The sequence below is a fragment of the Bradyrhizobium sp. ma5 genome, assembly GCF_042258955.1.
GTDB lineage: Bacteria > Pseudomonadota > Alphaproteobacteria > Rhizobiales > Xanthobacteraceae > Bradyrhizobium.
In genome coordinates this window covers 5,775,030-5,884,572 of sequence record NZ_CP170156.1, presented here as the reverse complement: position 1 = coordinate 5,884,572, position 109,543 = coordinate 5,775,030, and the positions used below count along the sequence as shown (strand labels likewise).

Annotated in this window: 117 protein-coding genes and 1 pseudogene (1 of these 118 running past the window's edge); 63 read left to right on the top strand and 55 right to left on the bottom strand. The window is 63.9% G+C overall.

Annotated elements, in window-relative coordinates; translation table 11 throughout:
- Positions 1-23: 23 nt before the first annotated feature.
- From ACE103_RS27640 to ACE103_RS27625, 4 genes are all read right to left on the bottom strand, one after another.
- Positions 24-440, bottom strand: a complete 417-nt coding sequence (locus ACE103_RS27640; protein ID WP_375775628.1) for a hypothetical protein — start codon at positions 438-440, stop codon at positions 24-26.
- A 128-nt stretch (positions 441-568) separates the two neighbouring features.
- Positions 569-1,501, bottom strand: coding sequence for an AraC family transcriptional regulator (locus tag ACE103_RS27635; protein WP_375775627.1), 933 nt, complete (start codon positions 1,499-1,501; stop codon positions 569-571).
- A 443-nt stretch (positions 1,502-1,944) separates the two neighbouring features.
- Complete coding sequence (locus ACE103_RS27630; RefSeq protein WP_163159795.1) at positions 1,945-2,370, bottom strand: universal stress protein; 426 nt, start codon at positions 2,368-2,370, stop codon at positions 1,945-1,947.
- Between the two features lie 155 nt (positions 2,371-2,525).
- Positions 2,526-3,068, bottom strand: coding sequence for a histidine phosphatase family protein (locus ACE103_RS27625; RefSeq protein ID WP_223970187.1), 543 nt, complete (start codon positions 3,066-3,068; stop codon positions 2,526-2,528).
- 94 nt (positions 3,069-3,162) lie between these two features.
- On the opposite strand from ACE103_RS27625, the gene ACE103_RS27620 reads away from it, so the two are divergent.
- From ACE103_RS27620 to ACE103_RS27600, 5 genes are all read left to right on the top strand, one after another.
- Positions 3,163-4,659 carry an NAD(P)/FAD-dependent oxidoreductase gene (locus ACE103_RS27620; protein WP_375775626.1) on the top strand — a complete coding sequence of 499 codons (1,497 nt, stop codon included), beginning with the start codon at positions 3,163-3,165 and terminating at the stop codon, positions 4,657-4,659.
- A 78-nt stretch (positions 4,660-4,737) separates the two neighbouring features.
- Positions 4,738-5,238, top strand: coding sequence for a peptide-methionine (R)-S-oxide reductase MsrB (gene msrB, locus ACE103_RS27615; RefSeq protein WP_375775625.1), 501 nt, complete (start codon positions 4,738-4,740; stop codon positions 5,236-5,238).
- Positions 5,239-5,561: 323 nt separating this feature from the next.
- Positions 5,562-7,397, top strand: a complete 1,836-nt coding sequence (locus ACE103_RS27610; protein WP_375775624.1) for a flagellar hook-basal body complex protein — start codon at positions 5,562-5,564, stop codon at positions 7,395-7,397.
- Between the two features lie 46 nt (positions 7,398-7,443).
- Positions 7,444-9,321 carry a flagellar hook-associated protein FlgK gene (flgK, locus tag ACE103_RS27605; protein WP_223970193.1) on the top strand — a complete coding sequence of 626 codons (1,878 nt, stop codon included), beginning with the start codon at positions 7,444-7,446 and terminating at the stop codon, positions 9,319-9,321.
- Positions 9,322-9,328: 7 nt separating this feature from the next.
- Positions 9,329-11,209 carry a flagellar protein gene (locus ACE103_RS27600; RefSeq protein WP_375775623.1) on the top strand — a complete coding sequence of 627 codons (1,881 nt, stop codon included), beginning with the start codon at positions 9,329-9,331 and terminating at the stop codon, positions 11,207-11,209.
- Between the two features lie 132 nt (positions 11,210-11,341).
- Here ACE103_RS27600 and flbT read toward each other — a convergent pair whose 3' ends face one another.
- Entirely contained in the window at positions 11,342-11,773 is a 432-nt protein-coding gene (flbT, locus tag ACE103_RS27595; RefSeq protein WP_375775622.1) for a flagellar biosynthesis repressor FlbT, read from the bottom strand.
- Positions 11,774-12,136: 363 nt separating this feature from the next.
- On the opposite strand from flbT, the gene ACE103_RS27590 reads away from it, so the two are divergent.
- The 3 genes from ACE103_RS27590 to ACE103_RS27580 all read left to right on the top strand — a co-directional run bounded on the left by ACE103_RS27590 (position 12,137) and on the right by ACE103_RS27580 (position 14,269).
- Entirely contained in the window at positions 12,137-13,306 is a 1,170-nt protein-coding gene (locus ACE103_RS27590) for a flagellin (RefSeq protein ID WP_212310071.1), read from the top strand.
- A 206-nt stretch (positions 13,307-13,512) separates the two neighbouring features.
- Positions 13,513-13,878 carry a flagellar biosynthesis regulator FlaF gene (gene flaF / locus ACE103_RS27585; protein ID WP_212310070.1) on the top strand — a complete coding sequence of 122 codons (366 nt, stop codon included), beginning with the start codon at positions 13,513-13,515 and terminating at the stop codon, positions 13,876-13,878.
- Between the two features lie 28 nt (positions 13,879-13,906).
- Complete coding sequence (locus ACE103_RS27580; protein ID WP_050403499.1) at positions 13,907-14,269, top strand: hypothetical protein; 363 nt, start codon at positions 13,907-13,909, stop codon at positions 14,267-14,269.
- An 18-nt stretch (positions 14,270-14,287) separates the two neighbouring features.
- On the opposite strand, the gene ACE103_RS27575 is transcribed toward ACE103_RS27580, so the two are convergent.
- From ACE103_RS27575 to ACE103_RS27560, 4 genes are all read right to left on the bottom strand, one after another.
- The gene (locus ACE103_RS27575; protein WP_375775621.1) at positions 14,288-14,674 is read right to left on the bottom strand and encodes a hypothetical protein; all 387 of its coding nucleotides are present in this window, start codon (positions 14,672-14,674) and stop codon (positions 14,288-14,290) included.
- Positions 14,675-14,834: 160 nt separating this feature from the next.
- Positions 14,835-15,323 carry a hypothetical protein gene (locus ACE103_RS27570; protein WP_375775620.1) on the bottom strand — a complete coding sequence of 163 codons (489 nt, stop codon included), beginning with the start codon at positions 15,321-15,323 and terminating at the stop codon, positions 14,835-14,837.
- Between the two features lie 23 nt (positions 15,324-15,346).
- The gene (gene flgJ, locus ACE103_RS27565) at positions 15,347-15,703 is read right to left on the bottom strand and encodes a flagellar assembly peptidoglycan hydrolase FlgJ (RefSeq protein WP_373851884.1); all 357 of its coding nucleotides are present in this window, start codon (positions 15,701-15,703) and stop codon (positions 15,347-15,349) included.
- Positions 15,703-16,827: a flagellar basal body P-ring protein FlgI gene (locus ACE103_RS27560; protein ID WP_223970201.1), complete on the bottom strand. Its 1,125-nt coding sequence runs from the start codon at positions 16,825-16,827 to the stop codon at positions 15,703-15,705. The genes flgJ and ACE103_RS27560 overlap by 1 nt, the downstream gene beginning before the upstream one ends.
- A 265-nt stretch (positions 16,828-17,092) precedes the next feature.
- Between ACE103_RS27560 and ACE103_RS27555 the strand changes: the two genes are divergently transcribed.
- A complete protein-coding gene (locus tag ACE103_RS27555; RefSeq protein WP_375775619.1) occupies positions 17,093-17,506 on the top strand; it encodes a flagellar assembly protein FliX in 414 nt (137 codons plus the stop codon).
- Between the two features lie 45 nt (positions 17,507-17,551).
- Here ACE103_RS27555 and ACE103_RS27550 read toward each other — a convergent pair whose 3' ends face one another.
- Positions 17,552-17,938, bottom strand: coding sequence for a winged helix-turn-helix transcriptional regulator (locus ACE103_RS27550; protein ID WP_375775618.1), 387 nt, complete (start codon positions 17,936-17,938; stop codon positions 17,552-17,554).
- A 102-nt stretch (positions 17,939-18,040) separates the two neighbouring features.
- Between ACE103_RS27550 and ACE103_RS27545 the strand changes: the two genes are divergently transcribed.
- The 3 genes from ACE103_RS27545 to ACE103_RS27535 all read left to right on the top strand — a co-directional run bounded on the left by ACE103_RS27545 (position 18,041) and on the right by ACE103_RS27535 (position 20,304).
- Positions 18,041-18,652: an NAD(P)-dependent oxidoreductase gene (locus tag ACE103_RS27545; RefSeq protein ID WP_375775617.1), complete on the top strand. Its 612-nt coding sequence runs from the start codon at positions 18,041-18,043 to the stop codon at positions 18,650-18,652.
- Positions 18,653-18,874: 222 nt separating this feature from the next.
- Positions 18,875-19,240, top strand: coding sequence for an RNA polymerase-binding protein DksA (gene dksA / locus ACE103_RS27540; protein WP_021077973.1), 366 nt, complete (start codon positions 18,875-18,877; stop codon positions 19,238-19,240).
- Positions 19,241-19,497: 257 nt separating this feature from the next.
- A complete protein-coding gene (locus ACE103_RS27535) occupies positions 19,498-20,304 on the top strand; it encodes a phytanoyl-CoA dioxygenase (protein WP_375775616.1) in 807 nt (268 codons plus the stop codon).
- A 30-nt stretch (positions 20,305-20,334) separates the two neighbouring features.
- On the opposite strand, the gene ACE103_RS27530 is transcribed toward ACE103_RS27535, so the two are convergent.
- Positions 20,335-20,763 carry a winged helix-turn-helix transcriptional regulator gene (locus ACE103_RS27530; RefSeq protein ID WP_375775615.1) on the bottom strand — a complete coding sequence of 143 codons (429 nt, stop codon included), beginning with the start codon at positions 20,761-20,763 and terminating at the stop codon, positions 20,335-20,337.
- Positions 20,764-20,861: 98 nt separating this feature from the next.
- Between ACE103_RS27530 and ACE103_RS27525 the strand changes: the two are divergent.
- Together ACE103_RS27525 and ACE103_RS27520 are read left to right on the top strand one after the other, a co-directional pair.
- Positions 20,862-21,883 (top strand): annotated as a pseudogene (locus tag ACE103_RS27525) (SDR family oxidoreductase).
- 109 nt (positions 21,884-21,992) lie between these two features.
- The gene (locus ACE103_RS27520) at positions 21,993-22,778 is read left to right on the top strand and encodes a 2-keto-4-pentenoate hydratase (RefSeq protein ID WP_375775614.1); all 786 of its coding nucleotides are present in this window, start codon (positions 21,993-21,995) and stop codon (positions 22,776-22,778) included.
- A gap of 36 nt (positions 22,779-22,814) precedes the next feature.
- On the opposite strand, the gene ACE103_RS27515 is transcribed toward ACE103_RS27520, so the two are convergent.
- Together ACE103_RS27515 and ACE103_RS27510 are read right to left on the bottom strand one after the other, a co-directional pair.
- Positions 22,815-23,174: a ClpXP protease specificity-enhancing factor SspB gene (locus ACE103_RS27515; RefSeq protein ID WP_375775613.1), complete on the bottom strand. Its 360-nt coding sequence runs from the start codon at positions 23,172-23,174 to the stop codon at positions 22,815-22,817.
- A gap of 96 nt (positions 23,175-23,270) precedes the next feature.
- Positions 23,271-24,023, bottom strand: a complete 753-nt coding sequence (locus tag ACE103_RS27510; protein WP_375775612.1) for a carbonic anhydrase — start codon at positions 24,021-24,023, stop codon at positions 23,271-23,273.
- Between the two features lie 494 nt (positions 24,024-24,517).
- Here ACE103_RS27510 and ACE103_RS27505 point away from each other — a divergent pair, with 494 nt between their 5' ends.
- From ACE103_RS27505 to ACE103_RS27480, 6 genes are all read left to right on the top strand, one after another.
- Entirely contained in the window at positions 24,518-24,841 is a 324-nt protein-coding gene (locus tag ACE103_RS27505) for an ArsR/SmtB family transcription factor (RefSeq protein WP_375775611.1), read from the top strand.
- Positions 24,838-25,269 carry an SRPBCC domain-containing protein gene (locus ACE103_RS27500; RefSeq protein WP_375775610.1) on the top strand — a complete coding sequence of 144 codons (432 nt, stop codon included), beginning with the start codon at positions 24,838-24,840 and terminating at the stop codon, positions 25,267-25,269. Before ACE103_RS27505 ends, ACE103_RS27500 begins: the two co-directional genes overlap by 4 nt.
- Before the next feature lie 162 nt (positions 25,270-25,431).
- Complete coding sequence (locus ACE103_RS27495) at positions 25,432-25,665, top strand: hypothetical protein (RefSeq protein ID WP_375775609.1); 234 nt, start codon at positions 25,432-25,434, stop codon at positions 25,663-25,665.
- A gap of 33 nt (positions 25,666-25,698) precedes the next feature.
- The gene (locus tag ACE103_RS27490) at positions 25,699-26,133 is read left to right on the top strand and encodes a DUF1801 domain-containing protein (RefSeq protein ID WP_375775608.1); all 435 of its coding nucleotides are present in this window, start codon (positions 25,699-25,701) and stop codon (positions 26,131-26,133) included.
- 40 nt (positions 26,134-26,173) lie between these two features.
- Positions 26,174-26,695 carry a GNAT family N-acetyltransferase gene (locus tag ACE103_RS27485; protein ID WP_223970225.1) on the top strand — a complete coding sequence of 174 codons (522 nt, stop codon included), beginning with the start codon at positions 26,174-26,176 and terminating at the stop codon, positions 26,693-26,695.
- Between the two features lie 194 nt (positions 26,696-26,889).
- On the top strand, positions 26,890-27,933 hold the full coding sequence (locus ACE103_RS27480; protein WP_375775607.1) for a phosphatase PAP2 family protein: 1,044 nt from the start codon (positions 26,890-26,892) through the stop codon (positions 27,931-27,933).
- Positions 27,934-27,959: 26 nt separating this feature from the next.
- Here the strand turns inward: ACE103_RS27480 and ACE103_RS27475 are convergent, their stop codons facing one another.
- From ACE103_RS27475 to flgF, 8 genes are all read right to left on the bottom strand, one after another.
- Positions 27,960-28,367, bottom strand: coding sequence for a hypothetical protein (locus tag ACE103_RS27475; RefSeq protein WP_223970230.1), 408 nt, complete (start codon positions 28,365-28,367; stop codon positions 27,960-27,962).
- Positions 28,368-28,514: 147 nt separating this feature from the next.
- Positions 28,515-28,814: a hypothetical protein gene (locus ACE103_RS27470; RefSeq protein ID WP_375775606.1), complete on the bottom strand. Its 300-nt coding sequence runs from the start codon at positions 28,812-28,814 to the stop codon at positions 28,515-28,517.
- A 243-nt stretch (positions 28,815-29,057) separates the two neighbouring features.
- Entirely contained in the window at positions 29,058-29,351 is a 294-nt protein-coding gene (locus ACE103_RS27465; protein WP_176530232.1) for an antibiotic biosynthesis monooxygenase, read from the bottom strand.
- A 96-nt stretch (positions 29,352-29,447) separates the two neighbouring features.
- Positions 29,448-29,882: a hypothetical protein gene (locus ACE103_RS27460; RefSeq protein WP_223970233.1), complete on the bottom strand. Its 435-nt coding sequence runs from the start codon at positions 29,880-29,882 to the stop codon at positions 29,448-29,450.
- 267 nt (positions 29,883-30,149) lie between these two features.
- Positions 30,150-30,902: a flagellar basal body L-ring protein FlgH gene (flgH, locus tag ACE103_RS27455; protein WP_223970235.1), complete on the bottom strand. Its 753-nt coding sequence runs from the start codon at positions 30,900-30,902 to the stop codon at positions 30,150-30,152.
- Between the two features lie 5 nt (positions 30,903-30,907).
- On the bottom strand, positions 30,908-31,963 hold the full coding sequence (gene flgA, locus ACE103_RS27450) for a flagellar basal body P-ring formation chaperone FlgA (protein WP_375775605.1): 1,056 nt from the start codon (positions 31,961-31,963) through the stop codon (positions 30,908-30,910).
- 2 nt (positions 31,964-31,965) lie between these two features.
- Positions 31,966-32,754, bottom strand: a complete 789-nt coding sequence (flgG, locus tag ACE103_RS27445) for a flagellar basal-body rod protein FlgG (protein WP_173637555.1) — start codon at positions 32,752-32,754, stop codon at positions 31,966-31,968.
- A gap of 16 nt (positions 32,755-32,770) precedes the next feature.
- Positions 32,771-33,535: a flagellar basal-body rod protein FlgF gene (flgF, locus tag ACE103_RS27440; protein WP_223970239.1), complete on the bottom strand. Its 765-nt coding sequence runs from the start codon at positions 33,533-33,535 to the stop codon at positions 32,771-32,773.
- A gap of 383 nt (positions 33,536-33,918) precedes the next feature.
- Between flgF and fliL the strand changes: the two genes are divergently transcribed.
- The 5 genes from fliL to ACE103_RS27415 all read left to right on the top strand — a co-directional run bounded on the left by fliL (position 33,919) and on the right by ACE103_RS27415 (position 41,149).
- Positions 33,919-34,407, top strand: coding sequence for a flagellar basal body-associated protein FliL (fliL, locus tag ACE103_RS27435; RefSeq protein WP_223970240.1), 489 nt, complete (start codon positions 33,919-33,921; stop codon positions 34,405-34,407).
- An 18-nt stretch (positions 34,408-34,425) separates the two neighbouring features.
- Positions 34,426-35,625 (top strand): flagellar motor switch protein FliM, encoded by a 1,200-nt coding sequence (gene fliM, locus ACE103_RS27430; protein ID WP_223970241.1) that lies wholly within the window; start codon positions 34,426-34,428, stop codon positions 35,623-35,625.
- The gene (locus tag ACE103_RS27425; RefSeq protein ID WP_223970242.1) at positions 35,622-36,095 is read left to right on the top strand and encodes a DUF6468 domain-containing protein; all 474 of its coding nucleotides are present in this window, start codon (positions 35,622-35,624) and stop codon (positions 36,093-36,095) included. The genes fliM and ACE103_RS27425 overlap by 4 nt, the downstream gene beginning before the upstream one ends.
- Positions 36,092-36,895 (top strand): MotE family protein, encoded by an 804-nt coding sequence (locus tag ACE103_RS27420; RefSeq protein ID WP_375775604.1) that lies wholly within the window; start codon positions 36,092-36,094, stop codon positions 36,893-36,895. The genes ACE103_RS27425 and ACE103_RS27420 overlap by 4 nt, the downstream gene beginning before the upstream one ends.
- Before the next feature lie 444 nt (positions 36,896-37,339).
- Positions 37,340-41,149, top strand: coding sequence for a tetratricopeptide repeat protein (locus ACE103_RS27415; RefSeq protein WP_375775603.1), 3,810 nt, complete (start codon positions 37,340-37,342; stop codon positions 41,147-41,149).
- A 112-nt stretch (positions 41,150-41,261) separates the two neighbouring features.
- Here ACE103_RS27415 and ACE103_RS27410 read toward each other — a convergent pair whose 3' ends face one another.
- Entirely contained in the window at positions 41,262-42,107 is an 846-nt protein-coding gene (locus ACE103_RS27410) for a glyoxalase superfamily protein (protein WP_375775602.1), read from the bottom strand.
- A gap of 270 nt (positions 42,108-42,377) precedes the next feature.
- Here ACE103_RS27410 and ACE103_RS27405 point away from each other — a divergent pair, with 270 nt between their 5' ends.
- The 5 genes from ACE103_RS27405 to ACE103_RS27385 all read left to right on the top strand — a co-directional run bounded on the left by ACE103_RS27405 (position 42,378) and on the right by ACE103_RS27385 (position 46,025).
- Positions 42,378-42,614, top strand: coding sequence for a hypothetical protein (locus ACE103_RS27405; protein WP_092115402.1), 237 nt, complete (start codon positions 42,378-42,380; stop codon positions 42,612-42,614).
- A gap of 25 nt (positions 42,615-42,639) precedes the next feature.
- The gene (locus ACE103_RS27400; RefSeq protein ID WP_375775601.1) at positions 42,640-43,599 is read left to right on the top strand and encodes a LysR family transcriptional regulator; all 960 of its coding nucleotides are present in this window, start codon (positions 42,640-42,642) and stop codon (positions 43,597-43,599) included.
- An 88-nt stretch (positions 43,600-43,687) separates the two neighbouring features.
- Complete coding sequence (locus ACE103_RS27395; protein WP_375775600.1) at positions 43,688-44,398, top strand: SDR family NAD(P)-dependent oxidoreductase; 711 nt, start codon at positions 43,688-43,690, stop codon at positions 44,396-44,398.
- Between the two features lie 19 nt (positions 44,399-44,417).
- Positions 44,418-44,663, top strand: coding sequence for a 4-oxalocrotonate tautomerase family protein (locus ACE103_RS27390; protein WP_375775599.1), 246 nt, complete (start codon positions 44,418-44,420; stop codon positions 44,661-44,663).
- 120 nt (positions 44,664-44,783) lie between these two features.
- Entirely contained in the window at positions 44,784-46,025 is a 1,242-nt protein-coding gene (locus tag ACE103_RS27385) for a YbfB/YjiJ family MFS transporter (protein WP_375775598.1), read from the top strand.
- Here ACE103_RS27385 and ACE103_RS27380 read toward each other — a convergent pair.
- From ACE103_RS27380 to ACE103_RS27365, 4 genes are all read right to left on the bottom strand, one after another.
- A complete protein-coding gene (locus tag ACE103_RS27380; RefSeq protein WP_375775597.1) occupies positions 46,022-47,173 on the bottom strand; it encodes an aminotransferase class V-fold PLP-dependent enzyme in 1,152 nt (383 codons plus the stop codon). The two genes, ACE103_RS27385 and ACE103_RS27380, sit on opposite strands and share 4 nt — an antisense overlap.
- Positions 47,174-47,226: 53 nt before the next feature.
- A complete protein-coding gene (locus ACE103_RS27375) occupies positions 47,227-48,114 on the bottom strand; it encodes a hypothetical protein (RefSeq protein WP_375775596.1) in 888 nt (295 codons plus the stop codon).
- Between the two features lie 85 nt (positions 48,115-48,199).
- On the bottom strand, positions 48,200-48,952 hold the full coding sequence (gene fliP, locus ACE103_RS27370; RefSeq protein WP_223970253.1) for a flagellar type III secretion system pore protein FliP: 753 nt from the start codon (positions 48,950-48,952) through the stop codon (positions 48,200-48,202).
- Positions 48,949-49,872, bottom strand: coding sequence for a flagellar biosynthetic protein FliO (locus ACE103_RS27365; RefSeq protein WP_375775595.1), 924 nt, complete (start codon positions 49,870-49,872; stop codon positions 48,949-48,951). The genes fliP and ACE103_RS27365 overlap by 4 nt, the downstream gene beginning before the upstream one ends.
- Positions 49,873-50,242: 370 nt before the next feature.
- Here ACE103_RS27365 and flgB point away from each other — a divergent pair, with 370 nt between their 5' ends.
- The 9 genes from flgB to ACE103_RS27320 all read left to right on the top strand — a co-directional run bounded on the left by flgB (position 50,243) and on the right by ACE103_RS27320 (position 58,469).
- Entirely contained in the window at positions 50,243-50,653 is a 411-nt protein-coding gene (gene flgB / locus ACE103_RS27360) for a flagellar basal body rod protein FlgB (protein WP_375775594.1), read from the top strand.
- Between the two features lie 27 nt (positions 50,654-50,680).
- Entirely contained in the window at positions 50,681-51,106 is a 426-nt protein-coding gene (gene flgC, locus ACE103_RS27355) for a flagellar basal body rod protein FlgC (protein WP_223970258.1), read from the top strand.
- Between the two features lie 26 nt (positions 51,107-51,132).
- Positions 51,133-51,444 (top strand): flagellar hook-basal body complex protein FliE, encoded by a 312-nt coding sequence (gene fliE, locus ACE103_RS27350; RefSeq protein ID WP_244067853.1) that lies wholly within the window; start codon positions 51,133-51,135, stop codon positions 51,442-51,444.
- 130 nt (positions 51,445-51,574) lie between these two features.
- Positions 51,575-51,838 (top strand): flagellar biosynthesis protein FliQ, encoded by a 264-nt coding sequence (fliQ, locus tag ACE103_RS27345; RefSeq protein ID WP_050401183.1) that lies wholly within the window; start codon positions 51,575-51,577, stop codon positions 51,836-51,838.
- An 18-nt stretch (positions 51,839-51,856) separates the two neighbouring features.
- Positions 51,857-52,627 (top strand): flagellar biosynthetic protein FliR, encoded by a 771-nt coding sequence (fliR, locus tag ACE103_RS27340; protein ID WP_375775593.1) that lies wholly within the window; start codon positions 51,857-51,859, stop codon positions 52,625-52,627.
- Between the two features lie 12 nt (positions 52,628-52,639).
- Complete coding sequence (flhB, locus tag ACE103_RS27335) at positions 52,640-53,713, top strand: flagellar biosynthesis protein FlhB (RefSeq protein ID WP_223970264.1); 1,074 nt, start codon at positions 52,640-52,642, stop codon at positions 53,711-53,713.
- Positions 53,714-53,854: 141 nt separating this feature from the next.
- The gene (gene cckA, locus ACE103_RS27330) at positions 53,855-56,434 is read left to right on the top strand and encodes a cell cycle histidine kinase CckA (protein WP_375781193.1); all 2,580 of its coding nucleotides are present in this window, start codon (positions 53,855-53,857) and stop codon (positions 56,432-56,434) included.
- 248 nt (positions 56,435-56,682) lie between these two features.
- Entirely contained in the window at positions 56,683-57,642 is a 960-nt protein-coding gene (locus tag ACE103_RS27325) for a Tim44-like domain-containing protein (protein WP_375775592.1), read from the top strand.
- A gap of 200 nt (positions 57,643-57,842) precedes the next feature.
- A complete protein-coding gene (locus ACE103_RS27320; protein WP_375781192.1) occupies positions 57,843-58,469 on the top strand; it encodes a lectin in 627 nt (208 codons plus the stop codon).
- A gap of 181 nt (positions 58,470-58,650) precedes the next feature.
- Here the strand turns inward: ACE103_RS27320 and ACE103_RS27315 are convergent, their stop codons facing one another.
- Positions 58,651-59,058: a DUF3606 domain-containing protein gene (locus ACE103_RS27315; RefSeq protein WP_375781191.1), complete on the bottom strand. Its 408-nt coding sequence runs from the start codon at positions 59,056-59,058 to the stop codon at positions 58,651-58,653.
- A 153-nt stretch (positions 59,059-59,211) separates the two neighbouring features.
- On the opposite strand from ACE103_RS27315, the gene ACE103_RS27310 reads away from it, so the two are divergent.
- Positions 59,212-59,919, top strand: a complete 708-nt coding sequence (locus ACE103_RS27310; RefSeq protein WP_375775591.1) for a glutathione S-transferase — start codon at positions 59,212-59,214, stop codon at positions 59,917-59,919.
- 118 nt (positions 59,920-60,037) lie between these two features.
- Here the strand turns inward: ACE103_RS27310 and ACE103_RS27305 are convergent, their stop codons facing one another.
- From ACE103_RS27305 to ACE103_RS27290, 4 genes are all read right to left on the bottom strand, one after another.
- Positions 60,038-60,397, bottom strand: coding sequence for a GFA family protein (locus ACE103_RS27305; protein WP_375775590.1), 360 nt, complete (start codon positions 60,395-60,397; stop codon positions 60,038-60,040).
- Positions 60,398-60,406: 9 nt separating this feature from the next.
- Positions 60,407-61,081, bottom strand: coding sequence for a methyltransferase family protein (locus tag ACE103_RS27300; RefSeq protein ID WP_375775589.1), 675 nt, complete (start codon positions 61,079-61,081; stop codon positions 60,407-60,409).
- A gap of 153 nt (positions 61,082-61,234) precedes the next feature.
- The gene (locus tag ACE103_RS27295; RefSeq protein WP_375781190.1) at positions 61,235-61,678 is read right to left on the bottom strand and encodes a hypothetical protein; all 444 of its coding nucleotides are present in this window, start codon (positions 61,676-61,678) and stop codon (positions 61,235-61,237) included.
- A gap of 123 nt (positions 61,679-61,801) precedes the next feature.
- Complete coding sequence (locus ACE103_RS27290) at positions 61,802-62,119, bottom strand: Kazal-type serine protease inhibitor family protein (RefSeq protein WP_223970273.1); 318 nt, start codon at positions 62,117-62,119, stop codon at positions 61,802-61,804.
- A gap of 233 nt (positions 62,120-62,352) precedes the next feature.
- Here ACE103_RS27290 and ACE103_RS27285 point away from each other — a divergent pair, with 233 nt between their 5' ends.
- Together ACE103_RS27285 and ACE103_RS27280 are read left to right on the top strand one after the other, a co-directional pair.
- Positions 62,353-64,005, top strand: a complete 1,653-nt coding sequence (locus ACE103_RS27285; protein WP_375775588.1) for a fumarate hydratase — start codon at positions 62,353-62,355, stop codon at positions 64,003-64,005.
- Positions 64,002-64,676: a DUF429 domain-containing protein gene (locus tag ACE103_RS27280; RefSeq protein WP_375775587.1), complete on the top strand. Its 675-nt coding sequence runs from the start codon at positions 64,002-64,004 to the stop codon at positions 64,674-64,676. The genes ACE103_RS27285 and ACE103_RS27280 overlap by 4 nt, the downstream gene beginning before the upstream one ends.
- A 9-nt stretch (positions 64,677-64,685) precedes the next feature.
- Here ACE103_RS27280 and ACE103_RS27275 read toward each other — a convergent pair whose 3' ends face one another.
- The 5 genes from ACE103_RS27275 to ACE103_RS27255 all read right to left on the bottom strand — a co-directional run bounded on the left by ACE103_RS27275 (position 64,686) and on the right by ACE103_RS27255 (position 68,411).
- A complete protein-coding gene (locus ACE103_RS27275; protein WP_097676020.1) occupies positions 64,686-64,982 on the bottom strand; it encodes a hypothetical protein in 297 nt (98 codons plus the stop codon).
- 133 nt (positions 64,983-65,115) lie between these two features.
- Positions 65,116-65,670 carry an inner membrane-spanning protein YciB gene (locus ACE103_RS27270; RefSeq protein ID WP_223970279.1) on the bottom strand — a complete coding sequence of 185 codons (555 nt, stop codon included), beginning with the start codon at positions 65,668-65,670 and terminating at the stop codon, positions 65,116-65,118.
- 58 nt (positions 65,671-65,728) lie between these two features.
- The gene (locus ACE103_RS27265; RefSeq protein ID WP_375775586.1) at positions 65,729-66,304 is read right to left on the bottom strand and encodes a hypothetical protein; all 576 of its coding nucleotides are present in this window, start codon (positions 66,302-66,304) and stop codon (positions 65,729-65,731) included.
- A 142-nt stretch (positions 66,305-66,446) separates the two neighbouring features.
- Positions 66,447-66,860 carry an MAPEG family protein gene (locus ACE103_RS27260; protein WP_375775585.1) on the bottom strand — a complete coding sequence of 138 codons (414 nt, stop codon included), beginning with the start codon at positions 66,858-66,860 and terminating at the stop codon, positions 66,447-66,449.
- Positions 66,861-67,007: 147 nt separating this feature from the next.
- Positions 67,008-68,411: a carotenoid oxygenase family protein gene (locus ACE103_RS27255; RefSeq protein WP_375775584.1), complete on the bottom strand. Its 1,404-nt coding sequence runs from the start codon at positions 68,409-68,411 to the stop codon at positions 67,008-67,010.
- A 113-nt stretch (positions 68,412-68,524) separates the two neighbouring features.
- On the opposite strand from ACE103_RS27255, the gene ACE103_RS27250 reads away from it, so the two are divergent.
- Entirely contained in the window at positions 68,525-69,247 is a 723-nt protein-coding gene (locus ACE103_RS27250) for a TetR/AcrR family transcriptional regulator (protein ID WP_375775583.1), read from the top strand.
- Positions 69,248-69,272: 25 nt separating this feature from the next.
- Here the strand turns inward: ACE103_RS27250 and ACE103_RS27245 are convergent, their stop codons facing one another.
- Positions 69,273-69,875, bottom strand: coding sequence for a hypothetical protein (locus tag ACE103_RS27245; protein WP_375775582.1), 603 nt, complete (start codon positions 69,873-69,875; stop codon positions 69,273-69,275).
- Between the two features lie 165 nt (positions 69,876-70,040).
- Here ACE103_RS27245 and ACE103_RS27240 point away from each other — a divergent pair, with 165 nt between their 5' ends.
- Complete coding sequence (locus tag ACE103_RS27240) at positions 70,041-70,778, top strand: SET domain-containing protein (protein ID WP_375775581.1); 738 nt, start codon at positions 70,041-70,043, stop codon at positions 70,776-70,778.
- A 29-nt stretch (positions 70,779-70,807) separates the two neighbouring features.
- On the opposite strand, the gene ACE103_RS27235 is transcribed toward ACE103_RS27240, so the two are convergent.
- The gene (locus ACE103_RS27235; RefSeq protein ID WP_223970290.1) at positions 70,808-71,242 is read right to left on the bottom strand and encodes an Rrf2 family transcriptional regulator; all 435 of its coding nucleotides are present in this window, start codon (positions 71,240-71,242) and stop codon (positions 70,808-70,810) included.
- Between the two features lie 83 nt (positions 71,243-71,325).
- On the opposite strand from ACE103_RS27235, the gene ACE103_RS27230 reads away from it, so the two are divergent.
- Together ACE103_RS27230 and ACE103_RS27225 are read left to right on the top strand one after the other, a co-directional pair.
- A complete protein-coding gene (locus tag ACE103_RS27230; RefSeq protein ID WP_375775580.1) occupies positions 71,326-71,787 on the top strand; it encodes a group III truncated hemoglobin in 462 nt (153 codons plus the stop codon).
- Complete coding sequence (locus ACE103_RS27225) at positions 71,784-71,942, top strand: hypothetical protein (protein ID WP_223970292.1); 159 nt, start codon at positions 71,784-71,786, stop codon at positions 71,940-71,942. The genes ACE103_RS27230 and ACE103_RS27225 overlap by 4 nt, the downstream gene beginning before the upstream one ends.
- A gap of 59 nt (positions 71,943-72,001) precedes the next feature.
- On the opposite strand, the gene ACE103_RS27220 is transcribed toward ACE103_RS27225, so the two are convergent.
- Positions 72,002-72,400 (bottom strand): hypothetical protein, encoded by a 399-nt coding sequence (locus ACE103_RS27220; protein WP_375775579.1) that lies wholly within the window; start codon positions 72,398-72,400, stop codon positions 72,002-72,004.
- 26 nt (positions 72,401-72,426) lie between these two features.
- Positions 72,427-72,651 carry a hypothetical protein gene (locus tag ACE103_RS27215; RefSeq protein ID WP_375775578.1) on the bottom strand — a complete coding sequence of 75 codons (225 nt, stop codon included), beginning with the start codon at positions 72,649-72,651 and terminating at the stop codon, positions 72,427-72,429.
- 94 nt (positions 72,652-72,745) lie between these two features.
- On the opposite strand from ACE103_RS27215, the gene ACE103_RS27210 reads away from it, so the two are divergent.
- The 3 genes from ACE103_RS27210 to ACE103_RS27200 all read left to right on the top strand — a co-directional run bounded on the left by ACE103_RS27210 (position 72,746) and on the right by ACE103_RS27200 (position 75,022).
- Positions 72,746-73,570, top strand: a complete 825-nt coding sequence (locus ACE103_RS27210; protein ID WP_375775577.1) for a helix-turn-helix domain-containing protein — start codon at positions 72,746-72,748, stop codon at positions 73,568-73,570.
- 62 nt (positions 73,571-73,632) lie between these two features.
- A complete protein-coding gene (locus ACE103_RS27205) occupies positions 73,633-74,298 on the top strand; it encodes a DsbA family oxidoreductase (RefSeq protein WP_223970295.1) in 666 nt (221 codons plus the stop codon).
- Between the two features lie 85 nt (positions 74,299-74,383).
- Positions 74,384-75,022 carry an NIPSNAP family protein gene (locus ACE103_RS27200; RefSeq protein ID WP_375775576.1) on the top strand — a complete coding sequence of 213 codons (639 nt, stop codon included), beginning with the start codon at positions 74,384-74,386 and terminating at the stop codon, positions 75,020-75,022.
- A 252-nt stretch (positions 75,023-75,274) separates the two neighbouring features.
- Here the strand turns inward: ACE103_RS27200 and ACE103_RS27195 are convergent, their stop codons facing one another.
- From ACE103_RS27195 to ACE103_RS27180, 4 genes are all read right to left on the bottom strand, one after another.
- Positions 75,275-76,108, bottom strand: a complete 834-nt coding sequence (locus ACE103_RS27195) for a transglutaminase domain-containing protein (RefSeq protein WP_375775575.1) — start codon at positions 76,106-76,108, stop codon at positions 75,275-75,277.
- Positions 76,109-76,193: 85 nt separating this feature from the next.
- Positions 76,194-77,378 carry a GNAT family N-acetyltransferase gene (locus ACE103_RS27190; protein WP_375775574.1) on the bottom strand — a complete coding sequence of 395 codons (1,185 nt, stop codon included), beginning with the start codon at positions 77,376-77,378 and terminating at the stop codon, positions 76,194-76,196.
- A 193-nt stretch (positions 77,379-77,571) separates the two neighbouring features.
- Positions 77,572-79,143: an alpha-L-arabinofuranosidase B gene (locus tag ACE103_RS27185; protein WP_375775573.1), complete on the bottom strand. Its 1,572-nt coding sequence runs from the start codon at positions 79,141-79,143 to the stop codon at positions 77,572-77,574.
- Positions 79,144-79,230: 87 nt separating this feature from the next.
- Positions 79,231-79,662: a hypothetical protein gene (locus ACE103_RS27180; RefSeq protein ID WP_375775572.1), complete on the bottom strand. Its 432-nt coding sequence runs from the start codon at positions 79,660-79,662 to the stop codon at positions 79,231-79,233.
- A 181-nt stretch (positions 79,663-79,843) separates the two neighbouring features.
- On the opposite strand from ACE103_RS27180, the gene ACE103_RS27175 reads away from it, so the two are divergent.
- The 3 genes from ACE103_RS27175 (at position 79,844) to ACE103_RS27165 (ending at position 83,728) form a co-directional block, all read left to right on the top strand.
- A complete protein-coding gene (locus tag ACE103_RS27175; protein ID WP_375775571.1) occupies positions 79,844-80,071 on the top strand; it encodes a hypothetical protein in 228 nt (75 codons plus the stop codon).
- A 129-nt stretch (positions 80,072-80,200) separates the two neighbouring features.
- The gene (locus ACE103_RS27170) at positions 80,201-81,631 is read left to right on the top strand and encodes a caspase domain-containing protein (RefSeq protein ID WP_375775570.1); all 1,431 of its coding nucleotides are present in this window, start codon (positions 80,201-80,203) and stop codon (positions 81,629-81,631) included.
- A gap of 72 nt (positions 81,632-81,703) precedes the next feature.
- Positions 81,704-83,728, top strand: coding sequence for a pyrroloquinoline quinone-dependent dehydrogenase (locus tag ACE103_RS27165; protein WP_375775569.1), 2,025 nt, complete (start codon positions 81,704-81,706; stop codon positions 83,726-83,728).
- A 268-nt stretch (positions 83,729-83,996) separates the two neighbouring features.
- On the opposite strand, the gene ACE103_RS27160 is transcribed toward ACE103_RS27165, so the two are convergent.
- Both ACE103_RS27160 and ACE103_RS27155 read right to left on the bottom strand, forming a co-directional pair.
- On the bottom strand, positions 83,997-85,736 hold the full coding sequence (locus tag ACE103_RS27160) for an adenylate/guanylate cyclase domain-containing protein (protein ID WP_375775568.1): 1,740 nt from the start codon (positions 85,734-85,736) through the stop codon (positions 83,997-83,999).
- 349 nt (positions 85,737-86,085) lie between these two features.
- Positions 86,086-87,264, bottom strand: coding sequence for a transporter (locus ACE103_RS27155; protein WP_375775567.1), 1,179 nt, complete (start codon positions 87,262-87,264; stop codon positions 86,086-86,088).
- Positions 87,265-87,666: 402 nt separating this feature from the next.
- On the opposite strand from ACE103_RS27155, the gene ACE103_RS27150 reads away from it, so the two are divergent.
- Positions 87,667-88,590, top strand: coding sequence for a formylglycine-generating enzyme family protein (locus ACE103_RS27150; protein WP_375775566.1), 924 nt, complete (start codon positions 87,667-87,669; stop codon positions 88,588-88,590).
- Complete coding sequence (locus tag ACE103_RS27145; protein ID WP_375775565.1) at positions 88,587-90,302, top strand: arylsulfatase; 1,716 nt, start codon at positions 88,587-88,589, stop codon at positions 90,300-90,302. Before ACE103_RS27150 ends, ACE103_RS27145 begins: the two co-directional genes overlap by 4 nt.
- A gap of 250 nt (positions 90,303-90,552) precedes the next feature.
- Here the strand turns inward: ACE103_RS27145 and ACE103_RS27140 are convergent, their stop codons facing one another.
- Positions 90,553-90,969 carry a hypothetical protein gene (locus ACE103_RS27140; RefSeq protein WP_375775564.1) on the bottom strand — a complete coding sequence of 139 codons (417 nt, stop codon included), beginning with the start codon at positions 90,967-90,969 and terminating at the stop codon, positions 90,553-90,555.
- A 442-nt stretch (positions 90,970-91,411) separates the two neighbouring features.
- On the opposite strand from ACE103_RS27140, the gene ACE103_RS27135 reads away from it, so the two are divergent.
- Positions 91,412-93,907 (top strand): arylsulfatase, encoded by a 2,496-nt coding sequence (locus ACE103_RS27135; RefSeq protein WP_375781189.1) that lies wholly within the window; start codon positions 91,412-91,414, stop codon positions 93,905-93,907.
- Positions 93,908-94,164: 257 nt separating this feature from the next.
- Positions 94,165-95,463, top strand: coding sequence for a TAXI family TRAP transporter solute-binding subunit (locus ACE103_RS27130; protein ID WP_375775563.1), 1,299 nt, complete (start codon positions 94,165-94,167; stop codon positions 95,461-95,463).
- 202 nt (positions 95,464-95,665) lie between these two features.
- On the opposite strand, the gene ACE103_RS27125 is transcribed toward ACE103_RS27130, so the two are convergent.
- From ACE103_RS27125 to ACE103_RS27115, 3 genes are all read right to left on the bottom strand, one after another.
- Positions 95,666-96,850, bottom strand: a complete 1,185-nt coding sequence (locus ACE103_RS27125) for an acyltransferase (RefSeq protein ID WP_375775562.1) — start codon at positions 96,848-96,850, stop codon at positions 95,666-95,668.
- A 425-nt stretch (positions 96,851-97,275) separates the two neighbouring features.
- Positions 97,276-98,253, bottom strand: a complete 978-nt coding sequence (locus ACE103_RS27120; protein ID WP_375775561.1) for a Bug family tripartite tricarboxylate transporter substrate binding protein — start codon at positions 98,251-98,253, stop codon at positions 97,276-97,278.
- A gap of 205 nt (positions 98,254-98,458) precedes the next feature.
- Positions 98,459-98,938 (bottom strand): hypothetical protein, encoded by a 480-nt coding sequence (locus ACE103_RS27115; protein ID WP_223970316.1) that lies wholly within the window; start codon positions 98,936-98,938, stop codon positions 98,459-98,461.
- A gap of 286 nt (positions 98,939-99,224) precedes the next feature.
- On the opposite strand from ACE103_RS27115, the gene ACE103_RS27110 reads away from it, so the two are divergent.
- Complete coding sequence (locus tag ACE103_RS27110) at positions 99,225-99,518, top strand: HdeA/HdeB family chaperone (RefSeq protein WP_223970317.1); 294 nt, start codon at positions 99,225-99,227, stop codon at positions 99,516-99,518.
- A 375-nt stretch (positions 99,519-99,893) separates the two neighbouring features.
- Here ACE103_RS27110 and ACE103_RS27105 read toward each other — a convergent pair whose 3' ends face one another.
- Entirely contained in the window at positions 99,894-100,355 is a 462-nt protein-coding gene (locus tag ACE103_RS27105; protein WP_375775560.1) for a PaaI family thioesterase, read from the bottom strand.
- A 45-nt stretch (positions 100,356-100,400) separates the two neighbouring features.
- Positions 100,401-101,876 (bottom strand): amidase, encoded by a 1,476-nt coding sequence (locus ACE103_RS27100; RefSeq protein ID WP_375775559.1) that lies wholly within the window; start codon positions 101,874-101,876, stop codon positions 100,401-100,403.
- A gap of 195 nt (positions 101,877-102,071) precedes the next feature.
- On the opposite strand from ACE103_RS27100, the gene ACE103_RS27095 reads away from it, so the two are divergent.
- The 3 genes from ACE103_RS27095 (at position 102,072) to ACE103_RS27085 (ending at position 102,930) form a co-directional block, all read left to right on the top strand.
- Positions 102,072-102,203 carry a peptidylprolyl isomerase gene (locus ACE103_RS27095; RefSeq protein WP_298377343.1) on the top strand — a complete coding sequence of 44 codons (132 nt, stop codon included), beginning with the start codon at positions 102,072-102,074 and terminating at the stop codon, positions 102,201-102,203.
- Between the two features lie 88 nt (positions 102,204-102,291).
- Positions 102,292-102,600, top strand: a complete 309-nt coding sequence (locus ACE103_RS27090) for a hypothetical protein (RefSeq protein ID WP_375775558.1) — start codon at positions 102,292-102,294, stop codon at positions 102,598-102,600.
- A 99-nt stretch (positions 102,601-102,699) separates the two neighbouring features.
- Positions 102,700-102,930, top strand: coding sequence for a hypothetical protein (locus tag ACE103_RS27085; protein WP_223970324.1), 231 nt, complete (start codon positions 102,700-102,702; stop codon positions 102,928-102,930).
- A 22-nt stretch (positions 102,931-102,952) separates the two neighbouring features.
- Here the strand turns inward: ACE103_RS27085 and ACE103_RS27080 are convergent, their stop codons facing one another.
- The gene (locus ACE103_RS27080; RefSeq protein WP_375775557.1) at positions 102,953-103,159 is read right to left on the bottom strand and encodes a hypothetical protein; all 207 of its coding nucleotides are present in this window, start codon (positions 103,157-103,159) and stop codon (positions 102,953-102,955) included.
- A gap of 1,610 nt (positions 103,160-104,769) precedes the next feature.
- Here ACE103_RS27080 and recA point away from each other — a divergent pair.
- From recA to ACE103_RS27065, 3 genes are all read left to right on the top strand, one after another.
- On the top strand, positions 104,770-105,858 hold the full coding sequence (gene recA, locus ACE103_RS27075; RefSeq protein WP_223970326.1) for a recombinase RecA: 1,089 nt from the start codon (positions 104,770-104,772) through the stop codon (positions 105,856-105,858).
- Between the two features lie 157 nt (positions 105,859-106,015).
- Positions 106,016-106,996: a hypothetical protein gene (locus ACE103_RS27070; RefSeq protein WP_375775556.1), complete on the top strand. Its 981-nt coding sequence runs from the start codon at positions 106,016-106,018 to the stop codon at positions 106,994-106,996.
- Between the two features lie 17 nt (positions 106,997-107,013).
- Positions 107,014-108,000, top strand: coding sequence for a hypothetical protein (locus tag ACE103_RS27065; protein ID WP_375775555.1), 987 nt, complete (start codon positions 107,014-107,016; stop codon positions 107,998-108,000).
- A 28-nt stretch (positions 108,001-108,028) separates the two neighbouring features.
- Here the strand turns inward: ACE103_RS27065 and ACE103_RS27060 are convergent, their stop codons facing one another.
- Complete coding sequence (locus ACE103_RS27060) at positions 108,029-108,460, bottom strand: acyl-CoA thioesterase (RefSeq protein WP_375775554.1); 432 nt, start codon at positions 108,458-108,460, stop codon at positions 108,029-108,031.
- 181 nt (positions 108,461-108,641) lie between these two features.
- Positions 108,642-109,543 carry the end of an aminomethyl-transferring glycine dehydrogenase gene (gene gcvP, locus ACE103_RS27055; protein ID WP_375775553.1) on the bottom strand. It continues 1,972 nt past the right edge of the window, so only the last 902 of its 2,874 coding nucleotides appear in the window; its start codon lies off the right edge, out of view; its stop codon occupies positions 108,642-108,644.

Sequence of the window (109,543 nt, the reverse complement as noted above, 5' to 3'; positions counted from 1 at the left end):
TGCAGCGTTGGAGCAAGTGGACTTCAAGCGCTTGCGGTCCGCATCGGCATCGCGTCGGACTTCTGCAAGCAGAGCACCACCAACAGCGCTCCGCCGTTCGCCCAGTAGTACCAGGCATCGAGACCGGTAAAGCCGAGTACAAACGGCACCGTCACGAAGATGATGCAGACGAGAGCATCAACCGCGACATGGAATGAGAACGGGATAATCCGGATGACGCCCGTCCTGTGATCCGTGAAGAACGTCAGAACGATCGCCGCCACGCCAGTGACGACAGCGATCCATTTTGCCGAAGCATTTGAACCGCCGAGTCCGAGTACGAAGGGCAATGCGATCAAGCTCGCAGCAACAGGATAGTCCAGGTAAGCGTGCAGCGTCTTGGTGACGAACCTGGGATCGAAGTGAGTAGAGGGCTGGTTGGCTTGTTGAGTGATTTGCACGATCGACTCCTTTGGTTTGAGTGGCGACTGTTCGCAACACCACTCACCTAGGATCGCGCAGGAGGCAGGAGCAAGACACGCGAACAAAGTACGGACTGTCTGCAAGACAGTTGGGACGATATGCAAACCTATGACGATTCAAGATCACGAGTATCGGTCGGAGGAACTCCAAAGCGTTGGGAAAATGCCCGCGCAAAAGCGGCCGCCGATTGGTATCCGGCCTGAGCTGCAACTTCTTTCACGCTTGCTTTGGAACTGCTGAGCCTGGCCAAAGCCTTTTGCAATCTCCATTCCGTGACATAGGCCATAGGCGCAACACCGACGAGTTCCGTAAACCGCTCCGCGAAGCGACTCCTCGACATGCCGCTTGCTTTGGCGAGAGTTTCGACCGTCCATGGATCGCCGGGCGCTTTGTGCACCAGTTCAAGAGAGCGGCCGATATGAAGATCCGTCATCGCGGTCATGACGTTGGCCAGTGGCGGATGACGTTCGACGCTTGCCCGCACAGCCTCGATAAAAAAGATTTCCGACAGACGCGCGATCGAAGCGGCGGCACCGACCTCGTCACTCAGTGCTCGCCGCGCAACCAGGCCCAGTGTCTCGTCAAGCAGCGGATAACGACCGCGGTCGGGCTGGGTTATCAGGATTGCTTCGGGCAATGCGCCAAGCAGCGGATGATCGGCGCCCTGCGAAAAGCCGAGGTGACCACAAACCATTTGCGTTGTGGCCTGAGGGTCGCCCTTGCCAATCACGAACGCGCCCTTGCCGTCGTAACCCGATTCTTGGATCACGCGTTCCAGCGGCGCCGGCGCCCGGCCGAGACGATCGGCAAGGACATGCCCCCGACCGCGGGGAATCAATACGACATCGCCTGGTTCAAGAACGATATTGCGGCCGGACGGAAGACTCACATGGCAGCAGCCCTGGATCACAAAATGAAACCGCGCCGCTTGCTCGTATGCCGGAACGGTAATGGCCCAAGGTGGCGAATAGTCAGTACGGAAATAAAGTGTTCCTTTGAGCCTGATGGTCTCAAAGACATCACTCAAGAGGTCGAACATGCGGGCCATCTCGTTCAGCTAGGCTCCCCGCACCCGCGTTGCATGATAGCAGACTTCGCCTCGCATGTCGCCGATGGGGTCAATTGCGCCCCGTCGCTTTGATCGAAAGGGCGCAAACTTCGTCCTCAATTGTTCGAAAGCCGACACAAGTCCAGAAGGTTACCCGCTGCTATGGCTGCGCGTTAATGAGTCCACATCCTGTGTCGGATCAAAGCAGGATGAGATTAGGCTGTGGCCGCAAATAGGGCGCGTTCCCTCTCCCGCCTACGATATATGGGGCGAGGGGACGCGGCTGTAATTTCGGAATATTAGAAGAATATCCCTGAGTTGCCCGACGTGTCAAGTCGCCTGGTCGAACGCCGGCGGCCGCCCGCTACTTTGCATGGGGTTGTTTTCGATATTTTGGCGGCGCCGCCTGCGACGGCCCCGTAACTCGTCCCGCTTTAGTGCCGCACCACCAGCACCGAGCATTTGGCGTAGCGCACGACGTGCCCGGCATTGGAGCCGAGAAAGTAGGTGCGCATCGCCGGGCGGTGCGAGGTCATCACGATCAGGTCGGCCTTCATGTTGGCGGCCTCTTCGAGGATCTCGTGATAGATGCCGCCCTGGCGGACCACGCCGGAGATGCGCCCCGGCGCGATGCCGGATTCGCGCGCGACGATCGCAAGCGCTTCTTCCGACGTTTCACGCTGCTGGCTGTCGAAATCCGCCGGGACATATTCGGCGAGCATCACCGGCGTCATCGGCAATACGTTGAGCAGACGCACCGCCCCGTTCCATGTTTGCGACAGCGTCGCAGCGGTTGCGATCGCAGGCTTCGCCAGATCGGTATCGGCGAGGTCGATCGGCACGAGAATTGACTTGTACATCTGCGCCTCCTGTCCGCGATTGGTCTGGAGCCGTTTGGTCCCTGTGCCGGGACGCGCGCCTTCTTTTTCTTCGGTAGTCGTCGTGTCGCCGCGAACCGGTCCCCCTGTCGCGCCGACATCAATATAGCATGGCAGAGCTGCGTTGTCCGCTTGCGTCAGCCGCGCGAGGCCTGCTTCAACAGTTTAGGGCTAACGAACAGCACGAGCTTGCCGCGCCGGAAGGAGACCTCGTTCCAGTCGTCGGTCGCGAAGTCGAAGACGGCGAGCCCTGAGGTCGGCAGATTGTCGCCGAGCGCGCGCTTGGCGGCCTCGTCGCCGCTGCCGGTCAGCGTCAGCGCGAGCTCGTGCATGCCGGGATTATGGCCGATCAGCATCAGCCGCTTCGGGTCGGTGACGGAGGCCATCCGGATCGCGGTCAGCAACTGCGCCGGATCGGCGCCGTAGAGTTCCGGCACGAATTCGACTTTCGGCGCGGGTCCGGCGCCCTTCAGCGCCTCGCGCACGATCTCCCAGGTCTGCGTGGTGCGGGCTGCCGGCGACACCAGCGCCAGATTGGGCAGGGGCGGGTGGCGGGCGATCCAGCCCCCGATCTCCGCCGCATCGCGGTGGCCGCGCTCGTCGAGACGACGGTCCTGGTCCTGCCCCGAAGGCGCGTCGGTTTCGGTCTTGGCGTGACGCAGCAGCAGCAAACGGCGCATGGACTTCCATCTCGATTCGGTCTGGTCGAATTAATTCTACAGGCGCATGCCCTGGACAAGGTGACAAGCGCCGCAGCGGTTCGTAAGAAACGACATGAGCGAGACTTCCACAAGTGCGGCAGACGGCCCCGACGAGGCGGCCTCGCCATCCCGCGACCGTCTGGCGTTCGACCTCGACGTCGACATTTGCGTGGTCGGGGCGGGGCTGGCCGGACTGACCGTGGCCCGCGAGGCGGCGCGGCTGGGCGCCAGCGTCGCCGTGCTCGAGGGCCGCCAGGTCGGCTGGAACGCCTCCGGCCATCATCTCGGCACCGTGCTGCCGGGCTTCGGCCTGCCGATATCGGATGTGATCGAGCGCGTCGGCCTCGACGATGCCCGCGAATTGTGGGCGCTGTCGAAGGAGGGCGCCGATTACGTTCGCGCCACCGCCGCCGAGGACCTGATACCGGGCATCAACCCGAGCGACGGCGCGCTGGAGGTCTCCAACGTCGATGTCGGTGAAGCGCTGATCAGCCGCCTGCAGACGCTGGGCGAGGAATTCGCCACCGAAGTCGAAGGCTGGCAGGTCGATCGCGTGCGCAGCGTGCTGAGGACCGGACGCTATTTCCACGGCATCTATTATCCGAAGGCGTTCCAGATCGACGGCCGCAAATATGTGCACGGTCTCGCCGCGCTGGCGATGCGGGCGGGTGTGCGGATCTTCGAGGAGACGCCGGTCGTCAGCATCGATTTTTCGGGCATCCGCAAACGCATCGTGACGCCGACGGCGCGACTGCGTGCCAACCATATCGTCCTCGCCGGCAATATCCATCTCGGCGCGCCGCTGAAGCGCTTGTCGGATACGCTGCTGCCGGTGTGGCGCTACGCGGCGTTGACCGAACCGCTTGGGGAACGGCTGGCGGAGGCGATCGCCTTCTCCGGTTCGGTCGTCGACAGCGACGGCATCGATCACTTCCGCGTCGTCGATGGCGATCGCCTGTTGTGGGCCAGCCCCGAAACCACTTGGGACGCGCGGCCGAAGCGGCTCGGTGCGGCGGTGCAGCGTCGCATCGCCACGGTGTTTCCGCAGCTCGGCAAGGTTCCGATCGCCGACACGTTCGGCGGCGCAGTCGGCGTCACCGTGCATGGCATGCCGCAGATCGGGCAGCTGCGCCGAGGCCTGTGGGTGGCGAGCGGCTTCGGCCGGCAGGGACTCAACACCTCAGCGCTCGCCGGGCAGTTGATCGCGCGCAGCATCCTGTGGGGCGACGACCGCTGGCGGCTGTTTTCGCCGTTCGAGCTGGTCTGGGCCGGCGGCACCACCGGCCGCGTCGCCGGTCATTTCATCGGCCTGTGGACGAGGGGCGCCGCATCTGCAGCGGGCGTTCTGGCGCGTTACCGCGAGGGTGCACGTGCGAAGGAGCGCCGCCGCGAGGCGCGGCTGGCCGAGGCCAATCTCAAGGCGGGAACCCGGGGGCCGGCGCCCCGCCGTCCGCCGCCGTCCGCGGTGCGGCCGGTGCTGGCGCCCGCGCCCCGGCAGGTTGAGGACGGTGAGCAGCCGTCTGCTCGTCCCTCGCAAGAAAGTGAGCGGATCTCCGACGGGCGGATGTAACGTCCGGCGGCGGGGTTCGTATTTGGTAGCAAGCCAGTCTTGTTCGCCAGCTTTGGCCGCCCGCATCGGAGATGATTGATGATCGATCGCCGCATCCTGCTTGCTTCCGTCGCCAGCCTGTTCGGCCTTGCCGCCTTCCGCTGGCTGCGCGCCTCGCCGGCACAGGCAGCCGAGAAATTCGAGATCGAGAAGACCGACGCCGAATGGCGCGCGCAACTCACGCCGCAGCAATACGAGATCCTGCGCAAGGAGGGCACCGAGCGGCCGGGATCGAGCCCGCTGCTCAAGGAGCACCGCAAGGGCATCTTCGCCTGCGCCGGCTGCGACCTGCCGCTGTTCTCGTCCGAGACCAAGTATGAGAGCGGCACCGGCTGGCCGAGCTTCTGGAAGCCGCTGGACAATGCGATCGGCACCACGTCGGACCGCACCTTCGGCATGCTGCGCACCGAGGTGCATTGCCGCCGCTGCGGCGGCCATCTCGGCCATGTCTTCGACGACGGCCCGAAGCCGACCGGGCTGCGCTACTGCATGGACGGTTTTGCGCTGGTGTTTCACCCGGCCGCGCCCTCGGCGACCTGACGCCCACAGCGTTTTCAAGCGAAGTGGGTACCATTCGCGTCAAGAAAGCGCGTCAACAAGGAGGCGTTTTCGAGCGAAGCGGCTACCGGTTCGCGCTAGGAAAACGCGTTAAAGCAGGAGGGATAGAGCGCGGCCAGAACTGCGCTCCGCCCGGCAATTGTTGCCTGCCCGGCAATTGTGCCCCGGTTAAACGGCCGGGGCTTTTTTTTCAAGCGCATGATTTTGTTACGTTTCGTTTCGTGGCACGACCTTTGCGACATGCTCCGCCGATGCGGCCATTCCTGTGATTGCCAGCCGCCGGGAATCGAATTGGAGAACATGTCATGGGTATCTTCGGCGCTCTTACGACGGCGGTCGGTGGTTTGCGCGCAGGGTCGTACGCGCTCGAAAACATCTCCGGCAACATCGCCAACTCGCAGACCACGGCATTCAAGCGCATCGATACCTCGTTTCTCGACCTCGTTCCGCAGACCGCACTGACCGCGCAGCTCGCCGGCGGCGTCACGGCGCAGTCGCGCTCGACCAACTCGGTGCAGGGCGACGTGCAGTCAGCGTCGGTCGCGACCTTCATGGCGATCAACGGCAACGGCTTCTTCGCGGTGCAAAAGCCCGGCGGCTTCACCGACGGCTCGCCGGTGTTCGACGGCGTCGACCGCTACACCCGCCGCGGCGATTTCCAGCTCAACAAGGACGGCTACCTCGTCAACGGCGCCGGCTATTATCTCGAGGGCGTCCCGATCGATCCGACCACCGGCAACCCCTCGGGCTCTTCGCCGCAAACGCTGCGGTTCAAGAACGACTTCCTGCCGGCGCAGCAGACCACCAAGATCGACTATCGCGCCAACCTCGCGTCCTATCCCTTGACCACCGCGCACGACACCTCGGTTCCGGGCTCCGAGCTGATCCGGCCGGGCGCATTCAGCGCCGGACATAACCCGCTGGTGCTGGGCACGCCGGCCGCGCCGTATACCGATTCCTCCGTCACCGGCACCGCGCAAAACAACAAGGCGACGCCGTCGGTCGCCAATACCGCCGCGACCCTGCTTTCGGGTGCTGCGGGCAGCGATTCGATCAATGCCAGCTTCAGCGCCGGCTCCGCCGGCCCGCCGGTGGTGCCCGCCGATACGATCACGGTCAACGGCACCGTCATCACCTTCGTGGCCTCAGGCGCGACCGGCAACCAGCTCAACGTCACCGACAGCATCGGAACGATGCTCGCCAAGATCGACGCGATTACCGGCACCGCGACGCCATCGACCATCAGCGGCGGCAAGATCACGCTGCATTCGGGCACGTCGGCCGACCTCAACGTGACCAGCTCGAACTCGACCGCGCTCGCGGCGCTCGGCTTCACCGGCTCGGCGGTTGCGACCCGCGGCGGCGGCGGCACGGTCGGCACCGGTCAGGTGGTCGGCAACGACAACTCGACCTTCCTGAACCAATCCGTCTCGGGCGGCGCCGTCACGGCTTACGACGTGTCGGGTGCGCCGGTGAACCTGCAATTCCGCTGGGCCAAGACCGACAGCTCCTCGCTGGGCTCCGGACATACCGATAGCTGGAACCTGTTCTATCAGGTCAATCCCAATGCTACGGGCACGCAAGTCTCCTGGCAAAACGCCAACATCAACTTCACCTTCGCCTCGAACGGCCAGATGTCGCCGGCGATCTCCTCGGTGGCGCTCAACAATGCCGTCGTCAACGGCGTGTCGCTCGGCAGCCCCGTGATCAATTTCGGCTCCGGCGGCGTGACCCAGTTCGCGGACGCCAACGGCAACGTCCAGGTCAACCAGATCCAGCAGGACGGCTTCCCGGCCGGCCAGCTGCAGTCGGTCAGCGTTTCCACCAACGGCCGCATCGTCGGCAACTACACCAACGGCCGCAACATCGACCTTGCCGAAATCTCGGTGGCGACATTCAACGGCACCAACTTCCTGAAGCGCATCGACGGTGGTGCGTTCGAGGCGACCGACGAGTCCGGTGGCGCGCTGTTCGGCAAGGGCGGCAGCACCATCGTCGGTTCATCGCTCGAGAGCTCGAACACCGATATCGCTGACGAGTTCACCAAGCTGATCGTGACCCAGCAGGCCTATTCGGCCAACACCAAGGTGATCACGACAACGAATTCGATGGTGCAGGATCTCCTGAACGTCGTGCGCTGATCGCAGCTGTCATGCACGTGTGAAGCAGTAAAGGCGAGTACACATCATGGGTTTGAGCCAAGCCCTTTCCACCGCGATGTCCGGCCTGCGCGCCACGCAGGCCTCGCTCTCGCTCGTCTCGTCGAACGTCGCCAACGCGGAGACGCCCGGCTACGTCAGGAAGACGCTCAACCAGGATACCGGCACCACCGGCCAGTTCGGGTCGAGCGTTCTCATCACCGGCGTCAACCGCCAGCTCGACGAATTCCTGCAGACCCAGCTTCGCACCGAGACGTCGGGCGCGTCCTACGCCGACGTCCGTTCCAGCTTCCTTGCCAATCTGCAGGGCGTCTACGGCAATCCGGACTCCACCGGCACGATCGAGGATGCCTACAACAAGTTCCTGACTGCGCTGCAGGGTTTGTCGACCAGTCCGGACTCGCAGTCGGCCCGGATCGGCGTCGTCAATGCCGCGCAATCCATGGCGCAGCAGCTCAACGCGACCTCGCAGGGAATCCAGTCGCTGCGCGCCAACGCCGAGGCGGGCATCAGCGACTCCGTCACCACGGCCAACAATGCGATGCAGCAGATCGCGCGCCTCAATGTCCAGCTGCAGGCCACTGGCGGCACGCAGGACGCCTCGACCGCGGCATTGCTCGATCAGCGCGATCGCTACGTCACCCAGCTTTCGCAGCTGATGGACATCCGCACCGTTACCAACAGCCAGAACCAGGTGACCGTGTTCACCAATTCCGGCGTGCAGCTGGTCGGCACCGAGGCGGCGACGCTCAGCTTCAACGCCCAGGGCACGATGACGCCCAACACGCAATACAATACCGACCCGACCAAGAGCACCGTCGGCACCATTACCATCAATTTCCCGCATGGCGGCACCTATGACATGGTGTCGACCAACTCGATCCGGTCAGGCAAGATCGCCGCCTACCTCGAGCTGCGCGACAACACGCTGGCGCAGGCCCAGACGCAGATCGACCAGTTCGCCGCCGCGATGTCGAGCGCGGTGTCGGACAAGACGACGGCGGGCACCGCGGCGACGGCGGGAGCGCAGTCCGGCTTCGACCTCGATCTCTCGGGGCTGCAGAGCGGCAACACCATTCACGTCTCCTACAAGGACAACACCACCGGCATCACGCACAATCTGTCGCTCGTCCGCGTCGACGATCCGAGCGTGCTGCCGCTCAGCAACAACGCAACCGTCGATCCGAACGACGAGGTGCTGGGTGTGGATTTCTCCGGCGGCATGAGCTCGGTGCTGTCGCAGCTTAACGGCGCGCTCGGCGGAACCGGTCTGCAATTCTCCAATCCCTCCGGGTCGACGCTGCGCGTGCTCGACGACGGCGCCGCCAACAAGGCCGATGTGACCGCTGCGTCGGTCACGTCGACCGTTTCGTCGCTGACGTCGGGCGATCCGCAGCTTCCGTTGTTCACCGACAATGGCGGGCTCTACACCGGCGCGATCACCGCGAACGGCTCGCAGTCGACCGGCCTTGCCGCGCGCATCAGTGTCAACACCGCTCTGGTCGGCGATCCCTCGCGCATGGTCGTGTACTCGACCAATCCGCAGACCCCGGCCGGCGACACCACGCGCGCCAACCTCATTCTGAACCAGCTGTCGAACGCGTCGTACAGTTATTCGCCGAAGACCGGCCTCGGTACGTCAGGCGCGCCGTTCACCGGTACGCTGTTGAACTTTGCCAAGCAGTTCATCAGCCAGCAGGGCGAATCGGCGACGGCGGCCAAGCAACTGGCCGATGGTCAGGACGTCGTGCTGAATACGTTGCAGACCAAGATGGACTCGACCTCCGGCGTCAACATGGACGAGGAGATGGCGCATCTGCTGTCGCTGCAGAATGCCTATTCCGCCAACGCGCGCGTGATGTCGTCGATCAAGCAGATGTACGACGCGCTGCTGCAGCTCACGTGAGGGTAACATGTCGATCGACGGCGTAAGCGGCAGAACTTCCTATATCGGCACCACGATCCTCAACCTGCGCAGTCAGCTCAATGACCTGACGACGCAGCTTGCGACCGGCAAGGTATCGACGACCTATGCAGGGCAGGGGCTTGATCGCGGCTTCGCGCTCAGCCTGCGCGCCCAGATCAGCGGCATCAACGCGTTCTCGGATACTGCGACCAACCTCAACACCCGCCTCGGTGTCGCCAACCTCACACTGCAGGGGCTGTCCGACGTCGGGAGCCAGGTGAAGAATGCCGCGACGACCGCGACGTTGACGCTCAACAACAGCGGGCAGACGTCGGGCCAGATCACGGCGCAGGCCGCGTTCTCCAATGCGGTTGCGATGCTGAACAGCCAGTCGGGCGACCGCTATCTGTTCTCCGGCCGCGCCATGGATACGCCGGCCACGGTGTCCGCCGACACCATGTTGAAGGGCACGGCAACCCAGGCCGGCCTCACCCAGCTCATCAACGAGCGGAAGCAGGCCGATCAGGGCACCAGCCTGATGGGACGCCTGAGCGTCTCGTCGCCGCCGGCGACCACGACAGTGACCAGCGTCGCCGAGGACGGCTCGCCGTTCGGCCTCAAGCTGCTGTCGGTGCAGTCGTCACTGACGGGCGCCACCGTGACCCAGCCGGCCGGTACGCCGAAGTCCACCTCGGTCGATCTCGGCGCCGTCAATCCGAAGGATGGCGACAAGATCAAGTTCAACTTCACGCTGCCCGACGGCACCACCGATGCGATCGAGCTCACGGCGACGACCACGAACCCGCCGCCGGCAGGCTCGTTTCTGATCGGCACCGACACCACGGCGACGACCGCCAACCTTCAGTCGACGCTGACGTCGTCCATCAAGACGCTGAGCGACACGTCGCTGGTGGCGGCCTCCGCGGTCGCGGCGTCCAACAACTTCTTCAATCCGGTCGCGACCGTCGCGGGCGCCGCCGTCAACAACCAGAACGCGCCACCGGCGCCGATCAGCGGCACCACGGCCCTTTCGGGCGCAGCGGGCACCAACTCGCTGTCGACGAGCTTCGCGGCCGGCGACACCATCACCGTCAACGGCACGCCGATCACCTTCGTTGCCTCGGGTGCCACCGGCAACCAGCTCAACATCACCGACAGCGTCCAGACGCTGATGGCGAAGATCGACCAGGTCAGCGGCACCAAGAACCCGTCGACCATCAGCAACGGTGCGATCACGCTCCATGGCGCCGACGGCGCGAACCTCTCGATCTCGAGCTCCAACACGGCCGCACTCGGCGCGCTCGGCATCGCCAACAACACGACCGCGACCCCGGCGCCGCTCAGGGTAGGGGGACCGCCGTTCGACACGGCGACCAACCTGGTCGCGGGCACGCCTGATAACACCGTGTATTGGTACACCGGCGAGAACGGCCCGGGATCGGCGCGCGGCACCGCCGTCGCGCAGGTCGATCAGTCGATCACCGTGCAGTATGGCGCGCGCGCCAACGAACAGGCGTTCCGTTACATGCTGCAGAACGTCGCGGTCTATGCGGCGGTGACCACCTACGCCAGCAATCCAAATGCAAATGCGCAGGTGACGGCGCTCGCGCAGCGCGTCAGCGCGAATCTCGCGCCGCAGAACGGCCAGCAGCAGATCCAGGACGTGCAGGCCGAGTTCGCCGGCGCGCAGACGGCGACCAAGGCGGCCACCGATCGTCAGACCCAGCTCAAGGCCATGGCGGAGACGATGCTCGACTCGGTCGAGGGCGTCAATCAGGACGAGGTCGCGACCAAGATCCTGGCGCTGCAGACCAGCCTGCAGGCGTCGTACCAGACCACGTCGATGCTGTATCAGACCACGCTGCTGAAATATCTGCCGCCCGGTTGAACGCTCGCTCTCATCTCCAGCCAGCAAAAAGGCCTCCTCGCGGAGGCCTTTTTCGTTCAGGCGAGGGCTAGCGCGTTCTCAACCGAAGTGGATGCCGGTTCGCGTGAAGAAAACGCGCCGGAACGAGAAGCTCTAGGCGCTCTTGCGGGTATCGTCCTGATTGCCGGTTTGCCGGCCGCGCGCGGTTTCCAGCAGCTTCTCCTCGTGCGCGATCAGCTTCTTGGATTCCTTCAGCGCGTGATAGAGATCGCCGTTGAGGATGAAGTTGTTGACGCTTTCGATGAACGGCCAGGCGCTGGGCGTCGCGGTGATGATGTCGCGCACCAGGCTGAAATAGGTCGGGTGGTGCGCCATCGGGTCCGGCGACAGATACATCAGCTGCACCGCGAGATAGATCAGCTTCGCCGGCGTGTCCGCGGTCTCCGGCGTCAGGATATCTTTCTCGCGCAGGATCGGGATGCGGTCGCCGTCGATCAACAGGCGGGCGCGCTGATCGGTGTTGGTGATCACGCAATTGCCGACGATGATGCGCTCGTTCGGTTTCAGTTCAACCTTCAGGGCCATGACCGTTCTCCTTTGCCGGCAGTCGCGCGATATCGCCGCTAGCGGAACATGTTCGGCGCTGCTTAGCAGCCGCCGTTGCGGCCCGGGGCCGATGCGACAGCGATCCTTTCCCATGATGGTTAACGCTTGGTGAACGGCGGGGCCGCGCGGGAAGCAGCCCTCGGCCGAAATTGGCAATCGTCTCAGTAGTTTTCGCGGCGAACTTCGCCCAATGGCGACAATTTTATTCTTCGGCATTTGCCTTAAATGCCGCGTTGGAGATTTCTTTTTCCTTCGAGGCTTGACCGGCAGGATCGGCCATCCGCCCGATCAGAAAGGATTGGCGCGGCTTTTTCCTCAGTTTCACACCAGAAAGGTATGAAAATGTCCGGTATCATTCTCTCCTCCTCCGTTCGTCAGAACCTCCTCTCCCTCCAGTCCACCGCCGATCTGCTCTCCACCACGCAGAACCGTCTCGCCACCGGCAAGAAGGTCAACACGGCGCTCGACAACCCGACCAACTTCTTCACCGCACAGTCGCTCGACAACCGCGCCAGCGACATCAACAACCTGCTCGATGGCATCGGCAATGGTGTGCAGGTGCTGCAGGCTGCCAACACCGGCATCACCTCGCTGCAGAAGCTGGTCGATACCGCAAAGTCGATCGCCAACCAGGTGCTGCAGAGCCCGACCGGCTACACCACGAGGTCGCAGGTCACCTCCACCGCGGCGCTCGGCGGCACGTCCGCCAACCTCGTCGACGGCACCACGATCAAGAGCGGCGACGTGCTGGCGATCGCGGCCTCGGCCGGTCAGCCCGCCTTCAGCTTCACCTTCGGGGCCAGCAGCTCGCTGACGCAGCTGAATGCGTCGCTCGCGGCCAGCAACCTGACTGCGAGCCTCGACAGCTCCAACAAGCTCGTGATCACCACGACCAACGATGCGGCGTCCTCGACGATCGGTGCGGTGACCTTCACCAACACCGGCGGCGGCACTGCGACGTTCAGCGCAGCCGGCACGGCTCCGGTTGCCGACCCGGCCTCGCAGTCGGCGCGCGCCGCCTTGGTGACGCAGTACAACAACACCATCGCGCAGATCACGACCACGGCGCAGGACGCCTCGTTCAACGGTATCAACCTGTTGAACGGCGACAACCTGAAGCTGACCTTCAACGAGACCGGCAAGTCGACGCTCGCGATCAGCGGCGTCACCTTCAATGCGACCGGCCTCGGCCTGAAATCGCTGGCCGCCGGCACCGACTTCCTCGACAACAACTCGGCGAACAGCGTCATTGCGTCGCTGAGCTCGGCGAGTTCCTCGTTGCGCAGCGAAGCCTCGACGCTGGGTTCGAACCTGTCGATCGTGCAGATCCGTCAGGACTTCTCGAAGAACCTGATCAACGTGCTGCAGACCGGTTCGTCGAACCTGACGCTGGCCGACACCAACGAGGAAGCGGCCAACAGCCAGGCGCTGTCGACCCGCCAGTCGATCGCGGTGTCCGCGCTTGCTCTGGCCAACCAGTCGCAGCAGAGCGTGCTGCAACTGCTCCGCTAAACGCACCGACAAGCACTTCGACAACGGCGGGGGAAACCCCGCCGTTTTTCTTTGTCTCCGGGATATTACGGTGTCTTTCCCTGCCGTCAGAACGGCGCATTTCGTAACGCCTGCTAACCATATTTAAAGGCGCCGGATGCATAAATATCGAGCGCTAGAATTGCGTCTCCGCGGCCCGAGAAATCCGCATCCCATCGAGGTTATTAATGTCGAATGCAGCCCAGGCCTACGCCCGTACGTCAACGACGACGGCCTCCCCCCGTGAAATCGAAGCGCAGGCGTTGTTGAAGGCCGCGCGGCAGCTGCAGGAAGTCCAGGCGAACTGGAACGGCCTCGACAAGGCGCTCGATCATGCATTGCTGTTCAATCGCCGCCTGTGGTCGATCTTTCTTAGCGCCGCAGAGGGCGCCGACAATCCGCAACCGCTCGAGGTGCGTCAGAAGATCGCGAACATCAGTGTGTTCGTGATGAAGCAGACCATCGACATCCAGATGAATCCGGACCCGGCCAAGCTGAAGTCGCTGATCGACATCAACTGCAATATCGCCGCTGGCCTCTCGGGCCGCGCCTGATCGACCGGTTCACGACGGAGCCCTCGGCATGGCGGACGTATTGAGCATCTTGTCGGCCAACTACAAGGCCGCCGGCCTGACGGTTCCGTCAAAGACGCCGTATGTGGCTGTCGATCCGAAGCTCTATGAGGGCAGCTGGAGCGGCAAGTACGCCAACAACAAGTCGTTCAACATCTCGGTGTCGAACGTCGATGGCTTCCGCGCCAAGGTCCATTATCAGAGCGACGGCACCAGCAAGTATCAGGACGTCCTGATCAAGGACGGCTCGTTCCGGGTCGGCGATACCAAGTTCTCGCTGGTGCAGCAGGGGACTGCGTTGATCGCCAATGTCGTCACCGATCCGGCCACCGGATCGACCTACCTCGACAAGGCCTACGCCACACAGAAGTGAGGGGCCCGATCGCTTGCGTTATGCGCGGCGGTCGGTCGCGCGCGCCCGCGTCGGCGCGTCCTTGCTGAGATCGAGCGCGTGGAAATAGGCGCGGCGGCGCAATACGGCTTCTTCCGGAAACTGCCTCACCACCAGGTTCGTGCGATTGTCGACCACCTGATAGACCACGGCACGCGCGTCGCGGTCGATGATGACCTGGTCGGTGACCGACGGCGCCTGATTTGAGAGCGACGCATTGACGGCGTTGGGATCGATCGTGACGCGCACGCTCGGCTCCGGAGCAGTGACGCTCTGGCTCGCGGGCAATTCGGTCTTCACCGCCTTCTGCGCCGTATCACTCACAGGAGTGATTATCGGCGCTGCAACCGGTGTCCCCACCGGCTTGATGTTGAAATCTGTACTCATGGCAGCCTCGTAGTGCACAGGCACTAGTTTGCTTGAGTCAAATCCCAACCCCTCACGATCCGCAACTCTACGTGGAACCTCTCAACAGGCTGTTAGGGAACACGCTGAATGCCGCGCTGCCGCGAGCGCGCCGAATTGAACTAAATTGTCGGCGTGCGCGTCAGAGCGTGCGGCTGACAGCGATCGGCGTCATGTTGCGCGGACCCGGCGTGGCGCGCTGTCCGTTCGCGGTATAGGTGTTCGGGATGTTGCGGCGCTGCACCTCGGCATTGACGCCGCGCACGATGCCTTCGGAGACCGCGTGTGCGGTCGCAAGCACGGTCAGGTTGACTTGCAGCATGGCGCGGAACGTCTCGTGGTGACGCCGCAGCGTGGCGAGCAGTTCGGGTTCGGTCTGCGACAGCATCTTCTGCATCGATTTCAGGTGCTCGACCGCGAGCATGTAGCGCCGCGACAGCTCCGACTTCTGTGCCTCGAGCTGCATGCCCTCGCGGATCTTGCCGGCGCGGACGAGCTCGGTCTCCTGCTCGACGACGGCGAGCAGTGCGCTCATCACTTCGGTCAGCTCGTTGGCGAGACGTGCGACGTCAGGAGGCGTCGACGTCGCGGGCCGCGCGGCCGGCCGATGCTGCTGTGGACGCTGATTCATCGCGCTGCTCCTTGAAAACCGAATTAGCTCTTGTTGGCCTGCTGCAGGATCAGCGAGCGGAACACTTCGTTGGAAATGCCGACGCCGCCCGCCTTGGCGAAATTCTTCGAATATTCGTCGGTCAGCATCGAGCGCCACGCGCCGGTGCCGACCGTGTCGCCATAGGGGCCTTCACCCTTCAGGCCGGTGGTCATCTGCGAGAACATCGTATTGAGGAACATCGATTCGAAATCGGTCGCGGTCGCCTTCGCTTTGGTGATCTGCTGCGGCGAGACCTTCTTCATCGCATCCTGCAGCACGGGATCGGGGCGGCCATTGAACATCGGCATCAGCGCCTTGTTTGGCATGCTGCCGGTGGTGCTGTTGATCAGGCTTCCCATCACATCACCTCGATGTCGGCTTCGATCGCGCCGGCGGCCTTGATCGCCTGCAGGATGCTGATGAGATCGCGCGGTCCGATGCCGAGGCCGTTGAGGCCGTCGACGAGCTGCTGCAGCGAGACGCCGTCCTTGACGACGGCGAACTTCTTGCCGTCCTCGGTGACCTGCACATTGCTGCGCGGCGTCACCACGGTGCGGCCGCGCGACAGCGGATTGGGCTGGCTGACCTGCGGGCTCTCCGAGATCGTGACGGTGAGGTTGCCTTGCGCCACCGCGACGGTGGCGACGCGAACGTCGCGGCCCATCACGATGATGCCGGAGCGCTCGTCGATCACGATCCTCGCGGCGAGGTCGGGTTCGACCTGCAATTGCTCGATCTCGGTCAGGAAGGCGACGACGTTGCCTTTGAACTCCGGCGGGATCGAGAGCTGCACCGTGGAGGGATCGAGCGGCTCCGCGGTCTTGACGCCGAGATAGTCGTTGACCGCGGCGGCGATCCGCTTGGCGGTGGTGAAGTCGGCGTTGCGCAGCGCGAGGCGGACATTGGGCAAGCGATTGAGCGCGAACTCGATCTCACGCTCGATGATCGCGCCGTTGGCGATGCGGCCGACCGTCGGCACGCCGCGCACCACCTTGGCGGCCTCGCCCTCGGCGTTGAATCCGGAGATCGCCAGCGTGCCCTGCGCGACCGCGTAGACGTTGCCGTCGGCGCCGAGCAGGGGGGTGACGAGCAGGGTGCCGCCGCGCAGATCCTTGGCGTCGCCGAGCGCGGAGACGGTGACGTCCATCCGCGTGCCCTGGGTGCCGAACGCCGGCAGATTGCCGGTGACCATCACGGCGGCGACGTTGCCGGTGCGGATGGTGGCGCCGCGGATGTTGACGCCCATGCGCTCGAGCATCGCCTGCAGCGATTGCTTGGTGAAGGGGATGTTGTTCAGCGTGTCGCCGGTGCCGTTGAGGCCGACCACGAGGCCGTAGCCGATCAACTGGTTCTGGCGCACGCCCTCGATATTGGCGAGATCCTTGATCCGCGACGTCGCGGCCGCCGGCATGACGGAGGCCGCCAGCGCCAGCAGCGCGGCGCAGGCCAACCCGAATATGCTTACGATGCGGATGCCGGGCATCCAATGCTCCCCTCGAACTGCAACTCGCGGATCACGCGACACTCCCATGACGGCGATCCGCCATTAACCATGCGAGCCGCGTGCCACTTCGTTTCGTTGAGGCAATGTATTGATATATTTATCGAAATTGTTGGACCGCCGTTCGGTTCCGGTTCGTCAGGGAGCGCGAAACTGCCGTGCGGCGGCAGAAATTGCCGGGTCGTTTACGCACCGTTAACCATAAAACGGCGATGCTCGCGGCATTCAGGCCTGCGGGATCATGACGATGCGCATCTACGGACCGAACGGCACCACGCTTGGCACGTCGACCAGCTCGACGCGGCGCAGCTCGTCGAGCGGCTTCTCGCTGCCGGATGCGACTAGCGCGCAGGAGGAGGTTCGCTCCACCGCTGCGCCGAAGGCCGCCACCAGCCTCGATGCACTGCTCGCGCTGCAGGGCGTCGAAGACCCGACCGAACGCCGCAAGCGCTCGGTGGCGCGCGGCAAGGGCGCCCTCGACGTGCTCGACGCGCTCAAGCTCGGATTGCTGTCCGGCAATTTCGATTCCTCCACCGTGAACCGGCTGCGCGACGCCGCGGCGAGCCTGAAGGAATCCTCCGGTGACCCCGGCCTCGATGCCGTGCTGGGCGAGATCGAACTGCGCGTCGAAGTCGAGCTCGCCAAGGCCGGGCAGTATTAGGCTCCTCTCGATCACCTGACCTATCTCACGCTGGCAGGCAGTGCCTCAGGCCGCCAGTGCCTTGCGCTGCGTGTCGTAGCGGCGCTGCGCGGCCAGCACCTCCTTCAGATTCTGCTCAGCCCAGTCGCGCAGCGGATCGACCGCTTCGGCGAGCGTCGATCCGAGCGGCGTGATCGAATACTCCACGGTGACCGGAACGGTTGCGATCGCACGGCGACGCAGCAGCCCGTCGCGCTCCAGGCTCTTCAACACCTGCGACAGCATCTTCTGCGAAATGCCCTCGATGGCGCGGCGAAGCTGGTTGAAGCGCATCGGCTCGTTGCGCAACAGCAGCAGGATCAGCACCGCCCATTTGTCGCCGACCCGGTCGAGGATCTGGCGCGTCGGGCAATTGGCGGCATAGGCGTCCGGTTTCAGGCTGGCGGCTTTCATCGGGTTACTCCGGCGTAATCAGGTGAGACAAGAGTGCCTTCTTCACACCTACATGCATTTCGCTATCTAGTCACCATTGGAAACCAACAATCGGAGACTTTGATGAAGATCGCCATCGCCGGCGCGTCCGGCCAGGCCGGCTCGCGCCTTACCGCGGAACTCGCCCGACGCGGCCATACCGTGACCGCCATCGCCCGCAACCCGGAGAAGATCGCAACCCTGCCGGGCGTCACCGTCGTGAAGGGGGATGTGAACGACCAGGCCGCCCTGGCCGCGCTATGGGCCGGCCACGATGCCGCAATCAGTTCCGTCCATTTCAGCGTCAGCGACCCGGCCAAGCTGATCGGGGCTGCCAAGGCGTCCGGCGTCGGCCGCTATCTCGTGGTCGGCGGCGCCGGCAGCCTCGAGGTGGCCCCGGGCGTCCGCCTGGTGACCACGCCGAACTTCCCGGCCCAGTACAAGGCCGAGGCCTCGAAGGGGGCCGAGTTCCTCGACCTGCTGCGCCAGGAAACGGACTTGAACTGGACCTTTTTGTCGCCCTCGGCGCTGTTCGTGGCGGGCGAGCGGACCGGCAAGTTCCGGCTCGGGTCCGACCAGCTTCTGACCGCAGCCGACGGGAAGAGCTCGATCTCGTTCGAGGACTTCGCAGTTGCACTCGCCGACGAAATCGAGCGCCCCGCCCATATTCGGCAGCGTTTTACGGTCGGCTACTGACGGGCGAGGAGAGGGGGAAGGGCTGGCTCCAGGCAGGGCGGATAAGTTTGCCTGTGCAAGGCCTTGGGGGCAGCCCGCCTTTCGCGGTGGCAGATATTGTCTGTCACATGACGTGGCTATATAAGGCGCCGCGCGGAGGGGTTTTGTTCCCTCCGCCAGACAGGGACATGGCTGCCTTTGGAAAAGCTGAAGAACTACCGGCCGACTGAAAAAGAGCCTTTCATGAATGAGCGGCAGCGTGATTATTTCCGCGCCAAGCTGCTGGCCTGGAAGGATGAGATCCTCCGCGAATCGAAGGTCACGCTGCAGACGTTGCAGGAAGAGAACGTCAATCACCCCGACCTCGCGGACCGAGCTTCCTCGGAAACCGACCGCGCGATCGAACTTCGAGCCCGCGATCGTCAGCGCAAGCTGATCTCCAAGATCGACGCGGCGCTCCAGCGCATCGAAGACAACACCTACGGCTATTGCGAAGAGACCGGTGACCCGATCTCGCTGAAGCGGCTCGAAGCCCGCCCGATCGCGACGCTGTCGGTGGAGGCGCAGGAACGCCACGAGAAGCGCGAGAAGGTCTATCGCGACGAGTAGTGGTGGCGGATCGCCCCCACTGATTGATTCCGGCGCGCACCGGTTGTAGGTTCGCGCCGCCATGATGACATGCACGCTCAACATCGCATCGGTCTTCTTTCTGGACTGATCTCGTTTCCGCCAGGAAACACGCTTCCGTACGGAAGCGCTGATCGTCCCCGCGCGCTCGGCCTCGCGGGATTCCAGTGAACCGAATGAGCCGGCCAACTCCGCGCGCAGCGGAGCATCGACGGCTGGCGACGATTTGAGAGACAATCATGACCGATCGAGACGACACGCGTGCGCTCAGCGACGCGCAAATCGAGCAATTCATCGAACAGGGCTTTGTCCGGATCGACAACGCCTTTCCCCGCGAACTCGCCGATGCGGGACGTGCCATCATGTGGCGCGACCTGCCGTGCAGCGAGCATGATCCCTCGACCTGGACGCGACCGGTGGTGCGGTTGCCCGGCTATGGCGAGGAGCCGTTCCGGTTGGCGATCAACTCGCCGCTGCTGCATCGGGCGTTCGACCAGATCGCAGGTCCCGGCCGCTGGTCCCCGCGCCACAACATCGGGACCTTCCCGGTGCGGTTCCCGCATCCGGACGATCCCGGTGATGCCGGCTGGCATGTCGATGTCAGCTTTCCCGGCGAGGATTGCGATCCGAACGAACGGAGCGACTTCTCGGCATGGCGGGTGAACGTCAACTCGCGCGGCCGGGCGCTGCTGATGCTGTTCCTGTTCTCCGATGTCGGCGATGACGACGCGCCGACCCGGATCAGGGTCGGCTCGCACTTTCCGATGGCGCGTCATCTGGCGCCGGCGGGCGAGGCCGGACGCGCGCGGATGAACCTCGCGCAAATGGGTGCCGACTGCGAGCTCGCGCTGGCGACGGGTGAAGCGGGCACGGTCTATCTGTGCCATCCGTTCCTGGTACATGCCGCGCAGAAGCACCGGGGCACCAGGCCGCGCTTCATGGCGCAACCGTCGCTCAGTCCTGCCGAGCCGTACCGGCTCGAGCGTGACGATGGCGTTTATTCGCCGGCCGAGATCGCGATCCGGCGCGCGCTCGGCATGGGTTGACCGCGTGCCGCTCTGAAGGCGAGACGACGTTCAGGCCAGTCCGGCCCCGAGTGTCGTCTCGCTTGCCTCTGAGCGACGGCGCGGGCCGTAGGTCTTCGACCACGCCAGCAATTCGCGGAAAGCCGGCGTCAGGCCCCAGGCCGAATCCGTCAGCTCGTATGCGACCTGCAACGGCTTTTCGGCGAGCACCTTGCGCGACACCGGCCCGTCGCGCTCGAGCTCGCGCAGTTGCGCGGTCAGCATATGCTGGGTGATCGGCAGCAGCGCGCGGCGCAGCGCGCCGAATCGCACGGCGCCGTTCATCAGCGTGAACAGGATCTCGAGCTTCCATTTGCCGCCGAGCGCGTGGATCGCGCCCTTGAACTCGATCAGCAGATTGGGGGCGGTCGGGCAGCTCTCGCATTCACCGCCGTCACACAGTTCGCTGGTATTGTTTTCCATACCGGTCTCGAATTTCATTCTACTTGTCCAACGTCAGATAGTGACCAGATGCGGCCTGTGCAGGGTGGGCGGCCCAATGTGTGCCCCATCTGCCGAACCATGAAGAGGCTAGGGACATGAGCACGGTTTTGGTCACGGGTGGATCCGGTTTCATCGGCGTGCATACAATTCTGCAGCTGCTTGCCGACGGGCATACGGTGCGAACCACGCTGCGCAATCCGGATCGCAGCAAGGACGTGATCGCGATGCTGCGCGAGGGTGGCGCGCTTGCAGCCGACCAGGTCGGCTTCGTGACCGCCGACCTCACGCGCGATGCCGGCTGGCGCGAGGCGGCCGCGGGATGCGACTACGTGCTGCATGTCGCATCACCGCTCGGCGCGCATGTGCCGGAGGACGAGAACGAGCTGATCGTTCCGGCGCGCGAAGGCACGCTACGAGTGTTGCGCGCGGCGCGCGACGCCGGCGTCAAGCGCGTGGTCGTGACGTCGTCGTTTGCGGCGATCGGCTATGGCCATCCGCCGCAAACCAAGCCGTTCGATGAGACCACCTGGTCGAATCTCGATGGCCCCGATGTGCAGGCCTATCCGAAATCCAAGACGCTGGCCGAGCGCGCCGCCTGGGATTTCGTCGCGCGCGAAGGCAATGGCCTCGAGCTTGCCGCCCAACCGCGGTGTTCGGCCCTGCGCTCGGGCCTGATTTCTCCGAGTCGATCGTAATCATCAAGGCGCTGCTCGACGGCGCGATGCCGGCGGTGCCCCGGATCCATTTCGGCCTCGTCGACGTGCGCGACGTCGCCGACCTGCATTTGCGCGCCATGACATCGCCCAAGGCCAGCGGTGAGCGGTTCCTCGCGGTCGGCGGCGAGACCCTATCGGTGCTGCAGGTGGCCCGGGTGCTGCGCAGGAAACTCGGCAGCAAGGCGCGGCGCGTGCCCCGGTTCCAGGCGCCGGACTGGATGATCCGGCTCGCCGCGCGCCGCAACCCGTTGGCCCGCGCCACCCTGCCGCTGCTCGGCAAGGTGCGCCGCTCGACCAGCGCCAAGGCGCAGAACCTGCTCGGCTGGCGTCCGCGCGACAATGAGGAGATGATCGTCGTGACCGCCGAGAGCCTGATCAGGCTCGGTCTGGTCAAGGCCTGACGGCCTCTCCCGTCCGGCGTGCTTGCCAGACGCGTCGGCGAGTGCTGAATTGCCGTGAGCAGACGGAGGCGCCACCGCGCCGCCGGAGAACTTCAGGGAGGCTGCGCAGATGGAACGGATCCTCGCGGCCGCAAAGGCGATCGCCAGCGCGCGCCGCAGCCGCGCGCCGCTCAAGGCGCTCGCCAAAGACATCGTGCCGCGCGACGAGGCCGAAGGCTATCAGGTGCAATACGCGCTGCACGATCTGCTGCAGCCGCAAGTTGGCAGCCTCGTCGGCTACAAGATCGGCTGCACCAGCGCGGTGATGCAGAAATACATCAACATCCCGCACCCCTGCGGCGGCGGCGTGTTCGAGAAGGTCGTGCATGAAAGCGGCGTGCGGCTGCCGGCGGCCGATTTCGTCCATGTCGGCGTCGAATGCGAGATCGCGGTGCGGCTGGCGCGCAGTCTCGCGCCCGGCGAGGCGCCGTTCACCGCCGAATGGGTCGCGGAGGCGATTGAGGCCTACCATCCGGCGATCGAGATCGTCGACGACCGCTATGTCAAATGGGAGACGCTCGGCGCGCCGACGCTGATTGCCGACGACTTCTTCGCCGCCGGCTGCGTGCTCGGCGAAGCCGTGCCGCGCATCACCGTGCCTGATCTGCGCAAGGTCACCGGACGCGCGCTCGTCAACGGCAAGGAGGAGGGGCGCGGCACCGGCGCCGACGTGCTCGGCCATCCGCACAACGCGCTCGCCTGGCTCGCCAATCATCTCGCCGCTGAAGGCCGTGGCCTGCATGCCGGCCAGATCGTGCTGACCGGCAGCCTGGTCAAGACGCTGTGGCTGAAGGCCGGCGACGCGGTCGTGATGGAGCTCGATGGGCTCGGCAAGGTGGAAGCGGCGTTCACCTGACTTTGCATGCTTTCTGCGCCGCGACGTCACTGTTTCCTACAGTTGATTGTTCGTGCACATCAGAACCTTGCCGTCCCACAGGCTCCTGATCGCGTCGAACGGCACGGCCAGCCTGGCATATTTGCGACTGAACCAGACGCCGACCTCGAAGCCGTCATCCTTCACCACAAGGCGATCGAATTCGTGCTGCAGGATGATCGTGATCTCCTCGGGATATTGCTCGATCACGGCGGCGGGCAGCTTCACGCCATCGGCCCGGGTTGCGAAGGTGATGTTGACCGGCCGATCCTCCGCGGCATGGCGGAGCACCGCGGTCATTTCGATCCGCTTCTGCGCCGTGTTGCAGGGCTCGACGCCGGCGCGCGCCGGCAACGGGGCCACGGCCAGGAGCAGCACTCCAGCAATCCATCCGCGCCGGCGCCACATCCGGCTTCTCCATGTCACTCACGCGATGTCGTACTTGGCTTCAGTGGTCGCAGGTGGCGCCGAGGTTCAAGTCGCCGGTCGCTTGGCGTCCGTGACCAGCTCGACCTTGCCGTCTGTCAGCCGATAGACCGCGCCGACGATCCTGAGCTTGCCCTGATCGACCGCAGCGCTAAGGATCGGCGTTGCCGTTTTGAGCTTCGCGACATTGTCGATGACGTTTTGCCTGATGGCGTTGGCGAGCCGGTCGCCCGGCTTGCCCTCGGTCGCCTTTACCGCAGGCGCGATCGCGGTGACCAGCTCGGGCAGATGGCCGGGCAGGGTGGTGTTGTCCTTTAGCGACTTGATCGCGGCGTCGACCGCCCCGCAGCTGTCGTGGCCAAGCACCATGAACAGCGGCACGCCGAGCACGGACTGCGCATATTCCAGGCTCGCGATCATCTCGTCGCTGGCGAAATTGCCGGCGACGCGGCAGACGAACAGGTCGCCGCGGCCGGTGTCGAAGGCGTATTCCGGCGCGATGCGGGAGTCTGCGCAACTCAGGATGCCGGCGAACGGGTTCTGTCCGCCGGCAAGCGCCTCGCGCTCGTGCTTGAAATCATGCCGCCGCGAGACGCCTTCGACATAGCGGAGATTGCCCTTCACCAGCCGGTCGAGCGCGGCGTCCGGCGGCAGCACGTTCTGCGGCTTCGGCGACGGTTTTGTTTCCTTGGCCGTCACAGCCGGTGGCAGGGCGAGGCTGGCCGCGGTGCACGCCGCAGCAGCGAGGAAGACGCGCCGGGAGGTTCGGCTGGGAAGCGTGATCTCGCAGAGCTGGCACATCAAGGTTCTCCGTGAACAAGGACCGCATCAGCGCGATATGTGTAGGTCATGCGCAGCGCCGTCGCAACGAGGTGCATGCGTAGGCTGGCATCGGCCGTATCCACAATCGTCGTCCCGGCGAAGGCCGGGACCCATACGCCGCAGCAATTGTAGTTGACGGGACTTGTCGTTCCAGCGGCGCTCAACAACAGCCTCTTGTGGTTATGGGTCCCGGCCTTCGCCGGGACGACGGTGAGTGTGGGGCGATCCGTGAGCCACACATCCGCGTTCTCGCGACACGCATTGTCCGAGTCTTGCATCGTTGCCCGACGGGCAACTCAGCGGCCAGGAGATAGCCAGTCAGTTATGAGTGCGTCGGCGCGGCCGATTTACGCGAAACTGCTCGAGAATGAAGTCAGTCAGGACTCCGGTAGATTTTCTCTACTTCTCACTTGACCAATCCATAGCTGCTCAGTTATACGTTAATCCATAGCCAACGGGTTATTGATCACAAAATGCCGGACGCTCACGACGCGCTGTTTCGAACCCTCGCAGACCCGACCCGCCGGGCGATCTTCGAGCGCCTGTGCCGCGAGGGCGAGCAGACCGTCGGTGCGCTGACGGCGCGGGCAAAAATCTCGCAGCCGGCGGTGTCAAAGCATCTCGGCGTGCTGAAGCAGGCCGGGCTGGTGCGCGATCGCCATGAAGGAAGGCAGACGCATTACAGCGCACAACTCGGCGCGCTGGCGCCGCTGATCGACTGGACCAGCCAGATGGCGGGCTTCTGGCAGAACCGGTTCGACCACCTCGAAGATCTGCTCAAAAGGATGGACCAATGAACAAGACCACCCCTGAGACGCGCTCCGCAATCGTGGAGCGCGAATTTCCCCATCCGCCGGAAAAGCTCTGGCGCGCGCTGACGCAACCGCATCTGATGGAGGAGTGGCTGATGAAGAACGACTTCAAGCCCGAGGTCGGGCACAGTTTCAATCTGCGCGGCGAGTGGGGCGGCGTGCTGGACTGCAAGGTGCTGGCCGTGGAGCCGCACAAGACGCTGTCCTACACCTGGAATTTCGCACATGCGGATGCCGCCTACAATCTCGAGAGCGTGGTGGTCTTCACGCTGACGCCGACGGCGAAGGGCACCCACCTGCGCGTCGAGCAGTCCGGCTTCCAGCCGCATCAGAAGCAGGCCTATGGCGGCGCCCATGCCGGGTGGAAACAGTTCCTGGAGAATCTCGATCAGCTGCTGGTGCGGGAAGGCTGATCGTCTCTCGTCATTGCGAGCCAACGGGTCGGCGCGCTGCGCCGCCCGATGACAGGCTCCGCGAAGCAATCCATCGTGCCGCATGTACGGATAGATGGATTGCTTCGTCGCTTCGCTCCTCGCAATGACGATTTTACACACATCATCCAACAGGAGGTCACATTGAACCGGAACAACTGCATCAGGCAATTTCACCGCTGGCTCTCGATCGCCTTTACGGTTGCCGTCATCATCAACATCGTCGCGATGGTCCTGCAGCAGCAAGCCGTCTGGATCGGCCTGCTGGCGCTGTTCCCGCTGATCTTGATGCTGCTCAGCGGCCTGTATCTGTTCGCGTTGCCCTATCTGGCGCCGCGGCGGATGCAGGGAGGATCGACCTCCGCCTCACAAGTGTGATTGCATGGGACTGGCTGGGAACGCGAGGCAGCAATGACGGCATCGGAACGTATCGACCAGATGATCGAGGATCTCACCGACTGGCGCGGCAAGACGCTCGCCGGCCTGCGCAAGAGCATCCTCGCCGCCGACCCCGAAATCATCGAGGAATGGAAGTGGATGGGCAGCCCGGTGTGGTCGCGCGACGGCATCATCGCGGTCGGCAACGCCCACAAGGGCAAGGTGAAGCTGACCTTCATGTACGGCGCGCAACTTCCGGACCCCGACAAGCTGTTCAACACCGGCTTCGAAGGCAATGTGCGGCGCGCGATCGATCTGTTCGAGGGCGACAGGATCAATGATCGCGCGCTGAAAGCCCTGATCCGGGCTGCGATCGAGCTCAACCAGGCCAAATCCAGCAAAACTACGAAGAAGCCGACGAAGAAAGCGGCCGCGGGCGCTCGCGCAACCGCGAAGAAGAAGGCATGAACTGCGCCGGCATGTGGCCCGCTGTTTCGGTCCGTCCGAGATGATCGAGACCAGGCTCGCTACATCGTCGGATGCGGAAGCGATCTCGGCGCTGCTGACAGCCAACGCCGGCGATCGCGGCGGCATGCTGCTCGGGCAATGGCCGCGCGAGGTGATTGCAACGCGCATCGCAAGCGGGCAATCGATCGTCATCGCGACCGGCGATGAGGGCAGGTTGCTCGGCGCGCTCCTGACGTCGGAGAAAGGATTTGGCGAGGCCGCGCCGGTGCAAGCCATGCTGAAGGCCTGGCCGGGCGGCCCCGGTGCGTATGTGTATGGCCCTGTGTGCGTCTCCCCTGACGCGCGTGGCCTCGGCGTTCTCGACGCGCTCTACGCAAGGCTTCAGGCAATTTTTCCCGCCCGCGAAGCGATCCTGTTCATCAGGGAAGACAATCCGCGCTCGCTCAAGGCGCATCTGCGGCTCGGCATGCGCGAGGTCGCGCGATACGACTTCGGCGGCAAGGTTTTCGTGGTCCTGAGCGACGGGCCCGCCCCAAATAGCCCGGACCCGCCGGGAACCTGAGTTCTGCACACGGGAACTCCAGTCCCGTTGTCAGCAACATCGGGAAATAGATCATTCACCGTCGGATACGAAAGACCGGCGGCATGCCACCGGTTGTATCGGCTTACCAATGCAATCGAAGGCGTGGCTGCTAAACCTGTAGCTGTGGAATGAGCGGGCCTCGTGTCGAGTCGCCCGTTGGAATGGCAGTCGCAATGTTCAGTCAGTTGGTTGGTCCGTCACGGACCGCGACATCGGCCGACACCGATATCGCACAGCAGGCCTCTCCGAGAACAGCAGCCACGAGCGAGGAAACTCGCATCCCGCAACCCCATCAGCGGGTCGAGCGCGGCGCGTGGTTGATCGGCATCGCGGCCAGCGGTTTCGCCGGCTTCCTGCTCTGGAGATTCGAGATCGCCGTCGAGCCCGAAAGTCTGGCGCTGTTCTTGGGCCCGATGGGGTTTCACCTTGCCGTCGATACCGTCTATGGCAGATGGCGGTCCGCGCCGGTTCTGTCCAACCTGGCAGGAGCGGTTGCCGTGTTCTTCTGGTCGGCTGCAGCGGCAGCAACGATCAGCCTGGTTGGCCTGAGATACAAGTTTCCCCTGATCGATGACAGTCTCGCCGACGCCGATCGCGTCATCGGGATCGATTTGCCGTCCATCATCTTGTGGTTTGCAAAGCATCCCTGGCTGACCGAGCTGCTCGCCGCCGCTTATTGCAGCTCCTTCGTCCAGGTGGCCGCGCTGTTCGTGCTGCTGGCGGCGACAAAGCGCTTCGACAAGCTTTGGCAACTGGCGTTCGTTTTCGCATTGACGATCGTTGCGTCGACGATGTTTTCGGTGTTCTGGCCTGCCAAGGGGGCCTTTGTCTATTTTGACCATCCCGTCGCGATCCTCGATGCGCTGCCCGAGCACGCGGGGATTTATCATCTCGCGAAGTTCGAGTACTTCCGCAACGGGGCGTCTCCGGAATTGTCGTTGAGCAATCTGCAGGGCGTGGTGACCTTTCCGTCGTTCCACACCTGTCTTGCCTTGATGACGATTTTCGCGACGATCGGCACACGGTGGTTGTTCGGCATCACGCTGGTCTGGAATCTCCTCGTCCTCGTCTCGACGCTTCCGATCGGCGGCCATTACGTCATCGACCTGACCTGCGGTGCGCTGCTGTGGCTGGCGGCGACGAAGATCGAGGCGATGCTCGGCAGATCGTTCATGACCTTGCGCGGAATGCCGATGCCGGAAGCCGTGTCCGCCTAGCGCGCCAGCGCGGAGCGGATGAATGATCAAGGGATTGTTCGCGGCTCCACTGTATCGGCAAGGCGTTTTGCGTCGCGGACCAGCGGGTAGATTCCGATGCACGTAAGCACGCCGAACACGATTGCGCCGAATGTTCGCGTGAAGTCTGCCGACTGCAAGACCACGGCCATCACCGCGATGCCAAAGCCCGACGAGAGCATGGTGATGAAGAGATATGACCAGAGGAATTGAGTTGCCTGCTGATTGGCGGCATCGCCGGCAGCGAGCTGGCGAACCTCACGGCGCGTCCAGAACCAGTCGGAGACGACAGGGATCGCGAATAGAACCGTGACAGCGAGATAGAGGCCATCGAAGCGCCTGATCGCGGCTGCGAGGCACAGGCCGAACACAAAGGCGCCGACGGCGCCGCAGGACGCATGTGCGACGAGCTTCATGACCGTGCTCGGCCTTGTGCCCATGGCGGTCGTGTCCGTGATCGGTCGGCCCACGTGGCGGTTGCGCCATCATACCGCGAACTCTGGCGATTGTCGCGTGGATCGGAGCTCCGATAGCTCCGTCCAGGCGCTCGCCGCGCGACGTCGCTACGCCGAGATGTCGACCGCCTGGCCGGCCTTGCCGGCGTTCTTCTGAAGCGACTGCTCGATCAATTGCTTGATCTTCTGCTCGACCGCGGCGAGCTGATCCGGCGTCATGGTCTTCAGGTCCTGCTCCGACAGACCCATGCTCTTGAGGATGTTCGCGCGCATGCGGTCCATCGGGCTCATCTGCGCGTATTTGAGAAATTCCTGCTCGATGGTGCCGTCGGATGGGTTGCCGCCGGCAGCTTGCGTGGATCCGCTAGCGTCGGCCGTCAGCGGCTTCTTCAGTGTGCCAGTCGTCATGCTGGCTGTGACTGGTCCAAAGGCCGAGATCGACGTCATCTGCGCGCGCTGTCCCCGTTGCAATGCTGCAACCGCGGAGCAATTGGCGTGCCATCCGGCGCGTCAGCGAATTCAAGGAGATCGCGATGATGCGGTACGCGCTAGACGTGCCGCAGGAAAATTCTGCCGGGCGAACTCTGCCGGGGAAGCGGCCGTCACGCCTTGGTGTGCACGATCACCGGACCGGCAATCCGGTTGCGGCCCTCATGCCTTGGTGTGCACGATCACTGGACCCGCAATCGCCGTGACTTGCCCGACCAGCAATGGGCCGAGATTGTCATCGATCCAGGCCAATGCGCGGCGGTTGGCTTCCTCGGCGCCGGCATGATTGTTGAAGACGCTGATCGCGGTGACCGTGTCGTCGCCGGCATAGACCACGTAATAGGCCATGAAGCCTTCGACGTCGCTGATGATCGGAATTGCGCCTTCCTTGATCCGGCGCGCGAGTTCTTCGGCGCTACCAGTCTTCGCCTTGGCGTGACGGATGGCGGCATACATGCGCTCCTCCTTCCGGCTGCATCGATCGGGCTGCGCTTCGCGCATGGCCGATGGTACGCCTGAAGGCGCGGAGATGCCATCGCGATTGCGGACGGATCAGCTGAAACGCCTGGTCACGACGGTCGTGCGGCGGTCGGGGAGCTTCGGCAGCCTCGTCACATCCGCGCGGGTCGTCGTGGTCTTTGGGCCACCGGCGGGCGCCTGCTCCTGTTGCTGCAGGAACAGCGTGGCCTCGAACAGTACGCCGGGGGCTTGCTTGGCGCTGCCCGAGCACACCGCGCGATTGCCGCTGAAGGTGCCGGTCAGCTGCGCCTCGACCTCGTCGCATCCGAACACGGTGGTGAACGGGCCGTCGGCATATCTGTGCGTCGTCAGGACCGCCGTGAAGCGGTCCTCATCGAGCTGATAGGAGCCGCCATAGGTGAACATGGCGTCGCCGCCTGAGATCCTGCCGTTTGCGAGCTGGACTATTCCGGTGCCTTCGCCGCGCGGCGTGCGAAACCACGCCGCATATCGACCGTCTCTTTGCATGACCGTCACGAACTGCAAACCCTGCGTTGTCGTCTAGCTACGTTGCAAGCGTCGGGACTGCTACTGCGGGTTGCTGCAACGGTTAACGAACCGAGAAAGCGATCGCGCGACTTGCACGAAGCAGTATCGGACTGGTGCGCGACGATCGCGCGAGTGCATGCGACCGGTCACAAGAACGCCACGGCCCTCGCCAGGGGAGCTAGCGAGGGCCGTGTTGGTACACCGCGCCGCGCCTAGGTTCGCGACGAGATGTGGGAGCTCGAGAAGCTAGAAGGGCAAGAGCACGTCGAGAACCTGCTGGCCGTAGCGCGGCTGTTGCACGTCGGTGATCTGGCCGCGGCCGCCATAGGCGATGCGGGCCTGGGCGATCTTCGAGGAGTCGATGGTGTTGTCGCTCTGGATGTCTTCCGGGCGCACGATACCGGCCACGACCAGCTCGCGGATTTCGTAGTTGACGCGGATCTCCTGCTTGCCTTCGACGACAAGATTGCCGTTCGGGAGAATCTGGGTGACGACGGCGGCGACGTTGGTCTGCAATGCTTCCTGCCGGTTGACCGAACCCTTGCCGTCGCTCGAAGCCGTGGAGTCGGCGGTCAGGATGCGGCCGGGCAGGATCTTGTTCGCCTGCGTGATAGTCTGCGAGCCCAGGAAGTTGGTCACCCCGGAATCTTCGGAATTGGTGCGGCTGCGCTGGGTTTCGTTGGCGATCGCGGCCTTGTCGGTGATGTTCACCATGACGGTCAGGATGTCGCCGACACGCGCGGCGCGCTGGTCCTTGAAGAAGGCGCGTGAGCCGCTGCGCCACAGCGAGTTGGGGCTGTAGGAGGCGACCTCGGGCTTCGGCATCGGCATCTGGACCGGCTTGTAGCCGGGCTGCGCCGTCGGGTTCTCGATCTCCGTCAGCTTCGGCTTTTCACCGATCTGGGAGAGACGGTCGATCGACGAGCAACCGCTGGCGATCGTTCCGAGTGCGAGCAGCGCACCGGTCAGGATGAGGCGGTTGATGCGGTACTGGGACATGAACTTTACTCGGCGTTTGGTGCGACTGAACTCAGCTTGACGGGAGCGGAATCTGAAGAGGCGGCGTCGGCGGCCGGCGCGGCGCGCGGGGACGCGACCGAGATCGAAACCTCGCCGCGGCCCGTGACGACGCCGGTGACGGCGCGCTTAGATTGCAAATTCATCACGTTGACGACATCGCCCTCGGCGCCGCCATCCATCGCCTTGCCGCGGATCGTGAGGTAGAGACCGGAGGTGCGGTAGACCAGCGTGACGTTCTGGTCGCGGGTGACGAGATCGGGCTTTGCCATGTCGGCGGTGCGCAGTGCCTGGCCGGCGCGGATCTGGCGGCGCATCTGCATGCCGACGGCGCCGTCGCGCGCCGCCGCGTCGTTGCCGATTTCGGCCTTCGGACGGCGCTCGACCGCAACGTCGGAGGCTTTCAGCACGTCGCCGCGTTCGACATTGCGCGTCAGCACGGCGGCCTCGATGGTTTCGATCGCGGTGCCGGTGAGGCGCAGCTTGTACGGCGCCGTGCCGGCTTCGTTGCTGACCTCGAAGGTGACGTCGAAGCGCGTCGAGCGCGGGTCGTAGCGTACGGCGACGGGCTGCATCGCGCCGGTGTTGGTTGCCTCGAGCCTGATATCGCCGGGATCGCGGTCGAAGGTGAGTGCGATATTGCCGGCCCTGCCGAGCCCGTGGCGGCCTTCCAGCGCGCGTGACAGCTGCTGCTCGATCTCCTTGCTGTCGATGGTGCGCGCCAGCCGCGTGACGGTGATCTCCTTCAGTTCGCGGGTATCGACGCCGATCACCTGATGGGTGCGCAGCAGGTTCAGCACCTGCGCGACCGGCAGCGTGCCTGTAGTGCCGAGATCGGGCGCGCGGTAGATCGCGACGCTGCCGGCGCTGCCGGCGTTGTCGATGAGGTCGCCGACCCGCACGATGTCGTCCGCGACCGTGACGTTGGCGCGCAGCGTCGGCACCGCGATGGTCTCGCCGCGGACTTGCGCTGTGGCCGGTAGCGCGGTCACCGCGAGGAGTGCGGCTGCGATCAGGAATGAGCGGGCGATCATCGACATCATCCTCAGCGGAACAGGTTGGAGGTCGACTGCATCATCTGGTCGGCGGCGGAGACCACCTTGGAGTTCATCTCATAGGCGCGCTGCGCGGCGATCAGGTCGGAGATCTCCGAGACCACCTCGACGTTGGCCTGTTCGAGGTTGCTCTGCTGCATGTCGCCATAGCCGTCGGTGTTGGCGATGCCGTCCTGCGGCTGGCCGGAGGCCGGCGTTTCCTGGAACAGGTTGTCGCCGATCGGCATCAGGCCGGCCTTGTTGATGAAGCGGGTCAGGCCGATCTGGCCGATCGTGGTCGACGCGGTCTGGCCCGGCAGCGTCACCGAGACCTGGCCTTGCGCATTGATGGTGAGGCCGGAGGCGTTCTGCGGGATCGTGATCGTCGGCTGCACCAGATTGCCCTGCGCGTTGACGATGCGGCCCTGATTGTCCATCTGGAACGAGCCGTCGCGCGTGTAGGTGAAGGTGCCGTCCGGCATCAGGATCTTGAAGAAGCCTTCGCCGCGGATCGCGATGTCGAGATCGTTGCCGGTCGGCGACAGCGTGCCCTGGGTCATCATCCGCGGCGTGCCGACGGTCTTGACGCCGCCGCCGAGGTCGATGCCCATCGGCATGATGGTGTTCTGGTCGGAGGCCTGCGCGCCGACCCGGCGCACATGGTCGTAGATCAGGTCCTGGAACGCGGCGCGCTGCTTCTTGTAGCCGGTGGTACGCAGGTTCGCGATGTTGTTGGAGATCACCTGAACGCTGAGTTCCTGTGCCGCCATTCCGGTCGCCGCGGTATAAAGTGCGCGCATCGTTCAATCCCCCGGATCAGTTCGGCACGTCGGCGAGCTTCTCGATCGCCGATTTGTGCAGGTCGCTCTGCTGCTGGAGCAGCGAGGCGATTTGGGTGTAGGTCCGCGTGATCTCGATCATGCGGCTCATCTCGACGACGGAATTGACGTTCGACTTCTCGATGAAGCCCTGACGGATCTGCGCCTTGGTATCCGGCAACGGCTGCGCGCCTTCGCCCGGTACATAGAGGTTGGAGCCTTCCTTGAGCAGGCGCTGGGCCTGCGCGAACGAGACCAGCCGCAGCTTGCCGCGGATCGAGTCGAGGCGGGACGTGCCCTCGAGCACGCTGACGTTGCCGTCGGGGGCGATGTTGACGTCGTGATCGGTCTGCTGGAACGTGATCGGGCCGGCGGTGCCGAGCACCTGGTAACCCGAGGCGGTGACGAGCTGGCCGCGATTGTTGATCGCGAGGTTGCCGTCGCGGGTGTAGCGCTCGCCGCCCGGGGTCTGCACCACCAGGAAGGCGTTGCCGTCGATCGCGACGTCGAGCGGGTTCTTGGTCTCTTCGGTCGGGCCCTGCGAGAAGTCGTGGAAGGTCGCGCGGTCCTGCACGAAGGAGACGCGGCGGTCGGAGGACGCGAAATTGTCCTCATGCGCGTTCGAGGACAGATATTCCTGGAACAGCGACCGGTCGGCCTTGTAGCCGTTGGTGTTCATGTTCGCGATGTTGTTGGAAACGACATCCAACTGCCGTTCCAGCACCATCTGCTTCGATAGTCCGACCAGAAGCGTATTCTGCATCGGTGGTTCTCCCCTGTGAGGTGATCCGATGCGAAAGGTTCTCCCAAACCTTCACGCCGGACCGTCGGTAACCATTGGGTTCTCCCAAACCCGCCAGTTACGTCGTCCTCTCAGCGAAACCCGTGCCAACTTAAAATAATGAGATATTTGAATGGGTTAGGTGTTTTGCAGGGCGCCTTGCCGGGCGGCAGAAAGGTCTTGTTGACCATGTTTGCCCGGCAGTTTTTTCCTAGTGGAAGGTAAATCCTAAGCTTCCGTTAACCATTATGGCCCCAGTGTTGCCGGCATTGGGGCGCGTGTGCGCCGGCGGCCTTTGTATCGCGTCTTCAAGCCAAAGCTGGGGCAAATCGCGTTCGCATCCTTCGGGTTGAAGCGAGCGGACGATGGCGGATGAGGAAAAGACGGAAGGCGGCGAGGGCGCGGCCGCTCCGAAGAAAGGCAAGCTCAAGCTGATCATTGCCGTCGTCGGCTTCCTCGTCGTGCTCGGCGCGGGCGCAGGCGGATGGTTCTTCTTCATGCGCGGTCACGGCGAGGAGCAGCACGCCGAAGCGCCGCCGCCGAAGCCGCCGAGCTTCGTCGACGTGCCCGACATGCTGGTCAATCTGGTCGGTGCGCCCGGCGAGCGGGTGCAATATCTCAAGCTGAAGCTCGTGCTCGAGATCAAGGAAGAGAAGCAGGTCGAGGCGATCAAGCCGGCGCTGCCGCGCGTTACCGACCTGTTCCAGACCTACATGCGCGAGCTGCGCCCGAGCGATCTCAACGGCTCGGCCGGCCTGTTCCGTCTCAAGGAAGAGCTGACCAAGCGTGTCAACCTCGCGCTGGCGCCCAACCAGGTGAACGCCGTGCTGTTCAAGGAAGTCGTGATCCAGTGACGGGGCGGATGTAAAGCCATGGCCGGCAACGACCAGATGGACCAGGACGCCATTGCGGCCCAATGGGAAGCCTCGCTCGATTCCGAGGATCCCGCGGCGGCCGCGGCGGAAGCTGCCAAGAACGAGCTCACCGAGAACATGGCGCTGCAATGGGCCGCCATGGTCGAGGACGGCAGCCGCGACTTCGGCGGCAAGACCAACGGCGAGCGCGTGCTGTCGCAGGAGGAGATCGACAATCTCCTCGGCTTCACGGTCGGCGACGTCAGCCTCGACGATCATTCCGGCATCCGCGCCATCATCGATTCCGCGATGGTGTCCTACGAGCGTCTGCCGATGCTCGAAATCGTGTTCGACCGCCTGGTGCGGTTGATGACGACATCGTTGCGCAATTTCACCTCCGACAACGTCGAAGTCTCGCTCGACCGCATCACCTCGGTGCGCTTCGGCGACTACATGAACTCGATCCCGCTGCCGGCGGTGCTCTCGGTGTTCAAGGCGGAGGAGTGGGAGAATTTCGGCCTCGCCATGGTCGACTCCAACCTGATCTATTCGATGATCGACGTGCTGCTCGGCGGCCGCCGCGGCCAGACCCAGCTCAAGATCGAGGGCCGGCCCTATACCACGATCGAGACCAACCTCGTGAAGCGGCTGGTCGAGGTGGTGCTGTCGGATGCCGAGCAGGCGTTCCGGCCGCTGTCGCCGGTGACCTTCTCGATCGACCGGCTTGAGACCAACCCACGCTTTGCCGCGATCAGCCGCCCGGCCAATGCCGCGATCCTGGTGCGCCTGCGCATCGACATGGAAGACCGCGGCGGCAATGTCGAATTGCTGCTGCCCTATGCCACCATCGAACCGATCCGCAACGTGCTGTTGCAGATGTTCATGGGCGAGAAGTTCGGCCGCGATCCGATCTGGGAAGGCCATTTCGCCACCGAGGTGGCGCAGGCCGAGATTGCGGTCGATGCAGTGCTGTACGAGGCCGATATCCCGCTCAAGGAGCTGATGAAGCTCAAGGTCGGCGACACGCTGCCGCTGGATATCCGCTCCGACGCGCTGGTCTCGGTCCGTTGCGGCAACGTCACCCTGACGGAAGGCCGCATGGGCCGCGTCGGCGACCGCGTCGCGATCCGCGTCACCAAGAATTTGCGCAAACCCCAAACCACCTTCGCGATGTTCGAGAAGGCGGATGAGCGGACCAAGATGATGGAGGCACCATGAGTCATGTGCTTGGACTAGCAATCGAGAGTCTGGTGGCCGTGCTGCTGATGCTGACGATCGGCTATTGCTGGCTGCTCAACAAGCGCCTGCAGCGGCTGAAGGCCGATGAGCATTCGCTGAAGGCGACGATTGCCGAATTGATCACCGCGACCGAGATCGCCGAGCGGGCGATCGGCGGGTTGAAGCACGCGGTGCGGGACGTCAACGAGAACCTCGGCAACCAACTCGATGCGGCGGTGCAGATGTCGGCGCAGCTGAAGAACCAGCTGGCGGAAGGCGACCACGTGGTGCGCCGTCTGTCCAAGATCGCGCTGGCCGCGCGGCCGGCTGAGCCCGCGTATGCGCCGGCACCAGCAGCTGCGCCCGCCGCGCCGGTGGCGCAGGCGCCCAGGGTTTCGGCGGCGCGCGCGGTTGCCGCGGCGGCCGAAGCCTTCACCGAGCGCAGGAGGGCCGGCGGTCTCGCTGCATGAAGTTGCTTCGTGACATCAGAGTGATGCCTGTGGTGCTGGTCGCGATCTTCGGCCTGATGGTGCTGAAGGTCGCGGGCCTGGTGCTCGATGGCGGTTACGTGTTTGCCGAGGACGCGCCGCCGGCCGGTCCCTCTTGGGCGCAGCAGAATTTCAACTTCCCCGGCGCTCCCAAGGCGGTTGCCGACAGCAAGATCAAGGCCGATCCCGGCGACATCACCGGATCGGTCGAGGGCAAGGACGCGAAGAAGGACGAGGCACCGAAGCCGGCCGCACCGGCCGCGGAGGCGCCCAAGCCCGACGGCGTAGTGGTCAATCTGGATGCGCCGCCGCCGGTGTCGGCTTCCGAACGCGCGATCCTGGAGCGGTTGCAGTCGCGCCGCCAGGAGCTCGAGACGCGCGCCCGCGAGGTCGAGATTCGTGAAAGCCTGTTGAAGGCCGCCGAGAAGCGCATCGAGGCCAAGGTCGAGGAGGCCAAGGCCAACGATGCCAAGGCGAATGCCGATGCAGCAGCCAAGGTCGAAGCCGACGCCGCCCGCTTCAAGGGCATCGTCACCATGTACGAGAACATGAAGCCGAAGGACGCCGCCAAGGTGTTCGATCGGCTGGAGATGACCGTGCTCTACCAGATCGCCTCGCAGATCCAGCCGCGCAAGATGTCGGACATCCTCGGCCTGATGCAGCCCGAGGCTGCCGAACGGCTCACGGTCGAACTCGCGCGCCGCGCCGGCGGCGACAAGTCGGCATCGACAGACGATCTGCCCAAGATCGAAGGCAAGATGCTCGCGCCGAAGACGAATTGACGGAGCGCGCTAGCCTCAGAGGCTAACTTTCGGTGGGTTGCGCCCGCGAGCCGGGCGACGCGCCTTCGCAATGTCGGCGATGGCCGTCGCGACGAGAGATGGATCGTCCTCATCCCGCGCCGCTGCAATACAAGCGGTTTGCTGCTCTAGGGCTTTCCGATGATCCTGGATGTCGAATCTCTTCGTATTGAGCGGCAGCTTGAACCACCCAGTTTCCGCGAGCCGTTCCAATGCGATGGCAAGTGTTCTTTAACCATACCACAAGCACGTTCGACCGTGGTCTGAAACACCCATTGCCGGTAGCGCAGGTGCCCGGTTCCTTCGCAGCCCCCTAAACAATCTATTGACGTTAACAGCTCCTTAACGCCGCCCGATCCAAGATCGGGACGCGTGGGCGAGGGCGCTTCGCGCTGGTATGGCTGAGGTCCGAGAAGACGTTTCGAGATGGCGCGAACGGCTGCCGCTGAAACATGGTCGCTAGGCCGCGCCTGGGCGCGGACCGCGCGTCTGTGCCTGCTTGCCACCGGCCTTGCCCTTACAACCCTCACATATCCAGCCACGGTGCGGGCCCAAGACCCGCCGCCGGTACCGGGCGAGGCGACGTTCTCGGCCGCGAACGGCTATGCCCGGCTGGTGCTGAAGCTGAAGGAGGATGTCGAGTCGGAGGTCACGACCGCCGGTTCGATCATCGTGATCCGCTTCAGGCGTCCGGTCGATATCCCCGTCGAGAAACTCTCCGAAGCGGTGCCCGACTATGTCGGCGCCGCGCGCCGCGATCCTGACGGTTCGGCGATCCGCCTGTCGCTGGCGCGGCGCGTCACCATCAACACCATGACCGCCGGCGAGCGCATCTTCGTCGACTTCCTGCCCGACAGCTGGACCGGCCCGCCGCCGTCGCTGCCGCAGGAGGTGATCCGCGAACTGGCGGAGCGCGCCCGTGCCGCCGAGCGCCTGTTGCGCATCCAGCGCGCGGCCGATGTCGCCAAGAAGAAGCCGCCGATCCGTGTCCGCGCATTGGTGCAGCCCACCTTCGTGCGTTTCGTGTTCGAAGTGCCCGACGGGGTCAGCGTCTCCTCGGTGCTGAACGAGCAGAAACTGACGCTGTCCTTCAACTCCGTCCTGGCCTTCGACCTGGCCGATGCCAAGGTCGCCGCTCCCCCAAACGTCGCGTCGATCAGCTCGCGCGCCGATACGGATACCTCAGCGGTCGACGTGACGCTGATTGGCGATGTCGACGTGCATTCGTTCCGCGACGAGAAGAACTACATCGTCGATGTCGCCTTCCAGCAGGCCGAGCAGCAGCAGGCGGCGAAGCCCTCGCTGAGCGCGTTGTTGCCGACGTCGCGCGGCAAGCCGAAGGGGGCGGCTGCGATCGCGCCGGCGACATCGGAGAGCATCGCGCAGCAAGCCAAGATCGAGATCAAGTCCGAGCAGCCCAAGGCAGAGCAATCCAAGGCGGAGCCGGCCAAGTCCGAGCAGGTGCAGTCCGAGCCGGTCAAACCCGAACGGGCCGGGACCGAACAACCGGCGACCGCGCCCGCCAAATCGGAACAGCCGAGATCCGAGCTGCCCAATTCGGAGATGCCGAAGATCGCCGCGGCGCCGGCGGCTGAGGTCGAGAAGGCCGCTGCACCGGTCGCGCCGCGCGAGGGCGGCACTCCGACCGAACCGAGCGACGCGCCAAAGCCTGCGCCTGCTGCCGCGACCGCGCCGGCCATGGAGGCACCGAAGCCGGCGGCGGTGCCATCGTCGCCTGCCGAGGCTCGCGCCAGCGCCAAGTCTGCTGCCAGTTCCTCGGTCGAAGCCCAGCGTGACAGCGACGGGTTGCGGGTGACGTTCTCATTCCCCGGCGCGACGCCTGCGGCGCTGTTCCGTCGCGCCGACACAGTATGGATGGTGTTCGACACGCCTGAGGCGATCGACGTCGATCCGATCCGCGCCAAGGCCGGCTCGCTGATATCAGATGTCAGCCGGATCGCGCTGGAGAAGGGGCAGGCGGTGCGCTTCCGCCTCAACCGGCCGCAGATGCCGTCGCTCGAGAGCGACGATCGCTCGCGCGGCGTGAGCTGGACGCTGACCTTCGCCGACCGGGTGCAGAAGCCGCCGCTGCCGCTCAGCGTGGTGCGTAATATCAGCGAGCCCTCGCTCGCCAATGTCAGCGTGCCGCTCGCCAATCCCGGCCAGCTCCACAGGCTGATCGATCCCGACGCGGGCGATACGCTCTGGGTCGTGACCGCACCGCCGCCGACCCGCGGCATCATCAAGCGGCAGGATTTCGTCGAGCTCTCGCTGCTGGAATCGATTCATGGCGTCGTGGTTCATCCGAACGCCGACGACGTCAAGGCGGAGGTCGGTGCCGACAAGGTGACGCTGGGCCGGCCCGGCGGCCTGACGCTGTCATCGGCCGACGTCGCGTCCGAGCGCGCGACCGCGGCGGTGAAGCCGCTGTTCGATCCGGACGAGTGGCGCAAGAACCAGTCGGAGAACTTCCTCAAGCAGCTCGACGGGCTTATTGCGGCGGCCTCGACGGCCAACGCCGAGCAGCTGCCGCAGGCGCGGCTCGATCTCGCCGATTTCTACATGGCGCGCGCCATGTACCAGGAAGCCCATGGTGTCGCCAATCTGATGCTGTCCGAAAGCAAGCGCGGCAGCGAGGCGGCCTCCGTGGTGATGGTACACGCGGTTGCCAGCATCCTGATCGGGCACCCGGCGCAGGGTCTCAAGGACCTCGCCAATCCCGTGATCGGCAATGGCTACGATTCCCAATTGTGGAAGGGGCTGGCTTTCGCTCGCGAGGGCAAATGGCCCGAGGCGCGCGAAAAGTTCAAGAACGCCGAATTCGCGGTCGCGACGTTGCCGCCCGATCTGCAGCGCATCGTCACGATCGACTCGATGAAGGCCTCGCTCGAGGTCAAGGACTATGCCGGCGCTGCTCGGCGCAAGAGCGATCTCGACGTGGTCGGCGTTCCCGACGCGCTCAAGCCCGCGGTTGCGGTGCTGCGCGGCCGGCTCGCCGAAGCGCTCGGCCAGGAGAAGGATGCGCTCGACGCCTACCGCTTCGCCGCCAATTCGCCCGACCGTCAAGCCGCCGCCGAAGGCAGACTGCTGGAGACGCTGTTGCGTCAGAAGCGCGGCGAGATCGGCCGCGACGATGTGCTGAAGGAGTTCGAGCTGTTGTCGATGCTGTGGCGCGGCGACAATATCGAGTTGAAGACGTTGTACGTGCTGTCGAAGATCTATGCCGAGACCGCGCGCTATGCCGATGCCTTCGCGGTGACCCGTGCGGCGACCCGGCTGCAGCCGAACGCGCCGGAATCGCGCCAGGCGCAGGATGCCGCGTCGGCGTTGTTCGTGCAGCTCTATCTGGGCCCGAAGGGCGACGAGATGGCGCCGATCGATGCGCTCGGCACCTTCTACGATTATCGCGAGCTGACGCCGATCGGCCGCCGCGGCGACGAGATGATCCGCCGTCTCGCCGACCGTCTCGTCGGTGTCGATCTGCTCGACCAGGCCGCCGACCTCCTGCAATACCAGGTCGACAAGCGGCTCGAAGGCGCCGCGCGCGCCCAGGTCGCCGCGCGGCTTGCGATGGTCTATCTGATGAACCGCAAGCCCGACCGCGCCATCGGCGCGCTGCGCTCGACCCGGATCGCAGATCTCTCCGGCGAACTGCGCCAGCAGCGGCTGCTGCTCGAGGCGCGCGCGCAGAGCGACGTCGGCCGGCACGACCTCGCGCTCGACATCATCTCGAACATCACCGGCCGCGAGGCGATCCGGCTGCGCTCGGACATCTATTGGGCGTCGCGGCACTGGCGTGAGGCGTCCGAGCAGATCGAGCTCTATTACGGCGACCGCTGGCGCGATTTCACCCCGCTCGACCCGAGCGAGAAGGCCGACATCATCCGCGCGGTCGTCGGCTACGCGCTCGCTGAGGATGCCATCGGGCTGTCCCGGTTCCGCGAAAAATACGCGCCGCTGATGTCCGGCGATGCCGACAGACTGGCGTTCGACGCGGCCAGCAAGCCGGTCGCGACCTCGAGCGCAGAATTCGCCCAGATCGCGCGGATGGCCGCCAGCGTCGACACGCTCGACGGCTTCATCCGCGAGATGAAGACCCGCTTCCCGGACGCCACCGCCCGCGCGCCGCTGCCCGATCCGGTCACGACCGGATCGCTGCCCGACGGGCCAAAGGCCGCGCCGGTCAGCACGCTCCCGGTCATCAAGGGCGAGCGCCGCGCCGGCGCGATGCCGTAGAGTTTCGGTTCGGATTGAATCAGAACCGAAGCTCTAGATTCTAGTCTTGAGGCGTTTTCTTCACGCGAACCGGTGTCCACTTCGCTCGAAAACGCTCTGGCGGCACGGGCTGCTACGGGCCGGGAGTCACCCACGCGGTCGAAATGATGCCCTTGTCGTCGAGCGCGATGCGCCAGTGCGCCGCGCCGTTCGCCTGTCTGACGCTATAGACGTCTTCGCCCTGCTCGCCGACACCGAGAAAGCGGATCGCCTGGATCGTGCCGAGGTCCGCGAGGGGCTGAAGCCACGTCATCTGCTTGCGGGTCGCCGCCGCCAGCGCCGGGCTCATCTCAGCGTAGTTGGGATTCCCCGAGGCGATCCCATCGATCAGGCGATGCAGCGCAGCCTCGGTTCCGGGATTGGCCGACTGGTTCTTGACGCGCTCCGCCGTCTGATCGGCGATCTTCCGTGCCGCCGCGGCATCGATACGCGCCATCGCAATATCGCTGCCGTTCTGATGCAGAATCAGCGAGGTGCCTCGTCCGTCCGGTCCGACGACGAAGCTGACCTGGGCGTCGACAATCCTGGCGAAGAATTCGGTCTTGCTCTCCGCAAAGAACCGCACCGAGCGCTGCCCGGTCAATTGCATCACCAGATGATGTTCGTCGGGTGTCACCGTGAACACGGCGCGGTCGCTGAGCTTGTAGAAGCCGGCATAATTGTCGAGTACGGCGGAATCCACCGCGATTTCCTGCCGCGCGGCGATCGGCGGTGATTCTGCAGTGGAGTCTGCAGCTGGTACCGGCGTGCTCGGCGGTCCGGCAGCCTGTATCCGCGCCGCCAGCGTATTCCAGTCACGCTGGCCGAACAGTCTGGCGACAAGCTCCAGGCTGTCGCTATGGGTGAGGGGCATCGATTTGGCGGCGAGCGCTTCGCGCAGCGTCTGCGCCATGGCCTTGGCATCACGAAAGTCGCGCATGAGATCAACCTTTGCATCGACGAACGGAAAGCGTCAGGGGCTTGCGTTGCTGACCCGTTCGTGCGGGCAAAGGAAGCCTGAAACCTGGCTTGATACGTTTACCGTCCCCGGGCGGGGTGCAAGCGGCGGGTGGTATCGACCCGATCCGATGTTCGCCGGGGACCCGCAATTTGTCAATTGCAACAGCCCGTGATCGGGTGCGTCCTCTCGACATTTCGCTGCCAAATCGGCAACCATGGCTGATGTCGCCAGCCGGGAGGACGTCGTCACATGAGCAAGCCGATCAAGACCGAAGCCGAACTCATCGCGATGGCGCGGGCCGAGTTGAAAGTCCATGCCGACTGCCCCGACGGCATCGACATCTCCGTGCTGCGCGACGGCGACAGCTGGGAATTCCGCGCCAGCGCCAACGAGGCCACGGTGGCGCGGCCCGGGTACCCCGAATGCGTCGCGATGCTGGTGCAGATCGGCGATCACCTCAGCAAGCAGTATGACGTAGAGGGTTAGCCACGGCAGCGAACCGGGGAGAGCGATGGACCGCATCGACGCCATGAAGGTCTTCGTCGCGGCGGTCGACGAGGGCAGCCTTGCCGGTGCGGGGCGGAAGCTGCGGCGCTCGCCGGCGGCGGTCAGCCGGGCGATCGCGTTCCTCGAACATCATGTCGGCGCCGAGCTGCTTCACCGCACCACGCGGTCGCTGAAGCTGAGCGAGGCCGGCCAGCGTTATGCGGCGGCGTGCCGGCGCATCCTCAGCGAGCTAGAGGAAGCCGACATCTCGGCCGGCGGCGAACGGTCGGCGCCGCGCGGCACGCTGACCATCACCGCACCGGTCGTCGTCGGCGAGGACGTGCTCCGGCCGCTGCTCGATGCCTTCGTGGCCGAGCATCCAGCGGTGTCGGTGCGGCTCGCGATGCTCGATCGCACCGTCAATCTGATCGACGAGGGCATCGACGTTGCGCTGCGCATCGCCCATCTTGCCGATTCCAATTCAATCGCGATCAAGCTCGGCGAGGTGCGGCGCGTGGTCGCGGCGTCGCCCGGTTATCTTGCGCAGCATCCCGTGATCGGCGAGCCGGCCGATCTCGCAAGGCACCAGATCATTGCGATGACGCATTTCGGGCTCGACTCCTGGAGCTTCCCGCCGGCCGCGAAGTCGAAGGTCGCGCGCGCGGTCCAGTTCGCGCCGCGGCTGGTCGTCAACACGGTGCGGGCGGCGGTCGCCTCGGCGAGCGAGGGGCACGGCGTCACCCGGCTGTTCTCGTATCATATCGCGGAGGAAATCCGTGACGGACGGCTGCGGATCCTGCTCGCCGGCGACGAGCCTCCGCCGTTGCCGGTGCATCTGTTGGCGCCGCAGGGGCGCTTCGACGTGCCCAAGGTACGCGCCTTCGTCGATTTCGCGACGCCGCGACTGAAACGCTATTTCGAGCGGCTGTCACGCGAGGCCAGCCGGGCCAGTCGTTCGCGCCGCGGAAGAGTGTCTGCCGAATAGCGGGCATTCGCGCGAAATGCGGATGTATCTAGCTTGCTCTCCATCGAGGCGGCGCTGTTGCAGCCTCACCAACAGATGGAGAGAGATCATGGGTGCAGAGCAGAAGGTTGCCGTCATCACCGGTGCGTCGCAGGGGATCGGCGAGGCGCTCGTCAGGGGCTATCGTGATCGCAACTATCGCGTCGTCGCCAATTCCCGCAGCATCAAGCCGTCGACCGATGCCGATGTGCTGGCGGTCGCGGGCGATATCGGCGATCCCGAGGTCGCCGATCGCATCGTCAAGCAGGCGCTGGCGCGCTTCGGCCGCGTCGATACGCTGGTCAACAATGCCGGCATCTTTGTCGCCAAGCCGTTCACCGATCACACCGATCAGGACTACGCGTCGGTGCTCGCCACCAACCTCAACGGCTTCTTTTACATCACCCGCCGCGTTGCCAAGGAGATGGTGAAGCAGGGATCCGGGCACATCGTTCAGATCACGACCAGCCTCGTCGACCACGCCAACAGCAACGTGCCTTCGGTGCTGGCCTCGCTGACCAAGGGCGGGCTCAGCGCGGCGACCAAGTCGCTCGCGATCGAATATGCCGCCAAGGGGATCCGCGTGAACGCAGTGGCGCCCGGCGTGATCAAGACGCCGATGCACGCTCCCGAGACCCACGACTTCCTCGCCAAGCTGCATCCGGTCGGCCGCATGGGCGAGATGAAGGACATTGTCGACGCCGTGCTGTTCCTGGAAGGCGCGGGCTTCGTCACCGGCGAGATCCTGCACGTCGACGGCGGCCAGAGCGCCGGACACTGACGACGATCGGGAGCGTGTGATGCTTGTTGTCACCATCCAGGTGACGCGTGAGGGGACGACGCCGGGTGCGTCGTCCACCACGCCAGAGCAGAGGGCGGCGTTGATCAAGGGCGCCAGCGAATTGGTGCGCGACGTGCTGGGCAAGCCAATGGAGTCGACCTTCGTGATCATCGAGGAAGTCGACACCGACAACTGGGGCTGGGGCGGACTGCCCGCGCTGGACTATCGCAAGAAGCTTGCTGCCGCTGCGGCGTCGAAGTCTTAGCGCTGAAGGCCTTTGAACTGGGCGCCTCTCCCAACCGGGAGAGGTGAGGCGTGATCGCTGCGAGCGATTGCTGCGATCGCAACTAATCATTTTTCACGAACGGCCGGAGGGCCTACTGCCATGTCCATGTCAGCCAACGTCGATCATCATCGGGGCCATCATGCCACGCCGCATCGCGATGCAGGCGGGCCGTTGTGGCTGTCGGCGGCCGCGGGACTGTGCGCCTCGCTGGTCGGGCTCGGGCTGGCGCGCTTTGCCTACACACCGCTGATCCCGGCGCTGATCGCGGCAAAATGGTTCACGCCGGCGGAAGCGGTCTATCTCGGTGCCGCCAACCTTGCCGGGTATCTCGCCGGCGCGCTGATCGCCCGCGATCTCGGCGCACGCATCGGCTCGGTGTGGGCGCTGCGCGGCATGATGCTTCTGGCCGCCGCCACCTGCTTTGCCTGCGCGGTGCCGATCTCGTTCATCTGGTTCTTCGGTTTTCGCTTCCTGGCCGGAATCAGCGGTGGCGTGATCATGGTGCTGGCGGCGACCGCGATCCTGCCGCACGTCGCGCCGAGCAAGCGCGGCCTGATCGGCGGCGTGATCTTCGCCGGTGTCGGACTGGGTGTCGCCGCGTCGGGCACGCTGGTGCCGTTGTTGCTGCAGCAGGGCGTCAAGCAGGCCTGGTACGGCCTTGGTGTGCTGTCGGCAGTGCTGACATTGATCAGCTGGAAGGCGTGGCCGGCGGAGGTGCCTGCCGCACATGCTGTGACGGAGCAGCCCGTTGCGGCGCATGGCGTGCGTTCGCCGCTGGTGATCGCGCTGTGCGTGGAATATGGCCTCAATGCCCTGGCGCTGGTGCCGCACATGGTGTTCCTGGTTGATTACGTCGCCCGCGGCCTCGGACAGGGGATCGCGGCAGGATCGTACTACTGGGTGCTGTACGGCATCGGCGCCGTGATCGGACCGCTGCTGACAGGACATCTCGCCGATCGCGCCGGCTTCGCCGCGGCGCTGCGCGCGGCGTTCCTGATCGAGGCAGTTGCGGTCGCGCTGCCCGCCGTGACGAATTCGCCCGCCGCGCTGATCGTGTCGAGCCTCATCGTCGGCGGCTTCACGCCCGGCATCGTGCCGCTGGTGATCGGCCGCATCCACGAGCTGATCCCGCATTCCGCCGCGAGCCAGCGCTCCGCCTGGGCGCAGGCGACCACGACCTTCGCGCTGTTCCAGGCGGCGGGCGCCTACGGCCTGTCCTATCTGTTCGCGCGGAGCGGCGGCGACTATGCGCTGCTGTTCGTGATCGGCGCGGTCGGAGTCGCTGTCGCGCTCGCGATTGAATTGTTCAGTGTCGTGGCGCTGGGACGCAAGCGGAGTTAGCCGCGCAGCGCTTTCGTCAGGATGGCGACGAGGCGATCCACATCGGCCTCGTCGTTGAAGACGTGCGGCGAGATCCGCATCCGGCCGAGCCGCAGCGCGACATGGATGTTTTCGGCGGCGAGCCGCGCGATCAGCTCCTTCGGAATGCCGCCGGCCATGCCGAGGCTCAGAATATGCGGCGCGCGCAGGCTGCGCGCCGGCTGATTGAGCCCGAGATCGCGGACACCGTCGGCGATCCGATCGGTGAGCATCGCGAGCCGTGCGCTGACGGCGGCAGCGCCCCATTCCGCCATCATCTCCATGCCGATCGACGCCATCTCGAGCGTGATGAAATGATCGCGCTCGCCCATATCATAGCGCCGGGCATTGTCGACATAGGCGAGGTCGCCGAAATAGACCGGCTTCTCGGAATTGACGTCGCGGCGGCCGGCGGAGGTCTGCTCCAGCGGCACACCGTTCTGGTGACGTTTTGCAACATAGAGGAAGGCGCGGCCATAGGGACCGATCAGCCATTTGTAGGTCGGGAAGATCACGGCGTCGGGGTCGAGTTTTGTCACGTCCATCGCCACGACACCGGCGCTCTGCGTCGCGTCGATCACGAACATCGCGCCATGCCGCCGCAGTGCGGCTTGCACTTTGTCGACGTCGATGATGCCGCCGTCCGACCAGTGCACCGACGAGATCGAGGCGAGGCCGACCGGTGGCGCGCCCGAGCGGTCGATCGTTGCAAGCGCCGCCGACGTCCAGTCGCCGTCGGCGGGTTGGCGCACGGTGTCGACGACAAAGCCCTGCGCCTCGGCGCGGGCGTGCCATTCCAGCACCGGCGAGGAGTGATCGTTCTCCAGCACAATAACGCGGGTGCCGCGCGGAATGGTCAGCGCCTTCGCCACAGTCGCTATGCCGTAGCTGATCGCCGGGATCAGAGCGACGTCATCAGGGTCGGCATTGATCAGGCGTGCGGCCGCGGTGCGGGCGCGTTCATGCTGGCGGCCTGCAAAACCGGCATCGATCGTCCAGGGCTGGCCCTTGCGTCCGACCGCGGCGCGGCCGGCGTCGACCGTCTTCAAGGGCAGCGGGCTGTAGGACGCGGAGTTCAGGTAGCAGACCTCGCGTGGGATCTCGAACAGATGGCGCTGGGAGGGAAGCATGTCGTCTCGTGGCTGGGATTGCTGATGATGTCGCGATGCGGATCAGCGCGCGCTCATCCGTCATACTGGTCCGGCCCCATCGCCCATGGCGCCTGGTCGTAGCCGTTGGCGAAGGTGCGGTTGGTCTGCGACGGATTGCGGTTGATCAGCGGCCGCAGATACATCGGATGGGTGGCGCTGCGCACCTCATGCTCCACGGTGAACAGGTGTCTTCCGTCGGCGGGATCGACGATATCGCAGAAGCGGTACTGGTATTGATTGTCCTCGCGGGACACCAGGTTGCGCTCGCGCAGCCGCCTGTAGGGGCCGGAGAAGTCCGTGATGTAGATCTGGACGTGATGGCCGTCGAACTCGCCCTGCGCCTGGTCGGTCTCGCGGAATTGCAGATATTGATCCTTGCCGACTTTTGCGCGCGCAACGACACCGTCGCCGTTCATGACGGTGGCCGGGATGCCCATGATCTCGGGATAGAACCGGCTGATCGCTTCAGCCGTGCCGCGCGGCACCTCGAACTCGACATAGGGCATGCCGAGCGCGATACGGCCGAACCGCTCAGCATCCGGCTCGTAGCAGCGCAGCCGGTTGCCCCATGGGCAAATGGCCTCGACGTGATCGTTGTGCTCGCGATAGCTGAACGCGGTGCCCTCGAGCTTGGGCGCGACCGCGGCAAGCCGCGCGAGCAGGGCCTGCCGTCCGGCGATCACGATTGCCGTGCGGCCGCGCAGCACCTGCGGCCGGCCGCTCGGCAGATGAAACTGGCTGCGGCCGGCATTCACCCACATGTTGCTGTCGGAGACCATCAAATAGGGATCGCGGGTCAGCCCGATGCCGGCGATGTAGAACAGCGTGGCGAGGCGCTGGTCCGGCACCTGCACGTTGACGTGCTCGAGATGGATGGCGTTGCCGAGGTCTTCTGCGGCGCGGTCGAATGGCTGCTGCACGGCGCGGCTCCTTGGATGCGGTGCCGCGCATGATAGTGCAACGGCACGGCCGATCCAGCGATGAGGCCATGAATGTTTCGCGGGGCTACCCCCCGTAACTCTGCACCAGGCTGCCGGCGACCAGCGCCCAGCCGTCGACCAGCACGAAGAAGATCAGCTTGAACGGCAGCGAGACCACCACCGGCGGCAGCATCATCATGCCCATCGACATCAGGACCGAGGCGACCACGAGGTCGATGATCAGGAACGGCAAAAATAGGAGAAATCCGATTTCGAAAGCCCGCTTCAGCTCGGAGATCATGAAGGCCGGCACCAGGATGCGCAGCGACATCTCATCCGGCGTCGCCGGCGGCGGCTCACCGGAGAGGTCCATGAACAGCTTCAAATCCTTCTCGCGAACGTTCTTCTGCATGAAGCCGCGCAAGGGGACCGAAGCGCGCTGCAACGCTTCCTCGACGCCGATCTGGTTGGCGACCAGCGGCTTGATGCCGTCGTCATAGGATTTCTGCAGCACCGGCCCCATTACGAAGGCGGTGAGGAACATCGCAAGCGCGATCATCACCGAATTCGGCGGCGCGGTCGCGGTGCCGAGCGCGGTGCGCAGCAGCGACAGCACGACCACGATGCGCGTGAACGATGTCATCATGACCAGGATCGACGGCGCGATCGACAGCACCGTGAGCAGCGCGATCAGCTGGATCGCGCGCTCGGTCACGCCGCCATTGCCGCCGCCGAGATTGATGCTGATATCCTGCGCCATCGCCGGATCGGCGAAGGATCCGGCGGCGATCAGGACAGCGATGAAAAAAACTCTACGCGGGACCGACCCGAACCTCACGAAGGATTCTTCGGTCGGCCGAGCAGCGATGCCATCTCGTCCTCGAGATTCTCGAAGCCACTCTTCTGTCCGCCGGCGGGCGGGGCAGGCGGCTCGCTACGCGGCGCGCGAACCGGCGGCGCCTCGGGCGCAACCGGCGGCGCGACGGTCTCGTTGGCGCCGGTCGGGCGGCGCAGGGCCGCCTCGAGCCGCTGCGCCATCTCGGCCAGATTGGCATCTGCGTTCGATGCCAGCGGCACCGGCGGAGGCGCCTGGGTTGCGACCGGCGGCGGAGCAGGGGGAGGCGGTGGTGGCGGCGTGACGGCGCGCGGCGGCGCCTTCGGCGACTCGGCAGCGCGCGGCGGCCGCGGGATCACGGGTTCGGAGCGCGACGGCAGGCGCGGCGGCATCGGATCGGGCCGCGGTTCGCTGCGCTCGGCCGTGAAGCTCGTCAGCGGATCGTTGCGACGCTCGGCGATCGGCGGCGGGGGCCGGCGCAACTCGTCGGCAAAGGAGGGGCGTGCCTGACGCGGCGGCAGCTCCGGCTCGGGAAGGTCGAAATTGTCGGAGCGGGCGGCTTCGCTTTCGTTCCAGGCAGCATCCGGCAGCGGCGCCACGCGCGGCGGCGCGGCATCGGTTGCAACGGCAGGGCGGGTCGACATCTGGTCGCGCCCCGGCATCGCGCGGACGATATTCGGCTCGACGACGATGTCGGTGGGGCCACCGATCATCAGGAGATGCTCGATGTTGTCGCGGCGGACCAGCACCAGCCGGCGGCGGCCGTCGACGGCAGCGGCGTCGATCACGGCAAGTCGCGGCATCCGTCCGCGGTTGGCGTTGGCGCCGAGGCGGTTTCCGGCGAAGCGGCGGACGAGCCATGCGGTGACGCCGATCAGCGCCAGCACGACAACGAATGCCAAGACGAATGTAATGACCTGCATATTGGAGTCCCCGGCCATCGTGGCCTTCCTCAGCTTCCGCCATCAACGAGCGCGGATTGATAGGTGCGGTTTGCGCAGCGAATCGCGCCCGAGATTCGCCTTATTTCTTAATTCCCAGCGGCTTGCAGCCGACTGTTCTATTAATAAACCAAGAATCGCTTGTCCCAAAACGACTTCTCAGCGCCCCACGCTGTCTTGGTTTGTGCTGGTTAACGCAGCATTCGTGGCGAAAATGCGCTCGCCGGCCGCAGTTAAGGCGTTCTCCACGGCTCCGTCCGACATTTTAACCACCCGTTAACCATACACCGGGCAAATTCTGCCTACCTCGGAGGGCCCAAGCGGCGCCCAAGAGGTTAACGGAGCCGCGGCGATGTCCATGAACGATCTGCCGATCCTGTCGGCGTTGCGCAGCAAGATGCAGTGGCACCAGGAGCGCCAGCGGGTGCTCGCCGAGAATATCTCCAATTCCGACACGCCGAACTTCCGGCCCCGCGACCTGGTCGAGCCGAAGTTCGACCGGGCCGGCGCCACGGTCGGCGGCGGCATGGGAACGCTGCCGATGACGCAGACCAGCGTCACTCACATGGCGGCGTCGGGCGCGCCGGACACATTCGACAATGATCGCGGCAAGAGCGGGTTCCAGACCCGCCCGGCCGGCAACGCGGTCAATCTCGAAGAGCAGATGCTGAAAGTTTCCGCCAACCAGATGGACTTCGCGGCCGCCACCTCGCTCTACAGCAAAAGCCTGCATCTGCTGAAAACCGCGATCGGCAAGGGCTAGGCCGCCTGACGGCGCAAGGAGGATCCCATGGCAGATGGAACAAGCGATTTTGCCCGCTCGATGAGCATCGCGACCTCGGGCCTGCGCGCGCAGGCAGGGCGGATGCGGGTGATCTCGGAAAATATCGCCAACGCCGATTCGACGGCGCAGACCGCGGGCGGCGATCCCTACCGCCGCAAGGTGCCGACCTTCTCCTCCGCGCTCGATCGTTCGCTCGACGCCCAGGTCGTGACGCTCGGCCGGATCCGCCCCGACCAGTCGTCATTCCGCATCAAGCAGGAGCCGGGCAATCCGGCGGCGGACGCCTCCGGCAACGTCAAATATCCGAACGTCAATCCGATGGTCGAGATGACCGACATGCGCGACGCCCAGCGCTCCTACGAGGCGAACCTCAACATCATCAGTGCGACGCGGCGGATGATCCAGCGCACGCTCGACATCCTCAAATCCTGACGCAACAAGAACAGGGAACGTAAATCATGGCTACACCGACAGTCGCCGCCAACGCTTACGCCAACCTCGCGAAAATGATGGAGCGCGGTGGTGTCGAGAAAGCCGGGCAGGCCGTCGCCGGCCCGTCCTTCAGCGCGCTGCTGAAGGACTCCGTCGGCAGCGTGCTGGAAGCGGGCAAGAAGTCCGACGCGCAGACCATGGCGATGGCCTCCGGCAAGGCCAATGTGATGGACGTGGTGACGGCGGTCGCCGACACCGACGTTGCGGTGTCAACGCTGGTCTCGGTGCGCGACCGCGTGATCCAGGCCTATGAAGACATCATGAAGATGCCGATCTAGCCGTCATTCCGGGATGGTCCGAAGGACCAGGCCCGGAATCCATAACCACGATCGGGAGTATGGATTCCGGGCTCTCGCTTCGCGAGCCCCGGAATGACGAAAACAAGCAGCAGACAGCGAGAACACAACAATGACCGGCCCTGAAACTCTCGACGTGGCGCGCGATGCGATCTGGACCATCGTGCTGGTGTCGTCGCCTTTGATGGTGGTCGGCCTCGTGGTCGGCGTCGTGGTGTCGCTGTTCCAGGCGCTGACCCAGATCCAGGAACAGACGCTGGTCTTCGTGCCGAAGATTCTCGCGATCTTCGTCACATTGCTGCTGGCGCTGCCCTTCATGGCGGACGCGCTCAGTAGCCACATGATGCGGATTTCATCGCGAATCATCGGCGGTTGATGCACTAATGCCGCGGTCATGCGCATCGATGTCTCCCTGCTTCCGGCGCTGGCCGCAATCTTCGTGCTGGTCTTTGCGCGCGTGGGCGCGATGGTGATGCTGCTGCCCGGTTTCGGCGAGAGCAACATCCCGGCACGGGTCAAGCTGTCGATCGCGCTGCTGCTGACGCTGATCATCCTCCCCCTGCATCGCAACGCCTATCATGTCGATTTGACGTCGATCTCCGCGCTCGGTGTCCTGATGGTACATGAGCTGATCATCGGCATCGTGCTCGGCGCGACCGCGCGGGTGACGCTGTCGGCGCTGAACGTCGCGGGCTCCGTGATCGCCCAGCAGCTCGGCCTCGGCTTCGTCACCGCGGTCGACCCGACCCAGGGCCAGCAGGGCCAGATCATCGGCAACTTCCTCACCATCCTCGGCCTGACGCTGCTGTTCGCCACCGACAGCCACTATCTCGTCATCGCGGCGCTGAGCGAGAGCTACCGCATCTTCTCGCCGGGCGAGATCATGCCGACCGGCGACGTCGCTGCGCTTGCGACGTCTGCGTTCTCCGCGGCCTTCAAGATCGGCCTGCAGCTGTCGGCGCCGTTCCTGGTGTTCGGCCTCGTCTTCAACATCGGGCTCGGCGTGCTGGCGCGGCTGATGCCGCAGATGCAGGTCTACTTCGTCGGCGTCCCGCTCTCGATCGTGGTCGGCTTCCTGATCTTCGCCGTCGTGCTCGCCGCGATGATGAATACCTATTTCGACTACTTCAACGGCGTCATGCGCCAACTCGCTCCGATGAATTAATCAGGAGAAGAGATGGCCGACGATACCGAAGACAAAACAGAAGACCCTACGCAAAAACGTCTCGACGACGCCCTTGAGAAAGGCGACGTCGTCAAGAGCCAGGAGGTCAACACCTGGTTCGTTATCGCCGGCGCTACGCTGGTGCTGTCGACCTTCTCGGGCTCGGTCGGCGGCGGCATCTTGATGCCGCTGCGCAATCTGATCGCCAATTCATGGATGATCCGCACCGACGGTGCCGGCCTGCTGCAACTGACCCAGACGCTTGGCTACGCGGTGGTCGCCGCGATCGGCGTGCCGTTCCTGATGCTGGCGCTGGCTGCGATCGCGGGCAACATGATCCAGCATCAGCTGGTCTGGTCGGGCGAACAGCTCAAGCCGAAATTCTCCAAGATCTCGCCGGCCGCCGGCTTCAAGCGGCTGTTTGGCAAGCAGGCGGTGGCGAACTTCCTGAAAGGCCTGTTCAAGCTGATCGCGCTCGGCGTCGTGATGGTCATGGTGCTGTGGCCCGATCGGATGCGGATGGAATCGTTCCTGCGGGTCGATCCGGCCGAGCTGCTGCCCGCCATCACCGGCATGACGGTGCACCTGCTGGCGGCGGTGGTCGCCATCCTGGCTGCGGTCGCGATCGCCGACTACTTCTTCCAGTACCGGACCTGGTACGAGCGTCACAAGATGTCGCTGCAGGAGATGAAGGAGGAGTTCAAGCAGTCGGAAGGCGACCCGCACGTCAAGGGCAGGATCAAGCAGTTGCGGGTCCAGCGCGCCAAGAAGCGCATGATGGCCCAGGTTCCGAAGGCCTCGGTGATCATCACCAACCCGACCCACTATTCGGTGGCGCTGGCCTACGACCGCAGCATGTCGGCGCCGATCTGCGTCGCCAAGGGCGTCGACAACCTCGCCTTCAAGATCAGGGAGATCGCCAAGGAGCACGACATTCCGATCGTGGAGAACGTGCCGCTGGCCCGGGCGCTCTATGCGACCGTCGAAATCGACAAGGAAATCCCGGTCGAGCACTACCATGCGGTTGCCGAAATCATCGGCTACGTGATGCGGCTGAGGCGCGGCCTGTCCGGCCTGCGCCAGTAGGGGGCGGAAAACCGCTTGAAATGCGCGTAACTTGCGAAATAGCCGCCTGATGGACTTGCGTTTTCGGGTCCGATTCAGGCACTCAGGGGCGAGGTGGCCGGCCGGTCGCCTTCGTGATGCAGACGAGCCATGTCTCTCCAGATGACCGCCGATAGCAACGATCCTCCCGCGACCGAGCCGTTCGTGGCTCACGGGCCAGCGCGGCGGAGCGGCAGTATCCTGCTGGTGCTCCTGATCGCCACCGGCATCGTCGCGGTGGCCGTCTGGCTCATGACCATCGGCCGTACCCAGGCGCAGCCCTATATCCTGTTTGTGCTGGCGCTGCTCGCCACCGTCGGGCTGTTCAACCTGTTCGCCCTTGCCGCCGGCATCATCCGCTTCTCCGACCGCACGAGCGACGACCCGGTGATGGGGCGGATTGCCGACCACGCCCATGAAGGGCTCGTCGTCACCGACTCCCGCGGCCATGTGGTCTATTCCAACGCCGCCTATCTCACGCTGACCGGCGCGGCCGGCCCGCAGGACGTTCGCCCCGTCGAACGCGTCTTCATCGGCAACCCAGACGTCTCCGAGGCGGTGTTCCGCCTCCTGAAGGCGGCGCGCGAGGGCAAGCGGCAGCAGGAGGAGGTTCGTGTCGCCGGGCACGAGGCCGGGCAAGGTGGTGGACAAGGGCGCTGGCTGCGGCTCAGGGTTCGCCCGCTCGGCGAGGGCAAGCGCGACGCGAAATATGCGGTGTGGTCGATCGCCGACGTCACCCGCGACCGCGAGCGCCAGGAAGACGTGTTCCAGGAGCTGCGGCACGCGATCGAATATCTCGATCATGCGCCGTGCGGCTTCTTCTCGGTCAATCCGGCCGGCGAAATCGCCTATGTCAACGCCACGCTGGCCAACTGGCTGGACTATGATCTGGCCGAGATCGGCTCGGGCGGCCTGAAGCTGACCGACATCGTCTCGGGCGACGGCGCGGCGCTGCTGACCTCGATCGCGCCGGTGCCCGGCGAGGTCAAGACCGAGGTGTTCGACATCGACCTGCGGATGCGCGGCGGCAAGACCGTGCCGGTGCGGCTCTATCACAAGCTCGCCTTCGGTGCCGACGGCGCGGCAGGCGCCTCGCGCACGCTGGTGATCAGCCGTGCTCGCGACGAGCATTCCGATCCGGAGCGCGCCGCCGAGGTGCGCTTCATGCGCTTTTTCGACCATACGCCGATGGCGATCGCGACCGTGGATCGCGGCGGCAACGTGGTCGGCGCCAATGCGCGCTATGCCAAGCTGGCGCAGGGGCTGAACAGTGATGGCGGCGCGGCCAAGTCGATCTTCCGCGCGGTCAATCCGCGCGACCGCGGCCTGTTGATCGCCGCGATCAACCAGGCTGCCGAAGGCCAGGGCGACATCGCACCGGTCGAGGCGATGCTCGACGGGCCCAAGGAGCGCTCCGCCCAGTTCTTCGTCACCACCGTGGAGAAGGACGAGCGCGACGCCGAGACCGCGATCGTCTACATGCTCGAGACCACCGAGCGGCGTGCGCTGGAGAACCAGATCAACCAGTCGCAGAAGATGGAGATGGTCGGCCAGCTCGCCGGCGGCATCGCGCACGACTTCAACAACGTGCTGTCGGCCATCATGATGGCGAACGACTTCCTGCTGAACGCGCACAAGCCGACCGACCCGTCGTTCCAGGACATCATGCAGATCAAGCAGAACGCCACCCGCGCCGCGACGCTGGTGCGGCAGCTGCTTGCGTTCTCGCGCCGCCAGACGCTGCGGCCGCAGGTGCTCGACCTCGGCGACGCATTGAGCGACCTCACCATGCTGCTGCGCCGGCTGATCGGCGAGAAGGTCAAGCTCGACCTCGTGCATGGCCGCGATCTGTGGCCGGTCAAGGTCGACGTCTCGCAATTCGAGCAGGTGGTGGTCAATCTCGCGGTGAACGCGCGCGACGCGATGCCCGACGGCGGCAAGCTGATCATCCGCACCGCCAACGTGTCGACCGACGAAGCCGCCCAGCTCGCCAACAAAGGCATGCCGGCGGCAGATTACGTGAAGATCGAAATTTCGGACACCGGCACCGGCATTCCGCACGAGATCATCGACAAGATCTTCGAGCCGTTCTTCTCGACCAAGGAAGTCGGCAAGGGTACTGGCCTTGGCCTGTCGACGGTCTACGGCATCGTCAAGCAGACCGGCGGCTTCGTCTATGTCGATTCCGTGCCGGGCGGCGGCACCACGTTCCGGATCTATTTGCCGCGGCACCACCAGGAGCAGGAGGTTGCGCCGGAGGCGCATGCCGGCAACGGCGCGGCCAAGGAAGCCGCCGCCACGGATGCCGCCAAGCCGAAGCCGGATCTCACCGGGCAGGGCACCATCCTGCTGGTCGAGGACGAGGACGGCCTGCGCTCGCTCAATGCGCGCGGCCTGCGTTCGCGCGGCTACAGCGTGATCGAGGCGGCGAACGGCGTGGAGGCGCTGGAGGCGTTCGAGGAGAACAACGGCAAGGTCGATCTCGTCGTGTCCGACGTCGTCATGCCGGAGATGGACGGGCCGACGCTGCTGAAGGAGATGCGCAGCCGCAATGCGGAGCTGAAGATCATCTTTGTCTCCGGCTATGCCGAAGACGCCTTCGAGAAGAGCCTGCCGGAAAACCAGCAGTTCGCATTCCTGCCGAAGCCGTTCACGCTGACGCAGCTGGTCGCTGCGGTGAAGGAAACCATGACGGCGAACTAGGCCCGGGCGATGGGCCCCGATATCCCTTCGCTTTCCCGCGGAGCAGAGCCAATGTTGCAATGCGGTCGCGGTTGAACCTGAGCCTCATCTCGGGCTAGGACGCAATGTCGCATCCACAAGGCCCATAGTGTCACATCGCCGCGACCGAGGGCCGCAGCCGCGGTTCCCGTTTCCCGCTTCACTTTTAACCGGCTCTGCCCATGTTAGGGGCGTTTCCCCATGCCGGGGAATCCTTTGAGGAAACCAACATGAATTTCTCGCAACGCACGCGTGGAATTGTCCGGGCGATCGCCGTCGCGATGGCGCTGGCGCTGCCCGTGATGATGACCGTTTCGGCGGCCGACGCCCGCGTCGGCGGCGGCGGCTCGCGCGGCTCGCGGACATTCTCCGCGCCGCCCTCGACCAGCACAGCGCCGGGCTCGGTTGCTCCGATGAACCGTACCTTCAGCCAGCCTGGTAGCCCCGGCATGGGTTCGCCGGCGGCGGCGAATTCCGGTGGCCTGTTCGGCCGCGGCGGAATGGGGCGCGGCCTGCTCGGCGGCCTGGCCGCGGGCTTCCTTGGCGCCGGCCTGTTCGGCATGCTGTTCGGCGGCGGCCTGTTCTCGGGTCTCGGCGGCCTGTCGTCGATGCTCGGCCTGCTGCTGCAGATCGGTCTGATCGTGCTCGTGGTCCGGCTCGCGATGTCGTGGTGGCAGCGGCGCAATGCGCCGGCCGCCGCTTACGCGGGCGGACCCGACGTCGGCCCCGGTCCGCAGGCGAACGCCCGTTCGGGCTTCGGCTTCGGCCTCGGCGGCGGGTCGAACGCCCCGGTCGAGATCACGCCTGGTGACTACGAGACGTTCGAGCGGTTGCTCGGCGACATCCAGGCCGCGTGGTCGAACGAAGACATCGCCAAGCTGCACACGCTCGCGACGCCGGAAATGGTGTCGTACTTCTCGAAGGATCTCGAGGAGAACAAGGCGCGCAACGTCACTAACAAGACGTCCAATGTGAAGCTGCTGCAGGGCGATCTGGCGGAAGCCTGGCGCGAAGGCGACAGCGAATATGCGACGGTCGCGATGCGCTACTCGCTGGTCGACACTATGCTGGAGCGCGGCACCGGCCGTCAGGTCAGTGGCGGGCAACCGGAGGAGATCACCGAGGTCTGGACCTTCGTGCGCCAGCGCGGCGGCAACTGGGAACTCTCGGCGATCCAGCAGACCAACTGATCGATTGCCTGACATGACAATACAAAGCGCCGCGGCATCGTCCGCGGCGCTTTTGTTTTGTGGGCTTCATTTGCGTGTCGTGGCGCCGGAATATCCGGACAGGCTGCGGGTTGGTGTCATCGGGCCAAAATAACCATCGGGAGATCGAAATGAAGTTCATTGCGCATATCGCGGTTCCTGCCTGTCTTGCGTTCGTCGTCATGGCCGCGCCCCCGGCTGCGGCACAGACCGCCGACACCGGCTTCTTCGTCACCAGCAACGGCATCGGCAATGGCGGCAATCTCGGCGGCCTCGCCGGCGCCGACAATCATTGCCAGACCCTGGCGCAGGCCGCGGGCTTCGGTGCGCCGAAGACATGGCGCGCCTATCTCTCGACCCAGGCGGCCGATGGCAAGGCAGCGGTGAACGCGCGCGATCGCATCGGCAAGGGCCCGTGGAAGAACGTGAAGGGCGTCGTGGTCGCCAAGGACGTCGCCGACCTGCACAGCGCCGGCAACAATCTCACCAAGCAGACCGCCCTGTCCGAGAAGGGCGACGTCATCAACGGTGCCGGCGACACGCCGAACCGCCACGACGTGCTGACGGGATCGCAGGCCGATGGTACGGCGTTTGCGGCCGGTGAGGACCGCACCTGCAAGAACTGGACAAGCAGCACGCAGGGTGCCGCCATGGTCGGGCACTTCGACCGCAAGGGCCTGCGGGATGACGAGCCGTCAAAATCCTGGAACATGTCGCATCCCTCGCGCGGTCCTGACGGGGGCTGCTCGCAGGCCGATCTGAAGAGCACCGGCGGCGACGGCCTGCTGTACTGTTTCGCGGCGAATTGAGGGGAGCGGCGAACGGGGCGGAGCCCGTCCCCATCATTGCGAGGAGCGATGGCGACGAAGCAATCCATCTTTCCGCAAATGCGGTGCGCTGGATTGCTTCGCGGAGCCTGTCATCGGGCGGCGCTTCGCGCCGACCCGTTGGCTCGCAATGACGAGGCGAGAGCGGCGTACCCTCGACCGCTCAGCTCTTCTTGCGCTTGCCGGCCTTCTTGACAGTCTTCTTGGCCGCCTTCTTTTTCTTCGCGGTTTTCTTCTTCTTCGCGAAATGGGCCGCGACCTTCTTCGAGGAATGTCCGACCTCGGCCACCGCGGCCTTGAGGCGGGCAGGGGTCACCTTGAACTTCTTCGACCAGTAGCGGACCTCGTAGGGCTCGCTGATCGCGATCCGCGCGCGGTCGGCGGCCATGTGCCGCTGCTCCTTGAAGTGGGCTTCCACCTTCTTGGCGGAGTGCCCGACCTTCTCGACGGCCGCCTTGAGCTTTGCCGGCGTAACCTTGAACTTCTTGGACCAGTACGCAACTTCGTAGGACTCGCTCAACGCGATCAGGGCCCGATCTTGTGCGCCCCGCTTCTTCTTGTTGTCCGCCATAAGTTGATCCTTCATCGAAGACTCGATGCCGTAATCTTAGCAGCCTCCGCGCAGTTCAGACAGGCAGCGCATGCGCGGTGGACGATCTGACCACAGCACGGCTACGATCACGGTGAAGCAAAGCGATGCGGTGAAGTTTGTGGAGGTAAGTGCATGCACTATCAGCTTTACTACTGGCCGATGATCCAGGGCCGCGGCGAATATGTCCGCCTCGCGCTCGAGGATGCCGGCGCTGAATATACCGATGTCGCGCGCGGCAAGGGCGGCACCGGCGCCATGATGAAGATGATGGACGCGCGCAAGGGCACGCCGCCCTTTGCTCCGCCATTCCTCAAGTCCGGCCAACTCGTGATCGGGCAGACTGCCAACATCCTGCTCTATCTCGGTGCGCGCCATGGTCTCGCGCCGAAGGCGGAGGCGGGAAAGCTCTGGGTGCACGAGTTGCAGCTGACGATCGCGGACTTCGTGCTGGAGATCCACGACACCCATCACCCGCTCGGGCCGTCGCTGTATTACGAGGACCAGAAGGCGCCGGCGAAGAAGCGCACGGAAGAGTTCTGGAAATCGCGGGTGCCGAAATATCTCGGTTATTTCGAGGATCTCGTGCGGGCGAATGGCGGCGGCTTCGTCACCGGACGCCGGCTGACCTACGTCGACCTGTCGCTGTTCCAGATCGTCGAAGGCCTGCGCTACGCGTTTCCGAAGCGGATGGCCGCGTTCGAGAAGAAGGTCCCGCGCCTGATCGCACTGCGCGATCGCGTCGCGGAGCGGCCGAACATCAAGGCCTATCTCGCCAGCGCGCGGCGGATTCCATTCAACGAGGAGGGGATCTTCCGGCGCTACAAGGCGCTGGATTTGTGACGACCGTCATTCCGGGGCGCGCTAAGCGCGAGCCCGGAATCCATAACCACGATCGTGAGTATGGATTCCGGGCCTGCGCCTTCGGCGCATCCCGGAATGACGAAGGGTGGATAGGAAACTACCGGCTCTTCCCATCCACCGGCGTCATCGCGATCTTCGACAGGTCGATGCCGTCGATGCAGTTGACATTGAGCGCGACGATGTCGGCGCCATCGGGCTTCTTGCCGCGCGCGAACACGTCGACACCGCAATCGACGCAGAGCTGGTGGCGGATCGCATGGCGGTTGAAGAGGTATTCCTTCAAATTCTCCGCGCCGGCGCGAAGCTGGAAGCTCGATGGCGGCATGAATACGAAGTGCAGGCCCTTCTTGGTGCAGATCGAGCAGTTGCAGGCGGTTACCATGGCCATGTCGGTGGTGCATTCGAAGCGCACCTGGCCGCAATGGCAGCCGCCGGTGTAGATCTTGCTCTCTGCCATGATGGTCCCTCACCACAATCCGGGCACGAGGCGATAGCGCACCCGCGCCGCATAGTCGGCATAGCCTGACAATCCTGCCACCAGCGTGCGCTCCTCGATCCCGGTGCGGAACGCGAACACCGCAAAGAACACCGGCACGAAGGCAAGGCCCCACCAGGAGCCGAGCGTCAGCGGCACGCCGATGAAGAACAGCATCACGCTCGCATACATCGGATGGCGCACCAGCGCGTAGGGTCCGGTCGAGATCACGTGATGGTCGCGCTCGGTCTGTACCTTCACGACCGGGGCTGCGAACGAATTGGTACGGAACACCCACAGGATCAGCGCAGTCGAGGTCAGATACAGCACGAGGCCGAGCACGATCAGCGGCACGCCGGCATTGGCGCCGCCAAAGCGGCGGTCGAGGCCCATCGCGACGAACCACAGCACGGCAATGACAAGGAACACCAGCATGAAGCGCTTGTCCTCGGCGGGCTGGCCCTCACGCGCGGTGAGCCGCATGCGCTCGGCCAGCAGGCCGGGATCGACCTTGGCAAGCCACAGCCCACAGGCCGGGCCGATCAGCGCCGAGGCGATCAGATAAGCCCATGCGCCGGGCCAGTGCAGCGTACCGGCGAAGGCAAATAGCAGCGCGGCCATTGCGACGACGAAGAAAGTATTCTGCAGGAGGAGCTTTGCGATCATGGGCGGGCTCCGTGATTCCATCCACGATTATCGCACCGTTTTCCGGCAAACATGCGACCGCAATTATCAACTTTCGGAGCGGGAGGAACGTTCCGGTGCGGCCCCTGCATTGACAATTATATAGGCAACATTGGCGTGCCGCGATGCGGCTGGTCACTCGTTCTTGCCGCGACGCACCGTGATCGAGGCATCGGTCCGGTTGCGGGTACATTCGAGGTTGAGGCGGCGATAGCGCATCGTGATGGTGTTGCCGCGCAGGATGCCCATGCGCTTCAGGCAGCGCGAGGTGCCGGTGGCGGCGTCGTCCTTCGGCACGGTGAAGACCAGTGCGGTGGCGGAGCCGACCAGGTTGAAGAACTCGGGCTTCATTTTGCGATCGGTCTTGGCAAAGAGCTCGATCGAATAGTCCTTGCCGCGGCAGCCGAGCGACAATTCCTTCGCCGCCGGATGTGTGAGGTATGTGATGTTGGCGGCGCTGAAATTGACCTTCAGCCCGTCGATCTGGCCGGCGAGCTGCTTGGCAATGTCCTCGCAGGGATCGGCATGCGCCGGCGCGGCAGTGAAGGCTGTCACCAGCGCGATCAGCGCGGCCGGCATGAAAGAGCGGATGCTCAAGGGAAAGCGTCGGCGCAACTGTGCTGTCACGAAATACCCCCGCGGTATGAAAATACGCGAAGTTACATGCAGGCTCCCGCGCAGCGCGTCAATACGGCCGGTCCGTCAGGATGCGCACTTGCCGTCCTGCGCCTTGGAGGCGCCGGCAGCGCGGCGTTCGCAATCATTGCCATAGGTCTTGCCGTCGCAGCCGCACACCGGCTTGAAGATCTTGTTGCAGATCGTCGGCCGGAACGCGCAGCTGCCGGTCTGGTCGGCACGGCCGCATTGTCCCGGCTTGAACTGGCAGAACTGGCCGCTACGGCTGCATTGAACGCCGGCAAGGCCGCCGCACGACTTGCCGAGGCGGGCCGCGTCGGCGCCGGTCGGGACCGCGATCAACAAGGCCAGCGCCGCAAACCAGACGAAAAGCGCTGTCTTCATGATGGTCTCCCGATGACTTTCTTGACCGCTTCGCGGATCGCTGAAGCGTTGTGGCAACCAGAGATTACCGACGGATGAAAGGTAACACATGGATTGCCGGTCCCGTGCATGGCTGGAAGGCGGCCGGCTTCCCTTTCCTTTGGCCGAAAAAGGCTTAGAACGGCTCTACATTCCGGCGGCCGCACGGCCGGACCGGCCTCACGAACCCGACCTGCAAGCCCAAAGAGCAGCTCATGAACGCCCCCTCAGCCTTCCCCGACCAGAAGCCCGTTCCGCCCTACAAGCACACCCCGCTGTTCCCGCTGGGGGCCGATACCACGCCCTACAAGAAAGTGACGAGCGAGGGCGTCCGGGTCGAGAAGGTGTTGGGCAAGGACATGCTGGTGGTGTCGCGCGAGGCGCTGCGGGCGCTGTCAGAGGCCGCCTTCGGCGACATCAACCACTATCTGCGGCCGGGCCATCTGAAGCAGCTGCGCTCGATCCTCGAGGACAAGGAGGCCAGTGACAACGACAAGTTCGTCGCCTTCGACTTCCTGAAGAACGCCAACATCGCCGCCGGCGGCGTACTGCCGATGTGCCAGGACACCGGCACCGCGATCATCATGGGCAAGAAGGGCTGCAACGTCATCACCGACGGCGACGACGAGGCCGCGCTCTCCGAAGGCGCGCGCGACGCCTATCTGCGCCGCAATCTGCGCTATTCGCAGGTCGCGCCCTTGTCGATGTACGAGGAGAAGAACACCGCCAACAACATGCCGGCGCAGTGCGAGATCTATGCCGAGGGCGACGACGCCTACAAGTTCATGTTCATGGCCAAGGGCGGCGGCTCGGCCAACAAGAGTTTTCTGTTCCAGGCGACGCCCTCGGTCTTGACCAAAGATCGGCTGCTCGCCTTCCTGAAGGAGAAGGTGCTGACGCTCGGCACCGCGGCCTGTCCGCCGTACCACCTCGCGATCGTGATCGGCGGCACTTCGGCCGAGCTCTGCATGAAGACCGTGAAGCTTGCTTCCGCGCGCTATCTCGATGCGCTGCCGACCCACGGCTCGGCTGACGGCAACGCGTTCCGCGATCTCGAGATGGAGCAGGAAATCCTCAAGATGACGCAAAGCCTGGGGGTCGGCGCGCAGTTCGGCGGCAAGTATTTCTGCCACGACGTGCGCGTGATCCGCATGCCGCGCCATGGCGCCTCGCTGCCGATCGGGCTCGGCGTCTCGTGCTCGGCGGACCGACAGGTGCTCGGCAAGATCACCAAGGACGGCGTCTATCTCGAGGAGCTCGAGCATAACCCGGCGCAGTATCTGCCCGCGGTCGAGCAGTCGCTCGGCGGCGATGTCGTCAAGATCGACCTCAACCAGCCGATGAAGGATATCCTCGCGACGCTGTCGCAATATCCGATCAAGACCCGCGTCTCGATGACCGGCACCATGATTGTGGCGCGCGACTCCGCCCACGCCAAGCTGCGCGAGCGGCTGGAGAAGGGCGAGCCGCTGCCGGATTATTTCAAGAACCATCCGGTCTACTATGCCGGCCCGGCCAAGACGCCCGATGGCTACGCCTCCGGCGCGTTCGGCCCGACCACGGCCGGCCGCATGGATTCCTTCGTCGACCAGTTCCAGGCCGCGGGCGGATCGATGGTAATGGTCGCCAAGGGCAACCGCGCAGTCGCGGTGCGCGAGGCCTGCAAGAAGCACGGCGGCTTCTATCTCGGCTCGATCGGTGGTGCTGCGGCGAATCTCGCCGAGCACTGCATCAAGAAGGTCGAGGTGGTCGAGTATCCCGAACTCGGCATGGAAGCGATCTGGCGCATCGAGGTGGTCGACTTCCCGGCCTTCATCATCATCGATGACAAGGGCAACGACTTCTTCAAGGAATTGAATCTGGGTTGAGGGCAACAGGCCTCGACGGATTCTCCAAAGGCTGGGTCGCCGTCAGCATCGACGGCGACCGCCGCACGCTTTCCTTCCACCGCGATGTTGCGGACGCGCTGACGCGTCCATTCGATCGCGCCGGGATCGATATCCCGATCGGCATGACCGAGGACGGCAAGCGCGATTGCGACCTGCTTGCCCGAACGCGGCTGCGCCCGCATACCTCGCGCGTTTTCACCGGTGCGCGGCGCTGGCTGTGGCAGGAATTCGACGATCCCGATGCGGCGAACCGTGAAGCGCTGCGCCGCGGCCAGACCCGCGTTTCGCGCCAGCTCTGGCATCTCGGCAACAAGATCATGGAGGTCGATGCGTTCGTCTGCGCGAACGCCGCGCGCGACATCCGCGAGGTGCATCCCGAGCTGGTGTTCCTGCGGCTGAACGGCGGCGAGCCCCTGCCGCGCAAGAAGTCGGAGGAGGGCGATGCGCTCCGCCGCAAGCTCTTGAAGCGCGCCGGCTTCAGCGAGATCGATCGCTGGGTGACCGAGGTGCGGATCGGCACCGGTGCGAAGCGCGACGACGTGCTGGATGCCTGCGCCGTGGCGCTGGCGGCTCATGAACCAAGCGGCTGCGTTCCCGGGGGACCGCAGCCGCTGGATGCGCATGATCTGCCGATGCAGATCTGGTTCTAAATTGAAGGGTTACGCCCGCGTGCCGGTGAAGGGAAAGCTGCCCATCGGGCCGATGCCCATCTCGCCGGAGATGCCGTCGCCTGCGACCTTGCCGGAGAATTCGAGCGTCAGCGGCATCGGATTGGTGATGGAGACCTTCCAGGCGACGCTGTCACCGTTCACGGTGCCGTCGAAGATTTCGGTGGAGTTGCCCTCGGCACCCTGCGTGCCGGTGAGCGTCCCGCCGGAGCTTGCCAGCGACAGCGTCGCCTTGCGCTCGCCCATCGGCGTCGTCATCGTGAGATTCCAGTTTCCGTCCACCGCCATTGATGTCTCCCCTCCAGGTGAAAGCGTTTTCAAGCGAAGTGGCTACCGGTTCGCGTGAAGAAAACGCGTCAAACCAGAGCGTGCGCGGGTATAGCCCATCTTGCCGCGCGCGCCTAGTTCGCGGCTGCGGCGATCAGGCGCGGGCAGCGGCGCGCAGCCGGTTGCCGACCAGGAAGCGGAAAGCGACATACTGGATCGCGAAGGCGGCGATCTTGGCGCCGACCAGCACCACCGACACGTAGAACGCCCACAGCTTCATGTCGCCGGTTGCTGCGATCGCGATGGTGCCGGCGGCGAGGATGAACATCAGCCCGGCCCAGGCGTAGCCGGCGAGGGTGGCGTATTCCGGAATGGTCTCGGTCACGATCGGCGGCAGGTAGCGCAGCATCCAGCCGCGCTTGAGCATGATCGCGCCGATCGCGATGTGGCCGATCGCGGGCTTCGCCAGCACGAAGCGCGGATCATTGGTGAGCAGCGTCGCGCCGCCCAGCACGATCACCAGCCCAAGGCTCGCCCAGGTCATGTAGCCGAGCGCCTGTCCCTTCACGCGCGCATAGACCACTTGGGCAATCGCACCCACGATCGCAACAGCGGTCGCGATCAGGACATTGTCGGTGGCGAGATAGACCACCAGGAACACGATGGTGGAGAGGAAGTCGCTCGCGAGCCTGGCAAATACGCTCTTCATCGTCGTGCTTTCCGTTTCCTCGGGCAGGATGATCGTTGTGATGTTGCTATTGCAGCGTCTAGCGTGACGGCAGTGCGCCCGTAGGCGGCGTCCCGTACTTGGCCGCGCGATATTGCGGATACCAGCGGGTGAAGTACACCGCGGCATTGCGCGCGGCGAAGGCGATCAAGAGGCCGGTCCACAGCGGCAGGGCGGGCACATAGAGCACCGTGATGTTACCGATCAACATCAACAGCGTCGCAGCGGTCCAGGCTCCGGTGATCAGGTAGTTGGCATAGAGGAAGCCCGGCTGCTTCGCGATCTCGGCGTCGACCTGTTCGAGCGCATATTGCCGCGTGAAGGGATGGCCGATCAGGATCGAGGCGAACGACACCAGCAGGATGCCGGCATCGACAGCGATCTTCACCGCGATGGTGCTTGGCGTCGGATCGACGAAGGTGAGGTAGCCGCCGACTGCGGTGAACACGATCACCGAGCCGATGCCGAGGATCTTGATGCTGCGGCCGCGCGCGATATCGAACGCGATGACGGCAAGGCAAATCAGTGCGGCAGCGAGCAGGCTGACCGTGGCCGAGGTCACCAGCATCAGGGTGGCGAAGGCGCCGTAGGGAGCGAGGATCAGGAAGATCGTCATTGGGAGCCTCAAAGGCTGATCTTTACATCGTAAAGATAGAGTAGGGGTGGGCAGGGTAAGCGTCAAGTGAAATCTTTACAGTGTCAAAATCGTGATGGATAGAAGGAAAAATAAGACTTATCAATGAGTTGCTCGCGAGCAATCAATTCATGCCGCCCAAACTGATCCGCGACAGCGTCGTCACCGCACAGGTGATGAGCAGGCCGATGGTGATGAAGATGCCGCCGGCCCGCCCGATCGAGAACCGCAGCGAGCCGGGCGCCGCATACATCCCGAGCGGATGAATCAGCCGCGACAGCAGCAGCGCCGCCATCAGGAGGTGCACGCGCGACGGCGATGCTCCCGCCATTTCCAGGAAAGCGACCATCAGCGTGATGATCGGAACATACTCCATGAAATTGGCATGGACACGGATCGCGTTACGCAGCGCGAGGTTGCCGCCGTCGCTGAACGGCGCTCGGCTGCTTCGCCGCAGCCGGATCACCTGCAAGGCGAGGACCGCGTAGAGCAGGGCGAGGATTGCAAGGTAGCCTGCCGTGATCGAAGGCATGTGCATGCGAACCTCCTCGGTGCGTCGTCGACATGTCTCCCACAACGTCATTCCGGGGCATCGCACAGCGATGAACCCGGAATCTCTTGACCGACAATCTCCGGATTCCGAGTTCAGCCCTGCGGGCTGCCCCGGAATGACGGAGGTGCGACGCTATTCGGCTCCCACCCAATTGCCGTGGAATCCATCCGGCACGCGGTGGCCGAGATGAACCAGCGCGGTCGGGCCGGCTTCGACGTCGGTGGCGTTGAAGACGGCGAGGTCGCTGCGGTTTTCGAGGGCGCGCCAGACCACCGCGAGCAGCCAGCCGTCGCCCTCGGCCGCGTCAGCGCTACGCTCGACGAACACGGGCTCGGAGATGGTGTCGCCGGCAGGGAGCAGATAGTGGCCGAGCCGCTTGCCGCGGCCGTCGACATGCACGATGCCCGACAGCGCACCGAACATCGGCAGGTCGGGGTTGGCGCAGGCGTACCAGCCGTGATTGCTCGCAAATCCTGCGCGGCGATCGTCGACGCGGGGGAATTCGCCGGTGAGATCGTCGAGATAGGTTTGCGTGAAGCGGTCGGTGTTGCCGGAGAGATCGAACGTCCAGCGGCAATAGCGCGCGCGGTTCTTCTTCGGATCGGTCTGCGAGCCGTCGGGATGGTTGAACAGCGGCGCTTCCTCGAACTGCATCACATCGGCGATGATGCGGTTGCCGTCTTCCCACGCGTTCATGACATGGAAGACGTAGCAGGTCTCGGCGCGGAACCAGACGATGTCCTTCGATGCGCCGCTGCGCTTCATCACGCCGACATAGGCGCCCTTCTCGGGCTCCCAGGCGTAGGGCGCCTGTCCCCGCATCGCGCGCTGCATGCTGCCGGTGATCGGCAGGATCGGAAACAGCACATGGTTCTCGGTGACGATGAAGTCGTGCACCATGCTGGCGTAGGGCGCCTCGAAGCGCTCGAAGCGCGTCACCACGCCGGATGAGCTTACAGATCCGTACGACAGCGCCGGCGTCAGCGGACCCGCGGCGTTATAGCCGAAGAACACCATCTCGCCGGTGACCGGATCGATCTTGGGATGCGCAGTGAAGGGGCCTGAGATCGCGCCCTTGTAGTCGCAATAGCCGAGGCGATTGAGCGTGCCGGGCTCGATCTCGGTCGGCAGATGGCTCTCGACGAGCGCGAGCAGCTTGCCGCCGTGGAAGATGATGTTGGTGTTGGCGACGCAGCCGTCCGTCGTGATGTCGGTGGGGGCGTCCGGCAGCTTGCGGCCGAATCCGCCGAACAGCGCGCGGCCGGCGTCATGCTCGGCCTGCCATTTTGCGGTGCGGACCCAGCGGTTGCGATAGCTGGCACGGCCGTTCTCGAGGTGGAAGGCGTGCAGCATCCCGTCGCCGACGAACCAGTGCGCGCCCGGCGCTTCGAACTGCGGATTGGGACCGTTGCGGTACAGCGTGCCGTTCAGCTCGCGCGGCAATTCGCCCGTGATCTTGAGGAACGGCGCATCGGCTTCAAACGGGATCGGCGCCAGATTGGTTCGCGCCGTGTTGGATGTGACCTGGTCGAGCATTCCGCATCTCCCTGCATTTTGATCTTTACACCGTAAAGATATCAGTAGGGATGACGCCATCGATCGTCAAGCAAAATCTTTACAGTGTAAAAATTGCGACCTATAACGGCGGCATGGCAAGATTATCCAAAGAAAACAAGGCGACTCGGCCAACACGGCCTCCGACCCGTCGGGTTGCGCGTGCAGCCGATCGTCCGGCACCGCGGCGCCGGACCAATGACACGCCGTATCATCATGGCGATCTGCATGAAGCGCTATTGAAGGCCGCGGAGCGTGTGCTCGAGCGTGATGGACTGGCCGGACTGACACTGCGTGCGGTGGCGCGCGACGCCGGGGTATCGCATGCCGCTCCTACGCATCATTTCGGCGATCTCACCGGGTTGCTCAGCGAGCTCGCGGCGATCGGCTTCCGGCAATTCGGCCAGGCGATGGCAGCGGCGGACGCTTCAGCGGCGACACCGCCCGAAATGGGCGTGGCGAGCGCCAAGGCTTATGTCGCCTATGCGCAGGCGCATCCCGGCATGTACGGGCTGATGTTCCGCAGCGAGCGGCTCGATCATGCGCGGCCGTCGCTGCACGAGGCGTCCGAGGCGTCGTTCGCCGGGCTGACCCGCGGTGTCGGCGCCAGCCGACATGAGCAGATTTCCAAGGAGCAGCTTACGTTGGACCAGGCGGCCGCGATCGCGTCCGCCTGGTCGCTGGTGCATGGCTTCACCATGCTGCTGCTCGACGGCCGCCTCAAGACGATTCTGGATCGGTCGCCCGAGGGCACATCCGTGGAGGCGTTGTTGACCGCGATGCTGCGTTTGTCCGCGGGCCGCTCAGCACGGCCGTAACCGTTATTGCGCCTGAGGCGGCGTTCTAGCGTTTCGTCAGCGACGTGGAGCGGCCGCTCTGCCCGATCGTCTTCACTTGGTCCGCGCCGCATTTGAAATCGCGGGCGAAATCGTCGGCGGCCTGCCGCGCCAGCTCATTGGCGTTGGGGTTGGCCGCGACGTCGACATAGGCGACGTGACAGACCTCGCCTGGCGGCAGCCGCGTCACGGCGAGCATCGCCCGTGAGACGGGGCCGCCTTTCTTGTCCTGCTCGCTGCTGTCGGCGATCTGCCAGCGCTGGATGATCGCGAAGGGCTTGCTGCCCGCGGCACGCCATTCGACCGTATCGCCGGTCGAGCTGAACGGGCCGAACCAGGCCTGGGCCGCCGGTTCCCTGGCTGCTGCCGCGCGGTTTCGGCCCACCGAGACCACTTCGCGCAGATCGCCCTCGTTGATCAGCACCACAAGGCCGGATTTCCCCGGGCAGACCCGCGTGCCGCTGCCGTCCTCCGCGTTGGGCTCGCCGATCATCCGGCAGGCCTTCGGCGCGGTCGACGTATAGAAGCTGCTGATCGTTTGGGCGCCAGCCTGACCAGGATTTGCGCTGGCGAGCGCCACAACGATTGTTGCAAAAGCAGGGTATTTCATCGGGGGAAACCTGCGATCCGGACGTTACTTTGTGTCTGACATATGCAATCTGGGGAAGGTTCAACAGACACGCGGGAAACACCTGACAGGCGCGCGGAATCGTCCTAGAAGGGCGGCTTCGCAATTTCTGTCGTGTGCACCTTGCGTGCCGTAATCTCGATCGTCATGACCACATCATTCTCGCACAAGCCCTATCGCGTCGGCCGTTCCCGTACTGGCCTTGGCCTTTTCGCCACCAAGCCGATCAAGAAGGGGACCAAGATCATCCGCTATTTCGGGCCGCTGCTCGACTCGAAGAAGAAGGATGAGGACGCGATCGAGAACAAGTATCTGTTCGAGCTCACCAACCGCTGGACCATCGACGGCTCGATCCGCGAGAATGTCGCCCGCTACATCAACCACGCCTGCCGGCCGAATGCAGAATCCGACGTCAAGCCGCGCAAGCGCAAGGTGTTCATCCGCGCCATCAAGGACATCGAGCCGGGCGACGAAATCAACTACGACTACGGAACCGACTATTTCAAAGCCTATCTGAAGCCGATCGGCTGCAAGTGCGATGCCTGCGAGAAGAAGCGCAAGAAGAAGCGCGCGGAGGCGAGGGCGGAGCGGCTGCGGCTGAAGGAAAAGGCCGAGCGGAAAGCCAAGCGCGAGGCCGAGAAGCTCGCCGAGGCGCGGGCCAGGCGGAGGAAGGCCGGCGCGAAGAAAGCTGCCAAAGCCAACGGCAAGGTCGGCGACGGCACGACGCTGAATGGCACCGCGCTGAATGGCACCGCGCTGAATGGCAAGGCCCTGAACGGCAAAGCTCTGAACGGCAAGCACCTCAACGGCCACAACCTGATGGCCGCGCCCGGCAAGCGGGCGGCCCCGTCAAAGCGCGGCGCCGCACGCGTGCTGCAGGCCTGAGTTCCGAAACTAATCCTGCTCGGCGATCGTCATGATGCGCGTGCCGGATGGCGCGCGGGACGCGGCAGATAGGCGCATTCGGCGAGCGTGGTTCCGTCGAGTTCGCGCATGAAGGCCTCGCGGGCCGCCGCAAGCCTCGCCTTCAGCCGGCAGCGCGGCAGCAGCACGCAATCGCCGCCATCGTCCCTGAAACATTCGACCAGCGCGCTGCCGCCTTCGAGCGCGCGCACCACCTCGCCGAGCGTGATCGCCTGCGGGGCGCGCGCCAGCGAAAATCCGCCGCCGGCGCCGCGCTGGGTCGCGATGAAGCCGGCCTCGGCCAGGTCGCGCACCACCTTGGCGAGGTGATTGCGGGAAATGCCGAACTCAGCCGCGATCTCGCTGGTCGCAAATGAGCGGTCCGGCTCGCCGGCCAGCCGCATCAGCGCGCGCAGCGCAAAATCCGTGAATGATGTCAGGCGCATGGAAGCCCTTCGAAATCAGCACTTGGCGGATCCGCTATAGCAGTCTAAATAGGTATTTAAAATACCTATTTAGGATGTGAGGCATGACAGGAGCAGAGCGCCGCGAGCAGATCACCGCCGAGATCGTTGCGCGAACCGGGATCACCGAGGCCATGATCGAGCAGTTGGTGCACGCCTTCTACGCCAAGGTCCGCAACGACCCAATGATCGGGCCGGTGTTCGATGCCAGGATCACTAATTGGGAGCCGCATCTGGCGCAGATGGGCGCGTTCTGGTCGTCGGTCGCGCTGATGACCGGGCGCTATCACGGCACGCCGATGGTCAAGCACATGAAGCTGCCGGTCGATGCCGCGCACTTCGACCGCTGGCTCGAACTGTTCGAGGCGACGGCGCATGAGCTGTGCCCGCCGGTCGCGGCGCTTCATTTCATCGAGCGCGCGCGGCGCATCGCGGCGAGTCTTGAGATGGGCGTCGCCAGCGGGCAAGGCGTGATGCTTGGGGTTGGGGAACGTTACAGGCGAAGCGAAGCAGGAGCAGTGCAATGAGGAACAGGGCGAAAGCGATCGCACGTGCAATCGACGGTGCGTGGTTTCAACAGGATCAGGCCGATCCGTTTTCCGGCAGCAGCCTGGTGCCGATGCTGATCATTGGCCTCGCGCTGACCTTCGCGGGCATGATAGTCGCGGTGGTTCTGAGCTGACAGAAGAGAACGGCCGCAGCGTTTGCCGCGACGGCCGCTCGCAACGTTCCGCATTCGCCCTACGCCGCGACCGTCTCGCCGCTGCGGCGCAACCCGACATATTGCAGCTCGGCGAACACGCCGGTGGCGATCGCCTGGGCGAGGATCACGATCGTCCCGAGCAGGTTCGGCGATACTGCGCCCGAGAGTAGCAGCGCGATGCTGGCAAGCGTCCAGGCCGCGTTGCCGGCGACCACGAGGATCACAGGTCCTTTCGGCAGCGAAGTTCGCGCGGCGAGCCAACCGACCAGCGCGGTGTAGGCGATCAGGAACAGCCCGGTCTCGCGCAGCAGCGCTTCTGGCAGGCCGAGCAGCGAGGCCAGGGCTGCGGTGTCGAGCACCATCGCGATGGCGGATACGCCGCTGAAGACCGCATCGGCAAGCAAGGCGCGGCGCAGCAGCTGGGACGAGTGGATCATGGCAGGGTCTCCTCGGGTTGGGGTGGTTAGCGGAACAGGGACTGCAGCTCGCGCCACAGCCGGAACGGGCACAGCGCCTTGCCGACCCTCATCTCGACCGCATAGACCTGCGCGAACACGAACATGCCGGTGTCGTGCACGAGCGGCTGGGGCATGTTCAGCGAGCGCGCGACCAGCCAGGTGGCCAGATGGACCAGCCACGGGATCAGGACGGCGAAGGCGCGGATAAGGGACAGCATCAGCATGGTCATCTCCTGTGCCGTGGAAGATGAGCCGGCCCGCGCGCCAATTCGATTACCTCAGGCGTAATGGAACGGGCGAATTTCGCATGGTAGGTTTTGCACCATGAACGCACATGCATCCCTGGCGCGGGCCGAGCCCGCGAAACCCGTCCTGATCGGCGAGCACCTGCGCGAATGGCGGCAGCGCCGTCATCTCAGCCAGCTCGACCTCGCTGTCGATGCCGAGATCTCGGCGCGGCATTTGAGCTTCGTCGAGACCGGCCGCTCGGCGCCGTCGCGCGACATGGTCCTCAAACTGGCGGAGCGCCTCGACGTGCCCCTACGCGAACGCAACGTGCTGCTGGTCGCCGCGGGGTTCGCACCCGCATTCCCGCAACGCTCGCTGGAGGATCCCGCGCTGAAATCGGCGCGCGAGGCGATCAATTTGGTGTTGAAGGCGCATGAGCCCAATCCGGCGCTGGCCTATGACCGGCACTGGAATCTGGTCTCTGCCAACCGCATGGTGGCGCCGTTGCTCGAGGGCGTGCCGCAGCGGCTGCTCGGCCAGCCCTTCAACATCCTGCGGCTGGCCTTCCACCCGGAGGGCCTCGCGCCGCGCACCGTGAACTTGGCGGAATGGGCCGCGCATCTCCTGGAGCGGCTGCATCGGCAGTGCGAGGCAACGGCTGATCCGGAGCTGCTCAAGCTCTATCAGGACCTGAAGTCCTATCCGATCCCGGCGCGGTCGGCCCCGATCACCCCCGACAACAACGTCGCGTTGCCGTTCAAGCTCCGCCTCAATGGCGAGGTCCTGAGCTTCATCTCGACCACCATGGTGTTCGGCACCCCGGTCGACATTACGTTGCAGGAACTGGCGCTGGAAACCTTCTTTCCGGCCGACGAGCTGACCGCCGAACGGATGCGGCAGATGGCAGCCAGTATGAAATAGCGGCTTGTCTCGGGGCGCTTTCGGCCTACTTTTGCGGTTCCAATTCCGCCGGGAACCCTGCCATGAGCGATCTGAAGCCGCTTCGCCTCGATATCGTCTCCGACGTCGTTTGCCCCTGGTGCTATATCGGCAAGCATCGCATCGAGGATGCGCTCAAGCTGGTGCCCGATGTGCCGGTCGAGGTGCACTGGCGGCCGTTCTTCCTCAACAATTGGGTGCCGCGCGAGGGCATCAGCCGCGACGAATATCTCACCGCCAAGTTCGGCTCGGTCGACGCCTACAAGGGCATCGCCGGCCGCGTGGTCGCGGCCGCCAATGAGGAGGGGCTGACCTACCATCCCGAACTCGTCAAGCGGCAGCCCAACACGATCGACTGCCATCGCCTGATCCACTGGGCCGAGGCCAAGGGCAAGGCGGCCGAGATGAAGCAGCGGCTGATGGAGCTGTATTTCCGCGACGGCGGCGATCTCACCGACACCAACGTGCTGGTGCAGGCGGCAGCCGATGTCGGGCTCGACGCCGCCGACACGCGCAAGCGTCTTGCCACCGACGAGGATGTGGCGCTGGTGTCCGCGCAGGCTCAGGAAGCCTCCGAAAAGGGCATCTCCGGCGTGCCGACCTTCGTGTTCGCGCAGAAATATGCGGTGTCCGGCGCCCAGCCGGCTGAGCAGCTCGCCCGCGCCATCCGCGAGGTCTCGGCCGAGATCAACGCGCAGGCGGCCGAGTAATCCGAAGTCCTTCACGAAAGCCCGGCACATGCCGGGCTTTTTCGTTAGCCCACACGATCCATCGGAAACAACCAGGGAGACAATCATGATCTATGAGCTGCGCACCTACACGGTACGTCCAGGGACCGTCGGCGAGATGGTCAAGGCGGCGAGCACGATCTCGCGCGATATCCGCGCCGACAATTTCGGCAAGCTGGAAGGTTACTGGATCACCGAGATCGGGCCGCTCAATCAGGTCATGCACATGTGGAGCTACGCCGACCTCAACGAGCGGGCCCGGCTGCGCGCCGAGCTTGCGAAGAATCCGCGGTGGACCGGCGAGTACATTCCGGCGATCCGTCCGCTCCTGGTGCGCCAGGAGGTCCGGCTGCTGAATGCGATCATTCCGCCGGTCGCGCCGGCCGCCAAAGGCAACATCTACGAATTCCGCAACTATCGCGCCAAGCCGCTCGGCGGCGTCAAGCAATGGCTCGACCTGATCACCGGCGTGCTGCCGGAGCGCGAGAAATATTCCAAGATCGTCGGCCTCTGGCACACCGATTCCGGGCAGCCCAACGAGGTCTGCCACATCTGGGCCTATCCCGATCTCAACGCCCGCGCCGCGGCGCGCGGTGGTGCGATGATGGATCCGGCCTGGCTGGAATTCCTCGGCAAGGGCACGCAGCTGCTCGAGGAGATGCACTCGACCATCATGCTGCCGGCCCCGCACTCGCCGCTGCAGTAACGCGGAGGATGGTCGGGCCGGGGGTGCACAGCGGCAGAAAGCCTCACCCGATGTTTCCATCGGATGAGGCTTTCCAGGCAAGGGCATGCACTGCCTGAGAAACAGCGCGCCGCAACGCTAGAAGGGCTAGCTGACACCAACCTGACGGCGGGAACTTGTTGTTTCCCGATATGTCTGCATGGCTACGAAAAGGTAAACCATTGGTCACGGTGCAGGAGCTCGGTGTGCCGTTGTGCCGTGCCGCCCGCCGCACTACCGAGACCAGGACGGCACCAAGTTGCGTGATGCCGCTTCGTCCAGCGCGGCGAACCGGTCCGAGCCAGCCTCGAACGCCGTGACCACGTCCGCGAGCCGGTCGAGCTCGGCAAGGGCGTCAACCTTCAAGACCTTGCTGGCCGGCGCAGCGTCGCGCCAGCTATCCCAGGCCGACATTTGCCGGTTCGTGAGCGACAGCAGGTCGCGGTAGACGTTGACGTGAAGAAACCACAGACCGGTGGCCGCGCCGTGACCGAACGCTCCGGCAGCCACCGCGTTGCTCCTCACCATTCGCCAGGCCTGCGATGCCGTCAGAAACGCATCGCGCGGCAGGTTCGCGCCGTCGAACGTGATCTGCAGTTGGTCGATCTGGAGCGCATCGAGCTGCGCGTCGGCCTGCAGCCAGCGCCGGTCGCCCGGTGACCAATATTCGCAGATCCAATGATCATGATAGATGTCGTCGCCGATGTAGGTCGCAAAGCCGCAGCGGACCCGCGCCGGGATTGATCGGCTTCGGAGCATGCTGCACAGCAGGAGCGCGTAGTCGCGACAGGTGCCGAACGTACGGCTGCGTGGCGGGCGTGGCGCGGTGAGCGATCCGGCGAACGACACCTGGATCAGCTTCAACCGATCTGCAACCGGCTGGGTTTGCCGGACCGTCGGGAAATCAGGCGGAATGCCGTACCGCTCCGCCAACGCGACGTGAATGATCAGCCCAGAGATGACTTCGCACAGTCCGGAGACCGTTGCGGGCAAATCGTCATACGCACCGGCCAGCTCGCCGGGGTCGGTCAACGCGTCCTGCCGGACGTAGCATTCCTGGATCGTCACGTTCCAGCCCGATCATGACGTTACCGGCTCGAAGCCGTCATGCGCAGCCTATCGATCCGTGCGGGCTCGCGCAAAGGGGGCCGTGTTATCCGGGCTTGCCGCGCCGGCTGCGGATGAAGTGGACGGCGCCGCGCGCGGCCTCGTAGGCGAGATTGTTCAGGGTCAGCGCCGCATGAACGGCGGTGACCAGCGGATCGCGCCGCCGCAGCGGCAGCAGCACGTCGCCGATCGCGAAGCGGCCGCGCCAGATCGGGTCGATCATGGGGTGGCCGGGCGCCGCGGTGGAATCGGCCGAATTGATCGCGGGATCGGCGCAGAGATGGCGCGTCAGCTCCAGCGTCAATTGTGCGCCCGGCGAATGCTTCGCAAAGCGCTCGTCGATGCCGATCTTGAAGAAGAAGGCGCGGTCCTGGTGGCGCACCACGATGCCGCCTGCGACCGCCGTGCCGCCCGCATGCAGCGTGACGATCTCGCAGCGGCCGGTCTCGGCCAGCGCCGACGTCGCGCGGCGGATGAAGGCTGTGTCGCCGGCATGCTGGCTGAGCGCGGTGCCGCGCTGGCCCTTCCAGCCGCCGGCTTCGAGCGCAAGGAAAGTCTCGAGCGCCGCCGCAACCTCGCGCGGCGTGCGGGCGACGTCGAAGCGCACCGCGCCGTGGTCGGACAGGCGATGGCGCTGCCGGCGCAGCTCCTTCAGCTTCTTGGGCCCGAGCGCGTCGCGCAGCAATTCATCGGCATCGCGCGTCGCATCGAGCTGTGCACGCTGATAGGAGCTCAGCACGCGCGGCCCCAAACCGTCGCGCGCGAGCACCGCGCGGATCGCCGCCATGGCCGGGCCCTCGAGCGACATGGTGCGCAGGATCAGCGCATGTGCGCCCGCATTGCGCGCCTGCTGCAGCATGTTGCCGGCGGCCTGCTCGGCGGCATCGCGGTCGAGCAGCGGTGTGCACAGCGTGCCGTAGGGTTCGGCGCCGACCAGCGCGGGCAGGGGGATCCGGTAGATTCGCCGCAACGGCACGACCGGCAACAGCCCGATCAATTGCCCGGCATCGCCGGTGGCGCTGAGCAGCGATGCGCCGGTGCGGCCGCGCGCGGAGGCATCGACCGCCAATTCCCAGTCGGGCTGGTAGTAGCCATTGGCCTCGATCGCGCGCTCGGCAAGCGCCCGCCATGCGCCGACCGGCACGGCCGACAGCGGCGGCAACGTGCGATCGTCCGTGGCATCCTTGCGCGATGCACGGCGGATCATTGCCTGGTCAGCAATATCGGCCACGTCCCATGTTTCCCCGATCGGCAAGGCTGATCGGCCTTGCGTTCATCGCAGGCAACGCTAGCGGAGAGAGATGGAAAATGCCGTTGAGGCCATCCGGCAATTTGAGCGGTAATGTTAACGGGGCGTTCAGCATATGCCGGTGGTGTTGGTGCGCGCAGTCCGACGCGACCAGCATACCGGCTAGGGACGTACGCTATGGCGACCACGGTGGACCGACGATGAAGCTGACGTCGTCGGTCCAAAGTGCCTTGTTGTCCCAGGGATTGGTGCCGTCCCCGTCACCTGCGACATAGACCTTGCCGTAGTAGTGGCGGATGTACTTCGTTGGATAGTTCAGCGCGTGGAATGAATTTCCCTTTCCGTTCTTGCCCGGCTGCGCGCAGAAGGTTGCGTCGGAGCGATTGAGCGCCGTGCCGTCGAACGGCTGCAGATGCAGCGCAGAGTTCTGATGCCGCAGGAAATCACCCGGATCGCTCTTCGACTCGAAGGAGACGCAGGAGCTGCCGGCGAGGCCGCGCCGGACGATCCATGTCGCGTCGCGCCTGTCCTGCACCGCGCTGCCCGATGTGATCGGTGCGATGACCGCGGCGCCGTTCCGGTTGCGGACATAGTCTCCAGCGCAGCATGCCGTGGTCGCCTGCAACGAGATTTCCGATCCCGGCATCAGCGTTCCGGACAGACCCGTGGGCGTGCCATAGCCCGCGGCGAGGATGTTGGACTGGACCGCGTTGTCGGCGGCGTCGGTTGGAAAACCCGACGTCATCACGCCTTCGAAGAAGGAGCCCGCGGAGGCGTGGCTGTTATCGCCTCCGATGCCGAGGATGATCGCGCCTTCCTGGCGCATCGGCGCATATCCGCTCGGCAGGGCGCCGGAATAGATCGTCCTGAGCCCGCCCGATTGCGCGTCGCCCCACTTCAGCGCAAATCGCGTCTGGCCGTTGTTCTTCAACCAGGCCGAGATGAACGGACGCGGTCCGCCGGCGATTATTGCAGCAGGATTGCAGCTTCGCTTGTCCCAGTGGAAGATTCCGTTCTCCAGGTCCGCGTGCACCCCGGGTCCTGTTTGGCCTCGGCAGTTCGGCCATTCCAGATCGCGACTGACGTTGAGCGCATCCATGTGGCCGGCGCCGGTGTCGGTGCTGCTCGTCTCGGCGTTGCCATAGTCGAAACAGCAGCCCGAATTGAAATGGGTTGCGGAGGAAACCATGTACATTCCCTCCGGCTCGCCCTTGACCGCAACGCCAGTCGTCCTGGTGTTGTGATATCCCATTCCGGGCGAAATCGAGACGCCATAGACCTGATGACCGCCGGCCGTGACCGGTAGCGCGTCGGCCGCGGCGCCAAGGTCGGATCCTCCGGGGCCGGGTCCCTTGTAATGTCCGCCGGCAGCGATGACGAGGTCGTTGTGCTGGGGCGACTGATCGTAGATCTTGGTGATGATGCAATTGGTGTTGGCGCAGAAAGTATCCTGCGTTGCAGCGTTCGCGTAGCCGTCCGCAAGCAGGCCGATGTTCTCGGCGGTGTCGTCCGACGCTCGCTTCACCTGATAGAGCGCGCCGGCATATTTGGCATAGAGCGATCTCACCGTGCTGTGTGCGGCGACGCATGGCGTATGCGCCGCGGCGTAGATGTCGCAGGGCCTCTGCTTGATCGTCTCACTCTGCGCGTCGCGAAGACCGATCAGTCCACCTGCCATCAAACCGACGATCACCGCCAACGCGGCGCGGACTCCCTTGGGCCTCAAGGAGGAGGGCAATACGCTCATGACCGCTATGATCCTCTCGTCGCCGCGACAACGTAGCTGCGGAGATCGCGAGGGCGCATAACAATACGGTGACGGTGATGCGGCCGGCTACGGCTTGGGACTTCGCTGCGCTTCGAGCTGAACGGCGCTGTCGACCGGCTCGTAGGTCTCGGTCACGCAATTGTCGTCAGCCTCCACCTGCCGGCGATCGAAGATCGCGCCGTCATTGATGAAGACGCGATAGGTCTGCGTCCCGAGCGGCTTGCCGATCACCGACGTCAGTTCGGCGCGCACGCAGGCGGTCCAGCCGGTGCCGCGCGGGTCGTGCAGCGGGGCGGAGACCCGCACATGGGCCGGCTGCGAGCCGGCGGTGAACACCGAATCCAGCTTGCCGGCCACCAGTCGCTTGACATCCGGAGGCGTCTCGAGCGGCGCCGGCTCGGTGGCCTTGACCTTCAGCATGTCAGGCCATACCGCGTGGCTGTCCGCCAGCCCGCAGCCGCTCAACATCAAGGCGGCGCCGGCCAGCAGCGCCGCCACTTGTACCTGTCCCTGTCCCATCGAACTAATTTAATGTGCCGCCGCCCACATTGCGCCCCCCTGGTGGGGCTGAATCCGCATCGCGCGACGCTTTGTCGATCAACAAATGTCGAGCGACAAGCTATGTTCGGGGTAGAGGTGTTGCCGGATGTTTCTACGGCTGCGGGGGAGAGAGACTGACATGAAAAGCTTCACGGTTGCTGCCGTCATTCTGGGGCTGATCGCGACACCGACCCTGGCCCAGGGCCGGCGAGGCGGCGGGGGCGACGACAGGAAGACGGAGAAGAAGCCTCAGATCGACGAGAAGGCCTACAAGGCCGCACTCGATCGTATTCCCGAGCCCAAGGAGAAATACGATCCCTGGGGCGTCACCAAGCCGGCCGCCGATCCAGCCAAGAAGCCGAAATAGCCGGGCCGATCTGATCCCTGCGATAATTCAGGCCCGAGAACCGGCGCCGGCGGCCGCAGATTGCCGCACGGCATGAACCTTCACCTGACGGCTTTCGACCCATCTCCGATGCCATTGTCGGAGGCCGTCATGCTTCGTCGTTCGCTCCTCGGCCTGATCGTTCCGGCTGCGATCCTGTTCGGTGCCGTGCCGGCACTGGCGGAAAGCCGTCTGGCGCTGGTGATCGGGCAGTCCGCCTACAAGTCGGTGCCCGCGCTGCCCAATCCGGCCAACGACGCCAGGGCGATGTCACAGATGCTGACCGATGCCGGCTTTGCGGTGACAACGGCATCGGATCTGTCCCAGGATGAGATGCGGGCAAGGATCAGCGACTTCGCCAGCCAGGTGGCGGCGAAGGGCGCCGACACCGTGGCGCTGGTGTTCTATGCCGGGCATGGCCTGCAGATCGATGGCGAGAACTATCTGGTGCCGGTCGATGTCGATCCGAAGCGCGAGGCCGACATCCCGATCCAGGCGGTTCGCCTCAACGACATCCTGAACACGCTGACCTCTGTGCCGAGCCGGATGCGCATCGTGCTGCTCGACGCCTGCCGCAACAATCCGTTCCCGGAGCTCAGCAAGACCGCCGGGCATGGGCTTGCCATCGTCGATGCCAGGATCGGCGCGCCCGGCACCTTCGTCTCGTTCTCGACGTCACCGGGCGCCGAGGCCGAGGACGGCAGCGGCGCCAACAGCCCTTACACGACCGCGCTGCTGGCTTCGGCGAAGGAGCCGGGGATTCCGATCGAGGACACCTTCAAGCGCGTCCGCCTGGCAGTGAACAAGGCGACCGACGGCCGCCAGACGCCGTGGGATTCCTCGTCGCTCACCGACGATTTCCGCTTCATGGCAGGTACGTCAGCGTCGGCCGCGGTCACGCCGGCGCCGGCCGCGACCAAGCGCACCGTCGACGAGTGGAAACGCGAATTGCAGGGCAAGCCGATCGAGGTTGCCAACGAAATGATGGTGGTCGACGGCACCGATGAAGCCTATGAAGCCTTCGCCGCGATCTTCGCCGGCACGCCGCGGGGCCTGCAGGCGCGCGACTGGCTCGACCGGCATCGCCGCATGGTGGCCTGGAACGACGCCATTCTCGCCAATACGGCGGCGGCCTATCGCAGCTTCCTCGTGCTGTACCCCGACAGCGATCTGACGGCGACCGCGCGCAAGATGATCGAACGGTTGCGCTACCGTCCCGATCTGACACCGGCCGCCGCGCTCAGCGTGCCCGCGACGAACGTCGCGCTGGCGGCGCCGACCTGTCCCTGCAACACCGCGCCGCCGCAGCAGGAGCAGAAGGCGGCCGCGCCTGTGAAGAAGCGTGCCGATCCCGATCCGCCGCCGCGCCGCGCCGGCAAGCGCCCGCCGCGCGTCGTGGTCGAGGACGATGTTGTGGTCGTACGTCGGCCGCCTCCGGCCGTGGTCTACGAGCCGGTCGGACCGCCGATCGGAATCGGGATTGGCATCGGCGGCGGCTATCGCGGCAACTATGGCGGCGGTTATCGCAGGGGTGGATACTGACGCGCCAATCGCGTAAAGGCTTTTCCCGCATGAGATGCGGCATCCGATGATCGCATCTCGCGGGAGGATGCAATGCGGTCGCTGTTTCGCCTGCTTGCCGCGCTTGTGCTTTACGTGCAGCCGGCGCTCGCCTGGGAGTATTGGGGCGGCGACAGTGGGGGCACACGCTTCTCGCCGCTGACAGAGATCACAACAGACAATGTCGGCACGCTGGTGCGCGGCTGGGAATTCCGCACCGGCGATCTCGACGCACGTCCGCCCGAGGTCATGAAGCGCACCAAGTTCGAGGTGACCCCGCTGTTCGTCGAGGACAGCCTGATCTTCTGCACGCCGTTCAACGAGGTGATCGCGCTCGATCCCGGCACCGGTACGCAGAAATGGCGTTTCGATCCGAAGATCAGCATGGCACAGCGGCCGGCCAATCGCTTTGTCTGCCGCGGCGTCGCGCACTGGACCGATGATCGTGCCGCTGAAGGTGCGGCCTGCAAGTCGCGCATCTTCACCGGCACCAACGACACGCGCCTGATCGCGCTCGATGCCAGGACCGGCAAACCCTGCGCCGATTTCGGCAACAATGGCGAGATCAAGATCGACGCCGGCATGAAGCTGGAATGGCCCGGCGAGTTTCAGATCACGTCGGCGCCGGTGACCGGACGCGGCGTGGTCGTGGTCGGGTCCGCGATCGGCGACAACCGGCGGGTTGATGCGCCGGTCGGCGCGGTGCACGCCTTCGATGCGCGGACCGGCCAACCGCGCTGGACCTTCGACCCGCTCGTGCATGCCGGCGTCGAGGCCGGCCACAGCAATGTCTGGGCGCCGATGTCGGTCGACGAGGAGCGCGGCCTGGTGTTCCTGCCGACGACATCGCCCAGTCCCGATTTCTGGGGCGGCAAGCGTCCCGGCAATGACGAGCACGCCAATTCCGTCGTCGCGCTGCGCATCGAGAGCGGTGAGCTCGCATGGGCATTCCAGACCGTCCATCACGACGTCTGGGACTACGACCTGCCGGCACAGCCGACGCTGGCGCGGATCGACACCGGCAACGGCATGCGCGACGTCGTGATCCAGCCGACCAAGCAGGGCTTCGTGTTCGTGCTCGATCGCGACACCGGTAAGCCGGTGTGGCCGGTCGAAGAGCGCGCGGTGCCGCAGAACGGCGCCGAGGGCGAGCAACTGTCGCCGACGCAGCCGTTCCCGACCCATGTGCCGCCGCTGCTGACGCAGCGGATGACGGCCGATGATGTCGGCGGCCTCCTGCCGGGCATCGGGAGCGCGGCGTGCGACAAGCTGCTCGCGCAATCCCGCAATGAGGGGCTTTACACGCCGCCGTCGACGCAGGGCACGATCATCTATCCGATGACCGGCGGCGGTGTGAACTGGGGCAGCGCGGCCTTTGATCCCGTCAACCAGATCCTGTTCGCCAATGTCAGTCACGCGGCGCATGTCATCACGCTGATTCCGCGCGATCAGGCCAAGGGCTTCAATCCGCCGCCCGGCCACGATTTCGGCCAGCAGCAGGGCGCGCCATTTGCGATGTCGCGGGCGCTGGCGAGTACGGAGGTGGGGTCGCCGTGCAACAAGCCGCCATGGGGCGAGACGGTGGCGGTCGATCTCAAGGCCGGCAAGATCCTCTGGCATGCGTCGGTCGGCACCAGCGAGGATCTCGCACCGCTCGGCATCGCGCTCAATACCGGCACGCCGCTGCTCAGTGGCGTCGCGATCACCGCGGGCGGACTGGTGTTTACCGGTGCGATGGACGCCTATCTGCGCGCGTTCGATGTCAAGTCGGGCCGGCAGTTGTGGCTCGGCCGGCTTCCGGTGCCGGGCGTCGCCAATCCGATGACCTATCTCTGGAAGGGCGAGCAGTATGTCGTGATCGGCGCCGGCGGCCATTCGGAAGGCGGCACCTCGATCGGCGACAGCGTGGTGGCATTTCGCCTGCCGCGCCAGGGCGAGGGTGTTTCACTTCTCACGCGCCTGATCGATCGTCCCGGCGGACGGTTTGCCGCGAAGGCGCTCGCGGCCTGGCTGGTGCTCATGGCCCTCATTGCGCTGTTGTGGCGCTGGCGGCACAGCCGTCGCTCGCGATCCGCTTAGGTGCTCCCTGCCGCAGGTGCGCGCCGCCAAAATATCGAAAACAACCCCATGCAAAGTAGCCGGCGGCTGCGGGCGTTCGAAAAGCAACTTGACACGTCGGGCAACTCAAGGACATTTTCTAATATTCCGAAATTGTGCGAGCGCCGCCTCGCTGCGTCAAGGCGCGATGAATTCAGGTTCTTCGCCGCCTCTGACTGGTCCGGTATTGTGTGCAGTCCGGACTTCTCATCAACGATCCTCGACCGCCGCATTTGACCCATTGCAGACGTCATCCCTCCGGCACGCCGGACAGGCGCATGCCCTCATACAGACGTTCACGCCCGGCGAGATAGATCGGGTTTTCGCTCGGCACGTTGGCGCGCAACCGCTGGATGGTAAATGTCGGATCAAGCGCAAGTCCGTCCTGGGCCGCCTCGCGTGCTTCGCTCAGCAAGCCCTGCAACGCCAGTGCGGCGGCGAGATGGAAATGGGCCAGAGGGTAATTGTAGTTGTCCTTTAGGCCGTGCCTGAGCCATTCGACCGCTTCCTGATAGGCACAGAGCTGAATCCTGGAAAAACCGACAAATGCCCTCCAGATCCCTGCGAAACTGTCACGAGGAGATAGACGAAGGGCGTCGCTGACATGGGCCTCCGTCTCAGAGCCGCGACCAAGAAGATATTTGGCATTACCCATGTATGCATGTGCATCGGCCGAATTTCGATCGATTTCCAACGCCTGCTGCAAATGGGTAATGCCTTGGGTGGCGCGCTTGGTCGAAACTTGTAGGAGACCCAAAATCTTGTGCGCTAAGGCGTGCCGCGGGGCGATCTTGAGCGCCTTCGTCAAGTTTGCCTCGGCGGCTGCGAGACGCGCTGCCCGATCATCGGTCAAGAAGGCGAGGCCGATTGTAGCGTCAATGTTGGCCAGTCCGACGAGCGCGTCGATGCTGCCGGGGTCGAGCGCCAACGCGCGCTCAAGAAAGCCACGCGAGCGGGCAAGGGTTTCGTTCGTCATCCCTTTGTGCAAACAGGCTATGCCTTGAAAGTACAAGTCCGTCGCATCGGGATGCGTGGAACACTCGGATCGTCGGGCTTCGGCTACGACCAACTCGATGTTCATCGCATTGGCAAGCCTCGAAACGATTTCGTCCTGCATATCGAACAGATCAGCGACGAGCTTGTCGAATCGATCTGCCCAAAGGTGATTTCCGCCTTCGGCGTCGATCAGCTGGACGTTGACCCGAAGCCGGTTACCGCTTCGTTGCATCGAACCTTCGAGCACGTAGCGGACATTCAACTCCTGCCCGATCTGCTTGACGGGCACCACTTTGTTCTTGAAGGTGAACGCGGTGTTGCGGGCGATGACGAGGGCTCCGCTGATGCGCGACAGGTCTGTCGTCAGGCTCTCTGTTACTCCATCGACAAAGTAATCCTGCTCGGGATTGCCGCCGATGTTGGCAAATGGCAGCACTACAATCGACAAATGAGGGGCTACTGGCGGCTTCGGAATTGGGGCGTCATCTCGCGCGCTGGGGTCAAATCCGCCTCGGGCCACCGCATAAGCCCGCACCGGACGCGCGATATTTTTGAGGGTCCGCTCACCCAATTCGATGAATCCGACATCGACTTTGCCTCGAACCTGCTCGTAAGCGGAGAACGAGATGCAGATGCCGCCGGGTTCGGCAATACCTTCGAGCCTAGCGGCAACATTGACGCCCTCGCCGAGAATGTCGTCGCCGTCGATAAGTATGTCGCCGAGGTTGATCCCGATCCTGAACAGCATACGCCGGTCTTGAGGCACACCGTCGTTTCGCTCGTCCATCACCGTCTGAACCGCCACCGCGCAATCAACGGCATCGACGACCGATGGAAATTCAAGCAACAAGCCGTCGCCCGTGGTTTTGACGATGCGACCGCCGTGGTTTGCCACGATCACGTCCGTCACGGCGCGATGTTCACGGAGGATACGGGCCGTGCCGACCTCATCGAGACCCATCAATCGCGAGTAGCCCGCGACGTCGGCCGCCAAGATCGCCGATAACCTACGTCCGATCCGGCCTGGCTGCTCTCGCACCATTGGTTCGCAGTTCCTTTACTGTCCTTTTTAGGACAATCGTACCACCGTGCCAACACGCCTGATGACGATGGTGGGAGGACGTTCATCCGCTTCTGGCCCATAGCTGATGGTCTGAATGACCTTCGAGAAGGTCGGCTCTCCGAAGAGAACCGGTAGTCCTAGGCTCGGTCGCTGCCGGCGGCTTTTGACCCAACTCGGACATGTCCGCACGCCTGCGGAGTGTCTATTCGCTGATTGCGTTGCTACCGCCGCGCCAGATTGATCCTTCAGCACGGAACCGGTGGCAGCGTCACCGGCGCCGCTACTTTGTGAATCTTGGCCTTGTGGATGTCGGCGGCGTTGGCGCCGCGGGCTGAAGGTTGAACGTCAGCCAGACGTTCCAGCCTGCCGGCCGATTTTCATTGGCGAATTCGCCGTAGCCCTTCAGGTTCAGATATCCCTGCATGTCCCCCACCGGGAAAATGTAGCCGACCTGCGGGCCGACGCCGGCCACCCGCGACCGAAAGCAGCCGACGCGATCGCCGGAGCCGCTGTCGCATCCGAGCCCCTGATAGAGGTAACCGACGAGGCCGACCTGCCACTGCTTGGTCAGGAATTGCGACGCGCCCCAGTCGAGGTGCATGTCGACGCCGCTTTGATATTCAGTGGAGGGGTTGACGAAGTTGTAGGTGAACCCCAGCACCGCCGAAAATTCGTGCCCGGTCTTTGGATCGAAATAGGTGTAGCCGCCGCCCGCGTCGATTGCCCAGTGCCCAATCCCCAAATTCGCGAGGCGGGTCGACTGGTAGGCGCCGGCCGGGAGGTCGGCGGTAATGTACGTCATGTAATTGTTGACGCCGGCATTCCAGCGCAGCGCGAACTGCGGGATCAGGTCGCCGAATGCAATGAGCGAGCTGTCGATGCTGTCAAACCGGGAGAAGGGGGACATGGCGCCGCCCGGTCCCGTCAACGTCCCCACAAGCGATCCAGCGAGCGAGGTGGAGTTGGATCCGTAGGCCGCCAACAGGGTGGCAGAGGCCTGACCACCAAGCACCGGTGTCGCAAAAGTATAAGTCCCGGCCAGAAAGCCAAGGTTCACATTCGCATTGACGTTCGCGCTCACGTTGGCTGTCAGATTCGCGGGAAAGCGACCGAGCGTGATTTCGCGCGACCGCGCCACGTCGGCGCCGGCGGAAACAGAGGTGTGATAATAAATCGAGGTCACCGACCAGCCCGGCGCCTGCTGAGGAACAGCCGCGAGGCTGCCAAAAAATCCGGGTACCCAAAAGCTGATGCCATTTTCATCGGCGCGAGCCGCTGGGGTGGAAAGCACCAGCAGAGCGGCAAGCGCCCCAACACTCAAATGCCCCTGCGAAAAAAATCTGCGTCGCAAACCCGGTCCAAGGTACCACATCGCCGATCCCCTGACTCTCGCGATCCCGCCATTGCTCCGGCGGGGTAGAAACTCGGAAAGAGTAAGCTGACGCTGCTGTTGGTCCATGCGAAATCGGAATACTTGCGTTCAGCCGGCCTTTTTATTGATGGGCTGTGTCGATGACACCACAGCTTTGGCAGTTTTTGCATAGTCGTCAGGGGCTCTTGATAAGGAAGACGCGACCTGACTCGATTGACCTAGATCAACATACGAGGATGCCTTGCTGGAGCATCTTATCTCGTCTAGTTCGTAGACGCCTTGTAGTCGCGTTTCAGATACTCGATCGTCTTTTGACTGACCAAGGCGTTAAGCCGTTCCCCGAAGCAATCGGCGAACTAGAAAGCTGCCGAGAGCTTCTTGCTCAGGGCGGCGTCGGGAACCTTGAAACTCGTTCACTGCGGGCAGCCCATGCACGACGTTGGCGTTGCGGCAGGCGTGCCTTTGTCGGATGGGCCCGGCCAAAGGTGCATGATCTGGATCCCGGGCGGCACGTTCCGCATGGGCTCCGACAGGCACTATGCCGAAGAGGCGCCGGTCCATCGCGTCTCGGTGAGCGGCTTCTGGATGGATGCAACGCCGGTCACCAATCGCGATTTTCGCAAGTTCGTCAACGCAACAGGCTACGTGACACTCGCGGAGACGCGGCCTGACGCAAAGGACTATCCGGGCGCACTGCCGCACATGCTCAAGGCAGGCTCGCTGGTTTTCACGCCACCGAAGCATCCGGTCGATCTGCGCGACTGGTCACAATGGTGGAATTTCAAATTTGGCGCCAACTGGCGCCGGCCATACGGCCCCCGCAGTTCGATCAGCGGCCTCGACGATCATCCCGTGGTCCACATTGCCTATCGCGATGCTGAGGCCTACGCGGCGTGGGCTGGCAAGGACTTGCCGACCGAAGCCGAATGGGAGTTTGCCGCGCGCGGCGGACTCGACGGCGCGGAATTCGCATGGGGTGACGAGCAACTTCCCGGCGGCAGGCACATGGCGAATACCTGGCAGGGCAATTTCCCGTACCAGAATCTGGTGGCTGATGGCTTCGAACGCACCTCGCCCGTCACCGCATTCCCGGTCAATGGCTACGGCCTTCATGACATGATCGGCAATGTCTGGGAATGGACGGCCGATTGGTATTCACAGAGGCACGACGCAGACGCCCCGAAAGCCTGCTGCATCCCGCAAAATCCTCGCGGCGGGCCCGAGGGCGCGAGCTACGACTCTGGTCAGCCGAACCTCAGGATTCCGCGCAAGGTGCTTAAAGGCGGCTCGCATCTTTGCGCCCCCAGCTACTGCCGCCGCTATCGTCCGGCCGCGCGTCATGCCGAGCCGATCGACACCTCAGCAAGCCATGTCGGCTTCAGGTGCATCACCAGGAAGAGGATCACGTCATGAGTAACGATACGATTCCGGAAAAGCCTGAGATGAGCACGGGACCCACCAGCGCAGGATTGAAACGCCGCGATCTGTTGTTGAGCGGTAGTTCGCTCGTCGCCGCTTCAGCACTCTCTGCGGTTGGTGCGACAAGCTTCGCACAAGCGCAGCAACCAACGTCCGCCCCGGTGCCCGCGCCGGCCGGACAGCGGCCCAATATCGTCGTCATCATGGGCGACGATATCGGCATCTGGAATATCGGCGCCTACCACCGCGGTATGATGGCGGGCCGGACGCCGAACCTCGATCAGATCGCCGCCGAGGGCATGCTGTTCACCGATTACTACGCCGAGGCGAGTTGCACAGCGGGCCGCGCCAACTTCATCACGGGCGAGCTGCCGATCCGGACCGGCATGACCACGGTCGGCCAGGCCGGCGCACCCACAGGCATACCCGCGCAGGCCGTAACCATCGCTACCGCGCTGAAAGGAATGGGCTACGCCACCGGCCAGTTCGGCAAGAACCACCTTGGCGACAAAAACGAATTTCTGCCGACGGTGCACGGTTTCGACGAGTTCTTCGGCTACCTGTATCACCTCGATGCGATGGAAGATCCAGCGCATCCCGCCTATCCTCAGGAGTTGCTGAACACCGTCGGTCCACGCAACATGCTCCATTGTTATGCGACCAATGTCGACGACGCCACCGTGGATCCGCGCTGGGGCAAGGTCGGCAAACAGAAGATCGAGGACGCGGGCACGCTCTATCCCAAGCGGATGGAAACCGTGGACGACGAAATCCGCGACTTTGCGCTCAAGTTCATCGACAAGGCCAAGGCCGACAACAAGCCGTTCTTCCTGTGGCTCAATCCGACCCGCATGCACATCGTCACCCATCTGTCGCCGAAGTACGAAGCGCTGCGCAACTCCAAGAACGGCTGGACCATCCATGAGGCCGGCATGGCGCAGCTCGACGACGACGTCGGCATCGTGATGAAGAAACTCAAGGACATGGGCGTCGACGACAACACCATCGTGATCTTCACTACCGACAACGGCACCGAGGTATTCACCTGGCCTGATGGTGGACAGACGCCATTTGCGCAGAGCAAGGGCACGGTCTTGGAAGGCGGCTTCCGCGCGCCGGCGATGATCCGCTGGCCGGGCAAAGTGCCGGCGGGCAAGGTCGAGAACGGTATCATCTCCGGGCTGGACTGGTTTCCGACCCTCCTTGCGGCGGCCGGCAACACGAACATTGTCGAAGAGCTGAAGAAGGGCAAGCAGATCGGTGACACGACCTACAAATGTCATCTGGACGGCTATAACCAGATGGACATGATTACCGGCAAGGGGCCGTCGAACCGGCACGAAATCTGGTACTTCGGGGAAAGCGAGCTGGGTGCCGTGCGCATCGACGACTACAAGTATCGCTTCATCGACCAGCCTGGAGGCTGGCTGGGTGAAAAAACCAAGCCTGACGTGCCCTACCTGATTAACCTTCGCCTCGATCCTTTCGAGCGAACGGGATGGCCCGATAGCGGGACCAAATACGGCGCGCAACAATACTTCGACTGGTTCAAATTCGAATTCTGGCGCTTTGTGTTTGTTCAGCAGCAGGTGGAAAAGCTGGCGATGACGGCGATCGAGTTTCCGCCGATGCAGAAAGGCGCGAGTTTCAATCTCGATGCCGTGAAGGCGAAAATCGAGGCCGCCAGGACGGCGATGGCAAAATAACATGTATTCATGATCGGCAAGGTGGGGGCGGCCTCTAGGCCGCCCCGCGCAGCACCGGGGAAATGTCTCCTCCTGGCCCTGAGCGGCCGACCCGGCATATCCGCTCCATACCCGCTCCTTGGGGGTGAAGTGGAAGTGGACTTGATGAGCTTAACCCGAGTTCTTCCGGATCTGACCCGGATCGGAAGTCAAGCGCCTACGACGCTATGCTCCTAGGCTCCCACGGCCGGATCATTCATCCACGTCTTACTCAAGTCTTCCCCGCGGACGTCACATCGCAGCGAACATACTGCGTTTCCATTGGCACCGGCTTCTTGGAGCTGAGTGTGATGCTATTCTCTCCGGTGATTTTCACGTCAAATGGCACGTCTGAAACCGCGACGCCGTCAGAGCATGACGCAATCACTTGCAGATTCGCTCCGTCATCGTGCAACGATTTGACAGAGCATTTTTGAAATGTGCCGGTTATTTGCTTTCCCTGAACGATTAAACCGCCCGCGTGGAGATCAGCATCTTGCTTGAACGCGAGTTTGTTGTTCTTTTTGGTAAAGATCTGACTGCAGGCCGACGCGTCGCCGGTCCAAGCTCCGTTCAAATCCCCAGCCTGTGCTGAGGCGGATTGCGTAAGGAGAAGTGCTAACAGCACCAACGGATTGAAGGCTCTCATGAAACCCTCCTCAAATGGTCAATTGGCTACCGGAGTCCAACAAGAGAGAGCAGAGGTTGTCCCGCCGCAGCAAGTTTGCAATAACAAAAAGCGCATGCGATCTTGACCTAGATCAAGCTTTGTTAGCGGCATTCTGTCCCGGTAGTCGTCCAGAGTGGCGCCGCTTCGGCACTCCGTGCCGCGACATCAATTCAAGCAGCTCAGGCACAGCAAACGGCGGGTCAAAAGCCGGACATTCTGTTCAACGGGCTTTTGACCCGAAGCTGACGTTTCAGACCCGTGGGCGGAATGTTGATCTGGATCAACAGAAGCGTTGCTGCATTGTGTCGCAGATCGGCGCCGACAGGGTTCTGACCTCTCCAAGAGGGAACTTCCAATGTCCCGCATCCGTCAGAATGGCGATAGCTTAAAGCCAGACAGCCGCTTACTAAACCGTCGCAACATGCTGCTTTGCGGCACCACACTCACCGCCGCTTATTTGCTGTGCGCGCTGGGAACAACCAGCCTCGCGCAGCAAACCACCGGCACGCCGGGCTCACCCGGCGCCACCACGACGATCGATGGAAAGTATCTTCCGCCGCCACCGTCAAAGTTCGGCGGTGACATCAATCTACAGGCCAGCCAGTCAAAACCGTATTGGCCCGCCCGAGTGGTGCCGCCCAAGGATGCACCCAACGTTCTCCTGATCATGACCGACGACCAAGGCTATGGAGTTTCTGGGACGTTCGGCGGCGTCATCCCGACACCTGCGATGGATCGCATTGCGCAGATGGGGCTGCGCTACACTCAGTTCCATTCCACAGCATTATGCTCGCCGACGCGGGCAGCGCTGATCACTGGCCGTAACCACCACTCGGTGGGGTTTGGCGTCATTTCTGAGCAATCGACGGGCTATCCGGGTTACGACAGCATTATTGGACCGGAGAACGCCACCATTGGCACGATCCTGAAGCAGAACGGCTACGCCACGTCCTGGTTCGGCAAGAACCACAACACGCCCAGCTATCAGTATAGCTCGGCCGGTCCCTTCGACCAGTGGCCAATCGGCATGGGCTTCGACTATTTCTACGGCTTCATGGGCGGCGAGACCGACCAGTGGACGCCGTATCTGTTCCAGAACACGACGCAGGTTTTCCCCTGGGTCGGAAAGCCCGGCTACAATCTGACTACGGACCTGGCCGATGATGCGATTGCCCACTTGCGGCAGCTCAATGCCGCCGCCCCCGATCAGCCGTTCTTCGTCTACTACGTGCCCGGTGGCACCCATTCGCCGCATCAGCCGACCAAGGAATGGATCGACAAGTTCAAGGGCAAGTTCGACATGGGCTGGAACGCCCTGCGTGACCAGATTTTCGCCAATCAAAAGCGGCTTGGCGTCATTCCTGGGAACACCCAGCTCACAGCCTGGCCGGACGTCCTGCAGAAGTGGGAGACTTTGACGGCCGATGAAAAGAAGCTTTTTGCAAGGCAGGCTGAAGTGTTCGCCGGTTATGTCGCCTACACCGACCATGAGATCGGCCGCGTGATCCAGGAAGTCCAGGACGAAGGTAAGCTCGACAACACACTGATCATCTATATCAGTGGTGACAACGGCACGAGTCCTGAAGGCACAGCGCGCGGGACGCCGAACCAATATACCGCTTACAACGGCATATTGGATCTTCCGATTGCCGAGCAGTTGAAGGTCTATGACGCCTGGGGCTCGGCGGTTACATACCCGCACATGGCGGTGGCCTGGTCATGGGCCTTCGACACGCCGTTCAAATGGACGAAAGAGGTGGCGTCGCACTTCGGCGGCACCCGGCAGGGCATGGCGATCTGCTGGCCGAACCGCATCAAGGATGCCGGCGGCATCCGCACCCAGTTCCACCACATGATCGACATCGTGCCGACCATCCTTGAGGCAACCGGCATTCCCGCGCCGGTGATGGTCAACGGCATCGCACAGAAGCCGATCGAAGGGGTGGGTATGGCGTACACCTTTGACAAGGCGAACACCAACGTTCCGTCCGCGCGCACGACGCAGTATTTCGAGATGTTCGCCAACCGCGCGATCTATCACGACAGCTGGATCGCGGCGACAACACCGCCCGCACCGCCATGGCTCATGGGCACCGCCAAGCTGCCGGAGGACGTGGTCAATGGCTACAAGTGGGAACTCTACAACATCGCTGAGGACTACTCGGAGAGCAACGACCTCGCCGGAAGTATGCCTGACAAGCTGCGCGAGTTGCAGGAGCTATTCATGGTAGAGGCGACGAAGTACAATGTGTTTCCGCTGGACAACTCGGTCCTTGCGCGCGTCATCGCACCAAGGCCCAGCGCGACCGCCGGTCGGAACATTTTCACCTATTCGGGTGAGGTGGCGGGTATCCCCACAAGCGATGCGCCCAGCATCCTGAACAGGTCCTTTACGATCACCGCCGAAGTGGACGTTCCGAGCCGTGCAGGCGCTACCGTTGGGAATACGAGCCCACAGGGCAGCAGCGAAGGGATGATCGTCACCCTCGGCGGCCGTTTCGGTGGCTATGGCCTGTATCTGCTCAAGGGCAAGCCGGTTTTCGTCTATAACTTCGCCGACCTCGAACGCTTCCGCTGGGAAGGCAAGGATGCGCTCACGCCGGGCAAACACACCATCGTGTTCGACTTTAAATACGATGGACCCGGCTTCGGCAAGGGCGGCACAGGCGTGCTGAAGGTGGACGATAACGAGGCTGCGACCAGCAAAGTCCCGCACACCCTTCCATTCATCATGTCAATTGACGAAACCTTCGATGTGGGTGTCGATACCCGTACCCCCGTTGACGACAAGGACTATCAGGTGCCCTTCCGCTTTACGGGCAACCTTGACAACCTCACCTTCAAGGTCGGCCCGGTGCAACTCACCAGCGAGGAGCATCAGGTCATTCGACACGCGCGCGCTGGCGCGAACAACTGATGCCTCAGCACTCCGGCCGGGCGTCCCTTCCTCGGGAGCCCCGCCGGACGTGGGCCTGCCGAGGTCCAGCAAAATCCATCGAACTTCGCACGGCGTGTCATCTCAGCTTCTGGCCCTGAGCGGCCGACCCGGCATGTCCGATCCTTGGGGGTGAAGTGGACTTGATATGCTTAACCCGAGTTACGCAGCGTACCCCCGGTCGGTAATATCCCACGTTCAGCGCGTTGGGGCTGGCATGAATATCGAGGGACGATTTCATGGCTGCCAAGGAATTTCTGCGAAACAATTGGCCTACGATCACGATCGGTGTGACCGCCGCCGCGATCGCGTTGGCGGCTATTGTGATGCTGATCAATATGCCCCCACGTACGGTCGTCATGGCGACCGGTCCCGAGGGAGGCGCCTACCAAGAGTTTGGTAAGCGCTATCGCGCGGAACTCGCGAAGGAAGGCGTAGAGGTGCGACTGATGCCGACTGCAGGTTCGCCCGAAAACCGGGCGCTGCTGCTCGACCAGCATTCGGGAGTAAGCGTCGCGCTGATCCAGGGTGGCACTATGAGCCAGGAAGATGGTTCGAAGCTTGCCTCACTCGGAACGCTCTACTACGAGCCCTTGTGGTGGTTCCGCAGGCGCGAGATCCAAGTTGATGGAGCCGCTTATCTCGTGGGCAAGAGACTGTCGATTGGGCCCGAGGGCAGCGGGACTCGAGCGCTATCGCTCGAATACTTCAAAATCCTCGGATTTGACCAGCAGGTCGGTGAATGGCTAGCCCTGCCTACGCAAACTGCTGGAGAAAGTCTCTTGGCCGGTCAGATCGATGCAGTATCGATGGTGGCTGCATGGGACGCACCCGAGGTGCAGCAACTTCTCGGCGACGAGCGCGTCACCCTCACGGGTTATCGGCGCTTGAATGCCCTTATCGCGCGCCTTCCATTTTTGAGCAAGGTGGTGGTGCCAAGGGGAGTCAGAGACCTAGCAAAGGATCTGCCGCCAACGGATGTGACCTTGATCGCAGTGAAGGCCAACTTGATAGTGCGAAACGATCTGCATTCGGCCCTTCAGTACCTGCTGCTCGACGCGGCGGAGCATATCCACTCGTCACCGAGTATTTTTCAACGCGCCAATGAATTTCCCGCTGGCGAAGCCGTCGATGTTCCACTGAGCAACGAGGCGCTGCGATTCTACAAATCGGGGCGGCCTTTCCTGCACGATTATCTTCCGTTCTGGGTCGCGGAGCTGACTGGCAAGCTGTTTATCCTACTCATTCCGATCCTGGGCGTGCTTTACCCAATGACGCAATATCTGCCTCGCCTATATGACTGGGCGATGCGATCGAAGGTATTGCGCATGTACGGAGAACTGCGGTTTCTGGAAGATGAGATCGCGGACGCCCGACGCACCAAGCGTGATACGAGTGAAATGATCTTCCAGCTCAATGGCCTCAAGGAGCAAGCAAACCGACTAAAGGTTCCGATTGCTTATGCGGATATGCTGTACTCTCTGCGAGCTCATATCGACCTCGCACACGAAAAAGTACGCCGACAATTAGCTGAATAACCGGCGGGTCCAATCCGATGTCGGCGATCCAGCGGGATAGGAGGCGGGAATACTGACGGGTCGTCATGTGTCCAGTCCAATTCGAGCGATGAGAGGGCTGATTTTGACCCGTAGCGGAAGTGAGGCGGGCAGGCTGGGCATCCGCCTGATCGCCGCGCCCCGAACGGAGAACGCCGCGGTGCGACGCAAGATCGCGGCGTCGCTACAGCACGTATTTGGCGCCCGGCAGCTTGCGCAGCATGGCCGTGGCGGCCCAGCTCAACGCCACGGTGCCGAAGAACACGATCGCGGCCTTGGCGATCGCCGGCAGGTCGAAATCGAACAGCCAGTATTGCAGCCACAGCACGATCGGATAGTGCACCAGGAACATGCCGTAGGCGTCGCCCTGCATGCGGTCGAGCAGCGTCGGGCCCGACGATTTCGATTGCAGGAAGTAGGCCAGGATCGCGAACAGGATCGAGGCACTGAACAGCACGAAGAACGTGCCATAGATCGAAAGATACCAGCCCGGCAGCGGATTGGGGTTACCGATGATCTCGCGCTTGATGTAGATCATCACCCACATCAGGCCGTAGGGGATCACGGTGATGCCGGTCCAGAACCAGCGCCGCTCGGTCAGCCGTCCGTGCGCGCTGAGCAGGCCGCTCTCGAAGTTTGCGGCACCGATGCCTGCGCCGACGAAGAAATAGGCCGCATACAGCAGCACGCGGCTGGCCTGCACCGAAAACGGTCCGAACTCGAACCAATAGTACGGACCGTAACGGACCAGCAACGGCACGTAGACGGTGGCACTGACGACGACGAGAAACAGCCAGAACTTCCAAGGATGATCAAATCCCTTGATCGACAGCCGGTTGATCGGCTCGAGCAGACGCGACGACACCCGGTATAGCAGGCTTGCCGTCAGGTCGAAGGTCATCAGGACATAGACGAACCAGATCGGCCCGCTCGGCCAAGGCCCGAAAATCATGGTCTTCCGCCAGAATTCGGAGAAGGTCAGCTCCGGCGTCTCGCGCAGCGCGATCGCGTAATAGGCGATGGGAATGACGGTGACCGCACAGATCACAAACGGCAGGCCGAGCCGCAGCAGCCGGTCGCGCAGGAAGATCAGCCACGGCTTGTGGCCGAGCCCGGGCCAGACGAACAACCCGGACAGGAAGAAGAACATCGCCATGAAGAAGCTGTCGGTGGCGAGCACGACGCAGTCGAAGCCGATCCACGATGTCGGGTCGGTGTGCCCGAAATGGGTGTAGGGGATCACGGCGTGATGCAGCAGCACGACCAGCGTCAGGAAGGTGCGCGCACGGTCCAGCGCGACATTGCGCTTGTGGAGCTTCGGTGCTGCCTGGACGTCGACGGCCGGAGCCGCGTGAGCAATTGACTTCATGGCACCCCCGCCGGGGTATGCAGCTCATAGTGCAGTCGAGAACCCGATTAGCAAGGCCAATTGCTCGCTAGATTAGACCCCGAACCAACATTTTACCATCCACTCCTCCTCGTCCCTGGTTGTCAGGCTGCGAGAGAGACCCAAGCAGGATATGTACTTTGTGCCATTGCAGCTCAGACGGCTCCCTCTGTAAGTCAGACTGTATGTCCCAAAGGGACGCCTCAATAGAAGCAATCCCGGCCTCTTCGATCCCGATCACACGGCAGGAAACTTGAAATTGAGGCCCGTCTCATGCGCGGTGCTATTCCAATTGCTGCGATGTCGGCTTCTGGCCCCAAGCAGACCTGAGGCCGGCGCGGATAGACGTCAGCTTTTGACCCAAAGCTGACATCCCGCGTGGGTGACGGGCACCGCAGTGAGCAGGATCAGTCTACCTGCAAACCGGCATCCTTGATTGGACCTTCCCAGCGTGTGATCTCCTCAACCACGTAGTTGGCGAGGTATTCCGGCCCACGCCGCTCGGGGGCAACGCCGACTACGCCGATGTCGTTAAATCGTGCCCTGATCGCAGGCGTATCCATTGCCGCATGGGTTGCCTCGTTGAGCTTGACCACAATGTCCTTCGGCGCGCCTTTTGGCAGGAAGAAAGCCGTCCAAGTCACGACATCGACATTGATACCCTGCTCGTGCGCCGTCGCAAGTTCGGGCATCAGCGGCGTGCGCTCGCGAGACAACAGCGCGAGAGGCTTCGATTGCTTTGCGGCCGCACGCACAACAGAAGTCCCCATGTTGCCGCACATGTAATCGATCTGGCCGCCGATTAGGTCGTTGGCGACTGGGCCGCCGCCACGATAGGGAACGTGAGTTACCTCGACGCCGATCCTCGCGTTGAGCAGCGCACAAGCAAGATGCGTGGTCGATCCGACGCCTGCCGAGCCGTACTGCATCTTCGTGCCGTTCTGTTTAAGCAGCGCGATAAACTCTGTGAGGTTGTTGGCAGGTAGATCCTTGCGGCCTTCGAGTACCATCGGCTGGTCAGAAAAGAGAGTGACAGGGGTGAAGTCGCTCACCGCATCATAGCGGCGTTTCCGGTATATCGATTGGTTATAGGCGTGGGTGCCGACAGTCCCGAGCAGTACCGTATAGCCGTCCGGCTTGCCATTGATCACGCGTTGGACGCCGATGATGCCCCCTGCGCCAGTTACGTTCTCGACGATTACCGATTGGCCGAGCAGTTCGCTCATCCGCGCTCCGATAATACGTGCGATGGTATCGAATACGCCACCGGCCGCGTAGGGTACCACCATGGTGATGGAGCGCGCCGGATAGGACTGGGCCTCCGCCGCCGCCGACCAGGCCGCCGCTCCGGCAGCCACCAGCAACACAAGACACTGTCGCATCATGCATCACTCCCGGTCTTGGAAAGCTCCGAGCGGTAGAAACTAGCGTATTTTGCACCGCGACACATCTAACAACGGAGCTTGCCGCCGGAAATGTCAGCTCGCGGCCTCGGAAGCGCCGTGCTGGCTACCGAAAGTCCGGTGTCGGGGAGTGAAGCGGACCTCACAGCTGCGCGGTCCGATTTCCGAGTTCGACCCATAGCCGAAGTTACAGAACGTCGGTTTCAGCACGCCCACGGACCGCAACATACCAGTAGGTGGCGCCTGAGATTAGCCCGGCGCAAACGAACGGCCAAAGTATGCGATCGGGCCATGGCGTCATCAAGCCTTGCCCCAGCCAACCGATCGCCGCGCCGGCCATGACGAATACCCCAACAAACCGGATCCGAAGACCTTCCGTTATCCAAATGACAAGGGCGGCCGGAATAGCTGAAATCAGGGCTATGAACGCCAAGTGTAACAGGCTTAGCACGAAGCCAGCGGTCAAACTGGCGGCGGTGAGTCCATCAGGATGATAGATTTGGTTTGCAAGCCCGACCACGAAAAGGGACGCGGCCGCCGCTAAGCAACTCACCAGCCAACCCTTTAGAACTAACGCGAGCGATTGGTCTCTCATCGACTTACCGTCCAGCCCAACATTTAAGGATCGATTACCGCGCAATGTTGCCTTCTGGCCCTGGGCGGACATTCCCCAAAGCATCGCCGATGTCGGCTTTTGAGAGCGACACGGACTTCGCTATCTCCGCTCGCATACACTGGATTTTGAGTACACGCCCTGTTCTCATCGCGCTTTAGCGCGGCGCCGTCACAAATCAGAAACGCGAATTCTCAATCCGTGCACCGAAACGACGTGCGGGCATGCGCGCACGATGTCATGCTTGCGTTCGCCGCGACGCTTCGCTTACGAGGTCGGGAGCGGACGCATTGGGCTTCCAGCGCCTGTTCACTTCAGATCATTGCCCATGGAGATTGCGATGAAGATCACTGCCTCGATCATGCTTGCCGCCGCACTCGCGCTGTCGTCCGCGCCGGCCAATGCCACCGTCCTCGATCTCTCGACCATGACCTGCAAGCAGTTCGTCGAAGGCGGCGACGACACCATCAAGATGGTGCTGGTCTGGATGGACGGCTGGTACAAGGGCGATTCCGACGAGGCGATCATCGACACTGACGTGTTCGTCGAGAACGCCAAGAAGTTTGGCACCTATTGCGGGAAGAACCCGACCATCAGCATCGTCAACGCCGCCGAGGCCGTGCTCGGCAAGTAAACCTGCCACGCAAGCTCCTCGTGGAGCGTGAGCCTCGAAGGATCGACGGCCTTCAGCCGGGCCGATTCATCCTTCGAGACGCGCGCGAGAGCGCGCTCCTCCAGCGACAAAGACGAGGCCTTTGCGCGGGGATGACGGTGATGGGTGTTGCGGCTGTTTGATTCAACTGTCAAACAGCTGACTCAGTGTCATCACCCGCGCATGCGGGTGATCCAGTATTCCAGAGACGGTCGCGCTTGAGCCGATAGGCCGCGGCGTACTGGGTCGCCCGGTCCATGTGCGCAATTGCGCACAGGCCGGGCGACGACAATAGTGCATGAGGGCAAAGCGTCATATCCTCTCAGGCCGACGTGACACGCTCTTGATGCAAGAGTCTTATCCCGGCAGCATCGCGAATGCGCTCGACACCATCGCCACCGGCTTGTTGTCGGTGGCGGAGGATAGCGTGACGCGGCCGAAGCTCATGGTGCGGCCGAGCCGGACCACGCGCGCGTCGGCCAGCACATCGGAGGCGGTCGCCGCGCGCATGAAATGCGTGGTCTGGTCGACCGTCGTCATCGGACGATAGCCCTTGTTTGCGGCGAGATTGGCCAGCACCATCGCGGTGTCGGCGAACGCCATCAGCGCCTGGCCGCAGACGATGCCGCCCTGGCGGCACAGCCGCTCGGAGAACGGCATGCGCAGCACGGCGCCGGGCTGCCAGTCGGCATCGCCGCCGGCGGGCGGCGCGATGTCGAACTGCTCGATCGACAGATTGAGGTCCCGCACCCATGGCGCAAAGACGTCGCCGAGCACACGTTTCGCGTCGTCGATCCCGAATTCACCGGCCTGCTGCATGACGTTCCGTTCCCTCCGCTGATGTTCTTGTTTGCTGTTTATTGCCTAGTTGCGCGTGACGTGCACGCGCGGCGTCTTGCCGTCATTCCATTTGCCGTCGATCGCCCGTTCGATCTGGGCGGCGAGCTGCAGCAGCAGGCCGTCATCGGCCTGCTTGCCGATCGCCTGGATGCCGAGCGGCAGGCCGTGCTCGTTGGTCGCGAGCGGCAGCGAGATCGCCGGGATGCCGCAGAGATTGGCGAGCGGAGTGAAGGCAAAGTTGCGCCAGAGATTGCCGAACCAGTCCAGCACCGACGGGTTGTCGCTGATGGTGAGATATTCCGTCGTGCCGATCTTCGGGGTCGGCAGCGCGGTGATCGGCGTCAGGATGATGTCCCAATCCTCGAAGAAGGCGCCGAAGTCGCGCGCCGTCGTGTTGAACACAGCCTGCATGCGGGCGCGGTCGGCGAAGCTAAAGTCGCGGCCGTGCTCCCAGATGCGGATGTTGATCGGCTCGATCAGGTCCGCCGGCGGCCGCGTCAGTCCGCGTGCCGCGAGCATGTTGCCGATCACGACGGCGAAATTGCTGATGTAGCAGGTGGTCTGCGCCGCGAAGGCTTCCGCGTAGTCGATCGACGGCAGGGCGTAGTCGACCTGATGGCCGAGGCCCTCGAGGAAGCGGCCGACCCGCTCGAACTCGGCTGCGATGTGCGGTGTCGCGCGATAGTCGCCCCAGGTGTGCGACAGCGCGATTCTGAGCCGGCCGGGGTCGCGCGCGATCATCGCGGTATAAGGCTCCGGCGGTGTCCAGAACGGCATGAACTCGCCAGGCGCCGGGCCACGGCAGGCATCGACGAAGGCTGCGGTGTCGCGCACCGAGCGCGACTGGCAGCCCTGGATCGAGACGAGGCCGGTGAGATCGGACAGATGCGGCGCGAGCGAGAACACGCCGCGCGACACTTTCAGCCCGATATTGCCGTTGACGCCGGCGGGGATCCGGATCGAGCCGCCGCCGTCGGTCGCATGCGCGATCGGAACGGCGCCCGCGGCAACCATCGCCGCGCTGCCGGCCGACGAGCCGCAGGTGGTGTAGTCGGTGTTCCAGGGATTGCGCGTGACATAGACTGCGGGGTTCTCGGCCGAGCTGCAGACCCCGAACTCCGGCGTGGTGGTGCGGCCGATCAGGTTAAGACCGGCCTTGCGCAGCTTCGTCGTCAGGAAGGTGTCGGCCGCGGCGCGGTTGCCGCGCATCATCAGCGAGCCCATCTCCTGCAGCCGGCCCTTCAGCGTGGGGCCGAGATCCTTCATCAGGAAGGGCAGGCCGGCGAACGGGCCGTTGAGATCGGCGCCGTCGCGCGCGGGATCGGCGATCACGTCGTCGAACAGCTCGACCACGCCGGAGAGCGCGGGATCGACCTTGGCTGTGGCGGCGGCAGTCTGTGCCGCGAGCTCCCGCGGCGTCAGCTCGCCGTTCCGGACGCACTCGGCGAGCGCCGTCCCGTCATGCCGCGTCCATTCGTCCCAGCTCATCGCCAAAGTCATTTCGATTCCTTTTCTGCTTTGTTGCGCAGTGTAGTTTGGGGGGCTGCCCGGTCAAACCCATCGCGCGACCGCTGCGCTCCGACGCGGCCCGCGCTGCTGTCCGACGCGCTTGCGCTGCGCTGCAAGCGCCGTGCCCGGCTTGAAAATGCCCCAGTTTTGGCGCCCAATTGCCCCTCGTCAGTGGTGGGGGCGTACATGTTCCGCAGGTTGGTATTGCTGGGCGGCGTGATCGCGATCGGGCTTGCGCTCGGTAGCTGCACGCGATGCGGTCCGATCTGGGACGACTGGATGCAGTCGCCGAAATCCTGCAAGTCAGACCACCTCTAGGGCAGGGCAGGTACGCTTGTCATGGCCACGCTTGGCGGCGGCTTTCTTGGGGTGATATACCGCTGACGAAAATGCAAGGAGCGTTCTTATGAGAGTTTTGAGCGCAGTTGCGGTTGCGGTGCTGCTGTCGGCGCCGGCCTATGCGCAAATGCCGAACGTCAATCTGATGCCTGAGGTCAAGACCAAGACCCAGGACGAGAAGGATCGGGACGCGGTCAACGACCGGGCCTACAAGGACTCGCTGAGCAAGATTCCGGACGCCAAGGGATCGTCCGATCCCTGGGGCGCGGTGCGCAGCGATGTGCCGCCGAAGGCGGCAGCCCATCCTCCCGCCAAGCCGAAGACCAAGACCGGAAGCTCGGCGCAGCCCGGAAGCTCCGCGCAGCGCAGCCAGTAAGCCCCGTTCCTGCCGGCCTCGCCGGCTTCCCGCAGACTCGGATTCTTGTGGCGCCGCCCCTATATTGGGGGCGTCGTCAGTTGGTCTGGAGTTGCGGCAATGGTGTTGCGTCCGCGCGATCTCGCCAGCCGGATGGCCGCACGGCGCAAGCCGGATGACGGCTATCTGCGCGAGACCTTCAGCCTGCCGCGCGATCAAGCCCGCCTGCGGGCGCGCGACTTTCTCAAACGCTACCCGAAGGCCGCCTATATGAGCGCGGTCGAGAGCTGGCGCGAGCTGCCCGGCGGCGACATCGAGTTCACGATGCGGCGGCTGGCAAGCGCGGACTGAAGCCTGCCGGACGGACTGCGCCTCAGTCCTGATCGCGGTGCCCGCGGCTCCGTCCGAGCCCGAGATTGTTCAGCTCGCGGTCGATCCGCAGCTGCACGCGGCGGATCGCCAACAGGTCGAGTTTTGCTTCGGTCTTGCCCGTGAAGGCCCGATCGCCGATCTGGAAACGCCATTTCCAGACGCCGGGCATGAGCTGCGTGACGCTGAATTCGACGCCCTTGTGGATCATCTGGAACGGTTCCGCGAATGGATGGCGGTCGTCGATATTTAAATCAAAGGTTGTAGCAATGATTAACACCCGTCCAAGGATGAAGTGAACTGTCGCGCCCGTTCGGACGTCGTTGTGGATCCCGAAGGGGATCCGTTCGGCGGCGGCGCCGCCTTGCCTCGCGACACGCTATCGGTGCGCTGGGCCGGACTAGCCAATGTTACGAACACTGGCGGAACCCGAGTCTGCCCGTGAAGGCTACGTAGTTTTTGGGGGCGTCAGGAGGGGTACCAAGGTAGTATGCAGATTGTGCCAATCGTGATCCGGCCTCGCCAAATCCTTCGGTAACTCGTTGATTATGCGCTGCAGTTGGGACGAGGGCAGTGCCGCCTGCTCGCGGAACTTTGTTCTGCCCCGGAGAACTACGGATCGCGCCGCGCCACGGCCCAGACGCTTCGATAATGGCTCCGTCAGCGCGCTCGGATCCGCCACGGCTTCATTCGGGCCGATGCCTGACAGCACAACGCCGCCCGCTTGAAATGCTTGCGGACGGCGCTGGCCCTAGCCCCAGGAAGGTGTGCAAAATCCTGATAGCTGGAAGCCTATACAATTTGTGCCACAGGACATGTCCCAAATTGGCTATCACGGCGATCAATCCGGACCGCGCGGCCTCGGCGCTTCACCGCGTTGCCGTCGCCGTTGGCGCAGACGTCACGCAAAGGCGCGCCGGATAACTTGAACAAAGACCGCCGATTGAGGCGCCCTCGGGAGCCAGTTGAGACCGCCTGAACAAAGCCATGCCGCCCGTTTGAAAATCTTACAGGCGGCATAGGCCTTCCAGCCCGAGAGGGTACGAACAAAATCCCGGATATTCCACGTTTAGAGTGCGATGGCCTCTTTACCTGCGGAGCCTATCGGCTCCTCATATCGGCGCTCGCAAACCCGGCGACCGCAGCCAGTCGCTCAACTGTGAGGCGGTTTCGGCAAGACGCGCCTTGCGGATAAGGCGGGAGCGCTCGACGCCCGGGGGAGTTCCCCACGCCTCCTTCCGGAGCCGCTGTGCCTCGATGTTGAGACGCTCTTCAAGTGATTCTGTGTGCGTGAGACGCGGTCGCTTCATGACCATGGCGCGCTCCGTTCCGTTGGAGGAAGGCGGGAGCGCTACCGGGCGATCTCATCACCGATGACAGCCACGGGCGGGGCGGTGATGGACTTACTGTGTACCTGTCTGGAAGGAATAGCGAGCTATCTGTTTCAGGCCTTTTGTCGCAACGCTTGGAACGAATGGCGTTTTAAAGCGGGTGGAAGTTGTTCCGGCTGTAAAGCCGGGAAGAACAGATAGCGTCCCATGGAAAATGATGGGGCTAGAACATTTACTATGCCGTCTCGGTAGTCCTACTGAGAACATCAGCTAAGTCATGGTTTCTGTTCGTTTAATCCGCGCAACTATGAATCCGAAATCAAACCAGAACTCCGGGGCTTAAACGCGGTTAGTGCTGACACGTCGGAAAGAACATATTGCGAACATAGAACAAACGTGGTACGAGGTTCCTATCAACAAACGCGTTCCGCCCGATCCCATCGCCCGTTTTTCCCGCTAGCGAATCCCCGCCATAAGGAGCACATCCCAAATGTCCGCTACTGCACTGCGTATCGTCGAAGGATCCTCCATGGACAAGTCCAAGGCCCTCTCAGCCGCGCTCTCCCAGATCGAGCGTCAGTTCGGCAAGGGCTCGGTGATGAAGCTCGGCAAGAACGACCGTTCGATGGATGTCGAGACGGTGTCCTCGGGATCGCTGGGGCTCGACATTGCGCTCGGCGTCGGCGGCCTGCCGAAGGGACGTGTCGTAGAGATCTACGGGCCGGAATCGTCGGGCAAGACCACGCTGGCGCTGCACACCGTGGCGGAAGGCCAGAAGAAGGGCGGCATCTGCGCCTTCATCGACGCCGAACACGCGCTCGATCCGGTCTATGCGCGCAAGCTCGGCGTCAACATCGACGAGCTCCTGATCTCGCAGCCGGACACCGGCGAGCAGGCGCTGGAGATTTGCGACACGCTGGTGCGCTCCGGTGCGGTCGACGTGCTGGTGATCGACTCGGTTGCGGCGCTGGTGCCGAAGGCCGAGCTCGAGGGCGAGATGGGCGATGCGCTGCCGGGCCTGCAGGCGCGCCTGATGAGCCAGGCGCTGCGCAAGCTCACCGCCTCGATCAACAAGTCCCACACCATGGTGATCTTCATCAACCAGATCCGCATGAAGATCGGCGTGATGTACGGCTCGCCGGAGACCACCACCGGCGGCAACGCGCTGAAGTTCTATGCCTCGGTCCGTCTCGACATCCGCCGCATCGGCGCGATCAAGGAGCGCGACGAGGTGGTCGGCAACACCACCCGCGTCAAGGTGGTGAAGAACAAGCTGGCGCCGCCCTTCAAGCAGGTCGAGTTCGACATCATGTACGGTGAGGGCGTCTCCAAGATGGGCGAAATCCTCGACCTCGGCGTCAAGGCCGGCATCGTCGAGAAGTCGGGCGCCTGGTTCTCCTATGACAGCCAGCGGCTCGGCCAGGGACGCGAGAACTCCAAGGCGTTCCTGAAGGCGAATCCCGACATCACCGCCAAGATCGAAACTGCGATCCGCCAGAACTCCGGCCTGATCGCCGAGCAGATCCTCGCCGGTACGCCCGAGCGCGATGCCGAAGGCGAAGAGCCCGCCGAGGAGTAAGCCGCAAGCATGATCCGGAAAAGTGCGAAGCGGTTTTCCGAAAGATCATGCTCAAACGATCAAATCATTTCGCTGCAAGCGGGCGCTGAGGACGTTGAGTTGCCGACGTCTTCGGCGCCCGTTTGGTTTTGTAGCCGGTGTTCAGTGAGTTGAAGCGGTGAAGCGCCTGATCTTGGGTAATCCATCCGGGCTCGACCTGAAACGCGCAGGTCTGGGCGACGCGGTGCTTCCGCTTTCAGTTCGCTTCGCTTGGGGCGTGTTGCCTTCGCCACAAGAGCTGGCGGCCTATTTCAACGTGCGAGCGGGCCAGAAGCCGGGGAAACATTGGTCGGATTGGATTTCCCCGTCTGCGAAGCGCGCGACTTTGAAGGACCTCGCGTTCAACGATTATTGCCAGTCGTTCGACATCATCGAATTGTGGTTTGACCCTGATCCAAACGACCAGCTCCAGTTGATCTGGATGCTCGACCAGTTTCATGCTCGGCCGGACATGTTAGCGAAGCTGAAATTGCGTCTCGTCGGCTTCAGCCTGCTAACGATGGACCCGGCATGGCGCGGTTGGAACGAGGTCCCGCTGGCTAACATCCGACCCGCGGATATCGAGACGGCTAGCATGTGCTGGCAAGCGTACCGGGCAACAACTCCGGAGGCGTGCTTCGATGCGGTGCACCGCGATCTGAGTGCGTTTCCGTTGCTGAGGCCGGCTCTGCTTGATCTGCTCTGCGAACTGCCGTGGAGCGGATCGGGACTTGGTGCGACCGAGATACGGCTGCTTGAGCTGATCGCTGCGGGTTTCATGGGCACGAACGCGCTGCTCTATCTTCGCGGCTTTCGCCAGCGTGGCGTCTTCAACGACATGGAAATTGGCGGGCTGCTCGAAGGCCTTGCGCATGGACCGCAGCCGGTGATCGCTGGGCTCGACGATGACTTGCGTGTCATCGAACCCGGGAATGCACGGGTGCGTCTTGAGGCCTACCAGCGAAGCCGCTTGTCGATCACCGAGTTTGGCAAGGCAGTCCTCGCCCACGAGGCAGACTTCACCGATCACAATCCGATCAATCGCTGGTGGGGCGGCACGCATCTCACCAACGACAACCTCTGGCGCTGGAATCCGGCATTGACTGGCCATCGCACGTAGCGGGAGCCGCGCGCACCGTGACGAGTCTGATCCTAGCGACAAACGACCTTGCGAGCTACCGCCTGAGACAGGCGGGAAGGGCGGACATCGTCGTCGGCTTGAGGCCGCGCTTCGTTTGGGGGAAAATGCCCTCGTCAGATGACCTCGCGACCCTCCTGGAGGCGCGCTCCGCAAAGCATGTCGATTTCGACACGCACTGGCTCGACTTCGTCAGTTCAAGATGGACTGGCTCTGTAGGCAAGGACGTCGGTCTCGTCGAGCTCTGCGAGCGTTGCGACAGTGTCGAGCTTTGGGCTGATCCTCGGCCGAATGACCAGCTGGTGCTGGTCTGGCTGCTCGACGTGCTCCGTCCGCACCGGCACATCGTCGCGAAGCTCCGTCTGGTCCAGACCGATGTCGAGATCGGCAGCTACCGAGGCGAAAGCTCGGCGAAATGGCGATTGCCGGCACTTGCGGCGACCGATGATCGGTCGGAATTGGCCAGTCGCGCCTGGAGCGCCTTTTGCGCTCCGACTGCCGAGCCCTGTTTCGAGCTTCTCATGCAGGATCTGTCGGCGATACCGCAGCTCCGGGCGGCTCTCATCGCGCTGCTTGAGGAGCTTCCCGGGCGTGACACCGGCCTCGGCGCGTCCGAACTGCGGTTGCTGGATCTCGTCGCCGACGGGGAGGCGAAGCCACAGGTCCTTTCAAGCGAGTTGAACAGGCAACGCGGCGTGTTCGATTTTCAGGAGGCGGAGCTGATCCTGGACCGGCTCGCTTATTGTCAATCGCCGGTCCTGACCGGCTTCCCTGCCGAGATCGAGGGGCCAGACGATTTGGAGGCCCGGCGAGAACGGCTGCTGTACAGCCGGCTGTCGCTCACCGATTTCGGCCAGGAAGTGTCGGATCGCGCGCGCGACTTCAGTCAGCACAACCCGATCCATCGCTGGTGGGGCGGCACTGAATTGACCAATGACCGGCTGTGGCGCTGGGACTCCGAAGGCCGCGCCCTGGTTGCCCCGTAGGCCTGACAGCGGGTGTGCGCAGATCAGCCTACGACAGCGCTTTTTCCCGGCTCGCGATCAGCGCGCGCAGATCTTCCGTCACCGCGACCGATTGATGGGTCTTCTGGTCGGTCGCGACCCAGATGATTTCGCCGGTCGCGCGCAAATCCTCGGAGCTCTCGGCGAAGATCGCGAGGGTAAGCACGATCGAGGAACGGCCGATCCGTGCCACGCGCACGCAAACCTCGATGTCTTCGTCGAACCGGATCGGCGCCTTGTACTCGACGACTGATTTCACGGTGTGAAAGTCGATGCCGGTCCGCGCCACCTCGCCAAGATAGTCGTAGCCGAGTGCACGGAAATATTCCGTTATCGCGGTGTCGAAATAGGTCAGGTAGTGGGCGTTGAACACCACGGCCTGGGCGTCGACTTCGGAGTAGCGGACGCGAAACGGGAAATGAAACCAGAATTCCTCGCGCATGTTTCCTCCTGCCGCCGGCGGCCCTTGCTATCGTTGGTCTCGCGTCCGTTTCGACCGGTGCAGGTCGCGGACGAGCGAAACGCCGAATTCTTATCGTTGTAGATGCTAGGTTGAGCCGGAGGGCTCAACCTGCGCTTTGATATCCGGGCGACGCGAGCGCCTCCCGAGACATGTTGCCCGACTATTCCGCGGCCTGTGCGTAATCCTCGATCGGCGGGCACGAGCACACCAGATTGCGATCGCCGTAGACATTGTCGACGCGGCCGACCGGGCTCCAGTATTTGTCGGACCTTGATACGCCGGCCGGGAAGCAGCCCTCGGCGCGGGTGTAGGCCCGGCTCCAGGCGTCGTCGGCGATGTCGTGGACGGTGTGCGGCGCGTGGCGCAGCGGCGAGGCCTCGACCTTCCAGCGGCCCTTCTCGATCTCCGCGATCTCGCCCCGGATCGCGATCATGGCATCGCAGAAGCGGTCGATCTCGAACTTCGATTCCGATTCCGTCGGCTCGATCATCAGCGTACCCGCCACCGGGAAGCTCATGGTCGGCGCGTGGAAGCCGTAGTCGATCAGCCGCTTGGCGATATCGTCCACGGTGACGCCGCTGGTCGTCTTCAGGGCGCGCGGGTCGACGATGCATTCATGCGCGACGCGATCGCGGGCATTGCGGTACAGCACCGGGAAGTGCGGCTGCAGCCGCGCGGCGATGTAGTTGGCATTGAGGATCGCGATCTCGGTGGCGCGCGTGAGGCCTTCACCACCCATCATCAGGATGTAGATGTAGGAGATGGTCAGGATCGACGCCGAGCCGAACGGCGCGGCCGACACCGGGCCGATGGCGTGTGCTGTCGCGCCGTCAGTTGCGGGATGACCCGGCAGATAAGGCGCAAGATGCGCCTTCACGCCGATCGGGCCCATGCCGGGGCCGCCGCCGCCATGCGGGATGCAGAAGGTCTTGTGCAGGTTGAGATGGCTGACGTCGGCGCCGTAGTCGCCGGGCCGCGACAGCCCGACCTGCGCGTTCATGTTGGCGCCGTCGAGATAGACCTGTCCGCCATGCGCATGCACGATGTCGCAGATCTCGCTGA

What these genes read in the sequence shown, in the direction of transcription:
- ACE103_RS27320 (WP_375781192.1), top strand. Translation starts at nt 57,843, where the DNA reads ATGGCCGCGCCCCCGGCTGCGGCACAGACCGCCGACACCGGCTTCTTC.
- flgH (WP_223970235.1), bottom strand. Translation starts at nt 30,902, where the DNA reads ATGTCCCAGTACCGCATCAACCGCCTCATCCTGACCGGTGCGCTGCTC.
- ACE103_RS27535 (WP_375775616.1), top strand. Translation starts at nt 19,498, where the DNA reads ATGACCGATCGAGACGACACGCGTGCGCTCAGCGACGCGCAAATCGAG.
- ACE103_RS27240 (WP_375775581.1), top strand. Translation starts at nt 70,041, where the DNA reads ATGACCACATCATTCTCGCACAAGCCCTATCGCGTCGGCCGTTCCCGT.
- ACE103_RS27085 (WP_223970324.1), top strand. Translation starts at nt 102,700, where the DNA reads ATGGTGTTGCGTCCGCGCGATCTCGCCAGCCGGATGGCCGCACGGCGC.
- ACE103_RS27295 (WP_375781190.1), bottom strand. Translation starts at nt 61,678, where the DNA reads ATGCCGGCCGCGCTGATCGCGCTGGTGACAGCCTTCACTGCCGCGCCG.
- ACE103_RS27230 (WP_375775580.1), top strand. Translation starts at nt 71,326, where the DNA reads ATGACAGGAGCAGAGCGCCGCGAGCAGATCACCGCCGAGATCGTTGCG.
- ACE103_RS27505 (WP_375775611.1), top strand. Translation starts at nt 24,518, where the DNA reads ATGCCGGACGCTCACGACGCGCTGTTTCGAACCCTCGCAGACCCGACC.
- ACE103_RS27150 (WP_375775566.1), top strand. Translation starts at nt 87,667, where the DNA reads ATGATCTGGATCCCGGGCGGCACGTTCCGCATGGGCTCCGACAGGCAC.
- ACE103_RS27475 (WP_223970230.1), bottom strand. Translation starts at nt 28,367, where the DNA reads ATGAAGCTCGTCGCACATGCGTCCTGCGGCGCCGTCGGCGCCTTTGTG.
- flbT (WP_375775622.1), bottom strand. Translation starts at nt 11,773, where the DNA reads ATGGCCCTGAAGGTTGAACTGAAACCGAACGAGCGCATCATCGTCGGC.
- ACE103_RS27465 (WP_176530232.1), bottom strand. Translation starts at nt 29,351, where the DNA reads ATGTATGCCGCCATCCGTCACGCCAAGGCGAAGACTGGTAGCGCCGAA.
- flgF (WP_223970239.1), bottom strand. Translation starts at nt 33,535, where the DNA reads ATGCAGAATACGCTTCTGGTCGGACTATCGAAGCAGATGGTGCTGGAA.
- msrB (WP_375775625.1), top strand. Translation starts at nt 4,738, where the DNA reads ATGATCGATCGCCGCATCCTGCTTGCTTCCGTCGCCAGCCTGTTCGGC.
- ACE103_RS27420 (WP_375775604.1), top strand. Translation starts at nt 36,092, where the DNA reads ATGAAGTTGCTTCGTGACATCAGAGTGATGCCTGTGGTGCTGGTCGCG.
- ACE103_RS27560 (WP_223970201.1), bottom strand. Translation starts at nt 16,827, where the DNA reads ATGCCCGGCATCCGCATCGTAAGCATATTCGGGTTGGCCTGCGCCGCG.
- ACE103_RS27550 (WP_375775618.1), bottom strand. Translation starts at nt 17,938, where the DNA reads ATGAAAGCCGCCAGCCTGAAACCGGACGCCTATGCCGCCAATTGCCCG.
- ACE103_RS27270 (WP_223970279.1), bottom strand. Translation starts at nt 65,670, where the DNA reads ATGAAGAGCGTATTTGCCAGGCTCGCGAGCGACTTCCTCTCCACCATC.
- ACE103_RS27290 (WP_223970273.1), bottom strand. Translation starts at nt 62,119, where the DNA reads ATGAAGACAGCGCTTTTCGTCTGGTTTGCGGCGCTGGCCTTGTTGATC.
- ACE103_RS27610 (WP_375775624.1), top strand. Translation starts at nt 5,562, where the DNA reads ATGGGTATCTTCGGCGCTCTTACGACGGCGGTCGGTGGTTTGCGCGCA.
- ACE103_RS27100 (WP_375775559.1), bottom strand. Translation starts at nt 101,876, where the DNA reads ATGACTTTGGCGATGAGCTGGGACGAATGGACGCGGCATGACGGGACG.
- ACE103_RS27205 (WP_223970295.1), top strand. Translation starts at nt 73,633, where the DNA reads ATGAGCGATCTGAAGCCGCTTCGCCTCGATATCGTCTCCGACGTCGTT.
- ACE103_RS27165 (WP_375775569.1), top strand. Translation starts at nt 81,704, where the DNA reads ATGCGGTCGCTGTTTCGCCTGCTTGCCGCGCTTGTGCTTTACGTGCAG.
- ACE103_RS27635 (WP_375775627.1), bottom strand. Translation starts at nt 1,501, where the DNA reads ATGTTCGACCTCTTGAGTGATGTCTTTGAGACCATCAGGCTCAAAGGA.
- ACE103_RS27520 (WP_375775614.1), top strand. Translation starts at nt 21,993, where the DNA reads ATGGAACGGATCCTCGCGGCCGCAAAGGCGATCGCCAGCGCGCGCCGC.
- flgK (WP_223970193.1), top strand. Translation starts at nt 7,444, where the DNA reads ATGGGTTTGAGCCAAGCCCTTTCCACCGCGATGTCCGGCCTGCGCGCC.
- ACE103_RS27570 (WP_375775620.1), bottom strand. Translation starts at nt 15,323, where the DNA reads ATGAATCAGCGTCCACAGCAGCATCGGCCGGCCGCGCGGCCCGCGACG.
- ACE103_RS27580 (WP_050403499.1), top strand. Translation starts at nt 13,907, where the DNA reads ATGGCGGACGTATTGAGCATCTTGTCGGCCAACTACAAGGCCGCCGGC.
- ACE103_RS27385 (WP_375775598.1), top strand. Translation starts at nt 44,784, where the DNA reads ATGTCCATGTCAGCCAACGTCGATCATCATCGGGGCCATCATGCCACG.
- ACE103_RS27170 (WP_375775570.1), top strand. Translation starts at nt 80,201, where the DNA reads ATGCTTCGTCGTTCGCTCCTCGGCCTGATCGTTCCGGCTGCGATCCTG.
- ACE103_RS27215 (WP_375775578.1), bottom strand. Translation starts at nt 72,651, where the DNA reads ATGACCATGCTGATGCTGTCCCTTATCCGCGCCTTCGCCGTCCTGATC.
- ACE103_RS27575 (WP_375775621.1), bottom strand. Translation starts at nt 14,674, where the DNA reads ATGAGTACAGATTTCAACATCAAGCCGGTGGGGACACCGGTTGCAGCG.
- cckA (WP_375781193.1), top strand. Translation starts at nt 53,855, where the DNA reads ATGACCGCCGATAGCAACGATCCTCCCGCGACCGAGCCGTTCGTGGCT.
- ACE103_RS27235 (WP_223970290.1), bottom strand. Translation starts at nt 71,242, where the DNA reads ATGCGCCTGACATCATTCACGGATTTTGCGCTGCGCGCGCTGATGCGG.
- ACE103_RS27480 (WP_375775607.1), top strand. Translation starts at nt 26,890, where the DNA reads ATGTTCAGTCAGTTGGTTGGTCCGTCACGGACCGCGACATCGGCCGAC.
- fliM (WP_223970241.1), top strand. Translation starts at nt 34,426, where the DNA reads ATGGCCGGCAACGACCAGATGGACCAGGACGCCATTGCGGCCCAATGG.
- ACE103_RS27380 (WP_375775597.1), bottom strand. Translation starts at nt 47,173, where the DNA reads ATGCTTCCCTCCCAGCGCCATCTGTTCGAGATCCCACGCGAGGTCTGC.
- ACE103_RS27245 (WP_375775582.1), bottom strand. Translation starts at nt 69,875, where the DNA reads ATGAAATACCCTGCTTTTGCAACAATCGTTGTGGCGCTCGCCAGCGCA.
- ACE103_RS27395 (WP_375775600.1), top strand. Translation starts at nt 43,688, where the DNA reads ATGGGTGCAGAGCAGAAGGTTGCCGTCATCACCGGTGCGTCGCAGGGG.
- ACE103_RS27405 (WP_092115402.1), top strand. Translation starts at nt 42,378, where the DNA reads ATGAGCAAGCCGATCAAGACCGAAGCCGAACTCATCGCGATGGCGCGG.
- flgB (WP_375775594.1), top strand. Translation starts at nt 50,243, where the DNA reads ATGTCCATGAACGATCTGCCGATCCTGTCGGCGTTGCGCAGCAAGATG.
- flgC (WP_223970258.1), top strand. Translation starts at nt 50,681, where the DNA reads ATGGCAGATGGAACAAGCGATTTTGCCCGCTCGATGAGCATCGCGACC.
- ACE103_RS27285 (WP_375775588.1), top strand. Translation starts at nt 62,353, where the DNA reads ATGAACGCCCCCTCAGCCTTCCCCGACCAGAAGCCCGTTCCGCCCTAC.
- ACE103_RS27590 (WP_212310071.1), top strand. Translation starts at nt 12,137, where the DNA reads ATGTCCGGTATCATTCTCTCCTCCTCCGTTCGTCAGAACCTCCTCTCC.
- ACE103_RS27130 (WP_375775563.1), top strand. Translation starts at nt 94,165, where the DNA reads ATGGCTGCCAAGGAATTTCTGCGAAACAATTGGCCTACGATCACGATC.
- ACE103_RS27530 (WP_375775615.1), bottom strand. Translation starts at nt 20,763, where the DNA reads ATGAAATTCGAGACCGGTATGGAAAACAATACCAGCGAACTGTGTGAC.
- ACE103_RS27305 (WP_375775590.1), bottom strand. Translation starts at nt 60,397, where the DNA reads ATGGCAGAGAGCAAGATCTACACCGGCGGCTGCCATTGCGGCCAGGTG.
- ACE103_RS27620 (WP_375775626.1), top strand. Translation starts at nt 3,163, where the DNA reads ATGAGCGAGACTTCCACAAGTGCGGCAGACGGCCCCGACGAGGCGGCC.
- ACE103_RS27060 (WP_375775554.1), bottom strand. Translation starts at nt 108,460, where the DNA reads ATGCGCGAGGAATTCTGGTTTCATTTCCCGTTTCGCGTCCGCTACTCC.
- flaF (WP_212310070.1), top strand. Translation starts at nt 13,513, where the DNA reads ATGTCGAATGCAGCCCAGGCCTACGCCCGTACGTCAACGACGACGGCC.
- ACE103_RS27410 (WP_375775602.1), bottom strand. Translation starts at nt 42,107, where the DNA reads ATGCGCGACTTTCGTGATGCCAAGGCCATGGCGCAGACGCTGCGCGAA.
- ACE103_RS27090 (WP_375775558.1), top strand. Translation starts at nt 102,292, where the DNA reads ATGAGAGTTTTGAGCGCAGTTGCGGTTGCGGTGCTGCTGTCGGCGCCG.
- recA (WP_223970326.1), top strand. Translation starts at nt 104,770, where the DNA reads ATGTCCGCTACTGCACTGCGTATCGTCGAAGGATCCTCCATGGACAAG.
- ACE103_RS27200 (WP_375775576.1), top strand. Translation starts at nt 74,384, where the DNA reads ATGATCTATGAGCTGCGCACCTACACGGTACGTCCAGGGACCGTCGGC.
- ACE103_RS27460 (WP_223970233.1), bottom strand. Translation starts at nt 29,882, where the DNA reads ATGCAAAGAGACGGTCGATATGCGGCGTGGTTTCGCACGCCGCGCGGC.
- ACE103_RS27155 (WP_375775567.1), bottom strand. Translation starts at nt 87,264, where the DNA reads ATGGACCAACAGCAGCGTCAGCTTACTCTTTCCGAGTTTCTACCCCGC.
- ACE103_RS27470 (WP_375775606.1), bottom strand. Translation starts at nt 28,814, where the DNA reads ATGACGACTGGCACACTGAAGAAGCCGCTGACGGCCGACGCTAGCGGA.
- ACE103_RS27120 (WP_375775561.1), bottom strand. Translation starts at nt 98,253, where the DNA reads ATGATGCGACAGTGTCTTGTGTTGCTGGTGGCTGCCGGAGCGGCGGCC.
- ACE103_RS27400 (WP_375775601.1), top strand. Translation starts at nt 42,640, where the DNA reads ATGGACCGCATCGACGCCATGAAGGTCTTCGTCGCGGCGGTCGACGAG.
- ACE103_RS27225 (WP_223970292.1), top strand. Translation starts at nt 71,784, where the DNA reads ATGAGGAACAGGGCGAAAGCGATCGCACGTGCAATCGACGGTGCGTGG.
- ACE103_RS27415 (WP_375775603.1), top strand. Translation starts at nt 37,340, where the DNA reads ATGGCGCGAACGGCTGCCGCTGAAACATGGTCGCTAGGCCGCGCCTGG.
- ACE103_RS27315 (WP_375781191.1), bottom strand. Translation starts at nt 59,058, where the DNA reads ATGGCGGACAACAAGAAGAAGCGGGGCGCACAAGATCGGGCCCTGATC.
- ACE103_RS27500 (WP_375775610.1), top strand. Translation starts at nt 24,838, where the DNA reads ATGAACAAGACCACCCCTGAGACGCGCTCCGCAATCGTGGAGCGCGAA.
- ACE103_RS27105 (WP_375775560.1), bottom strand. Translation starts at nt 100,355, where the DNA reads ATGCAGCAGGCCGGTGAATTCGGGATCGACGACGCGAAACGTGTGCTC.
- ACE103_RS27425 (WP_223970242.1), top strand. Translation starts at nt 35,622, where the DNA reads ATGAGTCATGTGCTTGGACTAGCAATCGAGAGTCTGGTGGCCGTGCTG.
- ACE103_RS27625 (WP_223970187.1), bottom strand. Translation starts at nt 3,068, where the DNA reads ATGCGCCGTTTGCTGCTGCTGCGTCACGCCAAGACCGAAACCGACGCG.
- ACE103_RS27545 (WP_375775617.1), top strand. Translation starts at nt 18,041, where the DNA reads ATGAAGATCGCCATCGCCGGCGCGTCCGGCCAGGCCGGCTCGCGCCTT.
- flgA (WP_375775605.1), bottom strand. Translation starts at nt 31,963, where the DNA reads ATGATGTCGATGATCGCCCGCTCATTCCTGATCGCAGCCGCACTCCTC.
- ACE103_RS27110 (WP_223970317.1), top strand. Translation starts at nt 99,225, where the DNA reads ATGAAGATCACTGCCTCGATCATGCTTGCCGCCGCACTCGCGCTGTCG.
- ACE103_RS27250 (WP_375775583.1), top strand. Translation starts at nt 68,525, where the DNA reads ATGGCAAGATTATCCAAAGAAAACAAGGCGACTCGGCCAACACGGCCT.
- flhB (WP_223970264.1), top strand. Translation starts at nt 52,640, where the DNA reads ATGGCCGACGATACCGAAGACAAAACAGAAGACCCTACGCAAAAACGT.
- fliL (WP_223970240.1), top strand. Translation starts at nt 33,919, where the DNA reads ATGGCGGATGAGGAAAAGACGGAAGGCGGCGAGGGCGCGGCCGCTCCG.
- ACE103_RS27185 (WP_375775573.1), bottom strand. Translation starts at nt 79,143, where the DNA reads ATGAGCGTATTGCCCTCCTCCTTGAGGCCCAAGGGAGTCCGCGCCGCG.
- ACE103_RS27255 (WP_375775584.1), bottom strand. Translation starts at nt 68,411, where the DNA reads ATGCTCGACCAGGTCACATCCAACACGGCGCGAACCAATCTGGCGCCG.
- ACE103_RS27265 (WP_375775586.1), bottom strand. Translation starts at nt 66,304, where the DNA reads ATGACGATCTTCCTGATCCTCGCTCCCTACGGCGCCTTCGCCACCCTG.
- ACE103_RS27115 (WP_223970316.1), bottom strand. Translation starts at nt 98,938, where the DNA reads ATGTCCGCCCAGGGCCAGAAGGCAACATTGCGCGGTAATCGATCCTTA.
- ACE103_RS27275 (WP_097676020.1), bottom strand. Translation starts at nt 64,982, where the DNA reads ATGGCGGTGGACGGAAACTGGAATCTCACGATGACGACGCCGATGGGC.
- fliR (WP_375775593.1), top strand. Translation starts at nt 51,857, where the DNA reads ATGCGCATCGATGTCTCCCTGCTTCCGGCGCTGGCCGCAATCTTCGTG.
- ACE103_RS27210 (WP_375775577.1), top strand. Translation starts at nt 72,746, where the DNA reads ATGAACGCACATGCATCCCTGGCGCGGGCCGAGCCCGCGAAACCCGTC.
- ACE103_RS27300 (WP_375775589.1), bottom strand. Translation starts at nt 61,081, where the DNA reads ATGATCGCAAAGCTCCTCCTGCAGAATACTTTCTTCGTCGTCGCAATG.
- ACE103_RS27630 (WP_163159795.1), bottom strand. Translation starts at nt 2,370, where the DNA reads ATGTACAAGTCAATTCTCGTGCCGATCGACCTCGCCGATACCGATCTG.
- ACE103_RS27140 (WP_375775564.1), bottom strand. Translation starts at nt 90,969, where the DNA reads ATGAGAGCCTTCAATCCGTTGGTGCTGTTAGCACTTCTCCTTACGCAA.
- ACE103_RS27080 (WP_375775557.1), bottom strand. Translation starts at nt 103,159, where the DNA reads ATGATCCACAAGGGCGTCGAATTCAGCGTCACGCAGCTCATGCCCGGC.
- ACE103_RS27485 (WP_223970225.1), top strand. Translation starts at nt 26,174, where the DNA reads ATGATCGAGACCAGGCTCGCTACATCGTCGGATGCGGAAGCGATCTCG.
- ACE103_RS27390 (WP_375775599.1), top strand. Translation starts at nt 44,418, where the DNA reads ATGCTTGTTGTCACCATCCAGGTGACGCGTGAGGGGACGACGCCGGGT.
- fliQ (WP_050401183.1), top strand. Translation starts at nt 51,575, where the DNA reads ATGACCGGCCCTGAAACTCTCGACGTGGCGCGCGATGCGATCTGGACC.
- ACE103_RS27325 (WP_375775592.1), top strand. Translation starts at nt 56,683, where the DNA reads ATGAATTTCTCGCAACGCACGCGTGGAATTGTCCGGGCGATCGCCGTC.
- ACE103_RS27135 (WP_375781189.1), top strand. Translation starts at nt 91,412, where the DNA reads ATGCTGCTTTGCGGCACCACACTCACCGCCGCTTATTTGCTGTGCGCG.
- fliE (WP_244067853.1), top strand. Translation starts at nt 51,133, where the DNA reads ATGGCTACACCGACAGTCGCCGCCAACGCTTACGCCAACCTCGCGAAA.
- ACE103_RS27220 (WP_375775579.1), bottom strand. Translation starts at nt 72,400, where the DNA reads ATGATCCACTCGTCCCAGCTGCTGCGCCGCGCCTTGCTTGCCGATGCG.
- ACE103_RS27145 (WP_375775565.1), top strand. Translation starts at nt 88,587, where the DNA reads ATGAGTAACGATACGATTCCGGAAAAGCCTGAGATGAGCACGGGACCC.
- ACE103_RS27365 (WP_375775595.1), bottom strand. Translation starts at nt 49,872, where the DNA reads ATGCAGGTCATTACATTCGTCTTGGCATTCGTTGTCGTGCTGGCGCTG.
- ACE103_RS27310 (WP_375775591.1), top strand. Translation starts at nt 59,212, where the DNA reads ATGCACTATCAGCTTTACTACTGGCCGATGATCCAGGGCCGCGGCGAA.
- ACE103_RS27555 (WP_375775619.1), top strand. Translation starts at nt 17,093, where the DNA reads ATGCGCATCTACGGACCGAACGGCACCACGCTTGGCACGTCGACCAGC.
- ACE103_RS27600 (WP_375775623.1), top strand. Translation starts at nt 9,329, where the DNA reads ATGTCGATCGACGGCGTAAGCGGCAGAACTTCCTATATCGGCACCACG.
- dksA (WP_021077973.1), top strand. Translation starts at nt 18,875, where the DNA reads ATGAATGAGCGGCAGCGTGATTATTTCCGCGCCAAGCTGCTGGCCTGG.
- ACE103_RS27490 (WP_375775608.1), top strand. Translation starts at nt 25,699, where the DNA reads ATGACGGCATCGGAACGTATCGACCAGATGATCGAGGATCTCACCGAC.
- ACE103_RS27125 (WP_375775562.1), bottom strand. Translation starts at nt 96,850, where the DNA reads ATGAAGTCAATTGCTCACGCGGCTCCGGCCGTCGACGTCCAGGCAGCA.
- flgG (WP_173637555.1), bottom strand. Translation starts at nt 32,754, where the DNA reads ATGCGCGCACTTTATACCGCGGCGACCGGAATGGCGGCACAGGAACTC.
- ACE103_RS27260 (WP_375775585.1), bottom strand. Translation starts at nt 66,860, where the DNA reads ATGCACATGCCTTCGATCACGGCAGGCTACCTTGCAATCCTCGCCCTG.
- flgJ (WP_373851884.1), bottom strand. Translation starts at nt 15,703, where the DNA reads ATGGGAAGCCTGATCAACAGCACCACCGGCAGCATGCCAAACAAGGCG.
- ACE103_RS27510 (WP_375775612.1), bottom strand. Translation starts at nt 24,023, where the DNA reads ATGTGCCAGCTCTGCGAGATCACGCTTCCCAGCCGAACCTCCCGGCGC.
- ACE103_RS27095 (WP_298377343.1), top strand. Translation starts at nt 102,072, where the DNA reads ATGTTCCGCAGGTTGGTATTGCTGGGCGGCGTGATCGCGATCGGGCTT.
- ACE103_RS27175 (WP_375775571.1), top strand. Translation starts at nt 79,844, where the DNA reads ATGAAAAGCTTCACGGTTGCTGCCGTCATTCTGGGGCTGATCGCGACA.